Annotated in this window: 90 protein-coding genes (2 of these 90 only partly in view); 44 read left to right on the top strand and 46 right to left on the bottom strand. The window is 73.3% G+C overall.

What is annotated here, in order from left to right; all coding sequences use genetic code 11:
- Positions 1-777, bottom strand: partial view of an aromatase/cyclase gene (locus tag A6F73_RS03100; protein ID WP_063346328.1) — the 5' portion only. It extends 162 nt beyond the left edge of the window; only the first 777 of its 939 coding nucleotides appear in the window; it begins with the start codon at positions 775-777; its stop codon lies beyond the left edge, outside the window.
- 27 nt (positions 778-804) lie between these two features.
- Entirely contained in the window at positions 805-1,593 is a 789-nt protein-coding gene (locus A6F73_RS03105) for an SDR family NAD(P)-dependent oxidoreductase (protein WP_063346329.1), read from the bottom strand.
- A 179-nt stretch (positions 1,594-1,772) separates the two neighbouring features.
- On the opposite strand from A6F73_RS03105, the gene A6F73_RS03110 reads away from it, so the two are divergent.
- Genes A6F73_RS03110 through A6F73_RS03125 form a run of 4 tightly spaced genes read left to right on the top strand, consistent with a single transcriptional unit; the run spans position 1,773 to position 5,127 of the window.
- Complete coding sequence (locus A6F73_RS03110; RefSeq protein ID WP_063346330.1) at positions 1,773-2,192, top strand: nuclear transport factor 2 family protein; 420 nt, start codon at positions 1,773-1,775, stop codon at positions 2,190-2,192.
- A 14-nt stretch (positions 2,193-2,206) separates the two neighbouring features.
- Positions 2,207-3,760 (top strand): class I adenylate-forming enzyme family protein, encoded by a 1,554-nt coding sequence (locus A6F73_RS03115; RefSeq protein WP_063346331.1) that lies wholly within the window; start codon positions 2,207-2,209, stop codon positions 3,758-3,760.
- A 26-nt stretch (positions 3,761-3,786) separates the two neighbouring features.
- On the top strand, positions 3,787-4,077 hold the full coding sequence (locus A6F73_RS03120; RefSeq protein ID WP_063346332.1) for an antibiotic biosynthesis monooxygenase family protein: 291 nt from the start codon (positions 3,787-3,789) through the stop codon (positions 4,075-4,077).
- A 12-nt stretch (positions 4,078-4,089) separates the two neighbouring features.
- Positions 4,090-5,127, top strand: coding sequence for a methyltransferase (locus tag A6F73_RS03125; protein WP_063346333.1), 1,038 nt, complete (start codon positions 4,090-4,092; stop codon positions 5,125-5,127).
- A 78-nt stretch (positions 5,128-5,205) separates the two neighbouring features.
- On the opposite strand, the gene dapC is transcribed toward A6F73_RS03125, so the two are convergent.
- Complete coding sequence (gene dapC, locus A6F73_RS03130; protein ID WP_063346334.1) at positions 5,206-6,297, bottom strand: succinyldiaminopimelate transaminase; 1,092 nt, start codon at positions 6,295-6,297, stop codon at positions 5,206-5,208.
- Positions 6,294-6,716: a PPOX class F420-dependent oxidoreductase gene (locus tag A6F73_RS03135; protein WP_063346335.1), complete on the bottom strand. Its 423-nt coding sequence runs from the start codon at positions 6,714-6,716 to the stop codon at positions 6,294-6,296. Before A6F73_RS03135 ends, dapC begins: the two co-directional genes overlap by 4 nt.
- 169 nt (positions 6,717-6,885) lie before the next feature.
- Between A6F73_RS03135 and A6F73_RS03140 the strand changes: the two genes are divergently transcribed.
- The 3 genes from A6F73_RS03140 to A6F73_RS03150 are packed head-to-tail and all read left to right on the top strand — an operon-like array spanning position 6,886 to position 11,169.
- The gene (locus A6F73_RS03140) at positions 6,886-8,400 is read left to right on the top strand and encodes an FAD-dependent monooxygenase (protein WP_063346336.1); all 1,515 of its coding nucleotides are present in this window, start codon (positions 6,886-6,888) and stop codon (positions 8,398-8,400) included.
- A 58-nt stretch (positions 8,401-8,458) separates the two neighbouring features.
- Positions 8,459-9,496 (top strand): methyltransferase, encoded by a 1,038-nt coding sequence (locus tag A6F73_RS03145; RefSeq protein ID WP_063346337.1) that lies wholly within the window; start codon positions 8,459-8,461, stop codon positions 9,494-9,496.
- A gap of 17 nt (positions 9,497-9,513) precedes the next feature.
- Positions 9,514-11,169: a tryptophan 7-halogenase gene (locus A6F73_RS03150; protein ID WP_063346338.1), complete on the top strand. Its 1,656-nt coding sequence runs from the start codon at positions 9,514-9,516 to the stop codon at positions 11,167-11,169.
- A 96-nt stretch (positions 11,170-11,265) separates the two neighbouring features.
- Here the strand turns inward: A6F73_RS03150 and ctcQ are convergent, their stop codons facing one another.
- A complete protein-coding gene (gene ctcQ / locus A6F73_RS03155; protein ID WP_159398342.1) occupies positions 11,266-11,841 on the bottom strand; it encodes a flavin reductase CtcQ in 576 nt (191 codons plus the stop codon).
- 133 nt (positions 11,842-11,974) lie between these two features.
- The gene (gene tcr3 / locus A6F73_RS03160; RefSeq protein ID WP_079135389.1) at positions 11,975-13,507 is read right to left on the bottom strand and encodes a tetracycline efflux MFS transporter Tcr3; all 1,533 of its coding nucleotides are present in this window, start codon (positions 13,505-13,507) and stop codon (positions 11,975-11,977) included.
- A gap of 176 nt (positions 13,508-13,683) precedes the next feature.
- Here tcr3 and A6F73_RS03165 point away from each other — a divergent pair, with 176 nt between their 5' ends.
- A complete protein-coding gene (locus tag A6F73_RS03165; RefSeq protein ID WP_063346340.1) occupies positions 13,684-14,181 on the top strand; it encodes a MarR family winged helix-turn-helix transcriptional regulator in 498 nt (165 codons plus the stop codon).
- Here A6F73_RS03165 and asnB (A6F73_RS03170) read toward each other — a convergent pair.
- The 4 genes from asnB (A6F73_RS03170) to A6F73_RS03185 form a co-directional block, all read right to left on the bottom strand.
- Positions 14,165-15,994 (bottom strand): asparagine synthase (glutamine-hydrolyzing), encoded by a 1,830-nt coding sequence (asnB, locus tag A6F73_RS03170; RefSeq protein WP_063346341.1) that lies wholly within the window; start codon positions 15,992-15,994, stop codon positions 14,165-14,167. The two genes, A6F73_RS03165 and asnB (A6F73_RS03170), sit on opposite strands and share 17 nt — an antisense overlap.
- A gap of 2 nt (positions 15,995-15,996) precedes the next feature.
- A complete protein-coding gene (locus A6F73_RS03175; protein ID WP_063346342.1) occupies positions 15,997-16,251 on the bottom strand; it encodes an acyl carrier protein in 255 nt (84 codons plus the stop codon).
- Between the two features lie 104 nt (positions 16,252-16,355).
- Positions 16,356-17,564, bottom strand: coding sequence for a ketosynthase chain-length factor (locus A6F73_RS03180; protein ID WP_063346343.1), 1,209 nt, complete (start codon positions 17,562-17,564; stop codon positions 16,356-16,358).
- The gene (locus tag A6F73_RS03185) at positions 17,561-18,841 is read right to left on the bottom strand and encodes a beta-ketoacyl-[acyl-carrier-protein] synthase family protein (protein WP_279634872.1); all 1,281 of its coding nucleotides are present in this window, start codon (positions 18,839-18,841) and stop codon (positions 17,561-17,563) included. Before A6F73_RS03185 ends, A6F73_RS03180 begins: the two co-directional genes overlap by 4 nt.
- A gap of 174 nt (positions 18,842-19,015) precedes the next feature.
- Here A6F73_RS03185 and A6F73_RS03190 point away from each other — a divergent pair, with 174 nt between their 5' ends.
- Together A6F73_RS03190 and A6F73_RS03195 are read left to right on the top strand one after the other, a co-directional pair.
- Complete coding sequence (locus A6F73_RS03190; RefSeq protein WP_063346345.1) at positions 19,016-20,260, top strand: FAD-dependent monooxygenase; 1,245 nt, start codon at positions 19,016-19,018, stop codon at positions 20,258-20,260.
- Between the two features lie 98 nt (positions 20,261-20,358).
- Entirely contained in the window at positions 20,359-21,696 is a 1,338-nt protein-coding gene (locus A6F73_RS03195; protein WP_063346346.1) for a cation:proton antiporter, read from the top strand.
- A gap of 19 nt (positions 21,697-21,715) precedes the next feature.
- Here the strand turns inward: A6F73_RS03195 and A6F73_RS03200 are convergent, their stop codons facing one another.
- Together A6F73_RS03200 and A6F73_RS03205 are read right to left on the bottom strand one after the other, a co-directional pair.
- Entirely contained in the window at positions 21,716-21,943 is a 228-nt protein-coding gene (locus A6F73_RS03200; RefSeq protein WP_063346347.1) for a DUF6059 family protein, read from the bottom strand.
- Between the two features lie 151 nt (positions 21,944-22,094).
- Positions 22,095-22,472, bottom strand: a complete 378-nt coding sequence (locus A6F73_RS03205; RefSeq protein WP_063346348.1) for a hypothetical protein — start codon at positions 22,470-22,472, stop codon at positions 22,095-22,097.
- 562 nt (positions 22,473-23,034) lie between these two features.
- On the opposite strand from A6F73_RS03205, the gene A6F73_RS03210 reads away from it, so the two are divergent.
- Positions 23,035-24,174, top strand: coding sequence for a PD40 domain-containing protein (locus A6F73_RS03210; RefSeq protein WP_063346349.1), 1,140 nt, complete (start codon positions 23,035-23,037; stop codon positions 24,172-24,174).
- 14 nt (positions 24,175-24,188) lie between these two features.
- On the opposite strand, the gene A6F73_RS03215 is transcribed toward A6F73_RS03210, so the two are convergent.
- Positions 24,189-25,067 carry an alpha/beta fold hydrolase gene (locus A6F73_RS03215; protein WP_063346350.1) on the bottom strand — a complete coding sequence of 293 codons (879 nt, stop codon included), beginning with the start codon at positions 25,065-25,067 and terminating at the stop codon, positions 24,189-24,191.
- Between the two features lie 317 nt (positions 25,068-25,384).
- On the opposite strand from A6F73_RS03215, the gene A6F73_RS03220 reads away from it, so the two are divergent.
- Positions 25,385-26,638, top strand: coding sequence for an MFS transporter (locus tag A6F73_RS03220; protein WP_159398343.1), 1,254 nt, complete (start codon positions 25,385-25,387; stop codon positions 26,636-26,638).
- A 66-nt stretch (positions 26,639-26,704) separates the two neighbouring features.
- Here A6F73_RS03220 and A6F73_RS03225 read toward each other — a convergent pair whose 3' ends face one another.
- The 7 genes from A6F73_RS03225 to A6F73_RS03255 form a co-directional block, all read right to left on the bottom strand.
- Entirely contained in the window at positions 26,705-27,583 is an 879-nt protein-coding gene (locus A6F73_RS03225; RefSeq protein WP_244293271.1) for a helix-turn-helix domain-containing protein, read from the bottom strand.
- A gap of 112 nt (positions 27,584-27,695) precedes the next feature.
- Complete coding sequence (locus A6F73_RS03230) at positions 27,696-28,538, bottom strand: class I SAM-dependent methyltransferase (RefSeq protein WP_063346351.1); 843 nt, start codon at positions 28,536-28,538, stop codon at positions 27,696-27,698.
- Positions 28,535-30,127 carry a 4-hydroxyphenylacetate 3-hydroxylase N-terminal domain-containing protein gene (locus A6F73_RS03235; protein ID WP_063346352.1) on the bottom strand — a complete coding sequence of 531 codons (1,593 nt, stop codon included), beginning with the start codon at positions 30,125-30,127 and terminating at the stop codon, positions 28,535-28,537. The genes A6F73_RS03230 and A6F73_RS03235 overlap by 4 nt, the downstream gene beginning before the upstream one ends.
- 27 nt (positions 30,128-30,154) lie before the next feature.
- On the bottom strand, positions 30,155-30,685 hold the full coding sequence (locus A6F73_RS03240) for a flavin reductase family protein (RefSeq protein WP_079135392.1): 531 nt from the start codon (positions 30,683-30,685) through the stop codon (positions 30,155-30,157).
- Complete coding sequence (gene asnB / locus A6F73_RS03245) at positions 30,682-32,517, bottom strand: asparagine synthase (glutamine-hydrolyzing) (protein ID WP_063346353.1); 1,836 nt, start codon at positions 32,515-32,517, stop codon at positions 30,682-30,684. Before asnB (A6F73_RS03245) ends, A6F73_RS03240 begins: the two co-directional genes overlap by 4 nt.
- A 1-nt stretch (position 32,518) precedes the next feature.
- On the bottom strand, positions 32,519-33,298 hold the full coding sequence (locus tag A6F73_RS03250) for a hypothetical protein (protein ID WP_079135393.1): 780 nt from the start codon (positions 33,296-33,298) through the stop codon (positions 32,519-32,521).
- Between the two features lie 417 nt (positions 33,299-33,715).
- Positions 33,716-34,657 carry a response regulator transcription factor gene (locus tag A6F73_RS03255; RefSeq protein ID WP_079135394.1) on the bottom strand — a complete coding sequence of 314 codons (942 nt, stop codon included), beginning with the start codon at positions 34,655-34,657 and terminating at the stop codon, positions 33,716-33,718.
- A 755-nt stretch (positions 34,658-35,412) separates the two neighbouring features.
- On the opposite strand from A6F73_RS03255, the gene A6F73_RS03260 reads away from it, so the two are divergent.
- The 7 genes from A6F73_RS03260 to A6F73_RS03290 all read left to right on the top strand — a co-directional run bounded on the left by A6F73_RS03260 (position 35,413) and on the right by A6F73_RS03290 (position 42,920).
- Complete coding sequence (locus A6F73_RS03260; protein ID WP_063346354.1) at positions 35,413-36,357, top strand: ABC transporter permease; 945 nt, start codon at positions 35,413-35,415, stop codon at positions 36,355-36,357.
- Position 36,358: 1 nt separating this feature from the next.
- On the top strand, positions 36,359-37,306 hold the full coding sequence (locus A6F73_RS03265) for an ABC transporter permease (protein ID WP_063346355.1): 948 nt from the start codon (positions 36,359-36,361) through the stop codon (positions 37,304-37,306).
- Entirely contained in the window at positions 37,303-38,085 is a 783-nt protein-coding gene (locus A6F73_RS42785) for an ABC transporter ATP-binding protein (protein ID WP_063346356.1), read from the top strand. Before A6F73_RS03265 ends, A6F73_RS42785 begins: the two co-directional genes overlap by 4 nt.
- Positions 38,082-38,882, top strand: coding sequence for an ABC transporter ATP-binding protein (locus A6F73_RS42790; RefSeq protein ID WP_107452813.1), 801 nt, complete (start codon positions 38,082-38,084; stop codon positions 38,880-38,882). The genes A6F73_RS42785 and A6F73_RS42790 overlap by 4 nt, the downstream gene beginning before the upstream one ends.
- Positions 38,883-38,990: 108 nt before the next feature.
- The gene (locus A6F73_RS03280) at positions 38,991-40,610 is read left to right on the top strand and encodes an ABC transporter substrate-binding protein (protein WP_063346357.1); all 1,620 of its coding nucleotides are present in this window, start codon (positions 38,991-38,993) and stop codon (positions 40,608-40,610) included.
- Between the two features lie 80 nt (positions 40,611-40,690).
- Positions 40,691-41,764: an LLM class F420-dependent oxidoreductase gene (locus tag A6F73_RS03285; RefSeq protein ID WP_079135395.1), complete on the top strand. Its 1,074-nt coding sequence runs from the start codon at positions 40,691-40,693 to the stop codon at positions 41,762-41,764.
- Between the two features lie 64 nt (positions 41,765-41,828).
- Positions 41,829-42,920, top strand: a complete 1,092-nt coding sequence (locus tag A6F73_RS03290) for an LLM class flavin-dependent oxidoreductase (protein WP_063346358.1) — start codon at positions 41,829-41,831, stop codon at positions 42,918-42,920.
- 67 nt (positions 42,921-42,987) lie between these two features.
- On the opposite strand, the gene A6F73_RS03295 is transcribed toward A6F73_RS03290, so the two are convergent.
- Positions 42,988-43,560: an RICIN domain-containing protein gene (locus A6F73_RS03295; RefSeq protein WP_063346359.1), complete on the bottom strand. Its 573-nt coding sequence runs from the start codon at positions 43,558-43,560 to the stop codon at positions 42,988-42,990.
- A gap of 272 nt (positions 43,561-43,832) precedes the next feature.
- Between A6F73_RS03295 and A6F73_RS03300 the strand changes: the two genes are divergently transcribed.
- A complete protein-coding gene (locus A6F73_RS03300; protein ID WP_063350907.1) occupies positions 43,833-44,120 on the top strand; it encodes a hypothetical protein in 288 nt (95 codons plus the stop codon).
- 7 nt (positions 44,121-44,127) lie between these two features.
- Here the strand turns inward: A6F73_RS03300 and A6F73_RS03305 are convergent, their stop codons facing one another.
- Positions 44,128-44,886: a helix-turn-helix domain-containing protein gene (locus A6F73_RS03305; protein WP_063346360.1), complete on the bottom strand. Its 759-nt coding sequence runs from the start codon at positions 44,884-44,886 to the stop codon at positions 44,128-44,130.
- A gap of 254 nt (positions 44,887-45,140) precedes the next feature.
- Between A6F73_RS03305 and A6F73_RS03310 the strand changes: the two genes are divergently transcribed.
- From A6F73_RS03310 to A6F73_RS03325, 4 genes are all read left to right on the top strand, one after another.
- Positions 45,141-45,944, top strand: a complete 804-nt coding sequence (locus tag A6F73_RS03310) for an alpha/beta hydrolase (RefSeq protein WP_063346361.1) — start codon at positions 45,141-45,143, stop codon at positions 45,942-45,944.
- Between the two features lie 348 nt (positions 45,945-46,292).
- Positions 46,293-47,030 (top strand): class I SAM-dependent methyltransferase, encoded by a 738-nt coding sequence (locus A6F73_RS03315; protein WP_063346362.1) that lies wholly within the window; start codon positions 46,293-46,295, stop codon positions 47,028-47,030.
- Between the two features lie 195 nt (positions 47,031-47,225).
- Positions 47,226-49,013, top strand: a complete 1,788-nt coding sequence (locus A6F73_RS03320; RefSeq protein WP_063346363.1) for an ABC transporter ATP-binding protein — start codon at positions 47,226-47,228, stop codon at positions 49,011-49,013.
- The gene (locus A6F73_RS03325; protein ID WP_063346364.1) at positions 49,010-50,779 is read left to right on the top strand and encodes an ABC transporter ATP-binding protein; all 1,770 of its coding nucleotides are present in this window, start codon (positions 49,010-49,012) and stop codon (positions 50,777-50,779) included. The genes A6F73_RS03320 and A6F73_RS03325 overlap by 4 nt, the downstream gene beginning before the upstream one ends.
- Positions 50,780-50,818: 39 nt before the next feature.
- Here A6F73_RS03325 and A6F73_RS03330 read toward each other — a convergent pair whose 3' ends face one another.
- Complete coding sequence (locus tag A6F73_RS03330; RefSeq protein WP_063346365.1) at positions 50,819-51,232, bottom strand: hypothetical protein; 414 nt, start codon at positions 51,230-51,232, stop codon at positions 50,819-50,821.
- Between the two features lie 92 nt (positions 51,233-51,324).
- Here A6F73_RS03330 and A6F73_RS03335 point away from each other — a divergent pair, with 92 nt between their 5' ends.
- The gene (locus A6F73_RS03335; RefSeq protein WP_063346366.1) at positions 51,325-51,987 is read left to right on the top strand and encodes a TetR/AcrR family transcriptional regulator; all 663 of its coding nucleotides are present in this window, start codon (positions 51,325-51,327) and stop codon (positions 51,985-51,987) included.
- Between the two features lie 28 nt (positions 51,988-52,015).
- Here A6F73_RS03335 and A6F73_RS03340 read toward each other — a convergent pair whose 3' ends face one another.
- From A6F73_RS03340 to A6F73_RS03375, 8 genes are all read right to left on the bottom strand, one after another.
- Positions 52,016-53,203 carry a flotillin family protein gene (locus A6F73_RS03340; RefSeq protein WP_063346367.1) on the bottom strand — a complete coding sequence of 396 codons (1,188 nt, stop codon included), beginning with the start codon at positions 53,201-53,203 and terminating at the stop codon, positions 52,016-52,018.
- 58 nt (positions 53,204-53,261) lie between these two features.
- A complete protein-coding gene (locus tag A6F73_RS03345) occupies positions 53,262-53,498 on the bottom strand; it encodes a hypothetical protein (protein ID WP_063346368.1) in 237 nt (78 codons plus the stop codon).
- 155 nt (positions 53,499-53,653) lie between these two features.
- Complete coding sequence (locus tag A6F73_RS03350; protein WP_208869047.1) at positions 53,654-54,334, bottom strand: hypothetical protein; 681 nt, start codon at positions 54,332-54,334, stop codon at positions 53,654-53,656.
- A 182-nt stretch (positions 54,335-54,516) separates the two neighbouring features.
- Positions 54,517-55,149 (bottom strand): LysE family transporter, encoded by a 633-nt coding sequence (locus tag A6F73_RS03355; protein ID WP_063346369.1) that lies wholly within the window; start codon positions 55,147-55,149, stop codon positions 54,517-54,519.
- A gap of 156 nt (positions 55,150-55,305) precedes the next feature.
- Positions 55,306-56,604: a coproporphyrinogen-III oxidase family protein gene (locus A6F73_RS03360; protein WP_063346370.1), complete on the bottom strand. Its 1,299-nt coding sequence runs from the start codon at positions 56,602-56,604 to the stop codon at positions 55,306-55,308.
- 65 nt (positions 56,605-56,669) lie between these two features.
- Positions 56,670-58,175, bottom strand: a complete 1,506-nt coding sequence (locus A6F73_RS03365; protein ID WP_063346371.1) for a radical SAM protein — start codon at positions 58,173-58,175, stop codon at positions 56,670-56,672.
- Between the two features lie 35 nt (positions 58,176-58,210).
- Positions 58,211-59,647, bottom strand: coding sequence for an AmmeMemoRadiSam system radical SAM enzyme (gene amrS / locus A6F73_RS03370; protein WP_063346372.1), 1,437 nt, complete (start codon positions 59,645-59,647; stop codon positions 58,211-58,213).
- Between the two features lie 851 nt (positions 59,648-60,498).
- Positions 60,499-61,137 (bottom strand): TetR/AcrR family transcriptional regulator C-terminal domain-containing protein, encoded by a 639-nt coding sequence (locus A6F73_RS03375; protein ID WP_063346373.1) that lies wholly within the window; start codon positions 61,135-61,137, stop codon positions 60,499-60,501.
- Positions 61,138-61,192: 55 nt separating this feature from the next.
- Here A6F73_RS03375 and A6F73_RS03380 point away from each other — a divergent pair, with 55 nt between their 5' ends.
- The 6 genes from A6F73_RS03380 to A6F73_RS03405 all read left to right on the top strand — a co-directional run bounded on the left by A6F73_RS03380 (position 61,193) and on the right by A6F73_RS03405 (position 70,298).
- Positions 61,193-62,707 carry an FAD-dependent monooxygenase gene (locus A6F73_RS03380; RefSeq protein WP_063346374.1) on the top strand — a complete coding sequence of 505 codons (1,515 nt, stop codon included), beginning with the start codon at positions 61,193-61,195 and terminating at the stop codon, positions 62,705-62,707.
- A 144-nt stretch (positions 62,708-62,851) separates the two neighbouring features.
- Positions 62,852-63,730 (top strand): BadF/BadG/BcrA/BcrD ATPase family protein, encoded by an 879-nt coding sequence (locus A6F73_RS03385; RefSeq protein WP_063346375.1) that lies wholly within the window; start codon positions 62,852-62,854, stop codon positions 63,728-63,730.
- 214 nt (positions 63,731-63,944) lie between these two features.
- Positions 63,945-66,677 carry a penicillin acylase family protein gene (locus A6F73_RS03390; RefSeq protein WP_244293577.1) on the top strand — a complete coding sequence of 911 codons (2,733 nt, stop codon included), beginning with the start codon at positions 63,945-63,947 and terminating at the stop codon, positions 66,675-66,677.
- 184 nt (positions 66,678-66,861) lie between these two features.
- A complete protein-coding gene (locus tag A6F73_RS03395) occupies positions 66,862-67,416 on the top strand; it encodes a YceI family protein (protein WP_063346377.1) in 555 nt (184 codons plus the stop codon).
- 107 nt (positions 67,417-67,523) lie between these two features.
- Positions 67,524-68,762, top strand: a complete 1,239-nt coding sequence (locus A6F73_RS03400; protein WP_063346378.1) for a pyridoxal-phosphate dependent enzyme — start codon at positions 67,524-67,526, stop codon at positions 68,760-68,762.
- 180 nt (positions 68,763-68,942) lie between these two features.
- Entirely contained in the window at positions 68,943-70,298 is a 1,356-nt protein-coding gene (locus A6F73_RS03405; protein WP_208869146.1) for a hypothetical protein, read from the top strand.
- 64 nt (positions 70,299-70,362) lie between these two features.
- Here A6F73_RS03405 and A6F73_RS03410 read toward each other — a convergent pair whose 3' ends face one another.
- From A6F73_RS03410 to A6F73_RS03435, 6 genes are all read right to left on the bottom strand, one after another.
- Positions 70,363-71,418 carry an NADP-dependent oxidoreductase gene (locus tag A6F73_RS03410; protein ID WP_063346380.1) on the bottom strand — a complete coding sequence of 352 codons (1,056 nt, stop codon included), beginning with the start codon at positions 71,416-71,418 and terminating at the stop codon, positions 70,363-70,365.
- Positions 71,415-73,109, bottom strand: coding sequence for an NAD(P)/FAD-dependent oxidoreductase (locus tag A6F73_RS03415; protein WP_244293272.1), 1,695 nt, complete (start codon positions 73,107-73,109; stop codon positions 71,415-71,417). The genes A6F73_RS03410 and A6F73_RS03415 overlap by 4 nt, the downstream gene beginning before the upstream one ends.
- The gene (locus A6F73_RS03420) at positions 73,106-74,785 is read right to left on the bottom strand and encodes an NAD(P)/FAD-dependent oxidoreductase (protein WP_063346382.1); all 1,680 of its coding nucleotides are present in this window, start codon (positions 74,783-74,785) and stop codon (positions 73,106-73,108) included. Before A6F73_RS03420 ends, A6F73_RS03415 begins: the two co-directional genes overlap by 4 nt.
- Positions 74,772-84,014 carry a non-ribosomal peptide synthetase/type I polyketide synthase gene (locus A6F73_RS03425; RefSeq protein WP_063346383.1) on the bottom strand — a complete coding sequence of 3,081 codons (9,243 nt, stop codon included), beginning with the start codon at positions 84,012-84,014 and terminating at the stop codon, positions 74,772-74,774. The genes A6F73_RS03420 and A6F73_RS03425 overlap by 14 nt, the downstream gene beginning before the upstream one ends.
- 69 nt (positions 84,015-84,083) lie before the next feature.
- Positions 84,084-84,902, bottom strand: coding sequence for a sterol desaturase family protein (locus A6F73_RS03430; RefSeq protein ID WP_244293578.1), 819 nt, complete (start codon positions 84,900-84,902; stop codon positions 84,084-84,086).
- A 449-nt stretch (positions 84,903-85,351) separates the two neighbouring features.
- Positions 85,352-86,812, bottom strand: coding sequence for a helix-turn-helix transcriptional regulator (locus tag A6F73_RS03435; protein ID WP_244293273.1), 1,461 nt, complete (start codon positions 86,810-86,812; stop codon positions 85,352-85,354).
- A gap of 367 nt (positions 86,813-87,179) precedes the next feature.
- Here A6F73_RS03435 and A6F73_RS03440 point away from each other — a divergent pair, with 367 nt between their 5' ends.
- Positions 87,180-90,320 carry a M28 family peptidase gene (locus A6F73_RS03440; protein ID WP_208869147.1) on the top strand — a complete coding sequence of 1,047 codons (3,141 nt, stop codon included), beginning with the start codon at positions 87,180-87,182 and terminating at the stop codon, positions 90,318-90,320.
- Between the two features lie 111 nt (positions 90,321-90,431).
- Here the strand turns inward: A6F73_RS03440 and A6F73_RS03445 are convergent, their stop codons facing one another.
- A complete protein-coding gene (locus tag A6F73_RS03445; RefSeq protein ID WP_063346385.1) occupies positions 90,432-91,202 on the bottom strand; it encodes a hypothetical protein in 771 nt (256 codons plus the stop codon).
- Positions 91,203-91,309: 107 nt separating this feature from the next.
- Positions 91,310-92,017, bottom strand: a complete 708-nt coding sequence (locus A6F73_RS41270) for a hypothetical protein (protein ID WP_159398344.1) — start codon at positions 92,015-92,017, stop codon at positions 91,310-91,312.
- A 183-nt stretch (positions 92,018-92,200) separates the two neighbouring features.
- Here A6F73_RS41270 and A6F73_RS03455 point away from each other — a divergent pair, with 183 nt between their 5' ends.
- Positions 92,201-93,439: a cytochrome P450 gene (locus tag A6F73_RS03455; protein ID WP_063346387.1), complete on the top strand. Its 1,239-nt coding sequence runs from the start codon at positions 92,201-92,203 to the stop codon at positions 93,437-93,439.
- On the opposite strand, the gene A6F73_RS03460 is transcribed toward A6F73_RS03455, so the two are convergent.
- Complete coding sequence (locus A6F73_RS03460) at positions 93,436-93,894, bottom strand: MerR family transcriptional regulator (protein WP_063346388.1); 459 nt, start codon at positions 93,892-93,894, stop codon at positions 93,436-93,438. The genes A6F73_RS03455 and A6F73_RS03460 overlap by 4 nt on opposite strands.
- Before the next feature lie 107 nt (positions 93,895-94,001).
- Between A6F73_RS03460 and A6F73_RS03465 the strand changes: the two genes are divergently transcribed.
- From A6F73_RS03465 to A6F73_RS03480, 4 genes are all read left to right on the top strand, one after another.
- Positions 94,002-95,195 (top strand): MFS transporter, encoded by a 1,194-nt coding sequence (locus tag A6F73_RS03465; RefSeq protein ID WP_063346389.1) that lies wholly within the window; start codon positions 94,002-94,004, stop codon positions 95,193-95,195.
- A 70-nt stretch (positions 95,196-95,265) separates the two neighbouring features.
- Complete coding sequence (locus A6F73_RS03470; protein ID WP_063346390.1) at positions 95,266-95,571, top strand: muconolactone Delta-isomerase family protein; 306 nt, start codon at positions 95,266-95,268, stop codon at positions 95,569-95,571.
- On the top strand, positions 95,568-95,927 hold the full coding sequence (locus A6F73_RS03475) for an SgcJ/EcaC family oxidoreductase (protein WP_063346391.1): 360 nt from the start codon (positions 95,568-95,570) through the stop codon (positions 95,925-95,927). The genes A6F73_RS03470 and A6F73_RS03475 overlap by 4 nt, the downstream gene beginning before the upstream one ends.
- Positions 95,928-96,121: 194 nt before the next feature.
- Positions 96,122-97,228: a serine hydrolase domain-containing protein gene (locus tag A6F73_RS03480; RefSeq protein WP_063346392.1), complete on the top strand. Its 1,107-nt coding sequence runs from the start codon at positions 96,122-96,124 to the stop codon at positions 97,226-97,228.
- Between the two features lie 375 nt (positions 97,229-97,603).
- Here the strand turns inward: A6F73_RS03480 and A6F73_RS03485 are convergent, their stop codons facing one another.
- Entirely contained in the window at positions 97,604-98,119 is a 516-nt protein-coding gene (locus A6F73_RS03485; RefSeq protein WP_079135400.1) for an ATP-binding protein, read from the bottom strand.
- Positions 98,120-98,325: 206 nt separating this feature from the next.
- On the opposite strand from A6F73_RS03485, the gene A6F73_RS03490 reads away from it, so the two are divergent.
- Complete coding sequence (locus A6F73_RS03490; protein WP_063346394.1) at positions 98,326-99,579, top strand: hypothetical protein; 1,254 nt, start codon at positions 98,326-98,328, stop codon at positions 99,577-99,579.
- Entirely contained in the window at positions 99,576-100,088 is a 513-nt protein-coding gene (locus A6F73_RS03495) for a GNAT family N-acetyltransferase (RefSeq protein ID WP_063346395.1), read from the top strand. The genes A6F73_RS03490 and A6F73_RS03495 overlap by 4 nt, the downstream gene beginning before the upstream one ends.
- 188 nt (positions 100,089-100,276) lie before the next feature.
- Here the strand turns inward: A6F73_RS03495 and A6F73_RS03500 are convergent, their stop codons facing one another.
- Complete coding sequence (locus A6F73_RS03500; protein WP_063346396.1) at positions 100,277-100,936, bottom strand: HAD family hydrolase; 660 nt, start codon at positions 100,934-100,936, stop codon at positions 100,277-100,279.
- A 158-nt stretch (positions 100,937-101,094) separates the two neighbouring features.
- Between A6F73_RS03500 and A6F73_RS03505 the strand changes: the two genes are divergently transcribed.
- On the top strand, positions 101,095-102,360 hold the full coding sequence (locus tag A6F73_RS03505; protein ID WP_244293274.1) for a DUF4157 domain-containing protein: 1,266 nt from the start codon (positions 101,095-101,097) through the stop codon (positions 102,358-102,360).
- 96 nt (positions 102,361-102,456) lie between these two features.
- Positions 102,457-103,146, top strand: coding sequence for a hypothetical protein (locus A6F73_RS03510; RefSeq protein WP_159398346.1), 690 nt, complete (start codon positions 102,457-102,459; stop codon positions 103,144-103,146).
- A gap of 68 nt (positions 103,147-103,214) precedes the next feature.
- Here A6F73_RS03510 and A6F73_RS03515 read toward each other — a convergent pair whose 3' ends face one another.
- From A6F73_RS03515 to A6F73_RS03530, 4 genes are all read right to left on the bottom strand, one after another.
- A complete protein-coding gene (locus A6F73_RS03515) occupies positions 103,215-103,910 on the bottom strand; it encodes a hypothetical protein (RefSeq protein WP_063346398.1) in 696 nt (231 codons plus the stop codon).
- Complete coding sequence (locus A6F73_RS03520; RefSeq protein WP_063346399.1) at positions 103,907-108,145, bottom strand: NEW3 domain-containing protein; 4,239 nt, start codon at positions 108,143-108,145, stop codon at positions 103,907-103,909. The genes A6F73_RS03515 and A6F73_RS03520 overlap by 4 nt, the downstream gene beginning before the upstream one ends.
- An 84-nt stretch (positions 108,146-108,229) precedes the next feature.
- Complete coding sequence (locus A6F73_RS03525) at positions 108,230-110,683, bottom strand: discoidin domain-containing protein (RefSeq protein ID WP_063346400.1); 2,454 nt, start codon at positions 110,681-110,683, stop codon at positions 108,230-108,232.
- A 223-nt stretch (positions 110,684-110,906) separates the two neighbouring features.
- The gene (locus A6F73_RS03530; protein ID WP_063346401.1) at positions 110,907-111,983 is read right to left on the bottom strand and encodes a LacI family DNA-binding transcriptional regulator; all 1,077 of its coding nucleotides are present in this window, start codon (positions 111,981-111,983) and stop codon (positions 110,907-110,909) included.
- Between the two features lie 170 nt (positions 111,984-112,153).
- Between A6F73_RS03530 and A6F73_RS03535 the strand changes: the two genes are divergently transcribed.
- The 3 genes from A6F73_RS03535 to A6F73_RS03545 all read left to right on the top strand — a co-directional run.
- The gene (locus A6F73_RS03535; protein ID WP_063346402.1) at positions 112,154-113,443 is read left to right on the top strand and encodes a sugar ABC transporter substrate-binding protein; all 1,290 of its coding nucleotides are present in this window, start codon (positions 112,154-112,156) and stop codon (positions 113,441-113,443) included.
- Positions 113,444-113,540: 97 nt separating this feature from the next.
- On the top strand, positions 113,541-114,413 hold the full coding sequence (locus tag A6F73_RS03540; protein ID WP_063346403.1) for a sugar ABC transporter permease: 873 nt from the start codon (positions 113,541-113,543) through the stop codon (positions 114,411-114,413).
- A 5-nt stretch (positions 114,414-114,418) separates the two neighbouring features.
- Positions 114,419-115,343, top strand: the 5' portion of a protein-coding gene (locus A6F73_RS03545) for a carbohydrate ABC transporter permease (RefSeq protein ID WP_208869049.1). Its footprint extends 2 nt past the window's final position; the window shows 925 of its 927 coding nt (coding positions 1-925); the start codon lies at positions 114,419-114,421; its stop codon straddles the right edge of the window (only 1 of its three bases is visible, at position 115,343).

Below are 115,343 nucleotides of genomic sequence, written 5' to 3' on the forward strand. Positions count from 1 at the left end.
CGTCACCCGGACGCCGTGCCCGGTCTGCTCGAAGGTCCACCGGCCGGTGTGGGCGGACATCATCGACGGTGTGCGCAGCTGCTTGTAGGCGATGGCGGTGCCGGGGAAGCAGATCCGGATCGACTCGGTGGTGTGCTCGGAGCCGTCCGCGGTGCGGGTGTCCATCGCCATGTGCTGGATGCCGGGGACGTCCTCGCGCAGGTCGAGGCGGGCCACGTGGGGCAGCCGGTCCGGCCACTCGGCGGCTTCGTGGAGGAAGCCGTAGACGGTCTCCAGCGGCGCGTCGACCAGCACCGAGTCCTCGAACTCGAATTCCAGGTCGGCGAGCGCCGACCAGCTCTCGGCGAGGGCCTTGATGTTGCCGAGTTCGGTTCGACTGTTGCGGTCGGTGGCCCGGGTGATCCACTCGACGCCCTGTGGGTCGTCGTCGACCGCGGTGAACTCGTGGGTGAGCGTCAGGGTGGCGCCGCCGGGCCGCTCGTGGACCTGCCACTCCCCCGCCATCGAGGCGACCGGCGGCGAGGAGACCTCCTGCCGGAACCGGATCCGCCGGCGGCCGCCGTCCAGCTCGCGGCGTGAAGTCCAGTGCTTCACCTCGCCGTTGGCGCCGGCCCAGATCCGCAGCCGCTCGGTGTCGGCCGTCAGGGCCTCGTGCTCCACGTGCAGGGTGGGTCCGAACCGCCGTGGCCACGCCAGGGCGTCGGCGATGACGGCGTAGACGACGTCGGCGGGGGCGGCCACGTCGATGTCGTGGGTGGTGTGCTGTGTGCGGGTCATCCGTCGACCAGCCTTCCGTCGGTGGGTTCAGTAGATGCCGAGGCCGCCGCAGACGTTGATCGCCTGCGCGGTGATGGAGGCGGCGGCGGGGGTGGTCAGGTAGTCGACCATGCCCGCCACCTCCTCCGCGGAGGAGTAGCGGCCGAGCGGGATCTTCTGCTCGAACCGGGCGAGCACGTCCTCCTCGCTGGTCTCCCAGGTGGCGGCGTACGCCTGGCGGACCCGCACCGCCATCGGGGTCTCGACATAACCGGGGCAGACCGCGTTCACGGTGGTGCCGGTGGCGGCGAGCTCCTTGGCGAGCGCCTTGGTGAAGCCGATGACGCCGGCCTTGGACGCCGAGTACGGAGCCCCGAGCGGGACGCCCTGCTTGCCTCCGGTGGAGGCGACGGTGATGATCCGCCCGTGGCCGGCCCGCTCCATGCCGCCGGTGGTCAGCACCTCCCGGGTGACCCGGAAGACGCTGGTGAGGTTGGTCTCGATCACGTCGTTCCACAGCTCGTCGCTGATGGCCGAGGTGACGCCACCGCCGTTGCGCCCGGCGTTGTTGATCAGCACGCCGATCGGGCCGAACCGGTCCACCGCGGTCCGGACCGCCGTGGCGACGTCCTCCTGGGAGCGGACGTCGGCGGGTACGCCGTCGACCTCGTACCCCTCGCCGCGCAGCCGCGCGACCGTCTCCGAGACGTCCTTCGCGGTGCGGGCGCAGATGAAGACGCGCAGGCCTCGCTGGGCCAGGCGGACGGTGCTGGCCAGTCCGATCCCGCTGGTCGCCCCGGTCACCAGGGCGACCCCGGTGGTTGTCTCGGTGCTCATCGCATCAGTCTCCGATTCAGAGTTCCCGGGCTCGTTCAGGCCCCTCGGCCTGACCCTGCACCGCCGGCTTCGACTCCCGTTGGAGCGCGCCCGCGCGGCCCGCGCTCGAACCGGATTCGAAACGGGGGTGCGAACGTCGTCGCCGTACCGATCCCCAACCGCCCGAGGAGGGCCCGAGCATGACCGAATCGCTCTACGAGGAGGTCCAGCACTTCTACGGGCGGCAGATGCGCCACCTGGACGAGGGCGAGGTCACCCAGTGGGCCGCGACCTTCACCGAGGACGGCGTGTTCGCCGCCAACGCCCGCCCGCACCCGCAGGAGGGCCGGGGGAGCATCGAGCGCGGCGCCCACGAGGCGGCGGCGCGCCTGGCCGCCGCCGGGGTCCAGCACCGGCACTGGCTCGGCATGCTGGAGGTCGCCGAGCAGCCGGACGGCACCGTGCTCGCCAGGACCTACGCGCTCATCATCGCCACGCCCAAGGGCGGTGCGGCCGCCGTGCACCTGAGCACCAGCTGCGAGGACCGGCTGGTGCGGGTGGCCGGGGAGCTGAAGGTCCGCCACCGCCAGGTGTGCCGGGACGACCTGCCGGCCGCCTGAGAGGAGACCCCGACATGGCTACCTCTGCGGACAGTACGACCTTCGGCGCGCCGCTGGACACCGTGTCGGAGCTGATCGGCGGCCCCCGGATCGACGACCTGCTCCGACGCTCGGCCCGGCGCTCGCCCCGGCACCCGGCGCTGGTCGCCGACGGCGAGGTCCTCGACCACGCCGGACTCGACGGACGGGTGACCCGCTGCGCCGAGGCGCTGCGCGGCGCGTTCGGCGGCCCGGAGACGGTGATCGCGATCGCCGCCGAGCTCACCGTGGACTTCGCCGTCACCTTCCTGGCGATCTCCCGCTCCGGCAACACCAGCGCCATGTTCAACCCGTTGATCTCGGACGACGCCCTGGTGCACGTCCTGAACGCGTGCGGTGCGCGGGCGGCGGTGCTGTCGCCCCGGATGCACCGCCGGATCGAGGCGGTGCGGCACCGGGTCCCGGCGCTGCGGCAGATCGTGGTGACCTCGGACGCGGGCGACGGCACACCGGTGCTGGACGAACTGCCCCGGGCGGCCGTCCCGGACGGCGAGGCCGCGCGGACCGCCTGCCTCCAGTTCACCAGCGGTACCACCGGCGCTCCCAAGACGGTGCGGCTGAGCCACGACAACCTCCTGGTGAACGCCGCGCAGTCGGCGCACGCCCACCAGCTGGGCGCGGACTCGGTCTCGCTCGACAACCTGCCCTCGTTCCACCTCATGCACCTGAACACCGCGTTGGCGGTCGGCGCGACCCTTCTGCTCTGCCCGGCGGAGGACCAGGAGGCGATGGTGGAGCTGGCCCGCGCCTGGCGGGCCAGCCACCTGTACAGCCTCCCGGTGCGGCTGTCCCGGCTGGCCGGGGACCTGCGCCTGCCGGCCTTCCGGATCCCCTCGCTGCGGGCGGTACTGTCCGGCGGCTCCACGCTGCCGCCGCGCACGACGACGGCCCTGTCGGAGCACTTCGCCGTCCCGGTGGTCCAGGGCTACGGTCTCGCCGAGACCTCACCCTCCACCCACTTCGACCTGCTGGACCGGCCGACCACCGGATCCTGCGGCCCGCCGGTGGCGGGAACGGGCTGCCGGATCGTCGACGTGCGGACCGGCGCGGTACTGCCGACGGGCGAGAAGGGCGAGATCCAGGTCAAGGGGCCCCAGCTGATGCTGGGCTACCTCGGCGCCGGGCACGGCGAGGCCGTGCGCCCGGACGGCTGGTTCAGCACCGGTGACGTCGGACGGGTCGACGAGGAAGGCCGGCTGTCCGTCGTCGACCGGATCAAGGACGTCTTCAAGTGCGACAACTGGCTCGTGTCGCCGACCGAGATCGAGCGGGTGCTGATGCGGCATCCGTCGGTCGCCGACTGCGTGGTCTTCGACTACCCCGACGAGCTGAGCGGCGCCGTCGCCGTCGGACTCGTCGTCCCGATGGGCGATGACGTCGACCCGGCCGCCCTGGCCGGCTTCGTCAACGCCCGACTGCCCTACTACGAGCACCTGCGGCACCTGTGGCTGGCGGAGAGCATCCCGCGCTCCGCCACCGGCAAGGTGCAGCGGCGCGATCTGCGCGACCGGCTGCTCGGCAAGCCCTGACCCGCGACCGACCCAGGAGGACCAGCATGTTCACCTTCATCAACCGCTTCACCGTCACCGGTGACAAGACCGAGTTCGAGGCCGTCGTCGGGGAGATCACCGCCTACATGAGCGCCCAACCCGGCTTCCGCTCCCACCGGCTGTACCGCTCGGCCGCCGACGCGCAGGTCTACGTGGAGACCGCCGAGTGGGACGACGCCGTCTCGCACAAGCAGGCGACCGGCTCCCCGGAGTTCCGCTCGCGGGTCGGCCGGGTGATGGCGCTCGCCCAGGCCGAACCGGCCCCGTTCGACCTGATCACGCAGCACGGCGCCTGAGGAGGACGGCAGATGACGACGACCGGCGAAACCATTCCGCAGGCGGTGATCCGGCTGCGCGAGCTCGCGCTCAGCGCGGCCTGCGCCGCCTCCGTCCGCGCGGCGGCCCGGCTGGGCCTGGCCGACGCGCTCGGCGAGGAGCCCGCCACCGTGGCCGAGCTGGCCCGGGCCGTGGGCGCCCAACCGGACGCGCTGCAACGGCTGCTGCGCTCGCTGACGACCTACGACGTGTTCAGCGAGCGACCCGACGGCCGGTACGCGCACACCGACGCCTCGCGGCTGCTACGGGAGGACACCCCGCGCACCCTCAAGCACATGGTGCTCTGGGGCACCGAGCCGTGGACCTGGGAGCTGTGGGGGCACCTCGACGAGGCGGTCCGCACCGGCAAGGCCGTCTTCCCCGAGCTGCACGGCATGGACTTCTTCGACCACCTGCACGCCCACGCGCCCGAGTCGGCCGCGGTCTTCGACCAGGCGATGACCCAGTCGAGCCGGCTCTCCGCGCTCGCGCTGGCCGACCGGCTGGACCTGAGCGGGGTCGGCACGGTGGTGGACATCGCCGGCGGCCAGGGGCACGTCCTCGCCACGCTGCTGGAGCGCAATCCGGGGCTGCGCGGGACCCTGCTGGACCTGCCCGAGGTGGTGGCGGGGGCCGACCCGCGGCTGCGGCCGGGCGGCGCGCTCGCCGACCGGGCGACGCTGCTGGCCGGCGACTGCCGCCGGGAGGTCCCGGTCAAGGCCGACGTGTACCTGCTGAAGAACATCCTGGAGTGGGACGACGAGAGCACCGTCCTGACCCTGCGCAACGTGGCGGCGGCGGCGGAGCCGGGCGGCCGCGTCATCGTGGTCGAGAACCTGGTGGACGGAAGTCCCGAGATCAGGTTCACCACCGCGATGGACCTGCTGCTGCTGCTCAACGTCGGCGGCCGCAAGCACACCCAGGCCGGGCTGGTCGCCCTCGTCCGGGAGGCGGGTCTGGAGCCGACCGGGGTCCGCCCGGTCAACTCCTACCTGCACCTGGTCGAGAGCACGGTCCCGGACCGGGCCTGACGGACCGGGGTACGCGCGGCGTCGGTCCCCGAGACCCGGTGGGGTCTCGGGGACCGACGCCGTCGTCCACTCCGTCCGTCAGAAGGCCGCGGCGAGCCGCTTCACCGCCTGCTCGACCCGCTCGTCGGTCTCGGTGACCGCCACCCGGACGTGCCGCGCGCCCGCCTCGCCGTAGAACTCCCCGGGCGCCACCAGGATGCCGAGCTCAGCCAGCGCGCCCACCGTCACCCAGCAGGGCTCGTCCCTGGTCGCCCAGAGGAAGAGCGCGCCCACCGAGTGGTCGATCCGGAAGCCGCACTCCAGCAGCGCCGCGCGCAGCACGGCCCGCCGCCGGGCGTAGCTCCCGCGCTGCCCCGCCAGGTGCGAGTCGTCGCCGAGCGCCGCCACCATGGCGGCCTGCACCGGGGCGGGCACCATGTGTCCGGCGTGCTTGCGCACCTCCAGCAGCGTGGCGATCACCGCCGGGTCCCCGGCAGCGAACCCGGCCCGGTAGCCGGCCAGGTTGGAGCGCTTGGAGAGCGAGTGCACGGCCAGGACCCCCTCGTGGCTGCCACCGCTGATCTCGGGGTGCAGCACCGAGCGGGTCTCGCCCTCCCAGACGTGGTCGAGGTAGCACTCGTCGTTCACCACGAGGGCGCCGCGTTCCCGCGCCCAGCCGACGATCGCGCGCAGCTCGGCGGTGCCGAGGACGCGGCCCTCCGGGTTGGACGGGGAGTTCAGCCAGACCACCCTGGGGACGGGGCCGTCGTAGTCCAGCGGCGAGGCCGTCCGGACCAGCCGGGCACCCGCCAGCCGGGCGCTCACCTCGTACGTGGGGAAGGCGAGTTCGGGCACCAGGACGACGTCGGAGGGGCCCAGGCCGAGCATGGTGGGCAGCCAGGCGATCAGCTCCTTGGTGCCGACCGCGGGGATCACCGCGGACGGGTCCACGCTCACGCCCTCGCGCCGCAGCAGCCATGCCGCGACGGCCTCGCGGAGCTGCGGCGTACCCTCCGTGGACGGGTAGCCGGGGGCGTCCGCGGCGGCGGCCAGGGCCGCGCGGACGACGGCCGGCGTCCGGTCCACCGGGTCGCCGAGCGCCAGGTTGACCAGCCCGTCGGGGTGGGCGGCGGCGAGCTTGCGGTAGGGGAACAGGACGTCCCAGGGGAACTTCGGCAGCCGCTCGATCATGCCCGGGCCCCCTTCGCGACGGTGCGGGCCAGCGGCGGCGCCTGGCAGTCGGAGTCGATGCCCCAGGAGACGATCCGCTCCGGGGTGATCCGGATCAGCTCGTCGTCGACGTGCGGCAGGACCTCCTTGCCGCCGGTGGGGAGCGCCTGCGCGGTGCCGCGGATCTCCAGGCCCCGGACCACCCAGTCCGCCGGGTCCAGCACGTCGTCCACGACCAGCGAGACCTTCGGATTCTCCTGCACGTGGCGGTACTTGAGGCTGCGGGCCATGCCGCGACCGGTCACATCGATGGTGCCGAGGCCGGCGTTGTAGTGGAAGCCGAGCGGGACGACGTGCGGCTGCCCGCGACCGTCCACGGTGGCCAGGCGGGCGAGCGACTGCGAGGCCAGATAGGCGGCCTCGTTCGCGGTGAAGGGCATGACGGGTCCTCACATCGGTCGGATCAGGGATTCCGCCGACGCTAGGCGTCGCCCTTCGAGCCGCTTTCGTGCCCCGCCCGCGCCAGGGCTGCCAAGAGCGCTGGACACCGGCTCGAAGCGGCGCTGGCACGGTGGGCCCGTCGTACAGGAGCCGGCAGCGGAGGGCGCGATGGACTGCGATGTGGTGGTGGCGGGTGCGGGGCCGACGGGCCTGATGCTCGCCTGCGAGCTGGCGTTGGGCGGTGCCCGGACGCTGGTGGTGGAGCGTAGGGAGGAGCCGGAGAAACACTCGAAGGCCATGGGCATGCAGGGCCGCACCGTGGAACTGCTGGAACTGCGCGGGCTGCTCGACCGGTTCCTGGAGGGCGCGGGCCTGCTCAAGGGCGGCAACTTCGCCAGCCTGGGCGTGCCGATGCGGTTCGAGGAGTTCGACACCCGGCACCCGTACGTGCTGCTGGTGCCGCAGCTGCGCACGGAGGAGCTGCTGGCCGAGCGGGCGCGGGAACTCGGCGTGCGGATCGTCCGGGGCGCTCCCGTCACCGGCTTCACCCAGGACGAGGACGGCGTGACCGTCGAGACCGGGACCGGCACCGTCCGGGCGAGCTACCTGGTCGGCTGCGACGGCGGCGGCAGTACCGTACGCCGGCAGGCGGGGATCGCCTTCACCGGCCAGGACCCGCACATGTACGCGCTGATCGGGGACATGCGGTTCCGAGGTGAGCTGCCGCGCGGTGAGGGACTGGGGCCGATGCGCCCGGTGGGTCTGGTCAACCCGGAGAAGAGGTCCTGGTTCGGCGCCTTCCAGCACAAGCCGGACGTCTACCGGGCCACCGTCGCCTGGTTCGGCGAGCCCTTCCCCGACCGCAACGCGCCGGTCACCGAGGAGGAGATGCGCACGGCCCTGGTCGAGCACACCGGCGGCGACCACGGGATGCACGACGTCACCTGGCTGTCCCGGCTCACCGACGTCTCCCGGCTGGCCGGGGCGTACCGCAGCGGCCGGGTGCTGCTGGCCGGCGACGCGGCGCACATCCACCTGCCGGCCGGCGGGCAGGGGCTCAACCTCGGCATCCAGGACGCGGTGAACCTCGGCTGGAAGCTCGCGTCCGTGGTACGCGGCCAGGGCGGCGAGGAGTTGCTGGACAGCTATCAGGGCGAGCGGCGCCCGGTCGCCGACGGCGTGGTGCGCAACACCCGGACCCAGGCCGTGCTGATCGACCCGGACCCGAGGTACGACGCGCTGCGCCAAACCTTCCGCGAGCTGATGGCACTGCCGGACACCAACCGCCACATCGCCGGGATGCTGTCCGGCTTCGACGTCGCCTACGGGACGGGTGACCACCCGTCGGTCGGGCGCCGGATGCCGGACGCCGACCTGCTCACCGCCGGGGGCGGCCGACGGATCAGCGGCTGCTTCACCGAGGCGCGCGGGCTGCTGCTGCTGCCCGACCCCGGACCGGCCGCCTCGCCACCGGCCGCCTCGCCACCGGCCGCCTCGCCACCGGCCGCCTCGCCACTGGCCGCCTGGGCCGACCGCGTCACCACCGTGACCGCCAAGGTCGCGGGCGCGGAGCCCGACCTCGCCTTCCTGATCCGCCCTGACGGCTACGTCGCCTGGGCCGGGCCCCCGGCGCGGCGCGAGGAGCTCCGCCACGCCGCGACCACCTGGTTCGGCGCCGCCTGAGAACCGCACGACCCGCACGACCCGCACGACACCCGCAGCACACCGAGAGAGGGAGAAGATGACTTCAGTCACCGGCAGCCCCGCCGCCCGCGCGCGCCGGATCGTCGCACTCAACACCGCCTACTTCCAAGCGAAGGCGCTCCAGAGCGCGGTGGAGCTCGGCCTCTTCGAGCTACTGGCGGACCGCTCCGCCGGCGTCGACGAGATCCGGTCCGAACTGGGCGTCAACCACCGGCTGTTCAAGGACTTCCTGGACGCCCTGGTCGGCCTCGACCTGCTGACGGCCGAGGACGGCCGCTACCGCGCCGCCCCGCTCGCCGAGGAGTTCCTGCTCCCGGACGCTCCGACCTACCTGGGCGGCACCGCCCAGCAGCACGCCCGGCTGCACTTCCACGCCTGGGCGCAGCTGACCGACGCGCTGCGCGACGGCAAGGCCAAGTCCGCCGTCGCCGCGCAGGGTCCGCTGGCCTACCCCAAGCACTACGAGGACCTCGACCGCGCCCGCCAGGTCATGGCGCACATGGACGCCCACAACGGGTTCACCGCGGACGAGCTGGCCCGCCAGCTCGACTGGAGCCGCTACACGTCCTTCGTGGACGTCGGCGGCGCGCGCGGCAACGTGGCCTCCCGGATCGCCTCGGCCCACCCGCACCTGCGGGGCGCCGTCTTCGACCTGCCGGCGCTGCGCCCGCTCTTCGACGAGCTGGTGAGCACGGCCGGGACGGCCGACCGGGTCACCTTCCACGGCGGCGACTTCTTCGCCTCCCCGATGCCGGAGGCCGATGTGGTGATCCTCGGCCACGTGCTGCCCGACTGGCCGGTCGACGACCGCCGGGAGCTGCTGCGGCGCGCCCACAAGGCGGTGCGGCCCGGCGGCGCGGTGGTGCTCTACGACGCCATGATCGACCCGGACGAGCGGGACCCGGAGGTCCTGCTGCAACGGATCAACCACACCATGATCCGGGACGACAGCTCCGCGTACTCGCTCCAGCAGGCCCGCGACTACCTGGAGGAGGCCGGCTTCACGGTCGACCGGGTGACCGCCACCGACACCATCACCCGGGACCACTTCGCCATCGGCGTCAAGCCCGCCTGAACGGAAGGGAGAACGACGTGACGGAGCACGCCACACCGCAGGCGGAACAGCCGTACGACGTGGTCATCGTCGGCACCGGCCTGTCGGGCACCATGCTCGGCTCGATCCTGGCCAAGCAGGACTTCCGCGTCCTGCTGCTCGACGGCACCCACCACCCCCGGTTCGCCGTCGGCGAGTCGACCATCGGGCAGACGCTGGTGGTGCTGCGGCTGATCGCCGACCGGTACGGGATCCCGGAGATCGCCCACCTGGCGAGCTTCGAGGACGTGCTGGCCAACGTGAGCAGCGCGCACGGGCAGAAGAGCAACTTCGGGTTCATGTTCCACGAGGACGGCGAGGAGCCGGACCCGAACCTCACCAGCCAGTTCCGCATCCCCGGGATCGTCGGCAACGCCGCGCACTTCTTCCGGCAGGACACCGACGCGTACATGTTCCACACCGCCGTCCGCTACGGCTGCGACGCGCGGCAGGACTACCGGGTGGAGCGCGTCGACCTCGACGACGACGGGGTCACGGTGGTCGGCGCGGACGGCAGCAGCTACCGCGCCCGCTACCTGGTCGACGCCAGCGGGTTCCGCTCGCCGCTGGCCAAGCAGCTGGGGCTGCGGGAGGAGCCCAGCCGGCTCAAGCACCACGCGCGCTCGATCTTCACGCACATGGTCGGGGTGGAGGCGATCGACGACCACCTGGACACGCCCGACGGGCTGCGTCCGCCGGTGCCGTGGAACGACGGGACGATGCACCACATCTTCGAGCGCGGCTGGATGTGGATCATCCCGTTCGACAACCACCCCGGGGCCACCAATCCCCTGTGCAGCGTGGGCATCCAGCTCGACCCGAGGACGTACCCGGCGCGCCAGGACCTCACCGCCGAGGAGGAGTTCTGGTCCCACGTGGACCGCTTCCCCGCGGTGCGGCGGCAGTTGGAGGGCGCCCGGAGCGTGCGCGAGTGGGTCCGGACGGACCGGATGCAGTACTCCTCGACCCGGACGGTCGGCGAGCGCTGGTGCCTGATGTCGCACGCGGCCGGGTTCATCGACCCGCTGTTCTCCCGGGGGCTGTCCAACACCTGCGAGATCATCAACGCGCTGTCCTGGCGGCTGATGGCGGCGCTGCGCGAGGACGACTTCTCGCTGGAGCGGTTCGCCTACGTGGAGCGGCTGGAGCAGGGCCTGCTGGACTACAACGACCGGCTGGTGAACAACTCGTTCATCTCCTTCTCCCACTACCCGTTGTGGAACTCGGTGTTCCGGATCTGGGCCTCGGCCAGCGTGATCGGCGGCAAGCGCATCCTCAACGCGCTGACCGCGACCAAGGAGACCGGTGACGACACGCACTGCCAGGCCCTGGACGACAACCCGTACCCGGGGCTGTGGTGCCCGCTGGACTTCTACAAGGAGGCCTTCGACGAGCTCACCGAGCTGTGCGAGGCCGTGGACGCCAAGCGGATGACGGCCGAGGAGGCCGCCGCCACCCTGGAGCAGCGGGTGCGGGAGTCGGACTGGATGCTGCCCGCGCTGGGCTTCAACGACCCCGACACCCATCACATCAACCCGACGGCCGAGAAGATGATCCAGCTCGCACAGTGGGCCACCGACCACCCCCGCCCGGAGATCCGGGAGCTGCTGGCCGCCAGCGCCGAGGAGGTCAAGGCCGCCATGCGCAGGAGCTAGGGTCCTGTCCGGCCGAGGACGGCCGGCGGGACCGCCGAGGGCCGCGCCCGGGGAGCTGATCCCCGGGCGCGGCCCCTTCCGTCGTCGGCGCGCCGCTCAGCCCTCGGCCGCCAGGGTCAGCGCGACGGTCCTCGGGTCCTCCTCGACCGGCCAGCAGGCGTAGGAGCGGCGCCAGTACATCAGCGGGCTGGGCACCTCCGGCCGGGCGGCACCGTCCACGACGGCACCGATCACGATCGTGTGGTCGCCGGCGTCGAGGGCCGCGGCGACCCGGCACTCGGCGTGCGCGACGGCGTCCAGCGGCACGGTGGGCAGGCCACCGAGCCGGCTGGGCTCCCAGCGGACGCCGCTGAAGCGGTCGCCACTGGCCGAGGCGAACAGCGCGGAGGTGTCCTCACCACCACCGCGCAGCACGTTCACCACGAACTCGCCGCGGTCCAGCACGGCCCGCAGCACCCGGCTCTCCCGATGGATGCAGACCAGCAGCAGCGGCGGCGTCTTGGAGACGCTGCACGCCGCGGAGCAGGTCAACCCGTACGGCTCGCCGTCGGCGCCCAGGGTGGTCACCACGGTCACTCCGGTGGGCAGCGCGCCCATGATGGACAGGAAGGTCGGGCCGTCGACGCAGTCGCCGGCGAGGTCCTCGGGCAGGGGTAGGGGCATGGTGGGCATGGGGTCTCCACTCTCGGCAGTCCGGTGCGGTGTCCCCATGCTCGTCGGGCGCGTTCGAGTCGCCGTCGGGTACGCCGCGTACCCCTGGCCCGGGAGCGGGACCAGGGGTACGCGGGTTGCCTCGGACGCGCGGTCACTCCTCGTCGCGCAGCTCCCGCAGCAGGAAGGTGAGCACGAAGCCGACCGCCAGGATCAGGCCGCCGACCAGGAACATCGTCTGGAAGCCGGCGGCGAAGGCGTCGATCGTGCGGGCCGCGAGGCCACCGCTCGTGGCGGGGTCCGAGAGCGCCTGGCGCACCGCCTCGTCACCGTTCAGGTCACCGCCGATCCGGCCGGCCGCGACGCCGAACAGCACCGACATGAAGACCGCGGCGCCCGCCGTGCCGCCGAGCTGACGGAACAGGCCGGAGGCGGCGTTGGCCACGCCCAGCTCGGACTGGGGCGCCGCGCTCTGGATGGCCAGGGTGATGACCGTCTGGGAGAGCCCGATGCCCAGGCCGAGCCACGCCGTGAGCACCACCACCACCCACAGCGGGGTGTCGGCGCCGGCCGTGGAGAGCCCCAGCAGCGAGCCGGCCATCGAACCGAGCCCGACGATGGCGGGCTTCTTGAACCGGTTCGTCTTCTTGATGATCTTCGCGCAGACCATCTGGGAGATGATCGCGCCCGTCATCAGCGGGATGATCACCAGCCCGGCCACGGTGGCGGTGCGGCCCTGCACCAGCTGGAGGTAGAGCGGCAGGGTGGAGACCGTACCGAAGATGCCGACACCGATGGTGAAGTTGACTGCGGTGGCCAGGGTGATCCCGCCCCGCTTGAACAGCCGCAGCGGGACCATCGCCTCCAGGCCCCGGGCCCGCTCCGCCAGGACGAACAGCACCAGGCCGAGCGCGGCGACGGCGTACAGCACCAGCGAACGGCCCGAACCCCAGCCCCAGTCGAGGCCCTCCTCGGCGACGACCAGCAGCGGCACCAGCCAGAGCGCGAGGGTGACGGCGCCCCGGTAGTCGATCGGGTGGTTCACCCGCTGGTGCGGCAGGTTGAGTGCCTTGCGCACGCTCAGCAGCGCAACCAGCCCGAGCGGCACGTTGATCAGGAAGGCCCAGCGCCAGCCGGTCACCCCCAGGATCTCGCCGGCGCCCGCGAACAGCCCGCCGACCAGCGGGCCGAGCACGCTGGCCGCGACCCACGCCATCATCAGGTAGGAGAAGTACCGGCCGCGCTCCCGCACCGGGGCGAGGTCGGCGATGACGGCCGTGGGCAGCGACATCAGCCCGGCGCCGCCGAGTCCCTGGACCACGCGGGCGACGGCGAGCGTCTCCATCGAGTTCGCCAGCGAGCAGGCCGCCGACCCGACGATGAAGACCACGATCGCCGCCAGGTAGAGCGGCTTGCGGCCGTAGATGTCGGAGAGCTTGCCGTAGAACGGCATCGCGATCGTGGAGCTGACCAGGTAGCCGGTGATGACCCAGGCCTGGACGGTCTGCCCGTGCAGCTGGTCGCCGATCGTGCGCAGCGCGGTCGAGACGATGGTCTGGTCGAGTGCGGCGAGCAGGACTGCCAGCAGCAGTCCGGTGAGGGCCGTGATGATCTGGCGGTGGGTGAAGCCGGCCGGGCCGGCGTCGTCCGCGACGTCCTCGTCGGTCTGCGAGGCGAGGTTTGCCATGTCCTGTTTCTCCATGCGGTTTCGGTCGGCCCGCCGTGCGGTGCCGGACGACCGCACAACCCGGGCCCGACACACAAAATCGACAAGCTCTTGTCAATTTGAGGGTAGTGCCCACCTCGAGTAAATGACAAGCTCTTGTCGAAATCGCGCGAGCGTGCTGCGATTAGGCTTCCGTCATGACCGACCTCTCCCCCGTGGCAGATACCTTGAGCGAGATCACCACCGAGTTGTTCGCCGTCAACGGCGCCCTGCTGCGCGCGGGCGACGGGCTGTCCGGCCGGTTCGGGCTGACCTCCGCGCGATGGCAGGTCCTCGGCCTGCTGGCAGACGGTCCGCACAGCGCCGCGCACCTCGCGCGGGAGCGCGGGCTGCGCCGCCAGGCCGTCCAGCAGACCGTGGTCAAACTGGTCGAGGACGGCCTCGCCACCACCAGCCCCAACCCGGCGGACCGGCGCGCACCGCTGGTCTCGCTGACCGCGAAGGGCGCCGACGCACTCGCCCTGCTGGAGCCGGCCGAGCGGCGCTGGCTGGAACACCTGGCCTCGCCACTGGACCCGGACGACCTGAAGGCCACGCTGCGAGTGCTGCGTGGCCTTCGGGCGGCGCTGGCCGACGAACTGCCCCCGTCGGTCGCGGGAGACAGTGGCACCGCGGATCTCACAGGTCCAACGTGACCTCGTACTCCGTGAGCCAGGAGTTGAGCCAGAGCACCAGCTCCAGGCTCCCCCGGTCGTACGGGCGGCTCACCGCGCCCAGCGGCCGGTCGACGACCGCCCGCGCCCGCCCGAGGTCCAGCAGCGGCAGGACCGGGGCGTCCGCGTCGCGCAGCAGCCGGGCGAGTTCGGCGCGCAGCACGGCCTCGTAGCCCGGGTCCTGGGTGGCCGGGTACGGGGTCTTGACCCGCTCGACCACCGACCGCGGCAACAGGTCGGCGACGGCCGCGCGCAGCAGGCTCTTCTCCCGGCCGTCGAAGGACTTCATCGCCCACGGCACGTTGAAGACGTACTCCACCAACCGGTGGTCGCAGAACGGCACCCGAACCTCCAGGCCCACCGCCATGCTCATCCGGTCCTTGCGGTCGAGCAGGGTCTGCACGAACCGGGTCAGGTTGAGATAGGTGATCTCGCGCATCCGACGGTCATCGGCGGACTCCCCCGGCAGCACCGGCACTTCGGCGAGCGCCTCCGAGTACCGCGCGGCCCGGTAGCCGTCGAGGTCGAGCTTGTCCAGCAGTCCCTGCTGGAACAGCGAGCGGCCGCCGAAGTAGCGTGCCGAACCCGAGGTGAGCCAGGGGAAGGTGGTGGCGCGCAGGGCCAGCGGGTTGTGGAACCAACGGTAGCCGCCGAACAGTTCGTCCGCGGCCTCGCCGGACAGCGCCACCGTGCACTCCCGCTTTACCGCCCGGAAGAACAGGTACAGCGAGGGCCACATGTCACCCCAGTACGCGGGCGGCAGGTCGGTGGCCCGCAGCACCGCGGCGCGCACCGCCGGATCCGTCAGATCGCCGCTGTCCAGCAGGACTTCGCGGTGTTCCGCACCCACGTGCCGGGCCAGGTCGCGGACGAACGGCGCGTCCGGCGCCTGGCGCACCGCGTCCGGGGCGAAGCCGTCCGCCGCGCCCCGGAAGTCCACCGAGAACGAGCGCACCGGCCCCGACCGGGCCGCCAGCGCCGTCACCGCCGAGGAGTCGAGGCCTCCGGAGAGCAGGCAGCCCAGCGGCACGTCCGAGACCAGCTGGCGCGCGACCGTGTCGGACAGCAGCTCCCGCACCGTCCCGATGGTCGCGGACAGGTCGTCGGTGTGCTCACGGGCCTCCAGCCGCCAGTAGGTGTGCCGGCGCACCCCGGTGCGCCCGACCCGGACGAGTTGGCCGGGCCGGACCTCGCGCATCCCGGAGAAGACGGCCGCCTCGGGCGTCTTGACCATGTCCAGCGCCTCGCACAGCCCCTCCGCGCCGACCCTGCGCGGCACCGCGCGGTCGGCGAGGACGGCCTTCGGCTCCGAGCCGAACAGCACGCCCGTGTCTGTCGGGTAGTAGTACAGCGGTTTGACGCCCATCCGGTCGCGGACCAGCAGCAGTTCCTCGGCCTGCTCGTCCCAGATGCCGAAGGCGTACATGCCGTTGAGCCGGTCCACCAGCGCGGCACCCCACTGGAGGTAGCCGCGGAGCACCACCTCGGTGTCGCACGCCGTCCGGAACCGGTGGCCGAGCGCGATCAACTCGGCGCGCAACTCACGGAAGTTGTAGACCTCGCCGGCGAACGTGATCGCCGCGCCGCGGCCCCGGTGCCGGGCGGTCATCGGCTGCTGCCCGTGCGCCGGGTCGATCACCGCCAGCCGGCGGTGGCCGAAGCCGACCCACGGGCCGAACCAGAGCCCCTCGGCGTCCGGCCCTCGGCAGGCCATGGTGTCCGTCATCGCCTGCAGCAGATCACGGCGCTGCTCGGGGGAGGCGTCGAAGTCGACCGCCCCAACGATGCCGCACACGCTCAACCCACCTGGGTCAGGCTCAGGTTGACCGCGGCCAGCAGCTGCCGCGGGGTCCTGGCCTCGACCACGACGTCGTCCGGCAGCGCGATGCTCCGGTCCCGCTCGATCATGTTGACGGTGTTGAACAGCGCCAGCGAGTCGTAGCCCAGGGCCTCGAAGGGCACGTCCAGGACGTCGTCGAGGTCGACGCCCTCGTCGACGCCCGCGGCCTCGCGCAGCGTGGTGATCAGATCGTCAAGGGTGAACTCTGCCATGGCGTTTCCTCAGTTCGGTCGATCGTCGGTCGATCGTCGGTCGGTTCTTCGGCGGCCGCTTCCGCGGCTCGCCTGCAGTCGGTCGGAAGTCGGTCAGCGGTCGGTCAGCAACCCGTCAGCACCAGCGCGCTGTTGAACCCGCCGTGCCCACGGGCGAGTACCAGCGCGCTCCCCAGTCGGGACGGCCTCGGCCGGTCCCCCACCAGGTCCAGCTCACCGAAGGCGGGCCGTCCGAGGTGGACGGAGGGCGGGATCACCGAGTCCCGCATGGCCAGCAGCGCCGCGGCCACGTCCAGCGGGGCACCCCCGGCGAGCAGCCGGCCGGTCATCGTCTTGGGCGCCGTCACCGGCACCCCGCGCGGTCCGAACACCGCGCTCAGCACCTCGGCCTCCGCCCGGTCCCGCTCGGCCACCCCGCTGGCGTCGGCGAAGACCACGTCGATGTCGGACGGGCCGGCCCCGGCGTCGGCCAGCGCCGCCTCGATCGCCCGCCGCAGCCCGGGCGGACGCCCGGAACCGGGGCGCGGGTCGAAGGTGGCCGAGTAGCCGGCCACCTCCCCGTAGTGGCGGCGCTGCCCGCGCCCGGCCGCCCGCTCGGGATCCTCCAGGACGAGCAGCGCACCGCCCTCCCCCGGCACCCCGCCCGACGCGTCGGCGTCGAACGGCAGGAAGGCCCGCCGTGGGTCCCGTTCCGGGCTCACCGTGCCGCTGCGGGTGAGGCAGAGCCACGACCACGGGCAGAGCGAGCCGTCCACCCCGCCCGCCAGCATCAACGCGGTGCCCTCCCGGACGTGCCGCCGCGCCTTGGCCAGTGCGTCCAACCCGCCCGCCTGCTCGGCCACCAGCGCCGAGCCGGGGCCCCGCATGCCGTGCCGGATCGAGATCTGCCCGGTGTTGACCGGGTAGAACCAGGCGAAGGACTGGTACGCGCTGACGTATGCCGGGCCCTTGCTCCACAGCGCCGTCAGCTCCCGCTGCCCGAACTCGAACCCGCCGGCGGAGGCGGCCGTGACCACCCCGGCGGCGAAGTCCGGCATCGTCGCCGGGTCCGCCCCCGCGTCGGCCAGGGCCTCCTCCGCCGCCACCAGCGCCAGCCTGGTCATGTGGTCGGTCTGGGGCAGCAGCCTGCTCGGCAGATGGTCCTCCGGCCGGAAGTTCACCTCACCGGCCACGTGCGCCCGGTAGCCGGCCGAGTCGAAGCGGGTCACCGGGCCGAGGCCCGAACGGCCGGCCAGCGTGGCCTCCCAGTACTCCTCCACACCCCAGCCGTTCGGCGCCACCACGCCGATACCGGTCACCACGACCTTCGTCATGCCCCGCTCCATTCCGGCTCGGCCAGCACGATCGCGCTCTGGAAGCCACCGAAACCACTGGCCACGCTGAGCACCGTGGACACCCGCTGCTCCCTGGCCACCAGCGGCACGTAGTCCAGATCGCACTCGGGATCGGGCACGTGCAGATTGGCCGTCGGCGGAACCACCGAGTGCTCGATCGCCAGCGCGCTGGCGGCGAACTCCAGGGCACAGACCGCGCCCAGCGAGTGCCCGATCATCGACTTGATCGAGCTGACCGGCACCCGGTAGGCGTGCTCGCCGAGGCTCCGTTTGAACGCGGCCGTCTCGTGCCGGTCGTTCTGCTTGGTGGCCGAGCCGTGCGCGTTGACGTACGCGATGTCCTCGGGATTCATCCGGCTCCGGTCGAGCGCGACCCGAATCGCCTCCGCCATCTCGTTCCCGTCCAGCCGCAGCCCCGTCATGCTGTAGGAGTTGCAGCGCCCGGCGTACCCCGTGACCTCGGCGTAGACGTGCGCGCCGCGTCGGCGCGCGTGCTCGCGCTCCTCCAGGACGAACATCGCCGCGCCCTCGCCGAGGGCGAAGCCGTTGCGGGTCAGGTCGAACGGCCGCGAGGCGCTCTCCGGCTCGTCGTTGCGCGGCGAGGTCGCCTTGATCGCGTCGAAGCAGGCCACCGTGATCGGAGAGATCGCCGCGTCCGACGCACCGGCCAGCATCACGTCCGCCTCGCCGTCACGGATCAGGTCGCAGGCGTGGGCGATCACGTCGATACCGGAGGTGCACCCGGTCGAGACCACACCCACCGGCCCCTCGGCCTCCACCAGCCAGGCCAGTTCGGTCGCCATCGAGGACGGCACGAAGTAGTCGTACAGATAGGGCACACCGTGGGCGTCGTCGACCAGCTGCCGCCGGCCCTCGTCGCTGACCACGGCGAACTCGCGGTCGAGGCTGATCGTCATCCCGCACGCCGTCCCGGCCATCACCCCGGTGCGGAGCGGATCGTTCGACCCCGACACCCCGGAGTCGGCCAGTGCCTCGCGCGCCGCCACCATGGCGAACTGCGCGGTGCGGTCCCATTGCCGAATCTGACGCTGGGTCAGACCACTGGCCACCGGATCGAAATCACACTCGGCGGCCACCCGGGACCTGAACGGCGACGGGTCGAACGTCGAGATCGTCCGGGTCGCCGTCCGGCCCGCGGTCAGCAACTCCCAGAACGCCTTGGTGCCGACCTCGCCGGGGGCCACCACCCCCATCCCGGTCACCACCACGCGGCGCCGCCCGTCCTCACCTGACACCGCTGCTCCCCCGCTCCGCATCCGACATACCCGATCGCCTCCTGTCCGTGAGAAGAAATCCGCCGGCACCGATCGTCGGCTCCCGCCCTCGCGGCGGATTCGAGCCGCCGTCCACCTGCCGCGCGGCCCGCCGCGCGAACCGGCGTTGAGGAGTGCTGCCTAGCCTCTGGTCGCATGGACATCGACACCGACATCTGCGTGGTCGGCGGCGGCCCCGCCGGGCTGACGCTCGCCCTGCTCCTGGTCCGCTCCGGCGTGCGGGTCACCCTGCTGGAACGCAGCCGCTCGCTGGACCGGACGTACCGCGGCGAGATCCTCCAGCCCGGCGGCCAGGCACTGCTGGACGAGCTGGGCGTCCTCCGCCCGGCGCGGGCGCACGGCGCCGTCGAGCACCAACGCTTCCTGCTGGAGGAGCGCGGCCGGATCCTCATCAACGGTGACTACCGACGGCTGCCCGGACCGTACAACTGCCTGCTGAGCCTGCCACAACGCCACCTGCTGGCCGAGCTGCTGGCCGCCTGCGCACGGCACGACGGCTTCCGCTACCTGGCGGGCACCAGGGCGAGCGGGCTGGTGGAGGAGGGCGGCGTCGTCCGCGGGGCGGTCGCCGCCGGGCCCGGCGGCGCGGGCGAGCAGGTGATCCGGGCGCGGTGCGTGGTCGCGGCGGACGGCCGCTTCTCGAAGATCCGCACCCTCGCCGGCATCGGCTACCGGCGCCAGGAGCTGTTCAGCCAGGACGTCCTCTGGTTCCGGCTGAGCGGAGCGCCGCAGCGGAGCACCGGGCACACGCGGGACGTCCGGGTCTTCCGGGCCGGCGGCAATCCGGTCCTGAGCTACTCCTCGGTGCCCGACTCGCTCCAGCTCGGCTGGACGCTCCCGCACGGCGGCTTCCGTCGGCTGGCCGACCGGGGAGCCGACCACATCATCGAGCAACTGTGCCACGCCGCACCGGAGTACGCCGAGCGCATCCGTGAGGAGATCACCGGCTTCGGGGACCTGTCCCTGCTCGACGTCTTCTCCGGCAGCGCCGAGGAGTGGGTGCGCGACGGGCTGGTGCTGATCGGCGACAGCGCCCACACCCACAGCCCGATCGGCGCGCAGGGCATCAACCTCGCCATTCGGGACGCCGTCGCGGCTCACCCCGTCCTGGTCGAGGCGGTGCGCAGCGCCGACGCCGGCGCGGCCCGGCTCGACCGGTACACAGCGCTGCGCAGGCCCGAGGTGGACCGGATCACCCGGATCCAGCGGATCCAGAGCCGGATGATGCTCTCCACCGGGCGCCTCTCCTCGGCGATCCGCCCGCGGACGGCGGCTCTGGTGTCCAGGACCCCGCTCTACGGCGCGATGCTGCGCCGGATCGCCTTCGGCACCTCGCCCGTCCGGCTGCGGACCGATCTGCTCGGCTCCACCGGACGGTGACCGGCGCCCTCCCCCCACCCTCCCGGTACGTCACCCCATTTCCCGTACCGGCCTGGCAGCCGCCCTCACCGGGGCACCGAGCGAAGAGGTAGAGCGTGATGACTCCACTGATCGATCCGCATCAACTGTCGGCCGCCGGGCCGACCGAGGCGGCGACGGCGGGCGGTGTGCTCGTCGCCCTGGCCGTCATCCTCGGCACCGCGTTCGTCTGCGGGAGACTGGCCGTCCGGCTGCGCCAGCCCGCCGTCATGGGTGAGATCGTCGGCGGGGTCGCCCTCGGGCCCAGCCTGATCGGTCTGCTCCCGGGACGGTTGGACGCCGTCCTGTTCCCCCCCGAGGTCCAGCCCCATCTGCGGGTGCTCTCCCAACTCGGCCTGGTCTTCTTCATGTTCATCGTGGGGTACCGGTTCGACACCGCCCATCTGCGGGGCGCCGGGCGCCGGGTGACGGCGGTGTCGCTCAGCTCCGTCGCACTGCCCTTCGCGCTCGGCCTGGGCCTCGCGGTGCTGCTCCAACCCTGGTTCGACGCCTCCCAGTTGAGAACCACCGGCTGGCTGGGCCCGGCCCTGTTCCTGGGGACGGCGATGTCCATCACGGCCTTCCCCGTCCTCGCCCGGATCATCGCCGAACGCGGGATGCACCAGGATCCGCTCGGCACCCTGTCGCTCGCCTGCGCCGCCCTGCAGGACTTCCTCGCGTGGTGTGCGCTGGCCGTGGTAGTGGCCGTGGTGAACGCCCAGAGCCCTTGGGCGCTCGGACGGTTGGCGCTGAACACGGTCGTCGTCGTGCTCGTCCTCGGTTGCGTCGTCCGCCCCGCCCTCGGCTGGCTGCTGGCGCCGGAGCGGCGCCGCGCCGTCGGCGGACCGTGGATCCACGCCGTCCTCGTCACCGGGACACTGCTCTCCGCCTGGGTCACCGGCGAGATCGGCCTGGACGCCGTCTTCGGCGCCTTCATGTTCGGCGCGGCGGTGCCCCGCGACCGGATCGACGCCCTCGCGCCCGAGGTCCCGGAGCGCATCGAGCAGGCCGGCCTCCTCCTGCTGCCGGCCTTCTTCACGGTCACGGGACTGGCCGTCGACCTGACCGGCATCGGGTGGCACGGCCTGGTCATCGTGGCCGCGGTGCTGGTGACGGCCTGCGTCGGCAAGTTCGCCGGTGCCGCCGCCGCTGCCCGGCTCACCGGCTCGACCAGGCGGGAGGCGGCCGCCCTCGGTATCCTGCTCAACGCCCGAGGCCTCACCGAGCTCGTCATCCTGAACGTGGGCCACCGGCTCGGCGTCATCGACACCCGGATGTTCAGCGCGATGGTGGTCATGGCCCTCGTCACGACCCTGATGACCGGGCCGCTGCTGCGACGCGTCGCCCCGCGGGGCACGCCATCACCATCGCTCCGCGCCCGCTCGGCCGCCCCCGAGGCGGTGTCCAGCAACTCCTGACCGTCCGGCCCCGAAGGGGTCAGAAGTCGCGCGGCACCGGTCCACCGGAGATGTCGCGCAGCTGCCTGCGCAGCTCCCTCTCGACGTCGCTGAGCGGCAGGTCGGGGCGGAGCCGCTCCGGGTGGCCCGGCCCGGGACCAGCGGGAGGCGGCGGCGCGACCGGCGGGGCGTACCCCGACAGCTGCCCGAGGGCGATCAGGCCTCGCAGCAGCGAGCGCAGGCAGGAACCGAGCAGTGAGCAGCGCATCCGCCGAGGATGGCGGGCCGCCTCGGAGCGCCCGTACAGCAGCGTTCGAGCGGGTCGGCCACCTCCAGCCGACCGCCACCGCGCTTCAGCCGCGGGAGGCGACGGGGCCGGCTGCGGCACGCCGCCCGGCCACCGCGGCCCCGCCGTGCCATCACGACGCAGCCGACGGCGCCGCCTTCGCACCCGGCACCGCAACGGACGTGATCAGCTCTCCCGTACGTCCGCGGATGTCGATGCGGACCGGCAGCGTGCGGCGCCGCACGCTGGTCCCGCCGGGCCCGGCCGAGTGCGCCCGGCCCAGCACCTCTGTCACCGCCATGACGAGCGCCGTCGTCACGGCGTCCTCGGTGATCGGCCCGATGTCGTCCCCGAGCCAGTGCAGGACGAGTGCCCACTCGCCGTTTCGGGTCCCCGTGCGGGGCTGGGTGGGCTCCGCGTTCAGACCGAACTCAGCGAGGGCCTCGATCAGCGACTCCACGTCCTGGCCGTCGAGGTGCTGGAAGTTCTCTTCGATGAGCAGCTGTGTCATGAGCGTTCCCCCATGTGGTGGTCGGTCGGACGCGGACTCGGACGGCGCCTGCCGGACGTCGCCCTACGACGATGCCGCGCCAGGGGCAGTCCGGCCCGACGGCCGGGCTCCCCTGACGATCGATCAGTGCTTCTGATGGCATGGACGGTCGTTCCGGCCCACCCGGTTGCCGCCGCCGGACATCTTGACGCGTTCCGTACGCACGGACGGCCACACGTCGCCACCGCGGGCCGCCGGACGACAGCACGACGGCACGACGGCACGACGAGGCGGCCCCGGTGCACGGATTCCCCGGCACCGGGGCCGCCTCGTGCGCTGAGCGGGGCTCACGCGCTGAGCGGGGCCGCGTCATGCGCTGAGCGGCGGTGATCCGGGCAGCGTCGCGCCCGCCGGGTGCCCCGTCACGCGCCCCGTCATGTGCCGTAGGCATGGGCGCCATGGCGTCTACGCCGAATCGTCGACTGCGTCATCGGCGCCCAACTCGCCTTCCCCGCCCCATACTCTGGCTCCCGCCGATGCGGACGCATCGTGTGTCACAGGGGAGGATTTCGTGAAGTCGCTCATGGCAAGGGCCCGTTGGCTGGGCACCGCGGCATCGGTCGGCCTGCTGCTGACCACCGGAACCGGGGTCGCCACCGCACAGCCCGCCACCACCACGGCCCCCCAGGTCGTCCCGGTGGGGTACGCGTACCCGACGACCGCCGTCACCCCGGACGGCACGAAGGCCTACGTCGGGGTGACCGACGACCCCCGCGGCACGCCCGCGGTCAAGGTCGTCGACACCCGGACCGGCGGGATCACCGCCCGACTCACCCTTTCCACCGCCGCGAACTCCTTCGTCGGCGCGCTGGCGATGAGCCCCGACGGCACGCGGCTGTACGCGACCGTGGGGGCGCAGCACCTGGTCACCATCGACACCGACAGCGATACGGTGGCCGCCGACGTCCTGCTCCCGGTCCAGCCGCACCCCGACGGCTACGTGGACGGCTCACCGAGCTCCCTCGTGGTCAGCCCGGACGGCGCCGGCGTCTACCTGGCCCAGAACGGGCCACGGCAGCGCTGGGGCTTCCAGCCCGCCCGGGTCCTCGCATACTCGACCGCCACCGGTACCTTCACCGCCTCCGTCGGCGTCACCGACTTCAGCGTCGGTTCGATCGTCCTGCGCCCCAACGGCCAGGACCTGTACGTCACCACCGGAGCCGGCCTGGTCCACCTGGCCGCCACGCCCACCTCGCTCACCACCGTCCGCACCCTCACCGCCGGACACGGCACCTCCGGCGGCGCGGTGCTCAGCCCCGACGGCAGCACGCTGTACGGCCTCGGCGGCTACGAGAGCGACTACCTCGTCGACACCGAGACCGATACCGTCACCGAGAACTTCCACTTCGCACCGGGCAACACCGACCTCCGCTACCCGGTCGTCAGCCCGGACGGGAGCCGCCTGTACTTCATCTCCAAGTCGACCGTCTTCGTCGCCCCGGGCGGACCCACCCCTCCCGGCTACCACTACGACAGCGTGATCCTCTCCTACGACACCGAGGCCCACGCGCTCGTCCCCGCCGAGACGGTGAACCCGCAGAAGGTGGAACTCGCCACCGGCCTGGCACTCGCCCCGGACGGCCACACCTTCTACCTCGGCGGCAACACCTACCCCGGCGGCGTTCCGGGCATCGTCGCCAGCCTGGAGATCATCGGAAACTGACGGCCAGTCAATTTTTAGGCGGGTGCCCGGCCCTCGACGATCCGCCGGATCTCGCGCGCCAGGGTGTCGGGGTCGCTGGTCGGCACCAGATGGTCGGCGTCGGCCGCCAGTACGTGGCGGCCGGCATCGGCCCGGCCGACGCGGTAAGCATGGGAGGCGTTCACGGCCTCCCGGACCTTCGAGCCCATGCCGGTCGAGGTCCGGACGGCCGAGACCACCGTGAGCGGGATGCCGCCCAGGGCCGGCGGGTTCTCCTTCATGGCGGTCAAGTCCGCCACCACCGAGCCGAGTTCGGCCCCCCGGGTGCGGATGGTGGAGACGGTGAACCCCTCCTCGCGCATCTCGGCCGCGGCGTCCGCCGGCAGGGCTTCGAGCATCGGCCGGAAGGCCCGGGCCAGCAGTCCGGTGCGGGCCAGCAGCATGCTGACCGCCTGCCCGATCCGCTCCTGGCGGCGCACCGAGGGCGCGAACACCAGGTCGCAGGACTCGTCCGTCGGGTCGGCCAGCACCAGGCCCGCGATCCGCTCGGGGCGGGCCGCGGCGGCGATCCGGACGATCGGCCCGCCCCAGCTGTGCCCGACCAGGACGAACGGCCCGGGGCCGAGGCCGCCGAGGTGGTCGAGCAGGTCGTTGAGGTCCTCGGCGAGGCGGCGCAGCGGGCGCGGCGCCGGGTCCGGCGCGCTGCGGCCGAGCCCGCTGCGGTCGTACGCCACCGTCGCCGCGACCCCGTCCAGCCGGAGCTGCACCGGCGCCCAGTACGAGCGGCTGGAGGCGAGCCCGCCTTCCAGCACGACCGTCGGCACGCCCTCGCCGCCGGGCCCCGGCCGCCGCATGTAGAACAGCTCCCGGCCGTCCCGTGTCCGCGCCCGCCCCGGCTCACCCTGACTGTGCATCCCCGGCACCGCCCTCACCCTCGACCAGCCATCAAGTTTGGTTAGCCTAACCTCACTTCCCCGGTGATCGCGACCACCCTCGGCCGACCTGCGAGGCGGCGGGCGGCGGCGGGGTCGGTCAGTGGTCGGCCGCCGTGCCACCGGCCGGACCAGGGCGGCAGCCTGTGACCTGGGGTCACAGGATGACCGCCTGTCTGGCTGGCCGCGAGGGCCGTCCGCAGGATGGCCGCATCGGACTCCTGCCCTCCCGTCGCGGCCGCTTCCGCCTGCCGTCCGAAGGCCCGGCCGCTCCCTCGCACGACAAGGTGGTGATCGCTGTGAGCAGCATCTCCGACCCGCCCCGACCCGAACAGGCCGAGGACGTCCCGCCCCTGGCGCCGGCCCAGGCCTTCGACCGGTGGCGCTACGCGGGAGTGTTCCTCCTGCTGTTCCTGTTCGGCACGGAGACCTTCCTGGTGTCGCCGCTGCTGCCGACCATCGCGGACTCGGTGCACACCACCGAGGCGGCCGCCGCCTCCAGCGTCACCGCCTACGTGCTGGTGTACGCCGTCGCGGCGCCCTTCCTCGGGCTGCTGAGCGACCGGTTCGGCCGCCGCCGCACCCTGGTGGCGGGCACCCTGCTGTTCGTCGTGTCCAACGCGGCGGCCGCCCTCTCCACCGGGCTGACGCTGCTGGTCGTCTCCCGCGCGGTGGCCGGGCTGGCGGCGGCCGCGGCCGGGCCGGCGATCTGGGCGCACATCGCCGAGACCGCGCCGGAGGCGGTGCGCGGGCGGGCCCTCGGCCTGGGCATGGCGCTGTTCTCCTGCGGCCAGGTGATCGGCGTGCCGCTCGGCGGCTTCCTCGCCGGACTGGCCGGCTGGCGGTCGGCGTTCTGGGCGCTGACCATCGGCACCGCGGCGGCCGTGCCGCTGCTGCTGAGCCAGGTCCAGCGCCGCTCGGCGCAGGCGGCCGCGCCGCAGGTGGGGGCGGTCCGGGCGATCCTGGCGGGCTGGGCCGACCCGACGCTGCGGCGCGCCCTGCTGGTCAACACGGTGTTCAACACGGCCAACCTGGGCGCCTACACCTTCCTCGGCGCGGTGCTGGTGCAGCGCTTCGACCTGTCGGTGCAGGCCCTGGGTCTGGTGGGCGTGCTGGTCGGTGCGGGCAGCCTGGTCGGCTCGCTGCTGGGCGGCCGGCTCGGGGACCGGGCCAGGACCGCCGGACGCTCCGACCTGCCGATGCTGCCGCTGTGGGGCGTGCTGCTGGCGGCGGGCGTCGCGCTGGCGGCCAAGGGGCCCGGCCTGGTCCTCGCCCTGGCCGGCGTGGTGGTGTGGTTCCTCGCCTCCGGAGGCTTCGTGACGGACCAGCAGACGCTGGCCGGCACCATCGCCCCGGAGCTGCGCGCGACCTCCAGCGCGTGGCTGACCTCGACCATGTACGCGGGCACCGGCCTCGGCGCCTGGGCGATCGGCACCTTCGGCAACGTCACGGACGGCACCCTGCTGATCGGCACCGGGCTCGCGCTGGTGGCCGCCCTGGGCGCGCTGGCGGTCAGCCTCGGCCTGCGCCGGTCCGCCGCATCGGGCGCCTGAGGCCCCGCCGCATCGGGCACCTGAGGCCCCGCCGGAACGACCGGGATGCCCGGCAGGGCCGGCGGCTCAGCCGACCCGGCGCTCCCCCTCCACGCCGCCGACCGCGCGCAACGGATGATCGACGAGTTCGGTCATCCGCGCCCGGTCGGCGGCGCCGTGCGGGGTGAACAGCAGCACCGTCGCGGTCGGGTCGTCCACCGGGTGGAAGGACGACAGCGTCAGCCGGACCGGTCCGAGCCCGGCCGGCTCGACGGTGACGGTGCGGACGGTCAGCTCCGCCACCGAGTGGCAGCCCCACCAGTGCCGGAACTCGGGCGCGTCCTCGTCCAGGTGCCGGTAGACCTCGCCGGTGCGGGGGTCGGCCAGGGCGGGGCCGGCCTGCGCCCGGAACTGCTGGAAGACGTTCATCGCGAGCGGCTCCCAGTCGCGGAACACGGCCCGCACCCGGTGGTCGGCGGCCATCACCCACATCAGGTTGCGCCGGTCCGCGGGGACGAACTCGGGCGAGCCCCAGAGCGCGACCCAGGCGGCGTTCCAGCCGAGCAGGTCGAAGTGGCGGTCGAGCAGGACGGCCGGGCTGGTGGGCCAGGAGTCCAGGACCGGCCGGATGGCCTCGGCGAGCCGGTCGGCACCGTCCTCCGAGGCGGCGGCCGCCGTCGGCTCGTGGTAGCCGGCCAGGCGCATGGCGTGCCGCAGCCCGGCCGCGTCCAGCCGCAGCACCCGGGCGATCGCCTCCAGCACCTGCCGGGAGGCGGTGACCCGCCCCTGCTCGACCCAGGTGTACCAGGCCAGGCCGACGCCGGAGAGGGAGGCGACCTCCTCGCGGCGCAGACCGGGGGTGCGGCGCCGGGTGGTGGCGGTGAGGCCGACGTCGGAGGGCTTGAGGAGCTCGCGATGGGCGCGCAGGAAGGCGCCGAGTTCCCTGCCTGCGGGGGGAGTTGACACGGTTGGCTCCTCGGCCCTGGTCGGTGCCGTCGAATGCGGGGGTGTGGGCTGCCACCAGCGTAGACGCAGCCCGCCGCCCACCCCAGGGGTGAGCGGCGGGCTACACATGTTGTTAACGAGACGTCAGCTGCCACAGCCGGACGGGCATGTGGCTGACGTGGCCGCGCTCCTGCTGCCGGCGCCAGGCGCTCTCGCCGACCGCGCGGAAGAAGGCGGGCCGCTGCTGCGCCGGCACCGCGCGGCTGTAGTAGTCCCCGAAGGTGGCGGCGTGGAAGTGCTCGTACTGGGCGGCGCCGTCGACGGTGACCACGGCGTCGCGCTCCAGGTGGCCGGCCACCGCGAGGTGCGGGCCCACCACCGCCGCGAGTTCGTCGACGGTCCTGGTCCGGGTCGCGATCGGCAGCACCCCGGCGCGTTCCAGGACGCCGGGCACCTCGTCGTACGGGGTGCCGAGGGCGACCAGGGCGTCGCGGACCAGCTCGTCCTCACCGCCGAGGCCGCGCTCGTCCCGGGCCGGGTGGTAGGTGGTGAGCAGGAAGCGGCCGCCGGGGGTGAGGTGGGCGCCGGCCCAGGCGAAGATCCGCTCCTCGTCCGGGTACAGCCAGTGCAGCACCGAGGTCTGGGTGATCAGGTCGGCCCGGAACGGCAGCGGCTCGGGCACGGTGAGGTCGGCCCGGTGCAGGGCGACCCGCTCGCCGTAGGGCTGGAGCCGGGCGGCGGCCTCGGCGATGCGGTGCTCGGAGCGTTCCAGGCCGACGGCGCGCCGCAGGGAGGGGAAGCGCTCCAGGGCCTCCTGGAGCAGCTGGCCGATCCCGCTGCCGAGGTCGATCAGGGATTCGGGGGCTCCGGTGACCTGGTCGAGCACCCAGTCACGGTCCTGGACCTGGCGCAGCCGGCTGGCGTCGGCGTACCCCGCGAGGGTGCGGGCCTGGATCTCGACGGCGGACGTGCTCACGGCTGGTTCTCCTCCACGGTGGACGGCTGCTCGGTGGACGGCTGTGCGGTGGACGGCTGGTCGGTAGCTGGCTGCTCCGCGGCGGACGGCTCCACGACGGCGGGCTGCTCCGCGACACCCTGGTCGACCAGCTTCAGCAGCCGCTCGCGGGCGGCGCTCTGGTCGTAGCGCTTGAAGAGGTTGATCCGGTTGCGGGCCAGGTCGCCCCGGTGCACGTACTCGTAGAGGTCCTGGCGCTGGCCGAAGCCGTCGCCGGTCAGCTCCCAGGCGATCCGGAAGAGCCGGGCCTTGCGTTCGGCGTCGATGTCCCGGCCGCGCATGTAGCGGTCCAGGTGCGGGCGCAGCCGGGGGTTGGCGAGGTCGCCGGCGGTGGGCTGGATGAGCAGCCCGGAGGCGCCGATCTTGCGGACGATCTCGACCGCGCTGCCGGCCACCTCGGCCGACCAGACCCGGGAGGCCGCCGTGTCGCCGGGGGCGAACAGGCCGCCGTCGGTGAGGCCGCCGCGCGCCTCGGCGGCGTCGAGGAAGTACTCGGTCAGTTCGGCGTACCCGGCGAGACGGCCCAGGTCCTCCTGGATGTTGCGGAAGCCGTCCACGCCGATCGACTCGGCGACCAGGGTTGCGCTGGCCAGCAGGGTCCGCAGCCGCTCGCGGTAGCGGATGTGGCCGACGTAGGCGCTCCAGGCGTTGATCCGGCCGAGGCCGGTGCGCGCCAGGTTCGCGTCGCGCAGCAGGAAGACGCGGTCCCAGGGCACCAGGACGTCGTCGAAGAAGAGCATCGCGTCCTGCTCGTCGAACCGCGCGCCGAGCGGGTGGGCGTGCCCCCAGGAGGCGCTGCCGAGCGGTTCGCGGGCGAGGGTGATCAGGCCGGGGGTGTTGAGCGGCAGGGCGAACCAGGTCACGAACTGCTCGCCCCGGCCCTCGGTGAACGACGCCGAGAGGTAGACCAGCACCTCGTGGGCGATCGGGGCGAGCGTGGTGAGCTGCTTGGCGCCGCGCACCACGATGCCCCGGTCGTTCTCCTCCACGACGCGCAGGGCGAGGTCCGGGTCGTCCAGCGGGTTGGCGGAGCGATCGATCTGCGGGTCGCCGAGGGCGTGCGAGAGGACCAGGTCGTTGCTCGCGCAATGCCGGTACCACGCCTCGGCGTTGGCGCCGAAGCGCGGGTCGGCGCCGGCCAGCCGGTGCCGGAAGTCGTAGACGCCGACCGCGATCGAGGCCATGAAGGCGGGTGAGCGGCCCTGCTGTCCGAGTGCCTCGGCGTGCCACAGCTCGGCGCTGCGGCGCTGGAGCCGCAGGTCCTCCAGGGTGCGCGGGGGCTGGTAGGCGCGGGCCAGCCGCAGGCCGCTGTCCGGGTCCTCCCAGGTGAGCAGGTCGCGGTGGGCCGGGTCGTGCTGGAGGTCGATCAGGCGGGCCAGTTCGTCCACGGCCGGGCGGAACGCGGGGTGCTCGGCGGGGTTCGCGATGCGCTTGCCGTCGAGGTAGAGCTCGCGGCCGTCGTCCAGTTCGGCCCGGTACCGGTCGCCGGTCAGCAGGCCGCGGGCGGTGGCGGGTGCGCCGCGGCCGGTGATGGTGCCCAGCAGTGTCATGCGCCAACTCCGTTTGATGTCAAGGGTTCAAGGGTTCAAGGGTTTCGGGTCGATCACGCGGTACCGGCCGTCGTGGTAGAGCAGCGGGTCGCCGTCGCCGCGGTCCGCGGCGGCGACCCGGCCGACCAGGATGGTGTGGTCGCCGCCGGGCAGGGTGCCGTGCAGCCGGCAGTCGAACCAGGCCAGGGCGTCGTCGACGAGCGGGGCACCGGTGACGGCCGTGCGCATCGGCACCGCGGTGAAGCCGCCGAGCGCGCGCCCGGCCCCGGGGGTGGCGAAGCGCCGGGCCACCGCCGACTGGCCGTCCGTCAGGACCGAGAGGCCGAACCGTCCGGCGGCGCGGGCCGCGGCCACGAGCGGGCTGTGGCGGCTGACCGCGACGGTGACCAGCAGCGGGTCGAGGGAGAGGGTGCTGAAGGAGGAGACCGTCTTGGCGAAGACCTCCTCGTCCGCGCGGGTGGTGACCACCGCGACCCCGGTGGTCCAGCCGCGGGAGGCGGCCCGGAAGGCCTCCTCGGTGGCCTTCGCCGTGGTCACGGCCGCCGCGGGGCCGCTCATCGCAGCCCCACCCGGTAGGCGCGCAGCCACTCGTCGACCTGGACCAGGTGGTCGAGGCCGCCCACCGGGTTCGGCGCGGTGCGCGGGCTGGGCAGCGGGCGGCCCTCGGCGAGCAGCCGGCGGACCAGCTCGCGGTCCACCAGCTCGAAGACCGGCGCGTTCGGGTCGGCCAGCAGCTCGTGCGCCCGGGCGGTGAGCACCTCGGTGTAGCGGACGGCCGGGGTGGAGGGGTAGCCGCTCTTGGGCCGGTCGGCGACCTGCGGCGGGAGGAGGTCCCGGACGGCGTCCCGGAACAGGCCCTTGGCCCGCCCGTCCGGCGCCTTGAGCGCCCACGGGACGTTCCACAGGTACTCCACCAGGCGGTGGTCGCAGAACGGCACCCGCACCTCCAGGCCGACCGACATCGACACCCGGTCCACCCGGTCCAGCAGCGGGGGGAGCCAGCGGGTGAGCGCGAGGTGGAAGACCTCGCGGATCCGCGCGTCGGCGGCCGACTCGCCGGGCAGGCGCGACACCTCGCCGAGCGAGCGGTGGTAGGCGGCGGTGGTGTACTCCTCGGGGCGCACCTCGGCCCGGACGTCCGGGCGCAGCAGGTCCGCCGGCGTGGCCTTGCCGTGCAGCCACGGGAAGGTCGGCGCGGCGACGGCCTGCGCGTCGTGGAAGTACGGGTAGCCGCCGAAGATCTCGTCCGCGGCCTCGCCGGAGAGCGCGACCGTGGAGCGCCGCCGCACCTCGCGGAAGAGCAGGTGCAGCGAGGCGTCCATCTCGCCCCAGCCGGGCCGGTCCCGGGCGCGCAGGACGGCGTCGCGGGCGTCCAGCAGGTCGTCGTCGGGCACCAGGACGGTGGTGTGCAGGGTGCCGATGTGCTCGGCGGCGGCCTGCACGTACGGGGCGTCGAGGGTGGTCCGCCAGGCGTCCGGGGTGCGGTCGGTGCTGCCGGGGAAGTCCACCGAGAAGCTGGCGATCTTCCCGTGGCCGGCCCGCTCGCGGGCGGCCGCGGCCAGCGCGGTGACGGCGCTGGAGTCGACGCCGCCGGAGAGCAGGGTGCACAGCGGCACGTCGCTGATCAGCTGCCGCTCGACGGCGTCGGCGAGCAGGTCCCGGACGGTGCCGCGGGTGGTCGCGGCGTCGTCCCGGTGCTCGGCCGACTCCAGCCGCCAGTAGCGGAGTTCGCGGGTGGCGCCGCGGCCGACGACCACCAGGTGGCCGGGCCGGACTTCGTGCAGCCCGCGGAACAGGCCGTGGCCGGCGCTCGGCGCGGCGGGCAGCGCGAACAGCTCGGCGATGCCCTCGGTGTCCAGTTCGGCGCGGAACAGCGGGTTCGCGAGCACCGCCTTGGGCTCGGAGCCGAACAGCACCCCGGTGGCGTGGGCGTGCCAGTACAGCGGCTTGATGCCGAGGTGGTCGCGGACCAGCAGCAGTTCCTCGCGCGCGGCGTCCCACAGGGCGTAGGCGAAGATGCCGTTGAACCTGGTCGGCGCGTCCTTGCCCCACTGGAGGTGGGCCCGCAGGACCACCTCGGTGTCGGAGCGGGTCCGGAAGACGTGCCCGAGGGCCTCCAGTTGCGCGCGCAGCTCGCGGTGGTTGTAGAGCTCCCCGTTGTAGCAGAGGACGGCGCCGGCGTCGGGCCCCGGGCGGTCGGCGAGCGGCTGGGCCCCGCCGTCCAGGTCGATCACGGACAGCCGGCGGTGGCCGAACGCGGCGTGCCGGGAGAGCCAGACGCCGTCCGCGTCCGGGCCGCGGCAGGCCAGGGTGGCGGTCATCTCCCGGACCGTCCGCGCCTGGTGGCGCAGGTCGGTGTCCCAGTCGATCCAGCCGGTGACACCGCACATCTCAGGACTCCCCCGGTTCGTCGTTGGCGGCGGGCCCGGCTGCGGCGCTCGACTCCCAGCGGCAGCCGTGGCCGGTCGGGCCGTTGGTCAGGCGGTGCGCGGGCCGGTAGCCCTTGGCGCGGATGTTGGCGGACAGCGCCTCGGTGCAGTAGGTGCAGGGCGAGGCGAGGGTCAGCTGGACGCCCGAGCGGCGGGCCTTCTCCCGGTAGTCCCAGATCGCACAGTGCGTGATGGTGAGCGCCGCGTGCTCGGCGCCGGGCGGCTCCTCGTCGTCGAACTCGTACTCCGAGCCGTACAGTTCGGCCTGCCGGGCGATCCGGTGGATCGGGTCGGCGGCGCCCCGGCCGTGGTCGGGTTCGACCTCGCGGTGCACCTCGGCATTGGACCGCGCCCAGTCCCCCAGCCCCTCCTCGCCGTAGCGGCGCACGAGGAAACGTTCCATCAGCGCCTGGTCGCGGAAGAACACCCGCTGCCACTCCGGGGCCGGGGCGTCCGGCGCGGGGAGGTCGGCGAAGAGCTCGGACTGCAGCACGAACCAGTCGGTCAGGTGCAGCCCGTTCCCGCGCGACACCAGGTACCGCGTCAGGCCCGCCTCTGCCTCGTGCAGCCGCTGGCGCCAGAGCGCGGATCGCTCGGCGTCCGACATCGCGCGGTACGGGGACCTCGGCTGCTCCGCGCCGGGGCTCCGGTGGCTCGCGGCGGCCAGCACCGCCGTGCGCGGGCCGGCGTCGGCACCCGCCGCACCGGTGGAACCGGTCGGACCGCCGGTCCTGTCGGACACACCCCCCATCGGGCCATCTCCCTTCGGCTGGACGATCCTTCGGACCGTCGTGTGGTGGTCGTTTCCCGCCACGCTACGGAGCGGGCCAGGCGCCCCGGTAGCCCCGAACGGCGCCGCTCAGGGCGCCGATCGTCGCCTCGCGCATGCTCCGAAGGTCACCTGCGGGAGGCGGCCGGAACACGACGGAGGGCGGGCCCCGCGTGCTGCGGGGCCCGCCCTCCGGAGGGTGGTGACGAAGATGTGCTGGGACGAACAGGGCGGGTCTGACAATTCGCGTCGGATCAGCGCGCGGCGTTGGGCGCCCGGCTGGGCGTGCCGGCGAAGCGTCCTCGTACTGGGCCGTACTTGGACGTTTCGCCGGTGCGTCCAGCCGGGATGCCCGGCGTCGCGCGCCCGGCGGGAATTGTCAGACCCGCCCTACCCGGCGAGGCCGTGCCGGTGGGCGTAGAGCGCGGCGCGCAGCCGGTCGGGCTGCCCGATCTTGCGCATGGCCTGGGTGAGGTGCTTCTTCACGGTCGCCTCGGCCAGGGCGAGTTCCCGCCCGATCTCGGCGTTGCTCAGCCCGAGCCCGAGCTGGACCAGCACCTCGTGCTCACGATCCGTCAGTCCGGCGTGCTGCGGCGGCAGTTCGCCGACGTGCTGCGGGGGCGCCGCCGCGTGGGTCCGGGCCGGCGGCGGCGCCGGCAGGAACACCGACCCGCCCGCCGCGGCGAGTTGGACGGCGCTGATGATCCGGTCCTCGGCCAGGTCGAGCGGGAAGCAGCCGCTGGCCCCGGCCAGCAGCATCCGGCTCGCCTCGGCGGTCGACTCGGCCCGGCGCAGCAGCAGCACCCGGGCGTCGGGCGCCGCGTCCGGGCCGCGCAGCGCCACCACGACGGCGAGGTCGGCCTCCAGGCTCGCGCCGCGGCCGAGCAGGATGACGTCGGGGGCGACCCGGCGCACGGCGGCCACCGCGCGCAGCGGGTCGCCGGTGGACCCGACCACGGCCAGTCCGGGCACGGTCGTCAGCACGCTGCGCAGCCCGGCGCTGGCCACCGAGTGCCGCTCGACCAGGAACACCCGGGCGTCGGCGGTGCGGTCGCGGTCCTCCTCCACGCACATCGGATGGCCGCACCCGCAACCGGTGGCGGTCGGCCCGACCGACGGTGGCGGCGTCACCGTCTCCGCCAGCAGCTGGTGACCGGCGATCAGGTCGAGCGGGTTGTCGATCTCGGCCTGCGCCGGGGGCGCGGCGTGCACCGGCGGCGCGCCCGCGGCGGGGGCGTCCACCAGGGTGGCGCCGCCGCAGGCACCGCGTCGGGCGGGAATCCGGCGGCCGCGCGGGCCGGCCGGGACGGCGAGCTTGCTCACTGCTGCCATCGCGCACCCCCGGGGGCGGAGGCAGGGCGTCTGAGGTACGGCATGGCGATACGGTCCCCTTGCTGGTGGCGGGCCGGCCCGGTGGGCACGGGTGCTGCGGCGAGGATCCGTCGAGGACGCGCACGGGCGTCGGCTGCGGAATCCGGGACTGGGGAGGGGCGCCGACCGCAGCGGCTGGGAACGGGGCGGTCAGCGCGCAGCGCGCGGGCGACAGAGCTCGTCGAAACACCGTCGGTGCCACGAGCCGCCGATCCCGACCAGGGTGATGTCGGTCCGCCGAATAGCCATGCGGGGAACCCTAGGTCCGGTTCCTTGTGCAGGTCAAGGACGGAACCGGGGCTCGGCGTCCTGGGCAGTGGCGGTCCTGACACTCCGGATGCTGTGACCAGGAGTAACAGCATCAAGTGCTGACTGGCTGTCCGGGCCACCGGTCCGCAACGCTCCTTCAAGCGGCCGCAGCTGCCGGAGCGGCACCGACGTCCCCCGTCCCACGGACCGCCCGACCCGTGCTCCGGCACCCGATCCCGCCCGGACGCGGCATCCGCCCCCCGGCGAACGGCCCGTCCCACGGCCCCGGTCCGGCGGTCCAGCACCCCGGACGCCGCCGGTGACTGCTGGTCACCACCGGCGACCGTCCCGAACCGCTCCCCGACCCGCTCCCGAACCGCCCCTCCCGGAAGGACCACCAGCCCCATGCCCGCCCCGCCCAACCGGCCCGCCGCCGGCCAGTCCGGCGCCACGCCACGGAGGGCCGGGTGACCCGCTTCCTGCTGCGCCGCCTCCTGCTGGCCGTACCGACCCTGCTCGGCGTCACCGCCGTCGTCTTCGCGACCGTCACGCTCGTCCCCGGCGATCCGGTGGCCCTCTTCCTCGGGCCGGGCGCACCGCCCGAGGCCCGCCGCGAGCTCTCCGAACGGCTCGGCCTGGACCAGCCGTTGCCCGTCCGCTACGCCTCCTGGCTCTGGCACGCGCTCACCGGCGACCTCGGCACCTCCGTCTCCGGCCAGCGCCCGGTCGCCGACCTGCTGCTCCCGGCGCTCGGCCAGACGCTGACCCTGACCGCGGCCGCCTTCCTGCTGGTGCTGGTCGGCGGGGTGGCGCTGGGCGCCGTCGGCGCGCTGCGCCCGCGCGGCCCCGGCGGGCGGATCTCCGGCACGCTGTCCGCCCTCGCGGTCTCCGCCCCGCAGTACTCGGTGGCCCTGCTGCTGATCGCCGTCTTCGCCGTGGGCCTGCGCTGGCTGCCGGCCGGGGGCACGCACGACGTGTTCGGCTCCGGCGGCCTGCCCGACCTGGCCCGCCACCTGATCCTGCCGGCCGTGGCCGCCGCGCTCGTCCCGCTCGGGCTCACCGCCCGGGTGTTCCGGGCCGCGCTGGGGGGCGTGCTGGCCGGCGAGCTGGCCGACTCGCTGCGCGCCCGCGGCCTGCGCCCGGCCACCGTGCTGCGGCACTGCGTGCACAACGCCTCGCCGGCGCTGCTGACCATCGGCGGCCTGCAACTCGCCTACCTCCTGGAAGGGGTGATCTTCGTGGAGACCCTGTTCGCCTGGCCCGGCGTCGGCCGGCTGCTGTACGACGCGCTCACCTCCCGCGACCTGCCCCTGGTGCAGGGCGGGGTGCTGGTGGTGGCGGTCGCGTTCGTCGGCGTCAACATCCTCGTGGACGCGGCGCACGCGGCGATCGACCCGCGAGTAAGGAACTGATGTGACGTCACGTGTCCTCAGCCGGGGCAACCTCGGCCTGACCGTCCCCGCCGCCCTCGCGGCGCTGCTGGTCCTGCTCGCGCTCGCCGCGCCACTGGTCGCCCCGTATGACCCGGCCGCCGGGCGGCTGGCGGACCGGCTGCTCGACCCGGGCAGCCCCGGCCACCTGCTCGGCACCGACGGCCAGGGCCGCGATCTGCTCAGCCGGCTGATCTGGGCCGGGCGCGCCTCGCTCACCGGCGGGCTCGTCCCGGTCGCGGTGGCCGCCGTCGTCGGCACCCTGCTCGGCGTCGTGGCCGGGCTCGGCGGCCGGATCACCGAACAGGCCCTGCTGCGCCTGCTGGACGTGCTCTACGCCTTCCCCGGGGTGCTGCTGGCGATCGCCATCGCCTCGCTGCTCACGCCCGGCCTGGGCGCGACCGTGCTCGCGCTGTCGGTGGTGCTCACCCCCGCGGTGGCACGGGTCGCGTTCACCGAGACCCGGCGCGTCCGGGCCGCCGAATACCTGGTGGCCGCCCGGGTCAGCGGCGCCGGCTGGGGGTCGCTGGTCCTGCGCCAGGTCGCCCCGGTGGTGGCGCCGGTGGTCCTGGTGTACGCGTCCTCGCTGGTCGGGCTGGCCATCATGTACGCCGCCGGGCTGTCCTTCCTCGGGCTCGGGGTCGCCCCGCCCACCGCCGAGTGGGGCGCGATGCTGGAGGAGCTGCGGCCCTCGCTGCTCACCCACCCCTGGGTGGCGGTGCTGCCGGCCCTGGTCATCATCGCCGTCTCGGTCGTCTTCAACACCCTCGGCGAGACGCTGCGCACCCGCGTCGGCGACACCGGCGCCCTGCTGGCGCACGCCGCCCCCGCCGCCGCGAGCCGGTCCACCGACCAGTCCACCGACCGCTCAGCCGACCGCTCGGCCGACGGCTCGGCCCGGCCGGGAGCCGCGAAGCGGGTGGGCGCATGAGCACGCTGCTGGAGATCAACGGCCTGACCGTCGAGTACCCCGGCGGGGTCCGGGCCGTCGACGACGTCTCCCTCACCCTGCCCGCCGGCCGCTCCCTGGTGCTGCTCGGCGAATCCGGCAGCGGCAAGACCACCGTCGCCCGCACAGTGCTCGGGCTGCCGGGGCACGGCGCCGCCGTCACCGGAGGCATCCGGCTCGCCGGGACGGACCTGCGGGCGCTCGGCGAACGCGCACTGGCCGACGTCCGCGGCCGGCGGATCGGCTACGTTCCGCAGGACCCGACCGCCTCGCTCGACCCGCTGCGCCGGATCGGCCCGCAGCTCGCCGAGGTGCTGCGGCGGCACGGGATCGCCGCCGACCGCCGGGCCGCCCGCGCGGCCGTCCCGAAGCTGCTCGCCACCGCCGGCATCCCGGACCCGGAACGCGTCGCCCGGGCCTACCCGCACGAGCTCTCCGGCGGCCTGCGCCAGCGCGCCGCCATCGCCGTCGCGATCTGCTGCGGCCCGGAACTGCTGATCGCCGACGAGCCGACCACCGCGCTCGACGCGCTGATCCGCGGGCGGATCCTCGACCTGTTCACCACCCTGCGCGCCGACTGCGGCATCGCCCTGCTGCTGGTCACCCACGACCTCGCGGCGGCCCGCCGGATCGGCGGCACCGTGGCGGTCATGCGGGCCGGCCGGATCGTCGAACTCGGGCCCGCCGAACGGGTGCTGGGCGACCCGGAACACGCCTTCACCGCCGCCCTGGTGGCCGCCGAACCAGGAGCCCGCCGATGAACGCCGTAGCCCACACCCGGCCGGACGCCGTAGACCACACCCGCCCAGGCCCGGTCCTGGTCGTCGACGCCGTCACCAAGCGCTACGGCGACCGGACCGCCCTGGACGCCGTCAGCCTCACCGTCGCGCCGGGCGAGACCGTCGGCCTGGTCGGCGAGTCCGGCTCGGGGAAGTCCACCCTGGCCCGGCTCGCCCTCGGGGTGCTCGCCCCCGACGCCGGCAGCGTCCGCTTCGCCGGCCGCGATCCGTACCGGCTGCGCGGCCGCGCCGACCGGGCGCTGCGGGGCCGCCTCCAGTTCGTCCCGCAGGACCCGCGCGGATCGCTCAACCCCAGCCTGCGCGCCGGGGAGGCGGTCGCCTTCGCGCTGCGCCTGCACGGCACACCGCGCGCCGAACGCGCCGCGGCCGTCGCCCGGCTCTTCACCCAGGTCGGCCTGGAGCCCGCGCTCGCCGACCGCTACCCCCGGGAGCTGTCCGGCGGGCAGCTCCAGCGGGTGGCCGTCGCCCGGGCCCTGGCCACCGGACCGGACCTGGTCGTCTGCGACGAACCGACCTCCGCCCTCGACCGCAGCGTGCAGGCCCGCCTGCTCGACCTGCTGACCGATCTCCAGGAACGCACCGGCCTGGCCTACCTGTTCATCTCCCACGACCTCGCCGTCGTCCGGCACCTCGCCCACCGGGTGCTGGTGCTGCGGCACGGCCAGGTGGTCGAGGAGGGCCCGGCCGGCCTGCTCTGGGACTCCCCCGCGCACCCGTACACCCGGGCGCTGCTGGAGGCCGCCACCGGCGTCGCGTGACCCGCCGCCGAAGCTCCATACCGACACACCGCCGAACCACCGAACCCCCGCACCGCTGAACCCCCGCACCGCTGAACCTCCGCACCACCGAACCGACGAGGAATCGCCATGACGCGCACCAGCCGTATCCGCTCCAGAGCCGTCGCCCTGCCGGCCGCCGCCGTTCTGCTCGCGGCGGCGGCAGGCTGCGCCGGCTCCGACGGCGGCGGCTCCGCGGGGGCGGGCGGCGGTGACGGCCGCGGCGGCACCCTGGTCATCGGCGCCACCGGCAAACTCCCCAACCCCGACACGGTGATCGGCGGCGCCGGCTTCGAGGGCAAGCGGCTGGTCTCCTTCCAGCTCTACGAGGGCCTCACCCGGTACGAACTGCTCAAGGACACCGACAAGCCGCCGGTCGTCACCGGCGCCCTGGCCACCGACTGGCAGGTCGCCGCCGACGCCAGGACGTGGACCTTCACCCTCCGCAAGGGCGTCACGTTCCAGGACGGCACCCCGTTCGACGCCGACGCCGTGGTCTTCAACCTGGCCCGCTACCTCGACAAGAAGAGCCCCGAGTACACCGACGCCCTCGGCGCCGCCGCCGCCGAGTACGCGGGCGACATCGCCTCGTACCGCAAGACCGACGCCGACCACGTCGAGCTGGTCACCAAGGACCCCAACGGCCACTTCCCCGAGGACCTCGCGCACGTCCTGATCGCGAGCCCCACCGCCGTCCGCAAGTCCGGCTCGGCGGACTTCGCCCGGCACCCGGTCGGCACCGGCCCCTTCTCGTTCGTCTCGCAGACCGAGGGCCAGCAGATCGAGCTGGCCGCCAACAAGGGCTACTGGCGCGGCGCCCCCAGGCTCGACCGGCTCGTGATCAAGGCGCTGCCGGACGCCGCGGCCCGCACCGCCGCCCTGCGCTCCGGCGGCGTGAACTGGATCGAGTACCCGAACCCGGACGACATCGACAGCCTCAAGGCCGACGGCGTCCAGATCGCCACGAACAGCTACGACCACCTCTGGTACTGGATCCTGGACACCTCGAAGGCGCCCTGGGACAACCCGCTGGTCCGCAGGGCCGCCAACTACGCGATCGACCGCAAGGCCATCGCCGAGAAGCTGCTGCACGGCACCGCCGACCCCGCCTACCAGACCGCGCCGCGCGCCACCGCCGCCTACGACCCCGCCGGCGACGTCTACTCCTACGACCCCGCCAAGGCCCGGCAGTTGCTCGCCGAGGCCGGCGTCCCGAACGGCTTCAGCACCTCCGTCACCGTGCCCACCGGCGGCAGCGGCAACCTGCTGCCGGTGCCGATCGCCGAGGCCCTCCAGCGGGATCTCGCCGCCGTCGGCATCAAGGTCGAGCTGCGCACCACCGACTGGACCACGCTGATCGGCGCCGAGGCCAAGGGCCAGGTGGCGCTCGGCTCGGACGCCGTCGCCCAGTCCACCACGCTGTTCCAGTCCGAGGCGCTGCTCCCGCTGTTCATCGGCTCCAAGAGCCCCTTCTGGACCGGCCACTACGCCAACCCGCAGGTCGACGAGCTGCTCGCCTCCTCGGCCGCCGATGCCGACCAGGCCACCCGGCAGGCCGGGTACCGCAAGGCGCTCGCCCTGGTCACCCAGGACGCGCCCTGGCTGTTCGTGGTCAACGACCGCAATCCGCGGGCCCTTTCGCCGAGGGTCCAGGGGCTCGTGCAGCCGCAGTCCTGGTTCCTCGACCTGACCACCGTATGGGTCCGCTGACCCGCGGACACCGCCTCTCCCCCGCCCTCGCCCGCCACCGCCGAAGAGCACCGCGCACCACAGGAAGGACGGCCATCCCGATGACCGACCCGCACCGACCGCACCACCACAGCGGGACCGTCCCGCCCGGCTCCGCGCACGGCTCCGCACACACCCCCGTGCCCGCCGCGCCGCCCAAGTGGGGCATCACCCTCCCGCTGCCCGGCCTGACCATCGACCGGCACCGGTTCCTGGTCGAGCGGCTGCCCGACCTCGGCTACACCGACGTGTGGAGCGCCGAGGGCGGCGGCACCGACGCCTTCACCCCGCTGGCCGCCACGGCGGCCTGGTCCCCCTCGCTGCGGATCGGCACCGGCATCGTCCCGGTGCACACCCGCGGCCCGGCCGTGCTCGCCCAGACCGCCGCGACACTCGCCCAACTCGCCCCGGGCCGACTGCTGCTGGGCATCGGAGCCTCGGTGCCCGCGCACGTCACCGACATCAACGGCATCCCGTTCGACGAGCCGTTCAAGCGGACCAGGGACGTCCTGCGCTTCGTCACCCGGGCGCTGCGCGGCGAGTACGTCACCGGCGGGTTCGACACCTTCGACATCACCGGCTACCGGCTGCCGCACCCCCCGACCGAGCCGGTCAAGGTCATCCTGGGCGCACTGCGGCCCAACATGCTCCGGCTCGGCTTCACCGAGGGCGACGGCGCCATCACCAACCTGCTGTTCCCGCACGACGTGCCGAAGATCCTGGACGCCGTCGGCCCGCAGCCGCCCGGGAAGGAACTGGTCGTCAAGGTCTTCGTCTGCCCCACCGACGACACCGACTACGCCCACCGCGCCAGCCGGCCGTTCCTCGCCTGGATCCTCAACCGCGAGCCGTACCGCAAGTTCCACGAGTGGCTGGGCCACGGCGAACTCCTCGCCGAGACCCACCGGCTCTGGGCGGCCGGCGACCCGGAGAGCGCCCAGAAGGCGCTGCCCGACGAGGTCGTCGACGGGCTGTTCATCAGCGGCTCGCCGGAGGAGTGCCGGGAACGCATCCTCGCCTACCACCGCCCCGGTGTCACCACCATCCAGCTGTACGTGTCGCTGCCGCCCGAGGTGTTCGTCAGCCGCGCCAAGCTGCTCGACACCTTGGCCCGGCTCGGGCCGGCCGCCCTCTGACCGTCGCGCCCCACCCGTCCCCATCCCCTGTCACCCTCACGACGCTCACGACCGGAGGCGAGCCGTGCCACTCGAAATCCGCGGCGGGGTCCGCGCCGCACCCGTCCCCGGCCACACCGCGCAGGAACGCCAGGCCCTGCGCTGGGCCCCCGACGGCCGCGACCGCACCGCCGACCCCGCGTACGTCACCCGCACCGCGCGGGAGAACGAGGAGGACGGGCTGGACAGCGCCCTGGTGGTGCAGTCCAGTTCGTGGCCCGACCCGTGGCTGGTGGCCTCGTGGGCCCTGGCCGCCACCACCCGGCTGCGCATCGCGGTCGCCCACCGGGTCGGCACCACCGCGCCGACCGTCGCCGCCCGCTCCCTCGCGACCCTGGACCGCCTCTCCGGCGGGCGGGCGGCGGCCCACGTCATCATCGGCTCCAGCGACCACGACACGGCCCGCGACGGCGACCTCCTGGACAAGCAGGAGCGCTACCGCCGGGCCGACGAGTACCTCGACCTGTTCACCCGCTACCTCGCCGCCGACCAGGACATCGACCACAAGGGCGAGTTCTACACCGTGTCCGCCGCCCGGCCCGGCCTGCACCCCAGACCCGGCGGCGAGCTGCTCTCCTTCGGCGGCTCGTCACCGCAGGGCCTCGACCTGGCGGCCCGCTACGCGGAGGTGTACGCCGTCAGCCCGCTGCCGCTGCCGGACACCCGGCGGCGGATCGCCCAGGTCCGCACCGCCGCCGCCGCGCACGGCCGGACCCTGCGGATCTGGCGGCACGTCACCGTCGTCCTCGCCGACACCGACGAGGCGGCCCGCGACCGCGTCCGCCGGCTGCGCCGCGACGCCCTGCGCCTCACCTCCGGTAGCGGCGGGCCCTGGACGGAAGCCGTCCAGCTCGACCGCGACCGCGAGCGCGGCCGCTCCGACCCCTCCCGGGGCGACGAGCAGGTGGCCGCCTACATCCGCCGCTCCCTCACCGCCGCCTACGCCGGCTCCCCCGCCACCGTCGCCGCCCGCATCGGCCTGCTGCGCTCGGCCGGCGTGGACATCGTCCAGCTCGACCTCCCCGTCGAGACGGACCAGGACCGTGAGCTGCGCCGCAGCCTCGTCCGCCACCTCCGCACCGGCCTCGGCACCCCCGCCGACCGCCGCGTCTGGTGACCGGCGCCCCCGTTCGGCCGGGGCCGAGGCGATCACCGCCTCGGCCTCGGCCACGCCGGGCCCCTGACTAGATGTTGGGGTTGACCGGGCGGTCGCTGTCGGAGTGGGCCCAGCCGAACTCCTGGGTCTGCCCCATGCTCGCGTTCCGCCCCAGCGTCCAGAGTCCGTAGGAGGACCGCGGGCCCTGGTTGCCGACGTAGGTCAGGCAGGCACCGACGGCGTTGCACACGCCGCGGTCGGTGTCGAACGTCCAACGCTGCTTCGGGTCACCCCCGTTGCACCCCACCGCCGTGGCGCCCGGGCTGTCGGACGGGCCGCTCGGGACGTGGCCCGACAGACAGCGGCCGTCGTTGGTGCTGTGGATGAGGCCGTCCGGCGAGACGAACCAGAACTGGTTCCAGGAGCCGTCGCACGGGCGCAGGACGACCGGCCGCCCGTCGCCGTTGGTCTGCCGGTACTCGTCCATGCAGTAGTAGGTGCCGTTGGGGCCGCCGCTGGCCGGGCGGGCGAGCGCCACGAGGGAACCGTAGGCGTAGGGCTGCGGATTGACGGGGTCGGCCTGCGCGGCGGCGACGGGCAACGAGACGCTCAGACCGATCGCGAGTGCCAGGACTGAGACGATCTTTCGGGCGGACTTCATGAGGTCCGACACCTCCCTCTCTGACGGTGTGTCACTGCGGAATGCGGCCATCCTGGCAGCGGAGTTGAGGGCCTGGGCAGCTTTCCGAACGATCCCGAACAAACGGGAGTGTATGGATTTCGCCATTTGATTCACCTCAGTTGACAGGAACCCCCGGCGCGAAGAGGCTGTTCACGCAGGCTCGGCAGGGGGAGGACAGAGCTTTGACCTGGTCACCTATGCGCACCACAGCGGCCCGGTGCACCTGCCGGGCAGCCGAGGCCAACTCCGCTGTGACGCCAGCCAGTTCGCACTCCCTGGACGCACTCGCCGAGTCCCTCGCCCTGCTCCGGCAGGAGGCCGGCAGCCCCTCCTACTCGACCATCGTCCGGCGGATCAGCTCCGTCCGGGCAGCCCGCGGCGTCCCGGCCGGGGAACGCACACCCGGGCGGATCACCGTCTACGACTGCTTCCGCAGCGGACGCCAACGCCTGGACGTCGAACTGCTCTCCGACATCGTCCAGGCCCTCGGCGCGGACCCGGACCCCTGGCGCCGCGCCTACCGCGCCGCCTCCCGCTGATCGTCGGCTATCCGCGGCCCGAACCCGGAGCGGCCGGGCCGGCCGGGGCCGCCTCCGGCTTCGTGTGGAGGATCTCGCGGGCCTGCTCCGCCGCGCGGACGATGCTCTCGGAGACGAAGTCGACGAAGCGGGCGATGTTCTCCAGGCGGGTGGCGGCCGGGGTCTGCGGGCCGAGGACGCCGACGCCCTGCCGCGCGACCTCGACGAGGTGGGCGGTGGCGCGGGCGCTGGCCATCATCGACTGGTACCAGACGTCGTCGTCGACGACGTAGCGCTCGCGGCGGCGCTCGTCGCGCTCCCGGCGGACGAGGCCCTGGCCGTCGAGGAACGCGATCGCCTTGGAGATGGACGGCGGGCTGACCTGGAGGTGCCGGGCCAGCTCGGACGCGGTGAGGCTGCCGCTGTCGGTGAGGGTGAGGCAGGCCAGCACCCGGGCCGTCATCTTGGGCATGCCGGAGGCCATCAGGACGGTGGTGTAGGTCTCCTGGTACTCGCGCACGGCCTCGGCGTCGCGCCCGTGGGCCTGCGGGGGCGCCTCCGACCCCCGGGGCGCGGCCGGCCTGCGCCGTTGGGCGCGGCGGCGTTCGGTGGCGCGATGGGCCAGGTCGGCGCGGTAGGCGGCGGGGCCGCCGTTGCGCATCACCTCGCGCGTGACCGTCGAGGTGGGGCGGTCGAGCCGCCTGGCGATCTCCGCGTAGGCGAGGCCGTCGGCCATCCCCAGCGCGATCTGCTGGCGTTCCTGCTGAGTGAGCCTGCCTCCCGGCACCGCGATTCTCCCTTCACGCTTCCCTGAATGCCCTCACCATAGCGTTCACCCTCATTCCAGTGCAACGAAGACGGCGGCTGACGTTGCGTTAAATTCAAAGCCACTGCAACGATAATTGCGCTTTCACCTGCATCGATACCGATTTCAAGCAACGAACTTGTTGCCACTAGCCGTGAAGGCAACGTAGCGTTTCCATCATCAGAAACAACGAGCCGCAGCAGCCCGCCACCCCCGCACCCGGAAGAAGGCACCCCATGACCATCAAGCAGCCCGTCTGGACCGGCATGGTCTCCGTCGACGACACCGCCCTGGCCGTGACCGACACCGGCGGGCCCGGCCGTCCCGTGGTCTACCTCAACGGCTCCTACGCCGACCAGTCGCACTGGCGGCGCGTCATCGCCGACCTCGGCGACGGCTACCGGCACATCACCTTCGACGAGCGCGCCCGCGGCAAGTCGAAGCGCTCGGCGGACTACTCGTTCGAAGCGTGCCTGCGCGACGTCGACGCCGTCCTCACCGCGAGGGGCGTGGACCGGCCGATCCTGGTGGGCTGGTCCTACGGCGCGATGCTCGCGGTGCACTGGGCCGCCCGGCACCCGGACCGCGTCCTCGGGGCGGTGTCCGTGGACGGCGCGTTCCCGCACGAGTGGCTCGACGACGCCACCCGGGAGCAGGTCCGCAAGCTGTTCCGCCGGCTCAGCCCGCTGTTCCCGATCGCCCGCCGACTCGGCATGGCCGCGCGGATGAGCGCCGAGCAGCACGCCGAGATCAATCTTGAGATCAACGAGCTCTGCGCGCCCGCCGCCCTCGACCCGGTCTTCGACCAGGTGACCGTACCGGTCCGGTACGTGGTCGCCACGGGCGGCAACCTGGGCGGCGAAGCGAAGCTGATGGAACAGATCCGCACCAACCTCGACCCGGTGCTCGCCCGCAACCCGAACATCCGGGTCAGCACGAAGGTCGCGAGCAACCACTCCAAGATCCTGCGCAAGGACTTCCACGCCATCGCCGACGCCGTCCGCGACCTCGCCGCCACCCCCGCGAGCGTGGCCGGCTGAGCCCCGCACCGACCCGAACCGGCCCTGCGGGGTCACCGCGAAGCGCTCGCACGACGGGCGGCCGTTCGGGCGAACTTCCCTCGGAATTACCGCGTTCGGGTGACGCGCGGCCGGCCTCGCCCGCCGGGGCCGTTAGCGTGACTGACCGTCATCGGCCGTCCGGTCGGGCGGAGCTGCGCGCAGCTCGGGGGTCGGGGGAAGCCGGGGGCGGAGGCCTTCGCCGGATTCCCCACGCGCCTCCACGCGCCGCCCGCTGTCCGCTGTCCGCTGTCCGCTGTCCGCTGTCCGCTGTCCGCTGTCCGGGGACGATCCCGACACCGTGCTTCACCAGCTGGGAGGTTCTCCGCCATGCCCGTGTCGAGTCGGTACCTGAACGCCTGGGAGGGCTTCTGGCGCGACGCACCGGCGGAGGCCGGCGCGGTGATCTGGGACGCGGAGCCTGCGCTCACCGCGAGCGTGCACCTCGCGCTGTTCGACCCCTACCTCGTCGACCCGGCGCTGCCCGTCGTCGACGTCGGCTGCGGCAACGGCACCCAGACCCGCTTCCTCGCCGAACGCTTCGGCCGCGCCCTCGGGGTCGACCTGTCCACCGCCGCCGTGGAGCTCGCCCGCACCCAGCATCCGGACGGGCGGGCCGAGTTCGCCCGGCTCGACGCCACCGACCGGCAGGGCGTCCGGGAGCTGCACGCCCGGCTCGGCGATGCCAACGTGTACGTACGCGCCCTGATCCACCAGTGCGAACCGGCCGACCGCCAGCCGGTCGCCGACGCCATCGCCGCCCTGGTCGGGGATCGCGGCCGGGCGTTCGTCGTCGAGCTGTCCGCGTCGGCGAAGGCCGTCCTGGCCGGCCTCGCCCAGAGCCCGCAGGGCCCTCCCCCGAAGCTGCGCCCCGTCTTCGAGCACGGCCTCGCCCCCGCCGAGGTCGTCGACTCGGCCTTCGGCGAACTGTTTCGCACCGCCGGGCTCACCGTCCTCGCCTCCGGCGAACTGCCTTTGTTCCTCACCGAGTTCGCGCCCGACGGCAGCCGGATCGACCTCCCGTCCCACTGGCTGGTGGTGGGCGCGGCCGGCACACCGCAGAGGTGACCCGGTGGGGGCGGCCGCCGGAACCGACCGCCCCCACCGCGTCACCCCCGGGTCAGCCGGGCTCCGCGGCCCCCGCCGGCCCGACCTGGGGGTGCGTCAGTTCCGTGGCGGGGCGGTCTGCCAGACTCCGGGAATGAGACGTCAACGGATCCTGGACCAGTTCATAGCTCGGGGGCCTGCCCGGGGGCAGGCGGGATGACCGGCGACGGACCGGACCTGCCCGGGGGTGCGCGCCGGGTCCCCTACCGTGATCCCGGGCTGCCGGACCACCGGAGTCCGCTGCGCTTCCTCTGGTGGCTGGTGCGCAGGCAACGCGGCCGCGTCCTGCTCGGCTCGACCTGGGGCAGCCTGTGGATGTGCGCCCTGATGCTGCCGCCCTACCTGATGTCCAGGACGATCGACGAGGGCCTCCGGGCCCGCGACAGCGGCGCGCTGGTCTTCTGGGTGTCGGCCGTCCTCGTGGTCGGCGCGCTCATCGCCGTCCTCGGGATCCTGCGGCACCGCACCATGACCTTCGTCCGGGCGGACGCCGCGTACCGCACCGTCCAGGTCATCACCCGGCACGTCAACCGGCTGGGGACGACGCTGCCGCGCCAGGTGTCGGCCGGTGAGCTGACCCATCTCCAGGCCGGCGACATCGGCCGGATCGCGCAGACGCTGACCATCACCGGGCCCGGGGTCGGCGCGGTCATCGCCTACCTCGCCACCGCCGTCCTGCTGGTCCGGATCTCCGTCGTGCTCGCCGCGGTGATCCTCCTCGGGGTGCCGCTGCTGGCCCTCACCGTCGGCCCGTTGCTGGGGAAGCTGCACGGCGCCGAGGGAGGCTACCGCGAGCAGCAGGGGGCGCTGACGGCCCTGGCCGGCGACCTGGTCGCCGGGCTGGGTGTGCTGAACGGCATCGGCGGCAAGCCGATGTTCGCCCGGCGCTACCGGGAGCGCTCGCAGGCCCTCGTCCCGCTCGGCTACCGGGTGGCCTCGTTCACCAGTTGGGTGCAGGCGCTCGGCGCCTGCCTGCCGGTGGTCTTCCTGGCCGTGGTGACCTGGCTCAGCGCCCGGATGGCGGCCGCCGGTTCGATCACGGTCGGTGAACTGGTCTCCGTCTACGGCTACGTGGCGGCCCTGCTGGTGCCGGTCTCCGCCTTCGTCGAGGGCGCGGACGACCTGCCGCGCGGGCTGGTCTCCGCCCGCCGGGTCATCGACATCCTGGCGCTGCGGCCGGATTCGACGCGCAGCCGGACACTGACGACCCCGCCGGAGGCCCCGGCGGGGCTGAGCGATCCCGACTCCGGCCTGCTGCTGCGGCCCGGGCGGCTCACCGCGCTGGCCGCCGCCCGGCCCGAGGAGGCCCGGACCGTCGTCGAGCGGCTGGGCGGCTACACCGACTCGGACGCCACCTGGGGCGACACCAGGCTCTCCGACTGGGTGCCCGCCGAACTACGGCGCCACATCCTGGTGTCGGACGACGACGCGTACGTGTTCGGCGGCACGCTCCGCTCCGCGGTGTCGATCCGCGGCGACCGCACCGAGGAGGAGCTGCGGCGCGCCCTGCACGCCGCCGCGGCCGAGGACATCGTCGACGCCCTGCCGGGCGGCCTGGACGCGCCGCTCGACGACCGCGCCGGCAACGTCTCGGGCGGGCAGCGCCAGCGGCTGCGACTGGCCCGCGCGCTGCTGGCCGATCCCGAGGTGCTGCTGCTGGTCGAGCCCACCTCGGCGCTGGACGCGCTCACCGAGGCGGCCGTGGCGGCCCGGATCGGCGCCGTGCGCGGCGGCCGGACCACCCTGGTCGTCAGCACCTCCCCCCTGGTGCTCGGCCGCGCCGACGAGGTGGTCCACCTGGTGGACGGCAAGGTCCGGGCCACCGGCACCCACGGCGAGCTGCTCGCCCGCGACCCCGGCTACGCGGCGCTGGTGTTCCGCGGCGGCAGCGACGACCACCCGGCGAGCGCCCCTGCGGACGCCGAGGAAGGCATGGTCCGATGAGCAACCCTGACACCCCCGACGCCCCCCGCCGCCTCCCGGTCGCCGACACCGCGACGGTGCGCCGGGCCAGTTGGCGCCTGCTGGCGGACGACGGCCGGGCGATGGGCGCGATCGTCGCCCTCACCTGCCTCGCCGCCCTCGCGGGCGTCGCCGGGCCGTGGCTGCTGGGCCGCATCGTCACCCGGGTCGAGAACGGCGAGCTGACGGTCGGCCAGGTGGACGGCTTCGCCGCGGCGGTCCTGGGGTTCGCCCTCGCCCAGCTGGTGCTCACCCGCTACGCCCGCTACCTCTCCCACCGGTTCGGCGAACGCGCCCTGGCCCGGCTCCGCGAGGAGGTCGTCGACCGGACGCTCGCACTGCCCGGGCGGTACGCGGAACGGGTCGGCGCCGGCGACCTGGTGACCCGCTCCTCGCTGGACGTGGGCACCGTGGCCGCCACCCTGCGCAACGCGGCCCCGGACGTCTTCATCGCCGTCGTCCAGGTGCTGGTCATCCTCACCGCGACCTTCCTGCTCGACCCGCTGATCGGGCTCTGCGCCCTGGTGGGCCTGCCGATCGTCTGGGCGGTGAGCCGCTGGTACCTGTCCCGGGCCCGGGAGGCCTACCTCGCCGAGGGGGCCGCGGCGGGCGGGGTCACCGAGGTCCTCAACTCCACGGCCCACGGCGCCCGGACCATCGAGGCGTACGGGGTCGGGGCGCGCCAGGACGGCGTGGTCGACCGGGCCGTCGACACCGCCTACCGGGCCGGGGTGCGCACTCTCTTCCTGCGGACCGTGCTGTTCCCGGTCACCGAGTTCGCGCACGCGCTGCCGATGGCGCTCGTCCTGCTGGTGGGCGGCCTCGGCCACCTCCACGGCTCGGTGACGCTGGGCGCGGTGGTGGCGGGCGGCCTCTACATGTGGCAGCTCGTCGACCCGCTGGACCGGGCGCTCAACTGGGTCGAGCAACTGCAGCGCAGCGGTGCGTCGTTCGCCCGCATCAAGGGCGTCGGCCTGGTGTCGCAGGAGCCGCCGGCCACCGGACTGCGCCCCGCCGACGACCGGATCGAGGCCGTCGGCGTGCGGTACGCCTACACCGGCTCGCACGACGTGCTGACGGACGTCGACCTGGTGGTCCGGCCGGGCGAGCGGCTGGCCGTGGTCGGCCCGTCCGGCGCCGGCAAGTCGACCCTCGGCAAGCTGCTCGCCGGCGTCGACGCCCCGGACGCGGGGCGGATCCTGGTCGGCGGCGTGCCGGTCGCGGACCTCGCCGCGGCGGGCGAGCTGGGCAACCGCGTCGTGCTCATCACCCAGCAGCACCACGTGTTCATGGGGACGCTCCGGGAGAACATGACGCTGGCCGCCCCGGACGCCGAGGACGCGGCGGTGCTGGCCGCGCTCGCCCTGGTGGAGGCGGACTGGGTGCGCGACCTCCCGGACGGGCTGGACTCGCTCCTGGGCACCGGCGGGACCGAACTCGGCGCCGCGCAGACCCAGCAGCTCACCCTGGCCCGGGTGCAGCTTGCCGATCCGCACACCCTGATCCTGGACGAGGCGACGTCCCTGCTCGACCCGACCACGGCCCGGCAGGCGGAGCGGGCGATGGCGGCCGTGCGCTCCGACCGCACGGTCATCTCCATCGCCCACCGGCTCCAGACCGCGCACGACGCGGACCGGGTCGCCGTCATGGCGGCGGGCCGCATCGTCGAGCTGGGCACCCACGACGAACTGGTCGCCGCCGGCGGGGCGTACGCGGCGCTCTGGCGGTCGTGGAGCGGGGAGTCCTGACCGGCCGCCGCTGAGAAAGCCGCCCGGGGGCGCCTGCGGTCAGGGGGTGTCGGTGCGCTTTTCGAGCCGGGTGCCGTGGCGCAGGGTGAGCGACATCAGGTCGCTGGGGCCGTCGAGTTCGAGGCGGTGCCAGCGGCCGCGGGGGACGACCACCGCGCTGCCGGCGGGCAGCGGCACCAGCTCGTCGGCACCGCCCCCCGCGCCGTCGCCGTCCCCGCCCGCGGGTCGGAGGTAGAGCCGCGCGCCGCCGGCGAGGCAGCACACCGCCTCGTCGGCCTCCGGGTGCATCTCCCAGTGGTCGGCGTGGACGTCGGCGTCGGTCTCCACGTGGAAGGCGCCGAGGTGCCAGATGTCCGGCGCGCCGCCGGCCATCTGCCGCTCGGCGGCGCGGACTTCGCCGTCGGGGTGGAAGTGCAGGGCCGAGGCGAACAGGTCGACGGCGGTGGGCGTCATGGCGGTGTTCCTTCCGGTCAGCAATTTCTATACGCGTAAGAAAACTAACCCCACACCATCGCCGCTGTCGACCCCTGGGGAAGAATGGACCCATGCCGACCGCACCGCGCAGGACCTCGGGCCGACCGCCCCGCATCTCCCGTGAGCAGGTCGTCGAGGCGGCCCGCCGGATCGTGACCGAGGAGGGCGCGGACCGGCTGACCATGCGCCGCCTCGCCTCCGAGGTCGGCAGCACGCCGATGGCGCTCTACCACCACGTACGCGACAAGGAGGAACTGCTCGTCCTGCTGCTGGACGACCACGCGGCACGGACACTGCGCCGGCCCGAACTACCCGCCGACCCGCGCGACCGCGTCGTCAGGTCCGCCGCCGCGATCCACGAGGCCCTGGCCGACTGCCCCTGGATCGTCGAGGTGCTCACCGCCGACGACCTGATGTCCGCGTCCGCGCTGTGGTTCGTCGAGCAGATCGTCGACGGCCTCACCGCGTGCGGCCTCACGCCGGAGCGGGCCGTGCAGGGGTACCGGACGATCTGGTACTACACCGCCGGCGAGCTGGTGGTCCGGGCGGCGGCGGCCCGGCGGCGCGCGGACGACGAGCGCGCCACGTACCGGGAGCAGGTGTTCGCCGGCCTCGACCCGGACGAACTCCCCCGCCTCGCCCAGGTCGCGGACCGCTGGGCCGCGCTGACCACCGACGACACCTACCTGGACGGCCTGCGGGCCCTGGTGGACGGCCTCGTCGCCGCCCGTTGACGCCTCGGCCCGCGGGCCCCCGGGTGCCTCAAGTCCGTTCCGGGAAGCGGGGCTTGGACTTGCCGTCGCCGAACGGGCCGGTCGAGTGCTGGAGCGAGTGCAGGATGGCGAGGCCCTGGCTGACGATGCCCGCCGCCATCTGGTTGACCCCGTCGCTGCCGTTGAGGACGGTGAGCTCGGCTCCGGACATGCCCCGGGCCGCCGCGTCGGCGAGGGCCGGCAGGTTCTCCACGATCCGGTTGGCCGCGATGAGCTCCTGGTTGCCGCCGCGCAGGGAGTCGGCCCGGGCGGTGTTGGCGTCCGCCTGCGCCTGGGCGAGCGCCCGCTCGCTGTAGGCGCTGCCGTCCGCCTCGAACTTCACCCGGTCGCGGGCGGCCTCGGCCAGCGTCCGCTGCCGGTAGGCCTCGGCGTCCGCCGGGCGCCGCACGTCGGCCTCCAGTTGCTGGGCGGCCAGCGCGGCCCGGCGCTGGGCGAGCGCGGTCTGCTCCTCGATGACGTCCTGGGAGGCCCGGGCCTCGGCGAGCGGCCCGGCCTGGGCGGCCCGGGCCCTGGACTGCTCGGTCTCGGCGAGGAACCCGGCCCGTTTGATCGCGGTGTCGCGCTCGTACTCGGCCTTCAGCGCGGCCGCCTGCTGCTCCCGCTCGGCGGCCTCCTGGTCCGCCTTGGCCTGGGCGATCCGGGCCTGACTGGCGACCGCCGCCACGTGCGGCGCGGCCAGGTTGTCGATGTACCCGGTCGAGTCCTCGATCTCCTGGATCTGCAGCGCGTCGACCACGATGCCGAGCTTCTCCATCTCGCCGTGGCTGCCCGCCATCACCTCCTGGGCGACCCGGCTGCGCTCCCGGATGATCTGCTCGACGGTCAGCCCGCCGATGATCGAGCGCAGGTGGCCGGCGAAGATCCGGCCGACGAGCTCCTCCATCTGGTCCTGTTCCGAGAGGAAGCGGCGGGCCGCGTTGGCGATCGACACGGCGTCGTCGCCGACCTTGAACACGCAGACCGCGCGCACGGTGAGCCGGATCCCCTGCTGGGTCACGCAGTCCTCGGCGATCTCCGCCTCCCGCAGGGCCAGGGAGAGCATGCGGACCTTCTGCTTGACCGGCAGGACGAGGCTGCCGTGCCCGGTGACGATGCGGAACTGGGTGTCCTGCGCCTGGTGCTTGGACCCGGAGATGAGCATCGCCTCGTTGGGTGCGGGAACGTGCCAGAAGAACATGACCGACCACCTGACCAGCTGGGATCCGAAACCGCGATGAGGGCGGCAACAGCTCTACTTAGGGCGGCAACAGCTCGACGATCACCGAGCGGGCCGAGATCGCGTCCACCACGACCACCCGGACGTCCCGGCCGACCGGCTCCGAGCACCAGGCCGCGAACACCTCCGAACCACCCCGGAGGGCGACCAGGACCTCGCCCGGGCCGCCCGCCGGAATGGGCACCGTCACCTTGCCGACGGCTCCGACCGGGCTCTGCCGGGAGTCGTCGACCGCGGGCGTGCTCTCTCGCGCCACCGGCGCCTCCGGTCCCCACGTCGCACCACCGGGTCGAGGACACCTGCGGCAACCGCCGACGGCGGCGGTGTCTCGACCCCTTCCACGGTACTCCGGCAACCGCCCCGCCACCGGCCGTCGCCGGCGACCACCAGGGCCGGCCGGACCGGCACCGGTCAGGGCACGGCCAGGGCGACCGCGAAGCCGTGGTCCGGGATGTCGAGGAAGCGCCGGTTGAACCGGACGAAGGGCTCGATGAGCAGGTCCACGAAGACCAGGAAGGCCACCGTACCGATGCCCACCGGGCCCCCCAGCAGCCAGCCGCAGAGCAGCAGCACTCCTTCGATCAGCCCCTTCGCGCACCAGAACGGCCAGGTCCAGCGGTGCCGGATGGTGATCGCCAGCAGGTCGATGGCCCGGATGCCGAAGCCGCTCATGATGATCAGCGCCGAGGCGTAGGCGCACAGCAGCGCGCCGAGCAGCATCAGCGGGTAGCTGCTCAGCCCCAACCAGGCCGCCGGCCGCAGCCATTGGAAGAGGTCGATCAGGCTGCCGCACAGGAAGAAGGTCACGAAGGGCGAGACCACCGGGCGTTTGCGGTTCCACGCCGCCCACGCCCCGATGCACACCACCGCGACGGCCGCCTGGCACAGGCCGATGGTGAGCGGCAGGTGCTTGAGCACGCCCAGCGAGAAGACGTCGAGCGGGTCGGTGCCCAGATCGGACTGGATGAAGAAGTGGGCACCGGTCGAGAAGACCACGCAGCCGGCCAGGTACACCAGCGCCCTGGGCAGTAACTCGCCCAGCCGCCAAGGTTTTCCGTTCGGATCGACGCCAGGGGGACGGTGCGACGCCATGGGTTCCTCCAGGGGGACGGGCGTCCGGCCCGTTGCCGCCCCCAGAGGCGCGGAGGCGGGCAGCGGCGCGGACACCGGGCTGTTCGGAAGCCGGGGCCCCGCCACCGAACTCCCGTCACACAGCTGGGAGTTCGACGCAGGGCCTCGGTCAGCCGCCGCCCGACGCCGTCACCGCGGCCGGTTCAGGCGAGCGACTGGTAGGCCAGGAAGCCGCCGAAGAGGATGACCCCGATCCCGGCGACCAGGTCGACGCCCTTCAGCAGCCGGGCGCTGAAGCGCCGGCGGAACACCACGACGCCCGTACTCAGCAGGGTGAACCACAGGAGCGTGCCGCAGCCGACGCCGACCAGCATGGACACCGAGGCGGGCAGCGTCCCGGTGACGTTCGCCGCCGTGGCCGCGGCGAAGGCGGCGGCCCAGTAGCCGATCGTCGCCGGGTTGGAGGCGGTGGCCGCCAGCGCCGTGCGGAACGCCGCCAGCGGGCGGACCACTTCGGGGTTCCGCTCGTCGTCGGTGGCCGCCTGGACCCGGAAGGCGGAGCGCAGCGAGCGCGCGCCGATGTACACCAGCACGGCGGCCCCGGCCAGCCCCAGGGCCGTCCGCAGCGCGGGGACGTCCAGCAGCCTGCCGACCCCGGCGAGGCCCAGGCCGGCGTAGGCGATGTCCACCAGGGCCGCGCCCAGGCCGATCGCCCAGCCGGTCGGGAAGCCGTCGCGCAGGACGCTGCGCACGCACAGCAGGCCGATGGGGCCGAGGGGCAGGGCGACCAGGAAGCCGAGGCTGAGCCCGGCGAACCACGCGGGGAGGATGTTCACCGCAGTCCCCCGCAGGTCACCGCGATCATTCCGGTCCGATGAAAGTCCCGGTGAAAGTCCCGGCTCAGGTCCCGGCTCAAGGCCCGGCGGAAGGCCTGGTGCGAGCACGTGCGCGACAATTCGCTCTGCCCCTCGTCACAACACCCGCCGATCAGGTCACTCGACGAGCTCCGATATGCCGAACCGTACCTCATCCCCTTCGGCGGGACTGAGATCTTCCGGCGCGTAGAACAGCTCGTACACATTGGTCGACAACAACTGACCGAGCCTGGTCAGCGCATACACGTCCGTGCCCCGTTCCTCCAGCCAGCCCTTGTCGATGAGCTGCTCGATCTCCGCCCCGAAGACGGCCTCCATGGTGACGCCGAACCGGTCGTGGAAGTCCGGCCGGTTGACCTCGCACATCTTGAGGCCGCGGATCATGACGCGGCGCATTTCCTGTTCCTTGGTGAGGTACGTGGCGAAATCCAGCGGAATTTGACCACTTCCGACCATCTCGTAGTACTTCTTGAGCGGCTTGACGTTGACGAACAGCCGGTCGTGGATCACGCTCTTCGACGAGACGCCGAATCCGATCATCGGCCAGGTCCGCCAGTAGTACTCCAGGAAGCGCGAGTAGTCGGCGCAGCGGTCGGGGTGGTAGTACCCCGTCGAGCTGCGCCGGGCGAAGCCCGCCGCCTCCAGCGCGTCGATGGCGTACTCGTACATCCGGCGCTCGTCCTGCGCCGAGGGGAGCGCCATCTTCCCGGACGTGATGAGCGAGTGGAACGCCGTCTTGGGCCAGATCTCCAGGCCGTAGGCCGTGATGCAGGCCGGTTCGAGTTCGATGGCCCGGTCGACGCTGCGCTTCCAGTCGTCCACGGACTGGTCGGGCAGCGGAAAGATCAGGTCGATGTTGGTGTGCGTGAACCCGCCGTCGACGACGGTGCGGAAGGCGCGTTCGGCGGTGGCCAGGTCGTGCGAGCGGTTGCAGATCTCCAGCAGCCGGTCGTCGAAGGCCTGGACGCCGACACTGAGCCGGGTGAACCCGGCCTCCCGCATCCGCGCGATCTTGGCCTCGTCGACCGTCGAGGGGTCGAATTCCAGGCCGATCTCCGCGCCCTCGTTGAATTCGAACGATTCCCGGCAGGCGTCCAGCAGCCGGGCCGTCTGGTCGCCGGTGAGGATGCCCGGCGTACCGCCGCCGAAATACACCGCGTCGACCCGGAACGCGGGGAAGGCCCGATTGGCGGCGAAGGCGCGGATCTCGCGTTCGAGCGCGTCGACGTACTGGGCGAAGTGCTGCTCGTTCCGGTTGATGTAGACGGTGTAGTCGCAGAATCCGCACTTGGTGATGCAGAACGGGACGTGCAGGTAGAGCACCGCGTTCTCGGGGCGGAAGTACTCGTCGTACTCGTGGTGCCGGTATTTGAACGGGTACGTGTGGATGTTCCGTCGGATGATCTTCTCGGCCATCTGCGGTCGCTCCTTCGTCGGGGCCGGCCTGGCGTGGTGGTGGACGGGTCCGGGGGCGGAGGCCGTCAGCAGAGGACCTGGAACGGGCGGACGTCGGCGGCCGCGTCGAGGGCCGGCCGGTCGTTGGGGACCACCGGGCGCCCGCACGAGACGAAGAGGTCGTCGTAGCGCTCCCGCGACCGCTCGCGGTAGTCGGCGGCGGAGCGGGCCAGCATCTTGACGACCTCCTCCGCGAGCATCAACTGGTACTGGCAGGACTCGGTGTTGAGGACGTTCACGTCGCCCGAGGCCACGTGGTTCTCCTGCCGGCAGCCCCCGCCGCACAGGTAGCGGGCCCAGCAGGACCCGCACACCCGGTGCTCGTCGACGGTGCGCCGCCACTCGGGGTGCTCCCGGGTGAGGCCCTCGGCCCCGGTGCCCACGTCGAAGCCCTGGTCACCGACCAGGCGGTGGCAGGGGCTGACGCTGCCGTCCGGGGAGTGCGTGTAGTACGTCCGGCCGCCCGAGCAGAACGCCAGCGCCGCCGCGCCCTCGGTGACCATCTGCACGGCCCGCTCGTACTCCAGCACGCCCTTGAACCGGTTGTCGGGGGCGAACAGCCGCGGGTAGTGGACCAGGAAGTCCTTGAACTGCTCCACGATGCCGGGCTGGAGGAAGTGGTTGATGTACTGGATGCCCTTCGGCTCGGACAGCTTCCGGTCCCCCAGCGTGAGGGCGATCGGCACCGTCGTGCCCTGCTCCACCGGGTAGACGCCCGGATAGATCTGGAAGTAGTCGAAGAGGTCGAGCCCCCACAGGTCGAGCACGCTCTCGGTGAGGCTGGGCTGCGCCGTCGCGATGGTCATCCGGGCCACCAGGGTGACGTCGTCGCCGCACGCCTCGCGCAGCCGGAACAGGTTGCGGATGATCCGGTCGTAGGAGCCCTTCCCGTTCTTGGACGGGCGGTTGGCGTCCTGGACCTCGCGGCCGCCGTCGATCGAGACCGAGACGATGAACCGGTGGTCGCGGAACAACTCCTCGACACCCTGGGGCATCAGGGTGAGGTTGGTCGAGATCCGGTGGACGAACTCGGTGCCCGAGCGCCCGGTGAGGTCGCGGGCGCGTTCGCAGATCTTGCGGATCACCGTGAAGTTCGCCAGCGGCTCCCCGCCGAAGAACTCGAAGCGGACCCGCTGCCCGGGCGCGGCGTAGCGGTGGATGAAGTCGAAGATCCAGGCGATCGAGTGCTCGCCCATCGCCTCGGTGATCCGGCCGTAGTCCCCGCCCTCGGCGAAGCAATACGTGCAGGCGAGGTTGCACACGTTCGTCAGGTTGACGTTGACCGCGAAGTCGGCGCCGTCGGAGAGCGCGCTCTCCCGGAGCCGGATGCGGTTGGCCTCCCGGCCGGTGGCGGCGCCGGCCTGCAGCCGCTCCCACGCCCGCCGCTCGTCCAGCCGCAGGTGGTCGACGCCGGAGGCCAGCCGCTCGGCGGTGTCCGCCGGGGCGAGCAGCAGCCGGTGGCTCCCGGTGATGAGGACGGCCGACAGGTCGTCGCTGAACGGCAGGACGCGGTAGTCGGTCCCGTGCCGCATCGGACCCGCCTGCTCCGTCGTGCTCGCGGGCCCGGTCATGACCTGGCGCGGGGCTGGAAGAGCGGCAGCGGCGAGACGTCCTCGTTCAGCGTTCCGGCGGAGGCCTCCACGGTCGGGAAGTGCGCGCGGTCGAAGACCTGGTGGAGGCTGGAGGTGCACTGCGGCGGTACGGCCACCTGGACGCCGACCTCGCCCGCCGTGCTCTTGGCCGCGATGTACCGGAAGCTCTCCTGCGGGGCCAGGTCGATGACCTGCCAGCCCTGGTCGGCGGCCGGGTCCCCGTAGCGGCGGTGGTAGGCCCGCACCGGCGCGGCGGAGGTGTTGCGCACCTGGACGTGCAGGGCGCGGACGTCGCCGTGCCAGTCGAAGCGGGCCAGGTCCAGGCCCTCGGCGGCGGGGAGTTCCGGCACCCGGGCGCGCGGGCGGGCGTCGGGCAGCAGGACGATCGGCGAGCGGGCGCCGCAGCCGATGCAGGCGCCGGCCGCGTCCAGGCCGACCAGGTCGGCGTTCAGGCCGTAGCGGGTGATCTGGAGCTGCCCGCACCGGTGGCACCAGGTGTTGGTCGACTCCGTGTCGTACACGTTCCCCAGGTAGACGTGGTTGAGCCCCATGTCCATGGCGACCTTGCGGGCCCGTTCCAGCCGGTCGACGGGGGTGCGGATGGTGTTGGTCATCTTGTAGTCCGGGTGGAAGCGCACGAAGTGCGTGGGCACGTCGGGACTGAGCCGCTCGCCGACGAACCTCGCCATGTCCCGGGCGGTCGCCTCGTCGTCGCTGAGGTCGGTGACCATCAGCGTGGAGACCTCGACGTGCTTCCCGGCCCGGAACACCTGCTCGGTGCCCTCCAGGACCGGTTCCAGCCAGCCCTTGGTGATCTTCCGGTAGTACTTCGGGTCCAGGGACTTGATCGACACCGAGAAGATGTCGATCACCGGGATCAGTTCCTCGATCGCCTCGCCGCTGATGAAGAACGCGGACTTGTAGAGGTTGACGATTCCCGCCGCCTTGGCGAGGGCGGCCGTCTCCACGACGAACTCGTGCCACACCACCGGGTCGTTGTAGGTCCAGGAGATCACCTTCACGCCGTGCCGGACGGCGATGTCCACGACCTCCTCGGGCGTGTAGTGGTAGACGTCCTTGTCCTCCACGTGGCGCGCCTGCGACGTCTTCCAGTTGTGGCAGTAGTCGCAGTTGAGCATGCAGCCGACGTTCCCCATCGAGAGGATCCGGGCGCCGGGCGCGTAGTGGAACACCGCCTCGGTCTCGATGGTCTCCTCGGTGGCGTGGACCGAGCGCCCGTAGTTCAGGGTCACCAGGCGGCCGTCCCGGTTGGCCCGGACCATGCAGAATCCGTGCTGGCCGGGGCGGATCCGGCAGTTCCGGGGGCTGAGATGACATCGGACCACGCCGTCGTCCAGGCGTTCCTCCAGCCTGGCGGGGCGCGGTTCCTTGTCCCAGGTGTTCTGCGACATGGCTGTTCCTTCCGTGCGGTGGTACGGACACGGTGGTACGGAGGCGGTGGTGCGGCGGCGACGGGTCGGGGCCGGACGGATCGGGGCCGGACGGGTAGATCCCGGACGGCCCGGCGCGGTCGTCCGCACCGGGCGGGCCCTCCGGATCAGGCCGTCGCCGGAGGAGGTGCGGTCACGTGCGCGGGGCACGCCGGGACGGGGCGCGCCGGGGCGGCGCGGTCGGGCAACCCGAATTCCCGCACTGCAGTGCGGAATTCGACATCGGCCCGCCCGTACATCCGCCCGTACATCCGCCCGTGGTCCGGAACCCCACTGTCCCGGTTTCTCGCTTTCACCGGGCGGGCCGGTTCCGCGCGGGTTTCCGCGGTCACGAACGTCAAGCGGATCTCACTTTCCCTCATGACGAAGCCACTGCTGAGAAAAACGCCTCGCGAAGAGGCCGAAGCGGAGCGGGAGTTCGGTGAGAAATTCGCCAACTGCGATGAGCTTCGGCGTATGGGCTCCCGCCTGTCAAGAAGTCCGCGTGCCGCCCGATCCGGCCAACACCTCGAAGCGGACAGCGCCCTCCGGTCGCAGCGGGGCGCAGGTTAGGCAAGCCTCACAAACGGTGATCTCGCGCCTGCCCAGCGGGTTCCCGGGCCGGGGAACGGCGGGGGCCGATCCGGCGGGGCGGCGCGGCCGGGATCGCCCGATGTGGGAGGAGGGCCGAAAATCGCCGCCGGTCGGCGGAATACCTGCTGTCACAGAGCCGATCGGCCGCCCCACCCGCCGCTCGCCGAGCACCGGTAAAGGCGGTCCCGAGGGGGGGCGTGTGGAGCGGCCGGGGCAACGAGGGGGCGGCTGTTGGGAATTCAGGGGGCGGTGGGGCCGGACGGGGAGAGGATCCGGGAGAGGCCGAAATCGAAGCGCTCGGTGAAGGCGGCGTCCTCCATGTGCGGGACGACCCGGGCGAGCGCCGGGTAGTCGCCGGCGGCGAGGGCCGGGCCGAGGGTGTGCACGCCGCCCTGGGCGGCCAGGGCCTGCTCCTCCTGGGTCAGGCCGAGGGTCAGGTACTGGATGGTCCAGAACACCCAGGACGCGCGGCGCTCGTCCAGGCCGCCGTCGAGGAGCGCGGCGATCATCGCGTCGGCGAAGCGCAGGGTGCCGGGCTCGGCGGCATAGGTGCCGGCGACGATGACCGCGCCGTCGCGGTGGGCCAGCAGGCACCGGCGGTAGCGGTGGGCGAGTTCGCGGGCCCGCTCGTGCCAGGGCGCGGGCAGGTCGTCGAGCGGGATCTCGCCGACGATCGCGTCCGCCATGAGTTCCAGCAGGCGGCCCTTGGTCTTGGCGTGCCAGAGCACGGTGTTCATCCGGACGCCGAGCCGTTCGGCGACGCCGCGCACGGAGACGGCGGCGGCGCCCTTGTCGTCCAGCAGGTCGAGGGCGGCGCGGACCACCGTGTCGGCGTCGAGTCGGGTCCGGGGGGCATCCGGGGCTTGCTTCTTGGTCACTGACCTAGTCTACTGGAGCCAAGTCATTGGTCACTGACCAAGAGAGGGATGAGTCATGGAACAGGTCGTCATCGCCGGCGGGGGCCCGGTCGGGCTCTGGCTCGCCGCCGAACTCCGGCTGCAGGGCATCGAGGTCACCGTGCTGGAGAGCCGCGCCGAACCCGACCCGCACTCGCGGGCCACCACCGTGCACCCGCGCACCCTGGAACTGCTGGCCTCCCGCGGCCTGGTGGAGCCCTTCCTCGCCGAGGGCGTCCGCATCCCCGGCGGGCACTTCGCCGCCCTGCCGCCCCGGCTGGACTTCAGCCGGCTGGACACGCCGTACCCGTTCACGCTCGCGCTCCCCCAGGTGCGCACCGAGGAGCTGCTGGCCGAACACCTCCGCTCGACCGGCGCCCGGCTGCTGCGCGGACACCGCGTCACCGGGCTGGACCAGGGCGACGACGCGGTCACCATCCACGTCCACGGCCCGGACGGCCCCTACCGGCTGCGCACCGCCTACCTGGTCGGCTGCGACGGCACCCGCAGCACCGTGCGCGAGGCGGCGGGCATCGGCTTCCCCGGCACCCCGGCCACCGCCTGGGCCTGGATGGCGGACGCCGTGCTCGACGCACCGCCGCGCTGGCGCTCCGTCTCCAACGAGCAGGGCACCGTGATGGTCTTCCCGCTGCCCAGCGGGGTGCACCGGGTGGTCGGCAACGACACGGCGACCGTCCACACCAAGCCCGGCCCGCTGACCTTCGAGCAGCTGCGCGCCAAGGTCCGCGGGATCACCGGGACGGACTTCGGGATGCGCGAGGCCGGCTGGATCTCCACCTTCGGCAACGCCTCCCGCCAGGCCGACCGGTACCGGCACGGGCGGGTCCTGGTGGCGGGCGACGCCGCGCACTCGCACTTCCCGGCCGGCGGGCCCGGACTCAACGTCGGCATGCAGGACGCCGCCAACCTCGGCTGGAAGCTCGCCCGCACCATCACCGGCGCCGCCCCCTACGGCCTGCTCGACAGCTACCACGCCGAGCGCCACCCGGTCGGCGTGGAGCTGCTGCGCTCCACCCACGCCCAGTCCGGGCTGATGACCGACCACTCGCCGACGACGCTGGCCCTGCGCGGTCTGCTCGCCGAACTCATCACCGGCGTCGACGAGTTCTCGGACGAACTGGCCGGTCGCGCGGCCGGCCTCGCGACCGCCTACCCGGCCGACCCCGGCAGCGGGGCGCACCCGCTGACCGGCTCCCGGGCGCCGGACCTGAGGCTCGCCGGGCCCGCGGACGGCAACGGCCTGTTCACGCTGATGCGAGGAGGCCGCCACGTCCTGCTCGACCTCACCGGCCGGGCCGGCGCCGAGTTCGCCGCCCTCGCCCACGCCACCAGCCCGGGCGTCACCGTGCACAGCGCGCCGCTCGGCACGTCACGGCCCGCCTGGCGCGGTGTCACCGCCGCCCTGGTCCGGCCCGACGGGCACCTGGCCTGGCTCACCGAGGAACAGCACCTCCCCGCACTGGTCAAGGCCGCCCACACGGCCGTCACGGCGACGACCGCCCACCCTTCCGCCGCGGTCCCTCTACGCTGAGGACCGGTCGGCCCACGGGCGCCCCCTCCGGAGCCCCGAGGGCCGGCGGCAGCCGCTCGCGCAGGTCCGCGGCGCCCGCCCCGCCGACCTGATACCGCTCACCACCACACCGGCCACCCGCCGAACCCGCACCGGAGGCGCCCGATGACCACCCTCCACCTCGGCGTCGACGCCGGCGGCAGCCACACCCGCGCCGTCCTCCTGGACGCCGCGGGCGCCGTCCGGGGCCGCGGCGAGAGCCCCGGCGCCAACCCCGCCGGAGAGGGCCCGGAGCCGGCGCTCGACCGGCTGGCGGCGGCGGTCACGGCCGCCCTCGACGGGCGCGGCCCGGGCCGGATCGCCGCCTGCCTGATCGGCCTCGCCGGGTACCGCTCCCTACCGGACCCGGACGCGTTCGCCGAGCGCTGCCGGGCCGCCCTCGGCCTCCGCCACCCGGTGCGGCTCGTCCCCGACACCGTCCCGGCCCTGGCCTCCGGCGGCGTCACCGACGGCCACGGCACCGTCCTGATCGCGGGCACCGGCGCGATCTGCGTCCGGCTCGCCGGTGCCCGCACGCTCGCGCGCGGCGGCGGGCTCGGCTGGCTGCTCGGCGACGAGGGCGGCGGCTTCTGGCTCGGCCGCGAGGCCCTGCGCCACGCCCACGCCGACCCGGCCGGCCCGCTCGGCACCGCCGTCCGCGCCCGCTGCGCCGCCGACTCCCCCGAAGCCCTGCTCCACTGGGCCTACGCCGGCCCGCCCCGCCGGCTCGCCACCCTCGCCCCGCTGGTCTCCCGGCTCGCCGCGCAGGGAGACCCGGCCGCCCGCGCCATCGCCGACACCGCCGCCGACCACCTGGCCGGCCTCGTCCGCGCCACCGCCGCCCCCGCCGAACCGCTGGTCCTCACCGGCTCGGTGGCCACCGCCCCCGGTCCGATCCGCGAGCGCCTCCACCACCTCCTCGCCGACCTCCACCCCCGCCTCCCCCGCACCGACGCCGCCACCGCCGCCGCCCACCTCGCCACCCGCCTCGCCGCCGGGCGGTAGGCGGTAGGCCGTAAGCGGTAGACGGTCCCGACGGATCACCAACTCCACTGCACCCCACCGGAAATGGCATGCACGCCACTAGCCAACCGGTCAGTAACGCCCCTACCGTCGAGCTCCCGTGGCTTCGACGGAGGAGCTCCCCTTGCGCCTACGCCCCCACCCCCTGCGCTTCCCGGCCGCCGCCGCAGCGTCGGCCCTGCTCGTCACCGCCGCCCTGACCACCACCCCCACCGCCGCCGCCCCCGCCGCCCCGACCGCCACCGCGGCCGACTACTGCGGCGGCCACTGCCGGGACATCCTGCCGCCCGGCGAGAACGGCAACGCCACGCTCGCCGAGATCCTGCTCAACCGGATGTTCGGCAGCCGCCCCGCCCACACCGACGACCAGCTCGGCCCGTACGCCGCCCTCGCCTCCGGCTACCCGGGCCTGACCGAGGCCAAGCTGCGCGACTTCTTCAACGACGCCTCCTTCGGCGTCCCCGCCGACCAGGTGGCCAGCACCATCAGCCCGCGCGCCGACGTCACCATCGTCCGCGACAAGGCCACCGGCGTCCCGCACATCACCGGCACCACCCGCTACGGCACCGAGTACGGCGCGGGCTACGCCGCCGCCCAGGACCGGCTGTGGGTGATGGACCTGTTCCGGCACGTGGGCCGCGGCCAGCTGTCCGGCTTCGCCGGCGGCGCCGCCGCCAACCGCCAGCTGGAGCAGAACTTCTGGCAGGCCGCGCCGTACACCGAGGCGGAACTGCAGCAGCAGATCGACGCCCTGTCGGCCCGCGGCGGCCGGGCCGCCCAGGCCCTCACCGACGCGAACGCCTACCTCGACGGCATCAACCAGTACGCCAAGGAGTCCTACAACGCCCGCACCTTCCCCGGCGAGTACGACCTGACCGGGCACATCGACCCGATCACCAACGCCGGGTCGATCGAGCCGTTCAAGCTGACCGACCTGGTCGCCCTGGCCTCCGTGGTCGGCGCCCTGTTCGGCTCCGGCGGCGGCGGTGAACTCGCCTCCGCCCAGGTCAAGTCGGCCGCCGAGGCCCGCTACGGCAAGGACGCCGGGGACGCGGTCTGGAAGTCGCTGCGCGAGGCCGACGACCCGGAGGCCGTCCAGACCCTGCACGACGGCCAGCGCTTCCCCTACGCCCCGGTCCCCGACGCCCCGCAGGGCGAGGCGCTGCCCGACCCCGGCTCGGTGGTGCCCGAGCGGATGATCTACGACGCCACCGGCACGGGCGCCGGCGCCGCGAGGACCGCCGCCCCGGGCGTGCTGCCCGGCAACCTGCTCACCGCCAAGCACGGCATGTCCAACGCGCTGCTGGTCTCCGGCGCCCACACCGACGACGGCCACCCGGTCGCCGTGTTCGGCCCGCAGACCGGCTACTTCGCCCCGCAGCTGCTGATGCTGGAGGAGATCCAGGGCCCCGGCATCAGCGCACGCGGCGCGGCCTTCGCCGGCCTGAGCTTCTACGTGCAGCTCGGCCGCGGCCAGGACTACGCCTGGAGCGCCACCTCCGCCGGGCAGGACATCACCGACACCTACGCCGTCCCGCTCTGCACCACCGACGGCTCCCCGGCCACCACCGCCGCCAACTCCTACCTCTGGCACGGCCAGTGCGTCCCCTTCGACCGGCTGGAACGCAAGAACACCTGGAACCCGACCACCGCCGACTCCACCGCCGCCGGCTCCTACACCCTGGTGATGTACCGCAGCAGGTACGGCCTGGTGACCGCCCGCGGCACGGTCGGCGGCGCCCCCGTGGCCTTCACCTCGCTGCGCTCCACCTACCGGCACGAGGCGGACTCCATCATCGGCTTCCAGGAGCTCAACGACCCCGGCGCGGTGCACGACGCGGCGGGCTTCCAGCAGGCCGCGCAGGACATCAACTACACCTTCAACTGGTTCTACGCCGACTCCCGCGACATCGCGTACTACAACTCCGGCAGCAACCCCGTACGCGCCCCCGGGGTCGACGCCGGCCTGCCGCTGCGCGCCGAACCGGCCTACGAGTGGGCCGACTTCGACCCCGCGACCAACACCGCCCGGTACACCCCGGCGGCCGAGCACCCGCAGTCCGTCAACCAGGACTACTACATCTCCTGGAACAACAAGCAGGCCGACGGCTTCACCTCGGCCGGGTTCGGCAACGGCTCGGTGCACCGCGGCAACCTGCTCGACGACCGGGTCAAGACGCTGCTGCGCAACGGTGGCAAGGCGAGCCGGGTCTCGCTCACCCAGGCCATGGCCGGCGCCGCCCTGGCCGACCTGCGCGCCGAGGACGTCCTGCCGGACCTGATCCGGGTGCTGCGCAGCGCCCCCGTCACCGATCCGGCCGCCGCCACCGCGCTCCAGCAGCTGGAGGCCTGGCTGGCCGGCGGCGCCCAGCGGAAGGAGACATCTCCGGGCAGCCACGGCTACGCGGACGCCGCCGCGATCCGCGTCCTGGACGCCTGGTGGCCGCTGGTCGCGGAGGGCGTCATGCGGCCCGGCCTCGGGGACCAGCTGTTCGCGGCCCTGACCGGCGCCCTGCAGATCAACGAGTCGCCCTCCGGCGGCCAGACCGGTCCCGGCAGCGGCGGCCCCGTGAGTGCCAACGAGGCGATCCCGCACAAGGGTTCGGCCTTCCAGTACGGCTGGTGGAGCTACCTGGACAAGGACCTGCGGTCCGTCCTGGGCGACCAGGTGGCCGGCCCGCTGGCCCGCCCGTACTGCGGCGGGGGCGATCTGGCGGCCTGCCGGGGCGTGCTGCTGGACACCCTGAAGCGGGCGGCCGCCCAGACCCCGGCCCAGGTCTACCCGGGCGACGCGGACTGCTCCGCCGGCGACCAGTGGTGCGCCGACACGATCATCCAGCGCCCGCTCGGCGGTGTCACGGACGACAAGACCACCTGGCAGAACCGTCCGACCTACCAGCAGGTGGTGCAGTTCCCGAGCCACCGCTGAACCCATGCCGCTGTCTTCCACCCGGGCGGGGCACCCGCGTGGAAGACAGCGGCCCGGGCCCGACGGGCGGGGACGGGGCGCAGCACCTAGCGTGGTCCGGGGCGACCGGGGCGGCACCGCCGCCGAGGTCGGCGACCCCCGATCCCCGCAGAGGCCCCACACAGGCCCAGGAGGTAAGCCGACCATGACCGTCTCCCTGTCCGATCTCACCGGGGACTACGTCCTCGACCCCGCCCACACCCGGATCGGCTTCGTGGCGCGCCACGCCATGGTGACCAAGGTCCGCGGCTCCTTCACCGCCTTCGAGGGCAGCGCCCACCTGGACGGCGCCGACCCGGGCCGTTCCACCGCCCGGGTGACGATCCGGACCGACAGCATCGACACCGGCGTCGAGCAGCGCGACCAGCACCTGCGCACCAACGACTTCCTGGACGTGCCGAAGTTCCCGACCATCGCCTTCGCCACGACGGCAATCGAGCCGCGCGGGGACGGCGAGTTCCGGGTGACGGGCGACCTCACCGTCAAGGACGTCACCCGCCCGGTCACCATCGACGTCGAGTACACCGGCAACGCCGTCGACCCCCAGGGCAACCTGCGGGTGGGCCTGGAGGGTTCGGTGACGATCAGCCGCAAGGACTTCGGGGTGACCTGGAACGCGGCCCTGGAGAGCGGCGGCGTCCTGGTCGGCGACAAGGTCGTCCTGGAGTTCGACGTCTCGGCCGTCCGGCAGGGCCAGTAGCGGCCGCAGGAACCCCTGAGGCCCGCCATCCCCCGCCCGCCATCCCCCGCCCACCGGGCCCCGAAATCCGCCGGACCGGGCGCCGCAGGTCCGGTTAGGCTCCTGACATGGCGACAGACGGCTCCCTCGCAACCGGCCAGCGCTCCCTCGGCGATCCCACCCTCGACTACCCGTTGTGGCCCCCGCTCACCGCGGGCTGTCCCCGCACCGGCACCGAGGACGTGTCCTACCCCGTCGAGGTCGACTACGCCTACCTCAAGGCCGACGCGGCCGCCCTGTTCGCCCCGGGGGCGGACGCCGGGGCGCCGCGCGGCGGGCTGGAGCGGTGGGCCCCCCTGTTGCCGCCGCTGCTCGCGCCGGGCCTGGGCGAGGGCGGCACGCCGCTGGTCGAGCTCGAACCCGGGGTGTACGTCAAGGACGAGGCCCGCAACCCGACCTGGAGCCACAAGGACCGGCTGAACCGCTGCACCACCAGCGCCGCCGTGGGCGTCGGCGCGCCCGGGATCGCGGTGGCCTCCTCCGGCAACCACGGCGCGTCCGCCGCCGCCTACGCCGCCCGGGCCGGGCTGCGCTGCGTGGTGTTCACCGGGCCCGACTTGCCGCCGGCCGTCGACGCGTTCCTCAACGCCTACGGCGCCGTCGTGCTGCCGGTGCCGTGGGAGGCCCGCTGGCCGCTGCTGCGGCAGGTCGTGGACCGGCTGGGCCTGCACCCGGTCAGCAACCTCACCACCACCCACACCGGCCACGCCTACGGCCCCGAGGGCTACAAGACGGTGGCGTACGAGATCTTCCGGGACATCGGCGTGCCCGCCGCGGTGTTCGTGCCCACCGGCTACGGGGAGCTGCTCTTCGGCGTCTGGAAGGGCTTCAGCGAACTGCACCGGCTCGGCCTGGCCGACCGGGTGCCGCGCATCGTCGCCTGCGAGTCCGCGTCCGGCGCGCCGCTCGCCCTGGCCGTCCGCCAGGGCCTGCCGGCGGCCCGGGTGACGGTGGGGCCGAGCGAGGCGTACTCGATCGCCTCCCCGGTCGGCGGTTACCGGGGCGTGGTCGCGGTCCGCGAGAGCGGCGGCCGGGTGCTGACCCTGGACGACGGCCAACTCGCGGCCGCCCAGGCCGAACTGGCCCGCTCCGGGCTCTGGACGGAGCTGTCCGCGGCGGCCGGGCTCGCGGGGCTGCGCAGCCTCGGCGGCGTCGAGGGCCTCGGGGAGGCCGAGGGGCCGGTGGTGTGCGTGTCGACGTCCAGCGGTTTCAAGGACCGGGGCGTCGGCGCGCGGTCGACCGCGCCGGTCGCCCCGGAGTGGGACGAGGTCCGCCGCCGGCTGCACACGGCCGGAATCCGAGGCTAGCGGGCTTCCGCGCCAACTCCCCCCCGCCGTTGGAGGCCTGCTGTTCGCCGTCCGGTTCTCCGGCGTAGGGTTGGCGTTCGCCGCGGCCGCCCAGGCTGGTCCGGATCCGCACCGCCCCCGCTCCTCCCCGTGCGTCGAAGGGCTGTCACCGTGTTCCGTTCCCCCCGCCGTCTGCTGCCGCTGGCCGTCGCCGTCGCGGCGGTGCCCGTACTCGCCCTGCCGGTCGTCCCGGCCTCCGCGGCCTCGTACGGCACTCCGACGATCACCTTCTCGGCCGGCTACCTGTCCGGCGCGGTCGGCGCCACCGGCGACCCGACGGTGTCCGTGGCGGTGGCGCAGAGCGGGGCCGCGGCCTCGGCGCTGACCGTCGCCGCCTCGGCGAGCACCCGCAGCGCCGTCGCGCGGACCGGCGACGTGGCGGTGACGGGCACCGGCGGCACCCGCACCCTGGCGGTCGCCGCGCAGGGCGTCGGCTACACCGACCTCACCATCAAGGTGACCGGCCTGGGCGGCAAGACCGCGACCCGCACCCTGCACTACGCGGCCTCCCCCGCCGTCCAGTTCCCGGCCGCCAGCCGCTACCTGACCGGTTCCAGCGACGCCTCCGCCGCGGTGGACGCGGGCGGCGGCTACATCCTGGTCGGCGACGACGAGTCCAACGTGCTGCGGCTGTACGACCGCAACGCCTCCGGCGCGCCGGTCCGCACCTGGGACTTCAGCTCCGCGCTCGGCGTCTCCAAGGAGATCGACATCGAGGCCGCGGCCCGGGTCGGCGACACGATCTACTGGACGGGCTCGCTCGGCAACAACAAGGACGGCAAGGTCAAGCCGGACCGGCACACCGTGTTCACCACGAAGGTCACCGGCTCGGGCGCCAACACCCAGCTGTCGCTAACCGGTTCGTACCACGGCCTGCGCGACGACCTGATCGCCTGGGACGGCGCCCACGGCGACCGCTACGGCTTCGCGGCGGGCGCGGCGGACGGCCAGGCGCCCAAGCAGATCGACGGATTCAACGTCGAGGGGCTGGAGTTCGCCCCGGGCAGCACCACCACCGCGTACATCGGCTTCCGCGCGCCGCTGACCCCGGCGGTCACCGGCGGCCGCGCGCTGCTCGTCCCCGTCACCAACCTCCCGTCGCTGCTGTCCGGTTCGGCCTCGCACGCGACCTTCGGCGAGCCGGTCGAGCTGGACCTCGGCGGGCTCTCCATCCGCGACCTGCGCCGCAACGACCTCGGCCAGTACCTGATCGTGGCCGGCTCCTGGTCCGCCGAGGACAACTCCGCCCCGTACGCCCTCTACCGCTGGAACGGGCAGCCGGGCTCCCAGCCGGTCAAGCTGGTCGACCTGCCGACCACCGACGCCGGCGCCTGGGAGGCCGTCCCGGACGTGCCGAACCTGGACGCCCCCGGCGCCCGGGCCCAGCTGATCACCGACGACGGCTCCGCCGACCTGTACGGCGACGGCACCGCCGCCAAGGACCTCGCCCAGCCGGAGTGGAAGAAGTCCCGCTCCACCTGGTTCACCCTGAACTGACCTGCGCCCGGCCGGGGCGGGCCCACGAACCGCCCGCCCCGGCCGGCCCCGCGGACCGCCCGGCTCAGAGTTCGACGAGCACCTTGCCCCGGCTCGCGGAGCGGTCCACGTACAGGCTGCGGTAGGCGGCCGGGATGTTGTCGAAGCCCCGGTGGACGGTCTGCTGGTAGCCGAGGTCCCCGCTGCGCACCAGCGTGCCCAGTTCCTGCCGCAGCGCCGACCAGTTCTCCTCGGTGAACCACTCCAGCGAGAAGATGCCGCGGATGGTGGTGCGCGGGAACATGATCATCGGCAGCAGTCGCGGGCCCGCCCAGTCGCCGCCGACCTGGCTGCCCCACTGCCAGCAGACCGCGACCCGGCTGTCCACGGCGAGCTGGGAGAAGACCGCGTCGGTGAGCGCCCCGCCGAGGCTGTCGAAGTAGCGGTCGATGCCGGCCGGGGCGAGCTTGGCGATTTCCTCCCGCAGCCGCTCGGGGTCGTCGCCGTCGCGGTAGAGCAGGACCGCGTCGAAGCCCAGCTCACGCAGCCGGGCGGCCTTGGCCGGGGTGGCCGTGGTGCCGATGACCCGGGCCCCCCGGTGCCGGGCCAGCTGTCCGACCACCGAGCCGACCGCCCCGGACGCCCCGCTGACCAGCACGGTGTCCCCCGGCCGGACCTTGAGGAACTTCTCGACCGTGCCCCAGGCGGTCATCCCCGGACCGCCGAGGACGCCGAGGGCGGTGGAGAGCGGCAGGGCGTCGTCGTAGTCGCCCCGGTCCAGCCGCCGGTAGGCGGGGAAGACCATCGGGAAGGTGCCGGTCTGCCAGAGCGCCGGGGCGCCGTTGCTGATCACGTGGCTGCGCCAGCCGCCGAAGCCCTGCACGAGGTCACCGACGGCGAAGGCGGCGTCCGGCCCGGCCTCCACCACCTCCATGATGGAGTCCGCGCCCATGTGGTCGCCGATCGGGGTGTCCAGGGCGATCCCCTGGAGGTACGGGTCGACCGAGACGTACCTGGTCCGCAGCAGCATCTCGTCCGCGGCGAGGCGGACGTCCACCTCCTCGACCACCTTCCGGTACATCCGCTCGACGTCCGGCACGCCGTCCACGTGCTCGCGGACGACCCACTTCTCGACCCTCATGAGGTGACTCCAAACCGCCGGTCGGCGGGCCCGACCGGTTCGATGACCAGGGTGGGCGGCGGCGCGCTGTCGTCCACGGCGGCGGTGAACGGCCGGCCGTCGTCGCGGCAGATGAACTGGACGACGTGCCGGCCGGCGGCGGCCGCCCGGATCAGTCCCCCGGTGGTCGCCCACACGCCGGAGAGGTAGAAGTTCGCCAGGCCGGGCAGCCCGGGCCCGTTGCGCTTGATCTCCTCCTCCAGGGTCTCGCCGCTCTCCACGAACGGCTGCCAGCCGAGCACCGTGCCGTCGTAGTTGCCGGTGTAGCGGACCTGGGTGAGCGGGGTGGACACGTCCTTGACCGCGACGGCGTCCCTCAGGCCGGGGTGGTGCCCGTCCAGGAACTCCACGATGGCGTCCCGCACCCGCCGCTTCTCGCGCTGGTACTCGCGGCCGCGCCCCACCGGCAGGGTGTGCAGTTCCTCGCCCCGCCGAAGCCGCGGCGCCTGCTCCGGGCCGGTGCTCAACTCCCGCCAGGGGGCGATGTCACAGAAGTAGCTGGCGTAGACGACGGTCGTCGCGGCGGGCGACAGCTCGGGGTAGTGGCGGCTGCGGAACTGGACGTTGATGCTGGGGTGGCGGATGCCGGTGAGCCGGTCGGCGACCTCGTCCTCCAGCAGGTAGGTGGTGCACGGGTCCCCGGCCGGGAAGGGGCGGCGCAGGCCCAGGAAGACGGTGAGGTAGCCGGGGAAGACCATGCCGGGCTCGGTGATGGTCCGGGTGTACAGCCGGCGGTAGGTGTCGTTCAGGTAGCGGCCCTTGAGCAGGTCCAGCATGGTGGTGCGTCCGTCGCAGGCGGCGACCACGATGTCCGCCCGGATCTCCCGTCCGTCACTCAGCCGCACCCCGACGGCCCGGTCCTGCTCGACCAGGATCTCGGCCACCTTGGTGTTGTAGCTGATCTCGCCGCCGAGCCGCCGGTAGCGCTGCTCGATCGAGCGGGCCAGCCCGAGCGAGCCGCCCTCCGGCACCCCGGCCGACTGCCCGGCGTGCGAGGCGAGTTGGAAGTAGGTGGGCAGCACCGGGAAGTTGGGGTGCTGCTCGTAGAGGATGAAGTTGAACGCCTCGCGCAGCAGCGGGCTCCGGAAGCGCGCCGAGTAGTCGCTCATCAGCACCGTGATCGAGCGCCGGATGACGTTGAAGTACGGCAGGAAGGAGGCGAGCATCCGCCAGCGCTCGGCCCGGCCCATCAGCCCGACCGGCTTGAGGAAGGGGTAACGGACGAGGGCGCGGCGGAACTTGCGCAGCCCTTCGCAGAACTGCCGGATCCGCCGGGCGTCCTCCGGGGCGAGGTCGAGCAGGTGCGCTTCGAGGCGGTCGGGGTCGGAGTAGAAGTAGACGGCGCGGCCGTCCCTGGTGCGCACCACGTTGAAGACGTCGAAGTTGCGCATCACCTTGCCCTGCAGCGCGCCGAGTTCGAGCCAGATCTGGTGCATCTCGTTGCCGGGGCCGCTGCCGAGCAGCCAGCTCACGCAGCAGTCGAAGGTGAACTCGCCGCGGTCCCAGGCCGTGCAGCAGCCGCCGGGGAGTTCGTGCATCTCCAGGACGGTGGTGCGGTAGCCGTTCATCTGCGCGTAGCAGCCGGTCGACAGGCCGCCCAGCCCGCCCCCGACGATCACCATGGTCTGCCTGCTGGTACTCGTTCCGGTCATTCCGGCACTCCCACGGTGGCCCGGTCGAGTTGCGGCAGTTTGCCCAACTTGCCCGCGTGCCAAGGTTCCTGGTTGTCACTGGGCCAGGCCCGGAACGGCCGGCCGAGCTCCCGGCAGAGGTACTGCGCGGCGTACCGGCCGCTGGTGGCGGCGCGGATCAGACCGCCGAGGCCGGCCCACTGGCCGGCCATCGAGAAGCCGCGCAGCCCGGGCAGCCGCATCCGGTCCCGGTTGACCAGCCGGTTGGCGGCGTCCTCGGCCTCGGAGAAGGCCTGCCAGGCGAGGATGCTGCCGTAGGTGTTGCCGGTGAACCGCTCGGTGGTCACCGGGGAGGCGACGTCCACGAGTTCGATCCGGCGGCCGAGCCCCGGGTACGTCCGCTCCAGGAACTCCCGGACGAACGCGGCGACTTCCTGCTTGCGCGCCCGGTAGGCGCGGCGGTCGCTGACCCGCAGGTCCTTCCAGGAGCGGTAGTCGCTGAAGTAGGTGCAGTGCAGCACCGACTTGCCGGGCGGCGCGAAGCCCTCCGCGTAGTCCGACCGCATCTGGACGACCAGGCTGTGCTGGAGCGAGCCGGGCAGCCGGGCGCCCTGCTCGGGGGGCAGCAGGTAGGTGGTGCTGTGCGGTTCGCCCTCGGGCAGCGGGCCGTCCACGCCGACGAAGGCCGAGACCACGGCCGGGTACAGGTTGCCGGGCTTGTCCAGCAGCTCGCCGTACAGCCGGTCGGTGGCGGGGCTGGACCAGCGGCCTTCGAGGAGCCGGTCGAGCACCGTCGGCCCGTCGCAGGCGGCCACCACGTGGTCGGCGAAGTGCCGGGAGCCGTCCCGGAGTTGGACGCCGACGGCGCGGTCCCCCTCGACCAGGATCCGCTCCACCCGGCAGCGGTAGCCGATCACCCCGCCGAGCGAGGTGTAGCGCTCCTCCACCGAGCGGGCCAGCCCGAGCGAACCGCCCTGCGGGAAGCCCGCGTTGCCGTTGTGCGCGGCGGCCAGGGTGTACAGGTACGGCAGCAGCGGGAAGCCGGCCGGCTCCTGGAGGAACATGTTGGGCAGCGCCCGCCGCAGCAGAGGGTCCTGGAAGCGCTCGGCGAAGCCGCTCATCGGGGTCGTCGCGGTCCGCCAGAAGAGCCGGAACGCGGGCAGCACGGTGCGCAGGGTGCGCAGCCGCTCGGCCGGGCCGCGCAGCGGCGGCGGGGTGAGGTCCCAGGGCAGGTCGATGGCGGCGAAGCGGCGCAGGTCCCGGCAGAAGGCCCGGATCGGCTTGGCGTCGCCGGGGGCGGTGGCCAGCAGGTGCCGTTCCAGCCGGTCCGGGTCCCCGTAGAAGGTGACGGCGCGGCCGTGTTCGTCGACGACGCGGTTGAAGACGTCGAAGCGGGTGATCGACTTGCCGTCGAGGGCGCCGAGTTCGCGCCACACCTGGTTCGCGCCGGTGCCCTCGGCGGTGCCGATCAGCCAGTCGATGCAGTAGTCGAACAGGTAGCCGTGCCGGGACCACGCGGTGCAGCAGCCGCCGGGCAGCACGTGCTTCTCGAAGATCCGGGTCTCCAGCCCGCTCATCTGCGCGTAGCAGCCGGTGGAGAGCCCGCCGATGCCCGCGCCGATCACGATGACCCGGGGCGGGCCGCCGGGGGCCCGCTCCCGGCTCGACCAGTCCGGTCCGCGCTCAGGCCCGGCCATCGGCGGTGCCTCCGGCCAGGATGGCGCCCGCCAGTTCGGCGTTGCGGGCGGCGAACTCGGCATCGAGCATCTCGGCGTGGCTGCCGTGGCCGGAGTGGACGGCGGTGCCAGCGCTGGAGGCGCCGTGCCAGGAGCCGTGCTCGCCGCCCGCGTGCAGCGCCAGCCGGTCCCGTTCGCAGACGACGTTGAGCGGGGCCTTCAGGACGCCCAGGTTGGGGGTCCGGCTGCAGAACGCCAGGTAGTCCCGGGCCTGTTCGAGGGTCTCCTGGGCGACGATCCGGGAGCCGGTGTGCCGGTGCAGGTGCTCGTGGAGTTCGCGCTCGAAGACGGCCAGGTGCTCCTCGCCGAGCTCGAAGGGCTCGGGGATCCGGTAGGAGTCCACCACCAGGACGGAACTGACCGTACGGCCTCGGCGTTCGAGCTCCCGGGCCACCTCGAAGGCGAGGTTGCCGCCGAGCGAGTAGCCGAGCAGGACGTACGGCCCCGACTCCTCCAGCTCCTCGACCAGGTCGGCGTAGCGGGCGGTCTTGTCGTCGCCGGCGAGGTAGTTGAAGGCGGCGAGCCGGTGGTCGGGCAGGTGGGCGGCGAGCTGGCGGTAGACCAGGCCGTGGCCGCCGGCCGGCGGGAAGCAGAACACCGTCCGCCCTTCGGGCGCCCCGGGGTTGAACCAGAGGTACGGCTGGCCGCCGGCGACTTCGCCGGTGATGATCTGCTCCAGCGTGCGGGCCATCCCGTGCAGGGTGGTGACCTTGAAGAGCAGGCCGACCGGGATGCTGATGTTGAACTCGGTCTGCAGGTGGTGGATCAGCTCGATCAGCCGGATGGAGCTGCCGCCGAGTTCGAAGAAGTCGTGCTGGAGGCCGACCTCCGCCACGCCGAGCAGGTTGCTCCAGTGCTCGGCGGTGCGGATCTCGTAGAGGGTGACGGGCGGTTCGTGCTGCGCGTCGCCGGTGTCGATCCGGGGCTCGGGCAGGGCGGCCAGGTCGACCTTGCCGTTGGGGGTGAGCGGCAGGGCGGGCAGTTCGGTGAGGTGGGAGGGGATCATCACGGTGGGCAGGTGCTCGGCCAGGTGGCGGCGCAGTTCCCGGCGGTCCAGGGTGGTCCTCTCGGCGGGGACCAGGTAGGCGGCCAGCACGGCTTCGCCGGTGGCGTCCTGACGGACCGTCACGCAGGCCTGGGCGAGTTCGGGGCGGGCGGTGAGGTGGGCCTCGATCTCGCCGATCTCGATCCGGTGGCCGCGCACCTTGACCTGGTTGTCGATCCGCCCGAGCAGGTGGGCGGTGCCGTGGGCGTCCCAGTGGCCGAGGTCGCCGGTGCGGTAGAGCCGGACGGGCGGGCCGTCGAGCTCCAGGGTGGTGAAGCGCCGGGTGGTCTGCTCCGGGTCGTTCGGGTAGCCGGCGGCGACACCGGCGCCGCCGATCCACAGCTCGCCGGGCACTCCGGGCGGTACCGGCTCGCCGTAGTGGTCGAGGATGTACAGCGCGCTGTTGGGGAAGGGCCGGCCGATCGGCACCATCCGGCCGGGCTCCAGGGCGTCCGCGCCGCCCTCGTAGTAGCTGGTGTCGATGGTGGCCTCGGTCAGGCCGTAGGAGTTGACCAGCCGGGTGTCCGGCCCGCACAGGGCGCGCAGCCGCCGGTGCTCGGCGGCCTTCCAGGAGTCGGAGCCGACGACCAGCAGCCGCAGGAAGTCCAGCCGCAGGCCCTCGCGTTCGCAGTGGGCCAGCAGGCCGCGGGCGACGGCGGGCACGAACTCGCCGCAGTCGACGGCCTCCTCGCGCATGGTGCGGTACAGCCGGGCGGTGTCGAACAGCAGGTCGCGGTCGACCAGGACGAGGGTGCCGCCGGTGCTCAGCGCCCGGGCGAGGTCGCCGGAGAACACGTCGAAGGCGGTCCCGGCCATCTGGAGGTGCACCCGGGCCTCGGTGTCGAGGCGGTACTCGGCGCGCCAGCCCGCGGTGACGGCGGCGAGGTTGCGGTGGTCGACCCGTACGGCCTTCGGGCGGCCGGTGGAGCCGGAGGTGTGGATGACGTAGGCGGGGCGGTCCGGGTCGGCGGCGGGCAGCGGGCCGCTCTCGGCGGCCGGCCGGTCGAGTTCGTCCAGGGTGACGGGGCGGACGGGCGCTTCGGTGCCGAACGGGTTCCGTTCGGCGACCACGACGAGGGCGGCTCCGGCGTCGGTCACCTGGTAGGCGAGCCGGTCGGCCGGGTGGCCGGGGTCGAGCGGCAGGTAGGCGGCGCCGGCCCGCCAGATCGCCAGCAGGACGACGATCAGCTCGGGTGACTTGTCCAGGCAGACCGCGACCACCGAGCCTTCGCCGACGCCCAGTTCGCGCAGCCGCAGGGCCGTCCGCTGGGCCCGCCGGTCGAGCTCGCCGTAGGTGAGGCGGCGGACGCCGTCCGGGCGGGGGGAGGTGACGGCGACGGCCTCGGGGTGTTCGGCGGCGGCCTTGGCGACGAGTTCGGGCACCGGGGTGTCGTGGTCGGCCCGCCGGTCGGCGCCGCTGAAGCCGGTGAGGATGCGGCGGCGTTCGGCCTCGTCGAGCATCCGCAGCCGGCCGACCGGGCGGTCGGTGCCGGCGCTGGTCATGGCGTCCAGCAGGTTGCGGTAGTGCGCGGCCAGCCGCTCGACGGTGGCGGCGTCGAAGAGGTCGGAGTTGTACTTGAACACGCAGTGGAAGCAGCCGTCCGCGCGGTCCTCGTAGGCGGACAGCGTCAGGTCGAACTGCCCTTCCTCCTCGGGGAGTTCGATGTACTCCAGGCGGTAGCCGAAGCGCTCCACGGCGACCTTGTGGGTGAGCAGGATGAACATCGCCTGGAACACCGCCGAGCGGCTGGGGTCGTGCTGGAGCCCCAACTGCTCGACCAGCAGCGGGAACGGGTACTCCTGGTTGTCCAGGCCGCCGAGCACGCTCTCCCGCACCCGGGCCAGCAGCTCGGCCACGGTCGGCTCCCCGGCCAGGCTGACGTGCAGCGGCAGCGGGTTGACGAAGTAGCCGTAGACGGAGGCGAACTCCTCCTGGGTACGGCCGGTGACGGGGCTGCCGACCACGATGTCCGGCTGGCCCGACCAGCGGTGCAGCAGCAGGTAGTAGGCGCTCAGCAGCACCATGAACGGGGTGGCGTGGTGCGCGCGGGCCAGCTCGTGGACGCGGGCGGTCAGGTCGGCGTCGAGCCGGAAGAACGCCGAGGCGCCGTTGTGGGTCTGCACGGCCGGCCGGGGCCGGTCGGTGGGCAGGGCGAGGACGGGCATCTCGGCCGGCAGGTGGCCGCGCCAGTAGTCGAGCATCCGCCGGGCGTCGGGGCCGGCCAGGAAGCGGTTCTGGTGGTTGAGGAAGTCGAGGTAGCGGGCGGCCACGGCGGGGAGTTCGGGGGTGCGGCCCTGGCGCAGCGCCTCGTAGACCTCGAACAGCTCCTCGATGAAGGTGAAGGTGGAGATCGCGTCCGAGACGATGTGGTGGACGGCCTTCATCAGGACCCAGCGGTCCGGTCCGCGCCGGAACAGCCGCAGCCTGACCAGCGGGTCGTTCGCGAGGTCGTACGGCCGCCGGTACTCGGCGACGATCAGCGCGTGGATCTCCTCCCAGGGGCGGCCCTCGACGTCGAACAGTCCGGTGTCGGCCACCGCCTCCGGGCGGATCCGCTGGACCGGCCGGCCCTCCTCCGCGGTGAAGGCGGCCCGCAGCCCGGGGTGCCGGGCGACCAGCGCGCGGAAGGCGGCGAAGACCAGCTCGGGGTCGAGCTCGGCGCGCACCTCCACCGCGCCGCCGATGTTGTAGGCGAAGCCGTCCGGGTGCAGCTGGCGCAGGAACCACAGCGCCTGCTGGTTGTGGGTGAGCGGGTAGCGGGCCTCGTCGGTGTGCAGCTCGACCTCGGCCTGCTCGGGGCCGCCCTCGGCGTCGAGCCGCTCGGCCAGGCCGGCGACGAGCAGGTCGACCAGGTCGCCGACGGTGCCGTTGCTGAGCAGCGCCACCACCGGCAGGGCGACGCCCAGTTCGCCGTGCACCCGGGCGCGCAGCTCCATCGCGAGCAGCGAGTCCAGGCCGTGCGCGCCGAGTCTGGTGTCCGGGGCGATCCGCTCGGCGCCGATCCGCAGCACGGCCGCGGCGGCGGCGGTGAACCGCTCGGTGACGAGCCGGTGCCGGGTCGGCGGATCCGCCGTGCGGTAGGCGTCCAGGAAGCCGCCGGTCTCGGCCGGGGCCTGCTCGGCGGCGCTGGCGGCCAGGTCGGCGACCAGCGGCGGCGGCGCGGGGTACCAGGCGAGGAAGGTCGGCCAGTCGACCACGGTGGCGACCAGCAGCTGGGCGCGGTCCTGGCCGAGGACGCGCTCCAGCACGGCCGTGCCGGCGTCCGGCGGGAGCGAGCTCATGCCGCGGGCGTCGCGGTAGTGGGCGACCAGGCCCAGTTCCTCGATCATGCCGGTGGCCCAGGGGCCCCAGTCGAGGCTGAGCGCGGGCAGGCCGGCGGCCCGGCGGTGGTGGGCGAGGGCGTCCAGGAAGGCGTTGCCGGCCGCGTAGTTGGTCTGCCCGGCGGTGGTGAGCAGCGAGGCGACGGAGGCGAACAGCACGAAGTGGTCGAGCGGTTCGTCGCGCAGCAGCCGGTGCAGCAGGTGGCCGCCGACCACCTTCGGGGCGTATCCGGCATCGAAGGCGGCCCGGTCCATCTGCGGCACCAGCACGTCCTTGACCTGCCCGGCGAGGTGGAACACCCCGCGGATGGGCGGGCGTTGGCGCTGCCGGTAGTCGGCGAGCCAGGCGGCGAGGGCGGTCTCGTCGGTGACGTCGACCGGGGCGAGCAGCGGTTCGGCGCCGAGCGCCTGGAGTTCGCGCAGGAAGGCGATCCGCTCCCCGGCCGGGCTGGCGGGGTCGGTCCGGTACCACTGGTCGCGCTCGGGCAGCGCGGTGCGGCCGACCAGGATCAGCCGCCGGGCGCCGCGCCGCACCAGGGTGCGGCAGAGCAGCCGGCCGAGCGCGCCGAACGCGCCGGTGACCAGGTAGCTGCCGTCGGGGCGCAGGACCGGCGGCAGCGGGCGGGTGAGGCCCTCGGCCTGGCGGAGCCGGCTGGTGCGGCGGTGGCCGGCCCGCAGGGCGATCTCCTGCTCGTCCCGGGAGGCGAGTTCGGCGAGCAGCGCCTCGGCCTGGTCGAGCGGGTCGGCGGCGGGGTCGAGGTCGATCAGGGTGCCGCGCTGGGCGACGAGTTCCTGCTGCCAGAGCACCCGTCCGATGCCCCAGGCGGGTGCGCCGAGCGGCTCGACCCGGTCGGCGGGGTCGGCGGCCTGGGTGCCCCGGGTGACGATGTGCAGCCGGGCGTCCGGGAGGGCGGCGGGCAGGGCCTGGGCGAGGGCGATCAGCGCGTAGCCGCCGAGGGTGGCGAGCTGGTCGAGCCGGTCGGCCGTGGTGGTGTCGAGGGCGGGCTGGTCGAGGTTCCACAGCTGGACGACGGTGCGGTAGCCGGGGCCGAGGTCGGTGAGGAGCCGGGTGAGGTCCTCGGCGGAGTCCGGGCGGACGGTCGAGTGCCCGTCGCCGGGCCGGTAGCCGGTGCCGGGCCGGACCAGGTGGCAGCGGGCGCCGCGTTCGGCGGCCAGCACGGCGAGGCGTTCGGCGAGGCCGCCGGCGTCGGCGAACAGCAGCAGGTCGCCGAGGTCCTGGTCGGCGGGCGCGGCCGGGGCGTCCGTCCAGGCGAGTTCGGTGAGCCAGCCGTCGATGGTGGCGAGGCCGACCGAGGCGGGGGCCTGCGCGACGTCGGCGACCCGGAAGCCGGTGATCCGGCCGACCGGGGTGCCGTCCTCGGTGTACAGGGCGAGGTCGCCGACGAGTTCGCCGCCGCCCTCGCGGGTGACGGTGGCGTGCGCCCAGATCGGCCGGTCGCCGACCTGGTCGAGCCGGACCTCCTCGATGGACACCGGCAGCCGGACGCCGCCGTCCTCGGGCGTGAGCAGCCGGGTGGCCAGCAGGGTCTGGAAGCAGGCGTCGAGCAGCACCGGGTGCAGTTGGTGGTCGGCCGCCTCGGGGCCGAGCCGGTCGGTCGGGCTGATCCGGGCCAGTGCCTCGCCGGGGCTCGTCCACACCTCCTGGACGGCCTGGAAGGCGGGCCCGTAGTCGTAGCCGCGGGCGGCCAGGAGCCGGTAGCAGTCGGGGCCGTCGAAGCGCTGTCCGCGCGAGCGGATCGCCTCGGCGTCCAGCGCCGGCCCGTGGGCGCGGCGCTGGCCGGTGCGGACCCGGCCGCCGGCGTGCACCACCGGTTCGCCGCCGGCCGGGGTGGAGGCGATGGTGAAGCGGGCGTCCTCCGGGGCGTAGCCGAGCTGGACGGGGGTGGGCTCGGTGTCGGAGAGGAACAGGGCCCGGTTCAGCTCGATCTCGGCGAGCACGACCTCGGTGCCGCCGGTGAGGGCGCGGACGGCCTGGGCGGCCATCTCCAGGTACCCGGCCGCCGGGAAGACCACCTGGCCCTCGATCCGGTGGTCGGCCAGGTAGGGCAGCCGCTCGGGGTCGAGTGCGGTGGTCCAGGCGGGTTGGGCGCTCGCGGTGCGGCGGCCGAGCAGCGGGTGGTCGACCTCGCCGAGCCGGACCTGCCGGACGGCGCTCGGCTCGACCCAGTACCGGTCGCGCCGCCACGGGTAGCCGGGCAGCGGCACCGGGCGGCCGGCCGGGTGCAGTGCGCGCCAGTCCGGTTCGACGCCCAGGGTGTGCAGTTCGGCGAGCGACCGGGTGAAGCAGGCGGGCTCGTCGGCGTGCCGGCGGATGGACGCCAGGGCGTGCGCGCCGTCGACGCACTCGCGGATCGCGTGGCCGAGCACCGGGTGCGGGCCGATTTCCAGGAACAGGCCGTGCCCGTCCTGGGCCATCCGTTCGACGGCGGCGCGGAAGCGCACCGGGTTGCGGACGTTGTGCCACCAGTACCCGGCGTCGAGTTCGGGGCCGCGGGCGAGGCCCTCGCGGGCGGTGAGGTAGAGCGGCAGCCGGGCCTCGTTGGGCTTGAGCGCGGCGAGCGCGGCGGTCAGCTCGTCCCGGATCGGGTCCATCCGCACGCTGTGGTACGGGACTTCGACCTCCAGGAAGCGGGTGAACACCTCCTGGCCGCGCAGTTCCTCGGCGAGTTCGCGCAGCGCGTCGGTGTCGCCGGCCAGGGTCACGGTGGAGGGGCTGTTGACGGCCGCCAGCGAGACCCGGGCGCGGTACGGGCGGATCCGGCGCTCCGCCTCGGCCTCCGGGAGGCCGACGGCGAGCATGGTGCCGGTGCCGGACAGCCGCTGCTGGAGGCGGCTGCGGGCGAGCACCACCCGGACGGCGTCGGCCAGGTCGTACACCCCGGCCTCGTGGAAGGCGGCGACCTCGCCGGTGCTGTGCCCGACCACCGCGTCGGGGCGCAGGCCGTGGCTGCGCCAGAGCGCGGACAGGCCCAGCTGGACGGCGAAGTTGGCGGGCTGGGCGAGCCAGGTCTCGGCCATCCGGGAGTCGGCCTCGTCGCGGTGCAGTTCGTCGAGCAGGGACCAGCCGGCCTGCTCGCGGATCTCCCGGTCGCAGGCCTGGACGGCCGCCCGGTAGACCGGTTCGTTCTCGTACAGGCCTCGGCCCATGCCCCACCACTGCGGGCCCATGCCGGTGAACACCCAGGCCAGGCGGCGCTGTTGGCGCTCCCGGGCGCGGCCCTGGAGCACCCGGGGGTGCGCCTCGCCGCGCTCGTGGGCGGCCAGCGCCTCGTCCAGGTCGTCCTGCGTGGAGTAGACCACCGCGAGCCGCTCGGGCAGGTGCTGGCGCCGGTGCGCCAGGGTGTGGCCGAGGTCGGCGAGCGGCACCCCGGCGGCGAGCTCCCGGCGGATTCCGGCGGCGAGTTCGGGCAGTCCGGCGGCGTCCTTGGCGCTCAGCGGCAGCACGGTGCAGGCCGGCTGCGGGGCCGGGGCGGCGGGCCCGGTGCTCGGCGGCTCCTCCAGCAGGACGTGCGCGTTGGTGCCGCCGAAGCCGAAGGAGTTGACGCCGGCCCGGGCCGGCCCGTCGTGCTCGGGCCAGTCGACCGGGGCGGTCGGGATGTCGAAGGGCAGCGCGGCCAGGTCGATGCCGGGGTTGGGCCGTTCCAGGTTGAGGTGCGGCGGGATCCGCCGGTGCTTGAGGGCGAGGGCGGTCTTGATCAGCCCGGCGACGCCGGCGGCGGCCTCGGTGTGCCCGATGTTGGTCTTCACCGAGCCGACGTAGCAGCGGTCGCCCGGGCGGCGGCCGACGCCCAGCACCCGGCCGAGCGCGGCCGCCTCGATCGGGTCGCCGACCGGGGTGGAGGTGCCGTGCGCCTCGACGTACTGGAGGCTGCCGGGCACCACCCCGGCCTCGGCGCAGACCCGTTCGATCAGGGTGACCTGGGCGTCCGCGCTGGGGACGGTGATGCCGTTGGTGCGCCCGTCCTGGTTGACGCCGCTGCCGAGGATGACGGCGTGCACCGGGTCGCCGTCGCGCAGCGCGTCCGACAGCCGCTTGAGGACGACCACGCCGACTCCCTCGGCCCGGACGTAGCCGTCGGCGGAGGCGTCGAAGGCGCGTGAGCGGCCGTCGGCGGACAGGAAGCCGCCCTTGGTCTCGGCGATCGTGTACTGCGGCGCCATGTGCAGCAACGCGCCGCCCGCCAGGGCGAGTTCGGTCTCGCCGCGGAGCAGGCTCTGACAGGCGAGGTGCACCGCGACCAGGGAGGAGCTGCAGGCGGTGTCGATCGAGACGCTGGGGCCGCGGAAGTCGAAGCAGTGCGAGATCCGGTTGGAGACCATCGTCATCATGGTGCCGGTGGCGGTGTGCGCGGCGAGCGTGCGGAAGTCGAGGTCGGCGAACTGGAGGATCTTGTAGTCGAGGGTGAAGGCCCCCATGTAGACGCCGACGTCGCGGCCGGCCAGCTCGCCGGGGCGCAGGCCACCGTCCTCCAGGGCCTCCCAGCTGACCTCCAGGAGCTTGCGCTGCTGCGGGTCCATGTGCTCGGCCTCGCGCGGGCTGATGCCGAAGAAGTCCGGGTCGAAGGTGTCGAACCCGTCGATGTAGCCGCCCCGGCCGCCGATCAGGCGGCCCGGTTTGGAGCGGTCGCGACTGCCGAGCGTGCCGGTGTCGTAGCGGTCGGCGGGTGTCGCGGTGAGGCAGTCCCGGCCCTCGACGAGGTTGCGCCAGTAGGTCCGGTGGTCGTTGGCGTGTCCCGGCAGGCGGCAGCCGATGCCGGTGATCGCGATCCGGTCGCAGGGCACGGCGAAGGGCGAGGTGGTCATGATCCAATCCGAGGGTGATGGCGTGGCGGCGCGGACACGGGCGGAGGAAGAGCGGCCTCGCGGGCAGGGTCAGACGGACGGCTCGGTGGCCTTCACCTGGCGCCAGGGGTGCAGCAGGGTGGCGCCCACTTCGCCGGTGGCCGGGAAGGCGGCCGGATCGGCGAGGCCGACGGCGGTGGGCACCCGGCCGGGGCGCCAGGTGAAGCTGCCGAACACGTGGTCCCACAGCGAGAGGTCGGAGGCGTAGTGCCCGGCCTCAGCGAGGTCGGTGCTGTGGTGCAGTCGGTGGAGCTCGGGGCCGGCCAGCAGGTGGCCGAGGAGCCCGAGGCGGACGTCGATGTTCGCGTGAACGAAATACCCCTGCGCAAGAATGAATATTCCGACCACGAACACGGATTCCGCCGAGAAGCCGATCAGCGACAACAAGAGTTGCACCACGGACTGCGCGACGAACACGTCGAGAATATGGTTCACGCCGTTGTTCGCGACATTCACCTTGTCCGGCACGTGGTGGACGCCGTGCAGGCGCCAGAGCCACCGGTTGTGGTGGGACCAGCGGTGGACGAGGTAGTCGCCGAGCGAGCCGACCAGCAGCGCGAGCGGGATCTCCACGGCGAACGGGAGCGCCGGACGGGCCGCCCCGAGCACCTGCACCAGCGCCGTCACCAGCCCCACCGCGACCGCACCGCCGACCATGCTCAGCACGAAGTACACGGTGTACCAGCGCAGTTCACGCCCGCTCGGATGCCAGTCGGTCCGGTACGGGATCACCCGCTCCAGTACCGCCAGGTACCCGAGGACGCCGACCAGCACGAGAGGGGAGACCCGGTCGGGCTCCCAGTGGAAGTGCAGTGTGGCGACGGCCGTGCACAGCACCCCCAGGAGCAGAAGCGGATGAGCGAGCCGGCGTGCAATGGCGGACAGCACGCGCCCCCTTGGTTATTCGCGAACTAATGACTGGAAACGTCAGAGACTCTAGCGGGAGCGGTCAGCTGCGGCAGTCATTCGACGTGTTAACGCCATAAATAACCCGATCGGAGGAAGATCCGCGCACGAAGTTGACGCTAGAGCGGCGCGAAAGGGGCGCGTTTGTTCGTAGGCACTGGAGAAACCGGAGCGCAGCGAGGCCGGTTTCGCGCCGGGCGAGGTCGCACGCCCCCCTGTGGCGGGGTGCGGTCCGGACCCGGATCCGGCCACCGGTCCCACGAGGGCGGCGCGGGTGGCACGGGGCGAGCGCGAACCGGGCGCGCGGGCGTGGGCGGGGTGGGCAGCGCGGGCGTGGGCGGGGTGGGCAGCGCGGGCGTGGGCGGGGTGGGCAGCGCGGGCGGCGGCGCCCGTCAGGATCCCGCCAGCTCCGCCAGCCGCCACGCCGCGTCCGGCCGGTACGCCGCGAGGCGGTCGCGCAGGCCGCGCAGCTCGTACCCGACCAGGGCCGGCAGGGCCGCCGCCGGGGCGGTCTCCAGGGCGGGCCCGAGCAGTTGGACGGCCGTCTGCGGGTCGTGCGCGCAGGCATGGCAGTCCGCCACCCGGACGGTGAAGAGGAGACGGCTGGAGGGGAGCTGGGCCGGGCCGAGCAGGCCGAGCGCGGTCTCGGCGGCGGTCAGCGCACGGCGGGCCAGCCGGGGGTCGTCGACGACCGCGGCGAGGTCGCGCAGCGCGGCGGCCGCGCCGGACTCCACCCGCAGCCGCATCGAGGCGATGGAGAGCCAGGGCGCGTCGTCCTCGTCCCGGGCGCCGATGTGGTCCAGGTGCAACCGGGCGCGGCCGAGGTGCCGGATGGTGGCCCGGACGTCGCCGGTCAGGGCGTGCGCACGGGCCTGGCCGATCTGGCCCATCGCGCCGGCCCAGTGCCGGCCGGGGGCGGCGCGGCCGGTCTCCCGGGCGTAGCCGAGGGCGGCGGCCGGGTCGCCGTCCATCCGGGCGAGGGTGCTCATGTCGCTCAACGCGGCGACCTGGGTGGCCTGGTCCCCGGCAAGCTCCGCCCAGGCGAGCGCGCGGTCGAAGCAGGCCATCGCGGTGGCGTTGCGGCCGTCCTGCATCCGCAGCGCGCCCGCGGCGTGCGCGTGCTCGGCGGCCAACCGGGCGAGCGGGCGGCGCTGCGCGGCGGGGGCGGCGGCGAGCCGGGCGAGCACGGCCTGCAAGGTGCGTTCGACGGCGGCGGCCAGGCCCGGCAGGCCGCCGGCCTCGCCGGAACGCAGGTGGGCGGCGAGCAGCCCGGTGAGGGCGTGTGCGGTGGCGGCGTCCAGGGGCGGCGCGGCGGCCGGGTTCGCGGCGCAGAACTCGGCGTGCAGCGCGGCGAGTTCGACCGGGTCGGGGACGTCGCAGCCGTCGGCGCCGTGCAGCGGGCAGAGCAGGCCGTAGTCGGGCAGCCGGGGCGGCGGCTGGGCGGGGGCGCTCCAACGGGCCGGGCCGCCGGGCCCGTTCACGGCCGCCGTGGGCAGCGGGGGCCGCAGCAGGGCGGGCGCGAGGGGCGCCAGGGAGGGCAGTTCGGCGGTCTCGGCCCGCTGGCAGGCGGCCCGCAACTCACCGCCCGCACCGAGGAGTTCGTCGATCCGGTCGGCGATCCGGGGAGTGACCCGGCGGGCGCCGTGCTCGATCTTGCTCACCGCGGTGTGGTCGTAGCCGATGCCGGCGCCGAGTTGGGCCTGGGTGAGGCCGGCCCGGCGCCGCCAGTGGCGCAGCCGGGCGCCGAAGTCCCGCCAGGCGCCGAGCTCCTGGGCGGGCGGGGCGACGGGTGGGGACGGAGGTGGGAACGGAGGTGCGGACGCCGGTGCCACGGCCACGCGGTTCCGGTGCACGGCTGCCTCCTCCGGTCGCTTCCCCCGGGCCCTCGCCAACCTTCCGACCATCAGGACGGTACTCGATGACACCCGGTCCGTACATGAGGTGGTCTCAACCACTCGGGCAAAAGCCCAGCTTGACGGAATTTGCCAACCCTATGCATCGCGTGCACCAGCCATTGACCAGAGCATGACGCCGTGTGAGGGTTCCGGCACCCGAACGCGGACGGCCCGCACGGCCGTCCCCCAGACACGGCCCTGCGGTGCGCCACCAGCCATGCCGTCCGCGGTCGAGGACCCCCACATGCTAGGAGCCTCGATGCAACGCAGAGTTTCCACAGGACGGTTGCTGACCACGGCGACCACCCTGACCGTGCTGGCCGGCATGATCGCCGCCACGGCCGGGCCGGCCACCGCCGCGCCCACCCCCTCTCCCGCACCACCCAGCGCCCTCGCGGCAGCCGTCAACGCCGCCGACGCGGCCGCGGCCGCCGGCCTGGACGCACTGGCCAAGGGCCCCGGCGAGACCTACGAGCGCCGGGCCGTCACCCCCTGGCTCGGCGGCCTCTACTCCGTCGCGTACGACCGCAGCTACCGCGGCCTGCCGGTGGTCGGCGGCGACGCCGTGGTGCTCGCCGACGGCCAGGGCAAGGTCCGCGGCCTCCAGTCGGCCGCCACCGGGCCGGTCGGCGGCTCGATAACCCCGCAGGTCAGCGCCGCGAACGCGGAGAAGACCGCGCGCACCAAGCTGGCCGCGGTGGACTCGGTGGCCGAGCGCCGCCTGGTCGTCCGGGTCAAGGACGGCGCGAGCCGGCTCGCCTGGGAGACCGTCCTCAAGGGCCGTACCGAGAGCGCACCGAGCACGTTGCACGTCTTCGTGGACGCCGCCAGCGGCGAGGTGATCGACAGCTACGACGATGTCCGGGCCGGCACCATCAACAGCAAGTGGAACGGCCCCGGCCCGCTGACCATCAGCACCACCAACTCCGGCGGCTCGTACTCGCTGCGCGACCCGAACCGGCCCGGCCTGACCTGCTCCGACTACAGCAGCGGCCAGGTGTTCAGCAAGTCCTCCGACTCCTGGGGCACCGGCAACCCCTCCAGCAAGGAGACCGGCTGCGCCGACGCCATGTGGGCGGCCCAGAAGGAATGGGACATGCTCCGCGACTGGCTCGGTCGCAACGGCCACAACGGCAACGGCGGCAGCTGGCCGGTCAAGGTCGGCCTCAACGACGTCAACGCCTACTGGGACGGCAGCTCCATCTCCATCGGCCACAACCAGAACAACGAGTGGATCGCCGCCCAGGACGTCGTCGGCCACGAGTTCGGCCACGGCATCGACCAGTACACCCCCGGCGGCGCCAACAACGAGAACGGCCTGGGCGAGGGCACCGGCGACATCTTCGGCGCGCTCACCAAGGAGTACGCCAACCAGCCCGCGCCCTACGACTACCCCGACTACCAGGTCGGCCGGCAGGTCAACCTGGTCGGCCAGGGGCCGATCCGCAACCTCTACCAGCCCTCACTGGTCAACAACGACCCGAACTGCTACTCCTCCTCCATCCCCAGCACCGAGGTGCACGCGGCCGCCGGCCCGCTGAACCACTGGTTCTACCTCCTGTCGATGGGCTCCAACCCGGGCGGCGGCAAGCCGTCCAGCCCCACCTGCAACAACTCCTCGGTCACCGGCATCGGCGTCAAGCAGGCCGGCCAGGTCTTCTACGGCGGCATGCTGCTCAAGACCAGCGGCATGACCTACAAGCGGTACCGCACCACCACCCTGACCGCCGCCAAGAACCTCGACCCGACCTGCAACTACTTCACCCGGACCAAGGCCGCCTGGGACGCGATCAGCGTGCCCGCGCAGAGCGGCGACCCGACCTGCACCCCGTCCGGCAACAACGACTTCTCGCTCGCGCTCGGCCCGGCCTCCGGTTCCGTCCAGCCCGGCGCCTCGACCACGGCGACGGTCTCCACCGCCGTCACCTCGGGCACCGCGCAGACCGTCAACCTGACCGCCTCGGGCGCCCCGACCGGGGTCACCGCGACGCTCAACCCCTCCTCCGTGCAGACGGGTTCGTCCGCGACGCTGACCCTGTCGGCCTCCTCGGGCGCCCCGGCCGGGACGTACGTGATCACCGTCACCGGCACCGCCGGCGCGGCCACCCACACCGCCCAGTACACCCTGACCGTCGGCGGCGGGGGCACCCCCGGCGGGCCCGCGCCCGACATCGACGTCGCCAAGGTCCAGGCCCACCTGACCCAGCTGAACACCATCGCCAACCAGAACGGCGGCAACCGCCGGGCCGGCAGCGCCGGGCACAGCCAGTCCGTGGCGTACATCAAGGGCAAGCTGCAGGCCGCCGGCTACACCGTGACCGAGCAGACCTGCACCTCCTGCACCTACCAGTCCAACAACCTGATCGCCGACTGGCCCGGCGGCCCCGCCGACCAGGTCACCATGTTCGGCGCCCACCTGGACAGCGTCTCGGCCGGCCCCGGCATCAACGACAACGGCTCCGGCTCGGCCACCCTGCTGGAGAACGCCCTCGTCCTCGCCCAGCAGAACCCCACCCTGACCCGGCACGTCCGGTTCGCCTGGTGGACCGGTGAGGAGCAGGGCCTCCAGGGCTCGCAGTCCTACGTCGGCCAGCTGAGCTCCACCCAGCGCTCCGCGATCAAGTCCTACTACAACTTCGACATGGTCGGCTCGCCCAACGCCGGCTACTTCATCAACAACATCACCTCCGCCGCCTCCGCGCCGATGAAGGCCTACTGGGACTCCCTCAACCTCCAGCCGGAGGAGAACGTCGAGGGCCAGGGCCGCTCGGACGACTACTCCTTCCAGCAGGCCGGCATCCCCACCTCCGGCTACGCGGCCGGCGCCGACGCCGTCAAGACCTCCGGCCAGGCGACCAAGTGGGGCGGCAGCGCGGGCCGTTCGTACGACTCCTGCTACCACCAGTCCTGCGACACCACCAGCAACATCGACCCGACCGCGCTGAACCGCAGCGCCGACGGCGTGGCCTACACCATCTGGAAGACCTCCGTCGGCGGCACCACCCCCGCCAACGACTTCTCCCTCGCGGTGAACCCGGCCACCGCCACCGTCAACCCCGGCGACTCGGCCACCGCGACGGTCTCCACCGCCACCACCTCCGGCTCCGCCCAGACGGTCAACCTGACCGCCTCCGGCGCCCCGGCGGGCGTGACGGTCTCCTTCAGCCCGTCCTCGGTGCAGTCCGGCGCCTCGGCCTCGCTGACCATCGCGACCGCCGCGAACACGGCGGCCGGCACCTACAGCATCACGCTCACCGGTACCGGCACCGCCACCCACAGCACCAGCTTCTCGCTGGTCGTGGGCAACGGCCCGACCAACCCCGGCGGCACCTGGACGCCCGGCACCACCTACCAGGCGGGCGACGTCGTGACCTACAACGGGGTCAGCTACCGCTGCATCCAGGGTCACACCGCCCAGGTCGGCTGGGAGCCGCCCATCGTCCCCGCCCTGTGGCAGGCCGTGTGACCCGTAGGGCACCCGCCTGACACCCCGTAAGCCGCTGCGCCGCGGTCCGTCGAGGGGGACGGATCGCGGCGCAGCTGTGCACCGGGCACACCCCCGGGCCTCAGCCGGGCCTCACCCAGGGTGGAAGGTCACCCGGACGTTGGTGTCGAGCGGCAGGACCAGGACGTTGCCGGTGTCCCAGGTCCAGTCGCGCGGGATGAGGACCATCCGGGCGCCGGACTGCGCCAGCAGCCGGAACCCGTGGTAGCGGTAGCGGAAGCGCTGCCCCTGCCCGGCGTCGGCCAACGCGTACTCCTGCACCGCGGGCCAGCCCAGGTAGAGGCGTTCCGTGGTGTCCACGATCATCGCCGGGCGCTGGTAGAGCCGCGCACTCAACCGGCGGGCGTCCTCCGTCCCCTTCGCGTGGGCGTACCCGGTGGCCGCCCAGAACGAGCACAGCACGACGATCGCCACGGTCACGGCGACGGCCGCGCGCTCGCCCGGGAGCGGGTACGGGCTCCCGGTGACGCGCGCGAACAACAACCGGGCCAGCACGGCGAGCAGCAGGGCACCGCCGATCAGCAGCGGGACGGCGTACTGGCCGAGGTCGATCGCCCCGAAGCCGGCGAGGAAGCCCAGGACCAGCAACGGGGCCACGGCCGCCGCGATCAGCACGCAGGCCGGGCGGACCCAGCGCGAGGCGCCCCGCCTGGTCGCGAGGTGGTAGGCGAGCGCGACCAGCAGCACCCCGAAGAGCAGGCCCCCGACCGGGAGGTAAAGCGCTGGGGAGCCGCGGAGCAGGAGGTCCGGCGTCCCGAAGCCGAGCGTGGCGGCGTCCAGCCCGAAGTAGTGGTAGAAGGAGTCGGTGTAGGCGAAACCGAGGAAGAAGACCAACGCGGTCACGAAGGTGGTCGGGCCGAGGACCGAGGCCAGGAAGCCGACCCAGTTGAACCGGGGAGCCTCCGGCGGCTTCGGTTCGCCGTCGGCCGGCTCCCCCGCCGTCCACCCGCTCAGGGTGTGCTCCCGGTGGGAGTTCCGGTGCCGCCTCCGCCGGTCGGGAGCCCGGTGCCGCCGCTGTTCGGGGTCCCGGTGCCGCCGCCTCCCTCCGAGCCCTTGATCAGGCCCTCGGCCCTGATGTACCTGCTCTCGCCGTCGACGGTCACGGTCAGACAGAGCGGCCGCCCGGTCGCACTGCCGGTCGCCAGGACGAACTGCTGCGGCGCGCTGCGGCCCCCGGTCACGGTGACCTCCTTGCTCGGCGGCGTCGCGGGCGCGGCACCCTCCGAGCAGTCGGTGACCTGGCTGAGGACGGCCGTGAAGGTCTTGGTGGACGTGCTCCGCAGCGTCACGGAGGCGTAGACCCCGACACCCGTGGCGGACGCCGACACCTCACCCGCGTCCGCGAACCCCCCGCCACCCCCGCCCCCTTTGGTCCGCGCGTCCTCCGTCCCGCCCGGGCCGCCGTTCTGGCCCGACGAGCCGCCGTTCTGGCCCGACGAGCCGCCGTTCTGACCCGACGAGCCGCCGTTCTGGCCCGACGAGCCGCCGTTCTGACCTGACGAGCCGCCTCCACCCTGGCCGGTCGGGACGGTGGCGGTGCCGCCTCCCCCACCGCCTCCACCGGAGCAGGCCGCGAGGGCCGGGACGAGCAGGGCGCCTGCCAGCCATCGGGCCGCTCGTCCCGTCGCGCCGCCTTCGAGGTGCCTGGTCCCGGACATGCGTTCTCCCATCCGCGCAGCGAGCCGGGGCCGACCGGCCCCGCCGCACCGTACCGGTTCGCACACGGTGTGCCGGCTGCCGCGCGGGCGGCGGCCGGCCGGGAAACCCGTTCGGCGCAGCCCTGGCCCGGAGTCCGTAGAGTCGGAGCCGACGGACCGTCAGCCGCCCCGAGGAGAACACCCGTGACCACCGACACCCGCCCCGTACCGGAGCTGGCCGCCGAGGCCGTCGAGCAGTGGCGCACCGAGGAGGCCGACCTCATCGACCTGCTCGCCCGGGCGCAGCGCGGCATCGGCGGCATCGCCGCCTTCCGACTCGGCCCCACGCCCACCGTGCTGGTCACCGACCCGGCCGCCGTACAGCACGTGCTCGGCCGCCACCCCGACCGCTACGTCAAGCGCTCGCACCGCGCGCGGATGCTGGTCGGCGACGGCGTGCTCTCCGCCACCGGAGACGCCTGGAAGCGCCAACGACGGCTGCTGCAGTCCCAGTTCACCGGCACCGGGATGCGCCGCTACGAGCAGCGGATCGCCGCCGCCGCCCGCCGGACAGCCGACCGCTGGGAGGGGTACGCGCGCACCGGCGAGACCTTCGACCTCGGCGAGGAGATGCGCGGATTCGCCCTCGACACCGTCTGGCGGGCCCTCACCGGGCTGCCGCTGGACGACCGCACCGACCATGAACTCCGCTCCGTGGAACGGGTGGTGGCGGCCATGCCGACCCTGCCCACGGACGCCGGGGACGCCCGGGACGCCGTCGCCGCCGACCTCGCCCGGATCGACGCCGTCGCGCTGGCCGCCATCGACGCGGCCCGCTCGGCGACCGACGTCGAGGAGCCCGGCGTGCTGCGGGTCCTGCTCGACGCCGCGGCCCAACACCCCGAGTACACCGACCGGTTGATCCGCGACGAACTCGTCACCCTGCTCGTCGCCGGGCACGAGACCACCGCCACCACCCTCACCTGGCTCTTCCTCCTCCTCGACCGCCACCCCGAAGCGCGCGGCGCGGACCCGCAGGCCCTGGTCAGCGAGGCCCTGCGGCTCTACCCCCCGGCCTGGCTGCTCCCCCGGCACGCCGTCGAGGACGACGTGATCGACGGCCACCGCATCGCCGCCGGCACCGACGTCCTGGTCTGCCCCTACCTCACCCACCGCGACCCGGCCCTGTGGCCCGACCCCGAACGCTTCGACCCCGCCCGCTTCACCGCCACCGGCGCCCGCCCCACCCAGCTCGGCGCGTACCTCCCCTTCGGCCTCGGCGCCCGCGCCTGCCTCGGCACCCAGTTCGCCGTCCGCGAGACCACCGCGCTGCTCGAACTCCTGCTGCCCGCCCACACCGTGCGGTTCCGCTCCGTCCCGACCGGCTCCGCCTACAGCATCACCGTGCGACCCGACGGGCCGACGCCGGCGGTACTGATCTAACCGGTCCCGGTCCCGGTCGCGGGCGGGAGGAAGTCGTCGGCCAGCTCCTCGCCGGCGAGGGCGGCGTCGACGCGGGCGTCGATGTGTGCGTGGGTGACCGGACAGTCCAGCGGGCGGTCGCGGTGACAGTCGAGCATGTGGGTCAGGACGGCCGCGGCGCGCTCCAGACGGCGGGCGCGGGCCGTCATCTCGTCCCGCTGCGCCGCCAGCAGCGCCTTCCGCTCCGCCGCCTGCTCGCTCGCCATCACGGCGGCCGTCCCGGCGAGCGGGATCATGCCGTCCACGTGCCAGAGCTGGACCAGGGCGAGGCGTTCCAGGGCCGCCCGGTCGTACTGGCGCACCCGGCCGCGGCGGGCGGCGGGGGCGATCAGGCCGCAGTCCTCGTAGTAGCGCAGGGCGGGGACGGAGAGGCCGAAGGCCTTCGCGACCTCGGTGATCGAGTAGAGCTGCTCCACGCGTCGTCTCCTTCACGGTTCACGGCCGGCGGGTTGCACTCAAGCGCACTTGAGCGTGAAAGCTTAGGCAAGCCTAACTTCCTGCCGCAGCGAAGGGTTCGCCGCTCATGCCGCTCAGCACCGCCTCCGCCCCCAGCCGGACCTCACCCGGCCGCGCCGCACCCGCCTCCGGCGCGCTGCTCGTCGTCGGCTTCGTCCTGCTCAGCCTCAACACCCGGGTCGCGTTCGGGCAGGTCGGACCGCTCGCGCCAGTCGCCGGCTGGGGCCAGGGCACCGTCACCGTGCTCGGGCTGCTGCCCCCGCTGTGCATGGGCCTGTTCGCACCGCTCGGCGCCCTCGCCCGGCGGCGGATCGGCGAGGAGCGCGGGCTGTTCTGGGCGAGCGTCCTGCTCGTCGCCGGAGCGCTGCTGCGCACGGCGGGCCTGCCCGGGCTCTACGCGGGGACGGTGCTGGTGGGCATCGCGGTGGCGGTGGTCAACGTGCTGATCCCGGTGTTCGTCCGGGCCCGCTTCGCGCCCCGGCGGATCGGCACCATGATGGGCGTCTACGCCCTCGCGATGGGCACCGGGTCGGCCGTGGTCGCCGCCCTGGTCGCGCCGGTCGCCGACGCGTGGTCCTGGCGGGCCGCGATCGGCCTCGCCGTCCTCCCGGCCGTCCTCGCGGCGGCGGGCATGGCGCCGCAACTGCGGGTGGAACGACGGATACCGGCCGCCGCCGCGCCGGTGCACCGCCGGCCAGTCGGCCGCACCGCGCTCGCCTGGAGCCTCACCGCCTTCTTCGGCATCCAGACCCTGGTCTTCTACGCCACCCTCGCCTGGCTGCCCTCGATCCTGGTCGACGCCGGCCTCAGCCGCACCGCCGCCGGTACCGACCAGGCCGTCCTCATCCTCGGCCTCGCCGTCGGCGGCTTCCTCGCGCCCGTCCTCGCCGCCGCCCGCGCCGACCAGCGGCCGCACCTGCTCGCCGTGGTGGCCGTCTGCGTCCTCGGCCTGCTCGGCGTCGTACTCGCCCCCGCCACCGGCGCTCCGCTCTGGGCCGGCATCCTCGGCATCGGCATGGGCGGCGGCCAGGCCCTGGCCGCCGTGCTCTTCGCCCGCCGGGGCACCGACCACGACCACGTCGCCGCGCTCTCCACCATGGCCCAGACCTGCGGCTACCTCCTCGCCGCCACCGGCCCCGCCCTCACCGCCGCCCTCCACACCGCCACCGGCTCCTGGACGGCCCCGCTGCTGACCCTGGTCGGCCTGCTCCTAGCCGGCTCCGTCCTCAGCCTGCGCGCCGGCCACGACGCCCGGCCGTGACCGGCGTGCCTCCGCACCCCCGGCACCTGCATCCCTCGATACTCCGGTAGACCCGTACGAGAGGACGCCGATGGAATTCCTGGTCGATATGGTGACCACCGTCCCGGACGGAACCACCGAGGAGGCGATCGCCGACATCCGGGCCCGCGAGGCACGGCGGTCGGGCGAACTCGCCGCCCAGGGCACCCTGTTGCGGCTCTGGCGCCCGCCGCTCGCCCCCGGCGAATGGCGCACCTGGGGCCTGTTCAGCGCCCCCGACGAGGCGCGGCTGGAACAGGCGCTCGCCACCATGCCCCTGCGGGTATGGCGCCAGGACACCGTCACCCCGCTCTCCCCCCACCCCAACGACCCCGGCCGCCCGGAAGGCACCCGATGAACGACGAAACCGTCCTGCGCGACGTCCTCGACCGCTGGAAGGCCGCTGTCGACGCCCACCAGCCCGAGCAGGTCGCCGACTGCTTCACCGAGGACGCGATCTTCCAGGGCCTCCACCCGTACACCGTCGGGCGCACCGGCATCGCCGAGTACTACGCCTCCCAGCCGCCCGGCATGACCGCCGCCTACAACGTCCTGGAGACCCGCCGCCTCACCGACGACCTCCTGCTCGGGTACCTGGGCGTCGACTTCGCCTTCCCCGACCGCCCCACCCTCACCGTCAACCTCGGCGTCCTGCTACGCCGGTCGGCCGACAGCTGGTCCATCGCCCATTACCAGGTCTCGCTGCTGCCCTGAGCTGCGCTGCCACGCTCCATCGCCGTTCTCCGTCGGGCCGGTGAGAGCAACCCGGCAGGAACAAAGATCGTCTGACCGCCCCCAGGGGCAGTCCAGGGTTGTTATCAGGGTGATCACCGATGGGCAACGGCAGCTGGACGCAGCAGAGTTGACGAGGTCAACAAGTCCGTCAACGCCGCCCCGGAGAAACCCCGATGAGCATCCGTCTCGCCGTCACCACCCTCGCCCTGGCCACCGCCCTCACCACCGGCGCGGCTCTGCCGGCGGCCGCCGCCACACCTGCTTCCAACGCCCCGACGCTGGTGAACCCGACCGTCCAGGGCATCCTCGACCACCTGCCCGACGCCGTCGTTGCGGGCGCGCTCATCAGGCAGGACGGCGTGGACGCCACCGCCGGCCCGGTCACCGCCGGCGCCTACCTCCGGATCGGCAGCGTCACCAAGGTGTTCACCAACACCGTGGCTCTCCAACTCGTCGCCGAGCACCGGATCGGCCTGGACACACCGGCACGGCAGTACGTCCCCGAGGTGCTGCCCGAGGCGTACGACCGCGTCACCGTGCGCCAGCTCCTCGACCACACGAGCGGCCTGCCCAAGCCCGCCCGGACTCCCGGCCCGGACGACGGACCCGGATGGCAGTTCAAGTCCGTGACGCCCGAAGACCTCCTGCGTGCCTCGTTCGCCACAGCCACCGACGTGCCGCCCGCACCCCCTGCCGAGCAGCAGTACAACGGGCTCAACTCCCTGGTCCTCGGCCTGATCGTCGAGAAGGTCACCGGCCACTCCCTCACCACCGAGCTGGAGCACAGGATCATCCGGCCGCTGCACCTGAGCCACACCAGCCTGCCCGCCGCCGACGACCCGACCATCCCCTCGCCCCACGCGGAGGTGTACCTCGACGGACAGGACGTGACCGAGCAGAGCCCGTACCCGTGGGCCGAGGGAGGCATCATCTCCACCGCCGCCGACCTGGACCACTTCATCACCGCGCTGTTCCGGGGCCGCCTGCTCCCGCCCGCCCAGCAGAAGCTGGTGTTCGAGGTGCCGAACGTGCCGAACGCCGCCGACAACACGAACTGCGTCGGCCAAACGGCCTGCTACAGCATCGGCGGGCTCATGCGCTACCAACTCCCGAACGGCGAGTACGCCTGGGGCAAGACCGGCTCCCGCCCCGGCTGGGACAACGGCGTCTTCGCCACCCACGACCTCCGACACCGCGTGGTGTACTCCCTCAACCCGACGGGCACCGGCAACGACCTCCCCTACATCAAGGCACTCGTCAACGCCACGCTCACCGGCTGACGACCGGAACCGTCCGGTGCACGGCGCGCAACGCCCGAGGCCCAGGCAGCCCGGCGAACCCTCCCGGTCGAGACGGGGGCGTCATCAGCATCCAGGACGGAAACCACCGCCTGGGCGCGGCCACCAAGTTGGGCCACGCCTACGCCCCCTGCAAGATCGTCTGAACGCCAATCCCTCTGCCGCCTCGACGGTGCTCCCGGCCCGCCGAGCAACCAGCTCGGCGGGCCGGTCGGCCACGCCAACCGGTGGCCATCAACGGTCACGCCCTGCGGCGAATCCCGCCACCAAGGCAGCAGCGATGACCACCCACCACACGAGCCGGGCGGCAACGGCGGCACCTCCCATCGAGGCACCAGGGGTGAACGGCGACGGCATTTACGCCACCGCCCGCAGCGAGCAGAGGTCATGTGCCGTGCCCCACCCATGTGTGGGGCACGGCGACGTCTCACCCGACGCCACGAACTCGAACCACACGACCTTGCCCGTCCCCACCGCGTGCCAGCCCCACGCGTGAGCCAGCGCCTCGACGAGCATCAGTCCACGCCCACTGGTCGATCCCTGGTCCACTTCACGGCGTTCACACGACGGGCTGGGATCCGCGACCTCGACCCGCAGCCGCTCGCCCGTTCGACGAACGGTGACCCTGCAACGCGCTTTCGCGTGCTCCATCGCATTCGCGATCACCTCGCTCGCGCAGAGCTCCAGCTCGTGCAACGCCTCGCTGGAGAGCGGCACTTCCCAGGCACGGACGATCTCCACCACCAACCTCCGCGCCGACGGAACCGCCGCCCCGTCCGCCGGGACACCCCACTCCAGGGGCACTGGAAAGCGAGCCGTCTTGAGTGGGCTGACGATCATGTTCCACCTCATTGCTCCTCCATCACCAGGCATGAGCAGTCAGTCGAAGTCGATGCGCTGCGACCGCCCGAAGTGCCGGCCACCCCGCCGCCGAACGGCGCTGACTCCTACTCAACTCCCGCTCATCGCGCACGGGGAGTGAAAAACCGGGCCGCTGCGGCGACCGGCCGAGGGAAAACTTGGCCACCCCTTTACATATGGGCATGTGCGCTTCGTAACCATCGAGATACGGTGGGCACATGGGGGACAATCCCGAACTGCGCGCCGTCATGGCGGATCTGGGGCTCACACGGGCAGACCTGGCACGCCTGGTCAACCACGAACTCGTCACCCTCGGATGCCCGGGGACCCTCACGGTGAGGACAGTGGGTACCTGGCTCTCCGGACAGTCCCGGTGGCCTCAGGGCAGAATCCGAATCGCACTCGAACGCGCGCTGAAGCGCACGCCCGAGCAGCTCGGCTTCATTCCGCCCCGCTCCGCCACGCCCCAAGCCCCATCGGAGGAACCCGTGCTCCGCCGCAACTTCCTCGCCGCATCGGCAGCCGCCGCTCTCCCAGCCGCCATCGCCTCCCGAGGCCACACCGTCGGTCACACCGACGTTGACCGGCTCAAGGAGAGTCTCAAAACCCTCACCACGCTCGATGACCACCGCGGCGGACACGAATCACTTGAGGCGGCCGCGCGGACCGGCGCCAATCAGGCACTCAGCAAGGTGGACAAAACGATCAGCGACGGCGTCCAGCGACGTCTCTACAGCCTCGCCGCCGACTACACCGCCACGGCCGGGTTCTCCTGCATCGACGACCGCCGTTTGGACGACGCCGAGCGGTATTTCGAGACGGCTCTGCGCCTCGCCGGTCTCGGAAACGACCACGTGACCGCAATGCGAGTCTTCAACTGCCTCTCCATGGTGGGCTATCAACGCAACAGGCCGTCGGCCGCCCTGTCAGCCGCCCGAGCCGCCCAGGACGCCGGGGCAACCCGCCGCGACCCGTTCCTCGCCTCCCTCGCGCACGCCCGCGCCGCGATCGCCCACTCCACCGCAGGCGACCGGCAGGCCGCCCTGCGCTGCCTCGGACACGCCCGTGATGCGCTGGGCCGCGCGGACAGCCGCGAGCGTCCGCCGTGGACCGACTTCTACGGGCCGGCCGAACTGTTCGCGCTGAGTGCTGTCGTCCATCAGCACCTCGACGACAGCGCAGAGTCCGAGAGCGCATCACACCGTGCCCTGGCCGGGATCCCCCCACAGTTCCGCCGCAACCGTGCGTCCGCCACCGCCCGCCTCGCGCTTGCCCAGCTCGGACAAGGAGAAGTCGAACAGGCCATCGTCACCGCCACCGGCGTGTACGCCCTGATGGGCGCCGACCCGCTTCCGCCGAGGCTGCGCACTCTCCTCGGCGACTTCCACCGCGGCCTGATCACCCTGGCACCGACCTCGGCGGCTACGCGAGAGTGGACCGACCGAGTCCACGCCCAGGGAGACACCCAGTGACGATAGCCCTCCGCCGCTACGAGGCCGGCAGCATTCCCGCCGACCACACGCAGTTGCTCATCGACGTCCACGCGGACGCCTATCGGGAGCAAGCCGACGACCCCTTCGTCCAGCGCTTCCCCTGGTTCGCCAAGCACTGGACGTCCCGGCCGGGCTACAGCTGTGTCATGGCCTACGACGCCGACGAGCCGGTCGGCTACTCCTACGGCGCCCCGCTGGAAGACGGCCGCGAGTGGTGGCGCCCCCACATGCCGCCGCCCGCCGACACGTCGACGTTCGCCGTGTCCGAGGTCATGGTGCGCCCCGACTGGCGGAAGCTCGGCATCGCCGAGCAGACACACAATGCACTGCTGTCCGAGCGGGCCGAGGCGCTGGCCGTGCTCTACGTCGACGTCACCCACCCTCGTGTCCTGGCACTGTACGAACGCTGGGCATACAAAAAGGTCGGCGAGCACCGTCCGTTCGAAGACGCCCCGCTCTACGCCGTCATGGTCCGCGTCCTTCGGTAGCCCGGTCAGTCCGCACCGCCGCGCAGCAGCAACGGGCCGACACCAGGCCACCGCCGTGCAGGCCCGGCCGCGGCACCACCCGTAAGTCCGACGGCGACACAAACCGCGGTATCCGAAGCAGTTCAGCCCGCCGCGCTCGGGGCGAGCGCGGCGGGTCGACGACCGCCTCTACTCGTGGTCCGCGACGCTCAGTTCGCTCCGGCGTTAGCCTTCGCGATCAGCTCCGGCAGCTGGGCGAGCGAGTCGATCCGGAGGGTCGCGCGGTCGACTGCGGGGTCGTGCTGCTGAATCCAGCCCCACGGTCCCCGGCGGATCAGCGCGGTCTGCATCCCCGCGCGGGCGGCGGGCAGGACGTCGTTGTCCAGGCGGTCGCCGACGTAGAGGATCTCGCCCGGATCAGCCGGAACCACTGCGGCGACTCGTTCGAAGAAAGCGGGGTCCGGCTTGCTCGCGCCCCAGTCGTCGGACGTGCCGATCAGGTCGACGTCGGCGGAGAACAGCCGGCGAAGGATCGCCCCGGCCCGCACGGTCTGGTTTCCGGCGATGGCCAGCCAGAGGCCGTCCGCCCGGAGCCGGGCCAGGGCCGGGCGGACGTCAGCGTAGAGATCCTCCTCGCCGAACGTCTCGGGCTGACCGGCCGCCGCCCGCTTCTCCCGTTCCTCGTACAGGTCGAAACCGGGGCGGAAGACCTGGAAGGCCTCGCGGTAGTCGCGCCCCTCGGCGATCACCGCCCCGAACTGTGCCACGAAGGTGTGCCGAGGCACGCCCAGCCAATCCGCCCAGGTGCCGTACTCCCGGGTCTCGTCCACCAGGCACTCGCCGACGTCGAACACCACTGCGCGAATCATGCCGACAGCCTAGCCAAGCCATCAGTCCAAGCTCGGCCGGCTGACGACGGGTGTGGCCCCGGGGGACATCGGACGTTGCCCTGGCGTACCTTCCGCCGGAGGTGCGGGGTCGAACAGACTGGGGGGACTGTCGCCGATCCCTCGAAGGGGCCTTTCCTGTGCGTGCCCATGACTCCGGTAGTGCGTTTGCCGCCGACCGACGACCGGGCCGTAGCAGTCGGCCCGCGGCTCCCGCCCGGCTCCCGTCCGGTGCCCGGGCCGTGACTCCGGCGGCGCTCACCGCCATGCAGCGGGCCGTGGGCAATGCCGCGGTGAGCCGGATGCTGGAGCAGGAACAGGAGCAGCACGAGCACGCCGCGGCCGACGTGCAGCGTTCTGCCGTCCACGAGGTGCTGAGGAGCGCCGGCACGCCCTTGGCCGACGGGATCCGGAGCGAGATGGAGACGCGGCTGGGTGCGGACTTCTCCGATGTCCGGCTGCACACGGGTGCGACCGCCCGGGAGTCGGCGGCGGGGATCGGCGCCCGCGCGTACACCTCGGGCAGCCACATCGTGCTCGGCGCCGGAGGGGGCGACAAGCACACGCTCGCGCACGAGTTGACCCACGTCATCCAGCAGCGCAGCGGCCCTGTCGCGGGCACCGACAACGGGACGGGACTGCGGGTCAGCGACCCCTCCGACCGCTTCGAGCGCGAGGCCGAGGCCAATGCCTCCCGGGTACTGTCCCGGCCGCTCGCCCGGGAGTCCGAAGCGGAGCACGCGGCCCACGCGCACGGCACGCAGGCCGTCGAGCCCTCGGTGCAGCGGCGTCCCACGGCGAAGCCCGCCGGGGAGGAGGGCGACCACACCCACGTCGACCCGGACTATCCGGGGCTGCGGCTCGTCCTGGACGAGAAGCTGACCAAGGAGTACTACGAGAAGATCTACCAACTCGCGGGCTCCGAGGAGCGCGTGATCTTCGACGAGGACGGCAGCTACGGGTACATCAAGGTCGACGACGACCTGGAGACCTACTACAAGCTCGTCAACATGGAGGTCGGTCCGGAGCAGGCGCAGGCGGACCTGAGCGGCCACTTCTCCCGGCAGCGGGACAGCAGCTTCCACGTCCGGGCGGGCGCCGGGGCCTTCCAGGGTGCGCAGATCGACCAGTTGCAGGACTTCGAGGCGCAGGGTGTGCGTTCGGGCCAACTGGTCGAGGTGAGCGTCGCGTTGCTGCAGCAGGCCAGCGGCCGTGCGCAGACCGTGGCGGGCGGGCTCGTCGAGAAGCGGCTCGGCGCCGCCGTCACCGGCATGAAGAACAGCGCCGCACTCGAACCGATCAAGATCCGGGTCGACGGGGGCGGCATCAGCATCCAGGACGGAAATCACCGCCTGGGCGCGGCCGTTCAGCTGGGGCACGCCTACGTGCCGTGCAAGATCGCCTGACGGGGCTGCCGAGTCGGGACGGCCGGTAGCGGCTCGCGGCCGGCCGGTCGGCGCCTTGTACTTCCGCAGCGCGCCGCGCACTTCTACCGTTGCGTCATGCGGCGTGTTCTGATGGATCGTTCGAACCCGGGCGTGCTCGACCTGGTCCTCGTGGAGCGGGGCGGCTCGCTCCGGTACGCCCTCACGGCCGCGCTCCAGAGCGTGATCGCGGCACCGGTGCTGTTCCTGTACGGTGCTCTCTTCTCCCTCCCCCTCGACATCGGCATGCTGTTCGCCGGCACCGGATGGGGCCCGGTGTGGGCGGCGGCCGGGATCGCCGGTGGGGCGTGCGCGGTCATCGGGTGGGCGCTGATGGTCCGCCTGGTCTTCCGTACCGTGCACCGGCTGCGCTTCGCGCCCTCCGCCGAGCCGGCCACTGTTGTCCTCGTCCGGGGGGCCCGGGCGGACCGGCCGATGCCGGTCACCGAGGTACGACGGATCCGGATCGACCACTCCACCGAGGAGCCGTACGACGGCGACCCGCGCCCGGGGTCCGTCACCATCACGCTGACCGTCCTGCTGGAGCGCGGCGAACTCCCCCAGCGGCCCCTGCTCCAGGACACCGACACCACCGCACTCCACCGCGAGCTGCGCGAGGCCCTCTCCCCCGCCGTCGCGGTGGACCTGCACGTCAGCCACCACCAGCGCCCCGCACCGCCGCCCCCGCCCTCGGTCTCGGACCGGCGCTCGTGGAACCACTTCCGGTACGGGCACGGCGGTTCGACCGGCGGCGTGGGCGGCGGCTGAGCCTGGCCACCGGCCCCTTCGCCGACCTCGACGGGGCCACCGTCGAGATCGGCGGAGGGGGCGGCGCCTCAGTGGCGGTGGTGGTTGTCGGGTTGGGCCGGGTCGCCGGGGTGCTCCAATCCCTCGACGAGGGTGAGGCGTTGGGCGCGCTCGTGGTCGAGCCAGCGGACGAAGGCGGCGCGGCGGGCGGCTTCGGTCAGGTCGGCGGTGGGGTCGCGCTCCTCCGGGGTGGTGCGGACGGCGAGGAGGGCGGCCGTCCAGGGGCCGGCGGTGGCCCAGGTGCCGGGTGCGGCCTCGCGGAGGGCTTCGGCGAGGGCGGCGGGCAGGGTGTCGGGGTCGGCCTCCAACTCGCCGTCGGGGAGTGCGAGGTGCCAGACGGCCGACGGCGGGCGGGTGGTCAGGGTGCGGTAGTGGGCGACGTCGGCGGCGGAGGGTTCGACGTCGGCGGTGACCACCGCGTAGACGGCCCGGACGGCTGCGCTGCCCTCGTAGGCGGCGGCGGTGATGGAGCCGAGTTCGACGGCGGCCTGCTGGTCCAGGCGGGCCGGGCCGGTGGACCGTACGGGCAGGTCGCGCTCGGCGGCGACCGCCTCGCACAGCGCCTCGGTCAGCAGCACCTGGGCGACCCAGCGGGTGAGCTGGCGGTCCTCCGAACTGCCGGGTTGGGGCAGGGCAGTGGAACGCGGGCCGGTGCGGAGGGCGGCCAGGCGGTGGTCGAGGGCGGTGCGCGGGAGCGGCCGGCCGTCGAGCAGACCGAGGGTCATACCTCCACCTCCAGGGCGACGGTCGGGGCGTACTGGCAGCGGCCGAACCACATCACCTTGGCCAGCGCCCAGTACGCGCCGGGGTCGGTGGATTCGGGGGCGGCGATCTCGAAGTCCACGGTCGAGGACGATCCGGCCGCCACGGTGAAGCCGCGGACCGGGTCGGCGATGGCCTCCCAGGTGCCCCAGGGGGAGACGAGTTGGAGTTCGCCGCGGATCTCGCCGCGGGTGCGGTTGGTGAGGGTGAGGCCGAGCGTGGTGCGGCCGCCCGGGGTGACGCGCAGGGTCTCCTCGGAGACGGCGACGTCCAGGCCGGTGTCGCGGCCGGTGGTGGCCTTGGTGCCCTGGGCGATCGTCCAGTCCTCGGGGGTGTCGCCGGGGACGGGCAGCAGGCCGGGGAGGTCGCCGACGGCGATGGTCACGACGTCCTCGATCTCCTGGCCGTCGTGCACGATCCGGACGGCGGCGAAGTGCAGGCCGGGCGGCGCTTCGGCGGGCGGGGTGAGGGTGACCGGGAAGCGCAGGTGGCCGCCGGGCTCCAGCCGGTAGGGGCGGCTGCCGAGGCTGGTCCGCCAGCCCTCGGGCGGCAGGACGACGGCCGTGCCCTCGACCGCCGCGTCGCGCAATTGCGACGACAGGGCGACGGAGAGTTCGACCGCCTCGCCGTCCGTCCGCAGCAGGCCGGGCGAGGCGCCGACGGAGACCGGCAGGTAGCCGAGCGGCGCCGGGCCCCGGTTGTGCAGCCAGTAGCGGGCGTGGACGGGCTGCGCGGGTTCGGCGACCGGGCCGAGGACCGGGCCGCCGGGTTCGGCGCCGACGCCGGGGGCGGCGAGCAGGGTGGCGATCTGCGAGCCGGCGAGGTCGACGCGTTCGGCGGCCTCGCCGAGGGGGCGTTCCAGCAGGTCGGCGGGCCGCAGGTGGCTCAGCCCGAGTGCGCCGCCGAGTTCCGCCGTGCGCCCGAGGCCGGTCGACTCGACCAGCCGGACGGCGAGTTCACGCCCGACGGCCGCCGCCGAGCCGTGCGCGATCGGGTTGCCGGCGGGCTTGAGCGCGCCGAGCAGGACTTCGCGCTGCGGTTCGATCCGCAGCCAGGAGAGGGTGGCCGGCAGTGGGCCTTCCTGCGGCGGCGCGATCCGGGCGTAGAGCGGGTGGTTGAACTCCTGGCCCTGGGCGGGCAGGGTCTGGCTCCGCCAGTCGCCCGGGCCGCCGACCAGGGCGTAGCTGAACTCGTGTGTCCAGTGCTGGAGTTGGAAGGAGGCGCCGTCGGGCAGGGTGCGCCGGGGCGGGTCGATCCAGACGCCGGAGGGCCAGCCGGTGCAGGAGCGCATCAGCGAGAGGTGCAGGGCTCCGGTGGTGTCGACCGCGAAGCCGGGCAGGCCGAAGCTGAGCAACGCGACGGTGTGGTCGGCGAGTTGGTCCACGACCTCGGACGGGCAGACGGCGCTGATCCGGGCGTCGGCGAGGTCCGCGACCAGCGCGGCGGCGTCCGCGACGACCAGCGCGGGCAGTGCCCGCAGGTCCCGCAGGTCGGCGCCGGGCTGCCAGACCTCGGCGAGCGGGGTGAGCGCGGGCACCCAGACCGCGCCGTGCGTCTTGAGGACGCTCGCGTACTCCTCGCCGGCCCGTTCGATCAACTCCCGGGCGGCGTCGTTCTCTTCCGGCCCGCCGAGGACGATCCGGAAGTCGGGCAGGTTGGAGTCGACGTCCAGCCAGCCGTACCGGGCCCAGTCGGCGCCGGAGGTGGTGGCGGTGACGCCGACCCGGGCGAGGGCGACCACCAGCGGGCGGGCGTCGGCGGCGTCGTCCAGGCTCGGGACGACCACCTCGGCGACGCCCAACGCCCGCTCCCCCAGCGGCGATCCGGCCGGGTCGGACAGGACGGCGCGCGCGGTGGCGCCGAGCCCGAACCAGGTGTTGGCCGGGTTGTCCAAGGTCCACGGCGCCTCGGCGGAGTCGACGTCGGGCAGGGCGAAGCCGCGCCCGACGACGGCGCCGGCGACCTCGCTGACCGGCAGCGCGCCGGGCAGGTCGACGGGGAAGCGCAGCCGCAGCAGCCGGTCGGCGCCGGAGTAGTCGACGACCCGGGTGCGGCAGTCGACCCGGTCGAGGCCGCGCCACAGGGTGACGGTCTGCTCGTAGCGGATCCCGTCGACGGTGCCGCCGATCACCAGCCGCTCGCCGAGCGGGCCGGTCTCGCGGCGCACGTCGGCCGGGGCCGTGCCGGAGCCGCGCACCGGTCCGCTGGGCACCAGGTGCCAGGGGCCCTCGCCGAAGTCGGGGTGCTGCGGGTACTCCTCGTAGACCCGCAGTTCGTTGCCGATCCGGCCGCCCTGGATCAACTCCCGGTCGTGCAGCAGGTCGTGGACGGAGGACAGGCCGCCGCCACGGACGGGGTCGGCGCTCACCCGGTAGCGGTCGTTGCTGATCACCACGCCCTCGGCCGCCGTCCAGGGCTCCGCCGCCGGGCCCTCCACCAGCCGCCAGGTGCGCCAGCCGAGCGCGGGGACGTCGGCGGCGAGGAAGCGCAGGGCCCCCCGGTCGACGGTGCTCGGCACGGGCTCGCCCCGGTCGTCGAGCACCCGTACCGCCCCGGTCCGCGGGGGCAGTTGGACGACGACCAGGTCGGTCCGGTCGAAGGAGAGCGTGTTGGTGACGACCACGGCCGAGCCGGCGGCCACCGCCGACCCGCCGACCCCCTCCGACCCTGCGCCGGCGGCCGAGCCGACGCCGGCGGTGGAGATCCGCGCGGTCAGCGCGTCCAGCGCCTCGTCCCGGACGGCGGCCGCGAGGTCGTGCGCCTCGCGCCAGCCGCCGAGCAGGTCGAGGTAGACCTGGTCGGACTCGGAGCCGGTGATGGCGTCGTGGTGGGCGCCGTAGGCGAGTTGGCGCCAGACCTTGTCGAGGGCGGCGGTCGGGTACTGCCCGAGGCCGTGGACGGCGGCGAGGGTGGCGAGCTTCTCGGCGTCGGCGGCGGCGACCTCGCCGGCCCGCTGGGCCTGCTTGGTGTCGATGTACGAGACGTCCTTGCCGGTGTAGACCGGGTTCATGTCGCGGGTCTGCGGGCTGGGCCGGCGGCCGGTGGCGGCGAGTTCGGCCCGGACGGCGTCGAGGAAGTCGCGCGGGGTGGCGCAGACGAAGCGCGGCCAGAGGTACTTGGCGGCCCAGGAGCGGTGGATCTCGGTGACCCACTTGTTGGGCGGGGTGTAGTCGGTGCCGACGGGCAGCAGCAGGTTCCTGGTCGCGCCGACGGGCTTGAGCTTGCGGTACAGCTCGTAGACGGCCTGTTCGGCGGTGGCGAGGTCCGGGGAGGAGTCCATCCACCAGCCGGCCGAGTAGTGGTGCGGCATGTAGTGGGTGAGCACGCCCTCGCCGGAGGGGGCGATCCACTCGAACTCGCTCGGGAACTGCATCACCCGGGCGTCGTCCTTGGCCTCGCGGAAGTTCTTCTGGATCGGGCCCCACTGGTGGAAGGGGCCGCGGGCCCAGGCGCTGCCGGTGAGGCCGGCCGCGGCGAGGTGGCCGGGGAACTGCGGGTCGTGCCCGAACACGTCGAGTTGCCAGGCGGTCTGCGGGTCGCCGCCGAGGATGTCGCGCTGGTAGCCGATGCCGTAGACGAGGTTGCGGATGGTGGTCTCGGCGCCGGTGAGGTTGGTGTTGGGCTCGTTGTAGGTGCCGCCGACGAGTTCGACCTGGCCGCGCTCCAGCAGCGTGCGCAGGGTCTCGCGGCGCTCGGGGTGCTGGTCGAAGTACGGCTTGAGGTAGTCGACTTCGGCGAGGACGAACTTGTACACCGGGTCCCGCAGCGCGAGGTCCATGTGCGCGTCGACGAGCGCGAAGCCGTTGCGCTCCCAGAGGGGCCGGGTGGTGGCGTCGGCGGAGAGCAGTTCCCAGGGGGAGGTGTAGGCGGCCTGGGTGTTCCACCAGACCGGGTCGTAGTGGAAGTGCGAGACCAGGAACATCGTCCAGCCGGGTTCGGCGACCTCCACCAGGGCGTCCACGCAGGCGCCCTCCGCCTCGACGGTGACGGGGAGTTCAGTGCCCGGCTCGGGGGCGCCGGTGAGCTCCAACGGGACTTCGACCAGCCCCGTGCCGGTCGCCTCGCCGCGCACGCCCGGACCGCTGACGGTGATCCGGGCGGCCGGGCCGTCGAGGGTGACCCGCAGCAGTTGGCGCGGGGCTTCCTCGGGACCGGTGAAGAGGTCGGTGTTCTCGACGGCGGTGATGGTGACCGGCACGGGGAGGGTCCTTTCGGTGCAGGTACGGGGGCCGGGCGCGGGGTCGGTTGCCGCGCGCCCGGCGGGAGTTGCCGGCGTGCCCGGCTACTGGCCCCAGGCCTCGAACTCGTAGATGCGGGCGGCCGGGTCGGTGTTCTGGGTGGGCTTGGTGACGACCAGCCGGACGTAGCGGGCGGTGGTGGTCACCGGGTGGGTGGTGGTGCCCGCGGTGTTGCCGGTGACGTCGGCGACCGTCGTCCAGGGGTCGGTGGTGTTCGAGCGGACCTGGATCGAGAAGTCGCGGGTGTTGAAGGCCGCGCTCTCGCCGCCCGCGCCCGCGTGCTTGACCACGAACTTGGACAGCTGCTTGGCCGAACCGAGGTCCACCTCAAGCCACTTGGAGCTGTTCAGGCTGCACCACTTGTCGCCGGTGCCGCCGTTGACGCTGCCGTTGACGGCCTTGGCCGGGCCTTCGTTGGCGTTGCACTGGCCGGAGGCGGTGGCCGGGCGGTTCAGCGCCAGGTTGCCGCCGGTCGCGGGCGGCGTGCCCGTCCAGCCGACGGTGGTGGAGGCGGCGGTGGAGCGGCCGTAGGTGGTGGAGACGGCCTCGACGTCGAGGGTGGTGGCGTCCTCGGTGCCGGCCCGGTCGAGCCGCCCGACGTAGTACGCGTCGTTGGGGGTCGCGCCGAGGAAGGTCCGGCTGCCATCGGCGTTGCGCCGGTACACCTCGTAGTGGTGGACGTCACCGCCGGGCGCGGCCGTCCAGGAGAGCCGCAGCGACTGGCTGGAGCCCGCCGTCACGTCGCTCGCGCCGAGGACGGTGAGGCCGTTGGGCGCCGCCGGGGCGCCCACCTCGCCGTCGTGGATGGAGATCTGGCCGATCCGCACGTCGTAGGCGGGGTCGGTGCCGTCGGCCCGGAGGGCGACCTGGGCGATGGTACGGCCCGCGTACGGGGCGAGGTCGAGGGTGTGCCGCTCCCACCCGGTACCGGAGTTGGCGCCGACGTCGATCGTGGTGAAGCTGTTCGGCGCGTCTGTGAAGGAGACCGCGGCCTTGAGCTTGGTGGGCCCGGCGGCCGGGGTCTTGACCACCAGGTCCAGCTTGGTGTTCGCGGCGACGGGCAGTTTGGTCTCGTACAGCCGCACGGTGTTGGCGGCGTCCAGGGTGCCGGTGAGGCGCAGCGAGGAGCCGCCCTGGTAGGCGTCGGTGAAGTCGACGGACGGGGTGAGCCGGCTGCCGCTGGAGTCGACCATCCACCGGTAGGTCGGCGGGACGTCCTGGAGGGACAGGTTGTTCCAGCCGCCGGTGGCGACCCGGGTGCCGGCGGAGTTGTAGAAGTCCCCCTGCCCGGTGTTGAAGTTGGTGACGAAGGGCTTGGCGGTGATCGGCGAGGACTCGGCGACGTAGCCGGCCAGGCCGGGCCAGTTGTCGGCGGGGTTGGCCTTCGACGGGTCGTTGTTGGCGCCGACCCAGTAGCGGGCGTCCTTGGCGTAGAAGTCGGCCCGGTCGGTGGCGGACTTCCAGGTCCATTCGGGCCGGTAGAGGCCGAGCGAGGTGGTGTGCGGCCGGCCGGCCGGGAAGAGGGAGTTCCAGTCGACGCCGGTGTTGTAGCCGTTGGCCTCGGTGTCGATGCCGGAGTAGAGGTCGTACTCGCTGCGGCCGAGTTGCCGGGCCAGTGCGCGGGAGGAGTTCAGGCCGCCGGAGCTCCAGTTGAAGTTCAGGAACATCGAGTCCGAGGTGCGCTTCGAACCGTCCTGGAGGAACGGGGAGTTGGCGGAGGTGAGGGCGTTCTGCCAGTTGACCGATCCGGAGGTGGTCATGGCGTCGTACCACATGAACTCGGTGCCGCTCTTGGCCTTGCTGTACTGCATGAGGTTGCGCACTTCGGTGGCGAGGGCCGAATCCCCGCCGCCGGTCTCCTGGTTGATGAACCAGCCGTCGAAGCCGTAGTACTGGGCGGCCTGGGCGAGCTTGTCGGCGACGGGGTAGCTGTTGCCGGACTTCTGGACGAAGTCGCGGAGCCACTGGAGCTGGCCGCCGTAGGCGGCGGGCGGGAAGAAGACGGTGCCGTAGACCTTGACGCCGTTGCGGTGGGCGGCGTCGATGACGGTCGGGTTGGGGGCGAGGATCAGGCCCTCGCCGGCCGAGCCGCCCCAGAAGACCAGCTTGTCGACGTACTGCCAGTAGCCGAAGGCGTAGTAGTTGGGGTCGGCGGAGCCCTGGGAGGGGTTGTTGGAGGTGGGCCCGAAGGAGACCAGGGAGGCGACCTTCCCTTCACCGGTGCGGGCGTTGGGGTTGGCCTTGAGGGCGGGGTCGCTGGTGCGCGGCTGGAGCGGGACGCTGGAGCGGTTGAAGCGGGCGTCCGGGTCGGTGGCCGGGTCCCAGTTGAGGATGGTGGAGGGGTACCAGTACGAGGCGTAGGGCTGGGTGCCGGGGGTGCCGGGCGTACTGGCGGTCGGGGTGGTGGGCGCCTGCGGCCCGGCGTGGGCGGCGGGGGCGGCGCCCAGCACGGCGGCCGCGAGGGCGGCGCTGAGCAGCAGGGGTATCCGTCGTGACATGCGTGGCTCCGATCGAGCGGAGGTGGGTGGGGGCGGGCCGTCGGCGTGGACGGGCCGGGTGCATGTGGGCGTGGCGGTGCGCGCGGAGGCGGGGCGACCGCGTCGCCGCTGCGGCCTGCGCAGCGGCGACGCGGCGGGCCCGCGGGGGGAGCGGGCCTGCGGAGGGTGCGGGCCGGACAGGGCCTGGGTGCGCGCCGGGCGGAGGCCGCTCGGCGCAGCGAACCTAAACCGGTTCAGGAGCGCTGTCAACGACTCGCACAGCAACCACCCCGTCGGGTGGCTCGGCCCCCGGCGGCGAGGTGGACTCGCGCACGGTCAGCCGCGGCGTGGGCATCTGCAGGTCGCGCCCGGAGCCGGTCTCGTCGAGGGCCGCCAGCAGGCTGCGGGCGACCTGCTCGCCGAGCGCGAAGGTGTCCCGGCTGAGCGCGGTCAGCGGCGGGTGGACGATCCGGGCCAGCACCGAGTCGTCGAAGGAGACGATGGACAGTTCGGCGGGCACCGCGACGCCCATCTCCCCGGCCACGCCGAGCCCGGCGACGGCCATCACGTCGCTGTCGTAGACGATCGCGGTGGGCCGCCGGGGCCGGGAGAGCAGGGTGCGGGTGGCGGCGGCGCCCTCGGCGTCGCTGAAGTCGGTGGGCACCGACACGGCCTCCTCCAGCCCGAGCCGGCGGGAGGCGTCGCGCAGCGCGCGGATCCGGCGCTGGGTGTGCTGGAAGTGCGGCAGCCCGGCGAGGTGGGCGATCCGGCGGTGCCCGATGGCGGCCAGGTAGTCGACGATGGAGAGCATCGCCTCCCGGTCGTCGGCCCAGATCCGCAGCGGGCCGCCGCCCTTGCCGGGCCCGCCCAGGATGACGGCGGGCAGGCCGAGTTCGTCCAGCACCGGCAGCCGCGGGTCGCGGACCTGGAGGTCGACGACGATGAAGCCGTCGACCCGGTGCTCGGAGGCCCAGCGCCGGTAGACCTCGATCTCGGCGGCGGTGTCCTCGACCACCATCAGGTGCAGCGCGACGGAGCTGGCCGAGAGCACCGCCTGGAGGCCGGACAGCAGTTGGCTGAAGAACGGCTCGACGCCGATGGTGCGGGCCGGGCGGGCGATCACCAGCCCGACGGCGTCGGCCCTGGCTCCGCCGAGGGCCCGCGCGGCGCTGTGCGGGCGCCAGTTCATCTCCTCGGCGACCCGCAGGATCCGGGCCCTGGTCGCCTCGCTCACGCCGGGGCGGCCGTTGAGCGCGAAGGACACCGCGCCCTTGGAGACACCGGCCTGGCGCGCGATGTCGGCGATCGTCGGTCTGGCCACAGAACCCGACTCCTCTCTTGACATCCAAGTTTAGGCGGGAGCATAGTCCCTGGCATAGCTAGACCGGTTTAGTAATACAGGTTCTGGAACTCGGCACCACCCCCGTGACCCAAAACCACCCCCCGAGCTCGGCACGATCCCCCACCCACCCCCAGGACCGGGAGACCCTCATGCGAAGAATCTGGGCGGCACTGACCACGACGGCGTTCACCGCGGCCGCACTCACCGGCTGCGGACTCGGCTCCAGCGAAAGCAAGAACAGCGACAGCGTGGCGAGTGCGGCCGCCACCGGCGAGGTCAAGGGCAAGGTCTCGATCCAGACCTGGGCGCTCAAGCCGAAGTTCACCGACTACGTCCAAGGCGTCCTCGACGGCTTCAAGAAGAAGTACCCCGGCGTCGAGGTCGAGTGGCTCGACCAGCCCGGCGAGGGCTACTCCGACAAGGTCCTCAGCCAGGCCGCGTCCGGCGGCCTGCCCGACGTGGTCAACCTCCCGCCGGACTTCGCCTTCCCGCTGGCCAAGAAGGACCTCCTGCTGGACGTCCTCAAGGCCGACCCCAAGCTCGCCGACGAGTACGTCGCAGGCGGCGTCGAGGCCTACCGCTACACCGGCCTGAACGGCACCTTCGGCTACCCGTGGTACCTCAACACCGATGTGAACTACTGGAATTCGGAACTCCTGACGAAGAACGGGCTGGACCCGAAGAAGCTCCCCGCCAGCCTGGACGACCTGATCGCCCAGTCCCGGGCGATGAAGGAGAAGTCCGGCGGCCAGACCTACCTGATGAGCCGCAAGCCGGGCCTCGGCGACCTCTACAACGCCGGCGTGAAGCTGATGTCCGACGACGGCAAGTCCTTCACCTTCAACACCCCCGAGGCCGCCGCGCTGCTCGACAAGTACCGCGACGCCTTCAAGGAGGGCCTGCTGCCCAAGGACGTGCTGACCAACACCTACGTCGGCAACTCCAAGCTCTTCAACGCGGGCACGGCGGCCTGGACCACCGGCGGCGGCAACTTCATCACCAGCCTCGCCACCGACAACCCGACGATGGCCCCGAAGATGCTCTCCTCCCCCACCATGGGCGTCCCGCCGCTGTACGTGCAGGGCCTGACCATCCCGAAGAACACCAAGAACCCGGCCGCAGCCGTCGCCCTCGCCCGCTGGGTCACCAGCCCCGAGAACCAGGCCGCGTTCTCCCACCTGACCAGCGTCTTCCCGTCCACCAAGGCCTCCGCGAACGACCCGTTCTTCAGCAAGAGCGACGGCACCAACGCCGGCGACGCCAAGGTGGTCGCCTTCGACTCGCTCGCCAAGGCCAAACTGATCCAGCCCGTCCAGGTCGACGACGCCATGAGCACCATCATCAACCAGCAGATCGCGCTGGCCATCAGCGGCGACGCGAGCTCCAAGCAGGCGCTGGACTCCGCCGTCGAGCAGTGCAACAAGCTGCTCAAGGGCTGACGGCCGACCGCCACCCCGACCGTACCGGTCGAGCGGCGGGCCACCCCCGCCCGCCGCACCCGGGAATGACCCGCACCACCCCCAGGAAGGCAACGGCATGACCCACCGGCGTTGGTTCACCCCCTGGCTGCTCGCCGGGCCCGCGATACTCTGGCTGGCCGTCTTCAACCTCTGGCCGGCCGTCAACACGGTGATCCTGTCCTTCACCAACGCCAAGCCCCTGGGCGGCGGGCAGTTCACCGGCCTGGAGAACTACGGGCGCCTGCTCGACGACGAACAGCTCGCCGACGCCCTGCTCAACAGCATCGTCTTCATGCTGGTCTGCCTGCCCCTGCTGACCATCCTGCCGCTGCTGCTCGCCCTGCTCGTCCAGCGCAAGGTCCCCGGCATAACCTTCTTCCGCACCGCCTTCTACACCCCGGTCATCGCCTCCGCCGTCGTGGTGGCGCTGATCTGGGGCTGGGTGCTGGACGACCGCGGCCTGGTCAACGGCCTGCTCCAGCAGTCCGGGATGGCCGACTCCCCGGTCGCCTTCCTCACCGACCGCTGGCTGCTGCTGTTCAGCGCGATCGCCCTGACCGTCTGGAAGGGCTTCGGCTACTACATGGTCATCTACCTGTCCGCCCTCGCCAACGTCCCGCGCGAACTGCACGAGGCGGCGGCCGTCGACGGCGCCAGCCCGATCCGCCGGTTCTGGCACGTCACCCTGCCCGGGGTGCGGCCGACCATGATGCTGGTCTCCGTCCTCATCTCGGTCAGCGCGCTGCGCGTCTTCTCCGAGCTGTACGTGCTCTCCCACGGCCAGGGCGGCCCGGGCGGGCGGGACATGTCGGTGGTGATGCTGATCCAGATGTACAGCCGCGGCTTCAACGGACACCTCGGCTACGCCTCCGCGCTCAGCCTGATGCTGTTCGTCATCACCCTCGGCCCGATGCTGCTGCTGATGCGCCTGAACCGGAAGGCGGCCTGAACCCCGTGACCTCCCCCCGTTCGAAGGCCGCCCGCCGCGCTCAAGACTCGCAGGGCTCGCAGGGACCCCGGGGCTCCCGGGGCTCCCAGGGCTCCCGGGGTTTCAACACCCCCTCCCCCGCCCAGACCGCCGGCCGCTACCTGCTCCTGGTGCTCGTCCTGCTCCTGGTGGTCGGGCCGTTCCTGTGGCAGCTCTCCACCTCCCTCAAGGGTCCCAACGAGGACGTCTACACCAGCACCCCCAGCTTCATCCCCGAACAGCTGACCTTCGGCAACTACGGCAAGGTCGCCGAGACCATCCCGGTCTGGACCTACGCCCTCAACTCGCTGATCGTCGCCGCCATCTGCATCACCGGCAACGTGGTCGGCTGCACCCTGGCCGGCTACGCGCTCGCCCGGCTGCGCTTCCGCGGCGCCAAGCTCGTCCTCGGCCTCTTCCTCGCCACCCTGGTGCTCCCCGGCGAGGTCACCATCGTCTCCCAGTACGTGCTGGTGCGCGGCCTCGGTCTGGCCGACAGCCTGACCGGCGTCGCCCTGCCCGGCGCGATCGCCATGCTCAACGTGCTGCTGATGCGCACCGCCTTCGCCGCCGTCCCGCTCGAACTCGACCAGGCCGCCCTGGTCGACGGCGCCACCGTGTGGCAGCGCCTCTGGCACATCAGCCTGCCCAACGTGCGCGGCATGCTCAGCGTGATCGTCATCTTCACCTTCATCGGCGCCTGGGACGACTTCCTCTGGCCACTGATCGTGCTCAACGACCCGCAGAAGTACACCCTCACCGTCGGACTCCAGTACCTCAACGGCACCTTCTCCGCGAACCCGCGGCTGATCGCGGCCGGCACCATGATCGCCTTCCTGCCGATCGTCGTGGTGTTCGGCGTCTGCCAGCGCTTCTTCTTCAAGGGCGTCGAGGAGGGAGCCGTCAAGGGTT

Source organism: Streptomyces sp. MJM8645 (genome assembly GCF_001625365.1).
GTDB lineage: Bacteria > Actinomycetota > Actinomycetes > Streptomycetales > Streptomycetaceae > Kitasatospora.

Bases quoted from the DNA above. Each gene is read 5' to 3' on its own strand.
- A6F73_RS03175 (WP_063346342.1), bottom strand. From the start codon at position 16,251: ATGGCAGAGTTCACCCTTGACGATCTGATCACCACGCTGCGCGAGGCC.
- A6F73_RS03465 (WP_063346389.1), top strand. From the start codon at position 94,002: ATGCCGCTCAGCACCGCCTCCGCCCCCAGCCGGACCTCACCCGGCCGC.
- tcr3 (WP_079135389.1), bottom strand. From the start codon at position 13,507: ATGGCAAACCTCGCCTCGCAGACCGACGAGGACGTCGCGGACGACGCC.
- A6F73_RS03135 (WP_063346335.1), bottom strand. From the start codon at position 6,716: ATGCCCTTCACCGCGAACGAGGCCGCCTATCTGGCCTCGCAGTCGCTC.
- A6F73_RS03330 (WP_063346365.1), bottom strand. From the start codon at position 51,232: ATGACGCCCACCGCCGTCGACCTGTTCGCCTCGGCCCTGCACTTCCAC.
- A6F73_RS03215 (WP_063346350.1), bottom strand. From the start codon at position 25,067: ATGCACAGTCAGGGTGAGCCGGGGCGGGCGCGGACACGGGACGGCCGG.
- A6F73_RS03180 (WP_063346343.1), bottom strand. From the start codon at position 17,564: ATGACGAAGGTCGTGGTGACCGGTATCGGCGTGGTGGCGCCGAACGGC.
- A6F73_RS03310 (WP_063346361.1), top strand. From the start codon at position 45,141: ATGACCATCAAGCAGCCCGTCTGGACCGGCATGGTCTCCGTCGACGAC.
- A6F73_RS03255 (WP_079135394.1), bottom strand. From the start codon at position 34,657: ATGGCAGCAGTGAGCAAGCTCGCCGTCCCGGCCGGCCCGCGCGGCCGC.
- A6F73_RS41270 (WP_159398344.1), bottom strand. From the start codon at position 92,017: ATGTCCGGGACCAGGCACCTCGAAGGCGGCGCGACGGGACGAGCGGCC.
- A6F73_RS03400 (WP_063346378.1), top strand. From the start codon at position 67,524: ATGGCGACAGACGGCTCCCTCGCAACCGGCCAGCGCTCCCTCGGCGAT.
- A6F73_RS03515 (WP_063346398.1), bottom strand. From the start codon at position 103,910: ATGACCCTCGGTCTGCTCGACGGCCGGCCGCTCCCGCGCACCGCCCTC.
- A6F73_RS03415 (WP_244293272.1), bottom strand. From the start codon at position 73,109: ATGACCGGAACGAGTACCAGCAGGCAGACCATGGTGATCGTCGGGGGC.
- A6F73_RS03295 (WP_063346359.1), bottom strand. From the start codon at position 43,560: ATGAAGTCCGCCCGAAAGATCGTCTCAGTCCTGGCACTCGCGATCGGT.
- A6F73_RS03440 (WP_208869147.1), top strand. From the start codon at position 87,180: ATGATCGCCGCCACGGCCGGGCCGGCCACCGCCGCGCCCACCCCCTCT.
- dapC (WP_063346334.1), bottom strand. From the start codon at position 6,297: ATGATCGAGCGGCTGCCGAAGTTCCCCTGGGACGTCCTGTTCCCCTAC.
- A6F73_RS03325 (WP_063346364.1), top strand. From the start codon at position 49,010: ATGAGCAACCCTGACACCCCCGACGCCCCCCGCCGCCTCCCGGTCGCC.
- amrS (WP_063346372.1), bottom strand. From the start codon at position 59,647: ATGTCGCAGAACACCTGGGACAAGGAACCGCGCCCCGCCAGGCTGGAG.
- A6F73_RS03315 (WP_063346362.1), top strand. From the start codon at position 46,293: ATGCCCGTGTCGAGTCGGTACCTGAACGCCTGGGAGGGCTTCTGGCGC.
- A6F73_RS03510 (WP_159398346.1), top strand. From the start codon at position 102,457: ATGCGGCGTGTTCTGATGGATCGTTCGAACCCGGGCGTGCTCGACCTG.
- A6F73_RS03485 (WP_079135400.1), bottom strand. From the start codon at position 98,119: ATGCCTGGTGATGGAGGAGCAATGAGGTGGAACATGATCGTCAGCCCA.
- A6F73_RS03395 (WP_063346377.1), top strand. From the start codon at position 66,862: ATGACCGTCTCCCTGTCCGATCTCACCGGGGACTACGTCCTCGACCCC.
- A6F73_RS03195 (WP_063346346.1), top strand. From the start codon at position 20,359: ATGACTCCACTGATCGATCCGCATCAACTGTCGGCCGCCGGGCCGACC.
- A6F73_RS03320 (WP_063346363.1), top strand. From the start codon at position 47,226: ATGACCGGCGACGGACCGGACCTGCCCGGGGGTGCGCGCCGGGTCCCC.
- A6F73_RS03240 (WP_079135392.1), bottom strand. From the start codon at position 30,685: ATGAGCGGCCCCGCGGCGGCCGTGACCACGGCGAAGGCCACCGAGGAG.
- A6F73_RS03490 (WP_063346394.1), top strand. From the start codon at position 98,326: ATGGGGGACAATCCCGAACTGCGCGCCGTCATGGCGGATCTGGGGCTC.
- A6F73_RS03125 (WP_063346333.1), top strand. From the start codon at position 4,090: ATGACGACGACCGGCGAAACCATTCCGCAGGCGGTGATCCGGCTGCGC.
- ctcQ (WP_159398342.1), bottom strand. From the start codon at position 11,841: ATGCCCACCATGCCCCTACCCCTGCCCGAGGACCTCGCCGGCGACTGC.
- A6F73_RS03360 (WP_063346370.1), bottom strand. From the start codon at position 56,604: ATGGCCGAGAAGATCATCCGACGGAACATCCACACGTACCCGTTCAAA.
- A6F73_RS03350 (WP_208869047.1), bottom strand. From the start codon at position 54,334: ATGGCGTCGCACCGTCCCCCTGGCGTCGATCCGAACGGAAAACCTTGG.
- A6F73_RS03500 (WP_063346396.1), bottom strand. From the start codon at position 100,936: ATGATTCGCGCAGTGGTGTTCGACGTCGGCGAGTGCCTGGTGGACGAG.
- A6F73_RS03340 (WP_063346367.1), bottom strand. From the start codon at position 53,203: ATGTTCTTCTGGCACGTTCCCGCACCCAACGAGGCGATGCTCATCTCC.
- A6F73_RS03420 (WP_063346382.1), bottom strand. From the start codon at position 74,785: ATGGCCGGGCCTGAGCGCGGACCGGACTGGTCGAGCCGGGAGCGGGCC.
- A6F73_RS03145 (WP_063346337.1), top strand. From the start codon at position 8,459: ATGACTTCAGTCACCGGCAGCCCCGCCGCCCGCGCGCGCCGGATCGTC.
- A6F73_RS42785 (WP_063346356.1), top strand. From the start codon at position 37,303: ATGAGCACGCTGCTGGAGATCAACGGCCTGACCGTCGAGTACCCCGGC.
- A6F73_RS03365 (WP_063346371.1), bottom strand. From the start codon at position 58,175: ATGCGGCACGGGACCGACTACCGCGTCCTGCCGTTCAGCGACGACCTG.
- A6F73_RS03165 (WP_063346340.1), top strand. From the start codon at position 13,684: ATGACCGACCTCTCCCCCGTGGCAGATACCTTGAGCGAGATCACCACC.
- asnB (WP_063346353.1), bottom strand. From the start codon at position 32,517: ATGTGCGGTGTCACCGGCTGGATCGACTGGGACACCGACCTGCGCCAC.
- A6F73_RS03380 (WP_063346374.1), top strand. From the start codon at position 61,193: ATGGAACAGGTCGTCATCGCCGGCGGGGGCCCGGTCGGGCTCTGGCTC.
- A6F73_RS03285 (WP_079135395.1), top strand. From the start codon at position 40,691: ATGACCGACCCGCACCGACCGCACCACCACAGCGGGACCGTCCCGCCC.
- A6F73_RS03115 (WP_063346331.1), top strand. From the start codon at position 2,207: ATGGCTACCTCTGCGGACAGTACGACCTTCGGCGCGCCGCTGGACACC.
- A6F73_RS03210 (WP_063346349.1), top strand. From the start codon at position 23,035: ATGGCAAGGGCCCGTTGGCTGGGCACCGCGGCATCGGTCGGCCTGCTG.
- A6F73_RS03480 (WP_063346392.1), top strand. From the start codon at position 96,122: ATGAGCATCCGTCTCGCCGTCACCACCCTCGCCCTGGCCACCGCCCTC.
- A6F73_RS03425 (WP_063346383.1), bottom strand. From the start codon at position 84,014: ATGACCACCTCGCCCTTCGCCGTGCCCTGCGACCGGATCGCGATCACC.
- A6F73_RS03205 (WP_063346348.1), bottom strand. From the start codon at position 22,472: ATGACACAGCTGCTCATCGAAGAGAACTTCCAGCACCTCGACGGCCAG.
- A6F73_RS03525 (WP_063346400.1), bottom strand. From the start codon at position 110,683: ATGTCACGACGGATACCCCTGCTGCTCAGCGCCGCCCTCGCGGCCGCC.
- A6F73_RS03410 (WP_063346380.1), bottom strand. From the start codon at position 71,418: ATGAGGGTCGAGAAGTGGGTCGTCCGCGAGCACGTGGACGGCGTGCCG.
- A6F73_RS03475 (WP_063346391.1), top strand. From the start codon at position 95,568: ATGAACGACGAAACCGTCCTGCGCGACGTCCTCGACCGCTGGAAGGCC.
- A6F73_RS03470 (WP_063346390.1), top strand. From the start codon at position 95,266: ATGGAATTCCTGGTCGATATGGTGACCACCGTCCCGGACGGAACCACC.
- A6F73_RS03235 (WP_063346352.1), bottom strand. From the start codon at position 30,127: ATGACACTGCTGGGCACCATCACCGGCCGCGGCGCACCCGCCACCGCC.
- A6F73_RS03200 (WP_063346347.1), bottom strand. From the start codon at position 21,943: ATGCGCTGCTCACTGCTCGGTTCCTGCCTGCGCTCGCTGCTGCGAGGC.
- A6F73_RS03105 (WP_063346329.1), bottom strand. From the start codon at position 1,593: ATGAGCACCGAGACAACCACCGGGGTCGCCCTGGTGACCGGGGCGACC.
- A6F73_RS03540 (WP_063346403.1), top strand. From the start codon at position 113,541: ATGACCCACCGGCGTTGGTTCACCCCCTGGCTGCTCGCCGGGCCCGCG.
- A6F73_RS03110 (WP_063346330.1), top strand. From the start codon at position 1,773: ATGACCGAATCGCTCTACGAGGAGGTCCAGCACTTCTACGGGCGGCAG.
- A6F73_RS03190 (WP_063346345.1), top strand. From the start codon at position 19,016: ATGGACATCGACACCGACATCTGCGTGGTCGGCGGCGGCCCCGCCGGG.
- A6F73_RS03280 (WP_063346357.1), top strand. From the start codon at position 38,991: ATGACGCGCACCAGCCGTATCCGCTCCAGAGCCGTCGCCCTGCCGGCC.
- A6F73_RS03535 (WP_063346402.1), top strand. From the start codon at position 112,154: ATGCGAAGAATCTGGGCGGCACTGACCACGACGGCGTTCACCGCGGCC.
- A6F73_RS42790 (WP_107452813.1), top strand. From the start codon at position 38,082: ATGAACGCCGTAGCCCACACCCGGCCGGACGCCGTAGACCACACCCGC.
- A6F73_RS03120 (WP_063346332.1), top strand. From the start codon at position 3,787: ATGTTCACCTTCATCAACCGCTTCACCGTCACCGGTGACAAGACCGAG.
- A6F73_RS03385 (WP_063346375.1), top strand. From the start codon at position 62,852: ATGACCACCCTCCACCTCGGCGTCGACGCCGGCGGCAGCCACACCCGC.
- A6F73_RS03140 (WP_063346336.1), top strand. From the start codon at position 6,886: ATGGACTGCGATGTGGTGGTGGCGGGTGCGGGGCCGACGGGCCTGATG.
- A6F73_RS03335 (WP_063346366.1), top strand. From the start codon at position 51,325: ATGCCGACCGCACCGCGCAGGACCTCGGGCCGACCGCCCCGCATCTCC.